The 115,343-nt window shown below is 45.0% G+C and carries 109 protein-coding genes and 2 pseudogenes; 23 read left to right on the plus strand and 88 right to left on the minus strand.

Features of this window, described 5'->3' with window-relative positions:
* Window positions 1-373 precede the first annotated feature (373 nt).
* Window positions 374-921 (minus strand): annotated as a pseudogene (locus B5F25_RS03815) (phosphoribosyltransferase).
* Between the two features lie 356 nt (window positions 922-1,277).
* On the opposite strand from B5F25_RS03815, the gene B5F25_RS03820 reads away from it, so the two are divergent.
* From B5F25_RS03820 to B5F25_RS21060, 3 genes are read left to right on the plus strand one after another with little or no spacing between them, the layout of a single operon-like run.
* Window positions 1,278-1,589: a helix-turn-helix transcriptional regulator gene (locus tag B5F25_RS03820; protein ID WP_087247694.1), complete on the plus strand. Its 312-nt coding sequence runs from the start codon at window positions 1,278-1,280 to the stop codon at window positions 1,587-1,589.
* A gap of 7 nt (window positions 1,590-1,596) precedes the next feature.
* Entirely contained in the window at window positions 1,597-2,859 is a 1,263-nt protein-coding gene (locus tag B5F25_RS03825; RefSeq protein ID WP_087247696.1) for a HipA domain-containing protein, read from the plus strand.
* A 41-nt stretch (window positions 2,860-2,900) separates the two neighbouring features.
* The gene (locus B5F25_RS21060) at window positions 2,901-3,152 is read left to right on the plus strand and encodes a hypothetical protein (protein ID WP_140406850.1); all 252 of its coding nucleotides are present in this window, start codon (window positions 2,901-2,903) and stop codon (window positions 3,150-3,152) included.
* 186 nt (window positions 3,153-3,338) lie between these two features.
* On the opposite strand, the gene B5F25_RS03830 is transcribed toward B5F25_RS21060, so the two are convergent.
* Window positions 3,339-8,333, minus strand: a complete 4,995-nt coding sequence (locus B5F25_RS03830; RefSeq protein ID WP_087247890.1) for an N-6 DNA methylase — start codon at window positions 8,331-8,333, stop codon at window positions 3,339-3,341.
* 588 nt (window positions 8,334-8,921) lie between these two features.
* On the opposite strand from B5F25_RS03830, the gene B5F25_RS21520 reads away from it, so the two are divergent.
* Window positions 8,922-9,092, plus strand: a complete 171-nt coding sequence (locus B5F25_RS21520; RefSeq protein ID WP_162614349.1) for a hypothetical protein — start codon at window positions 8,922-8,924, stop codon at window positions 9,090-9,092.
* A gap of 167 nt (window positions 9,093-9,259) precedes the next feature.
* Entirely contained in the window at window positions 9,260-10,513 is a 1,254-nt protein-coding gene (locus B5F25_RS03840) for an ATP-binding protein (RefSeq protein ID WP_241148350.1), read from the plus strand.
* A gap of 295 nt (window positions 10,514-10,808) precedes the next feature.
* Here the strand turns inward: B5F25_RS03840 and B5F25_RS03845 are convergent, their stop codons facing one another.
* The 4 genes from B5F25_RS03845 to B5F25_RS03860 are packed head-to-tail and all read right to left on the minus strand — an operon-like array spanning window position 10,809 to window position 12,972.
* Window positions 10,809-12,080 carry a PcfJ domain-containing protein gene (locus B5F25_RS03845; RefSeq protein ID WP_087247701.1) on the minus strand — a complete coding sequence of 424 codons (1,272 nt, stop codon included), beginning with the start codon at window positions 12,078-12,080 and terminating at the stop codon, window positions 10,809-10,811.
* Window positions 12,081-12,082: 2 nt separating this feature from the next.
* Window positions 12,083-12,502, minus strand: coding sequence for a PcfK-like family protein (locus tag B5F25_RS03850; protein WP_087247703.1), 420 nt, complete (start codon window positions 12,500-12,502; stop codon window positions 12,083-12,085).
* Between the two features lie 4 nt (window positions 12,503-12,506).
* Window positions 12,507-12,764, minus strand: a complete 258-nt coding sequence (locus B5F25_RS03855; protein WP_087247894.1) for a hypothetical protein — start codon at window positions 12,762-12,764, stop codon at window positions 12,507-12,509.
* A 25-nt stretch (window positions 12,765-12,789) separates the two neighbouring features.
* A complete protein-coding gene (locus B5F25_RS03860) occupies window positions 12,790-12,972 on the minus strand; it encodes a glyoxalase (protein WP_087247705.1) in 183 nt (60 codons plus the stop codon).
* 71 nt (window positions 12,973-13,043) lie between these two features.
* Between B5F25_RS03860 and B5F25_RS21525 the strand changes: the two genes are divergently transcribed.
* Entirely contained in the window at window positions 13,044-13,313 is a 270-nt protein-coding gene (locus B5F25_RS21525; protein WP_162614350.1) for a hypothetical protein, read from the plus strand.
* Window positions 13,314-13,427: 114 nt separating this feature from the next.
* Here B5F25_RS21525 and B5F25_RS03870 read toward each other — a convergent pair whose 3' ends face one another.
* The 4 genes from B5F25_RS03870 to B5F25_RS21065 form a co-directional block, all read right to left on the minus strand.
* A complete protein-coding gene (locus tag B5F25_RS03870; RefSeq protein WP_087247709.1) occupies window positions 13,428-13,766 on the minus strand; it encodes an LPD11 domain-containing protein in 339 nt (112 codons plus the stop codon).
* A gap of 19 nt (window positions 13,767-13,785) precedes the next feature.
* A complete protein-coding gene (locus B5F25_RS03875; protein WP_087247711.1) occupies window positions 13,786-14,100 on the minus strand; it encodes a hypothetical protein in 315 nt (104 codons plus the stop codon).
* A 378-nt stretch (window positions 14,101-14,478) separates the two neighbouring features.
* Complete coding sequence (locus B5F25_RS03885) at window positions 14,479-14,868, minus strand: single-stranded DNA-binding protein (protein WP_087247713.1); 390 nt, start codon at window positions 14,866-14,868, stop codon at window positions 14,479-14,481.
* 352 nt (window positions 14,869-15,220) lie between these two features.
* The gene (locus B5F25_RS21065) at window positions 15,221-15,418 is read right to left on the minus strand and encodes a hypothetical protein (protein ID WP_140406851.1); all 198 of its coding nucleotides are present in this window, start codon (window positions 15,416-15,418) and stop codon (window positions 15,221-15,223) included.
* A 198-nt stretch (window positions 15,419-15,616) separates the two neighbouring features.
* Between B5F25_RS21065 and umuD the strand changes: the two genes are divergently transcribed.
* Window positions 15,617-16,114: a translesion error-prone DNA polymerase V autoproteolytic subunit gene (gene umuD / locus B5F25_RS03890; protein ID WP_087247715.1), complete on the plus strand. Its 498-nt coding sequence runs from the start codon at window positions 15,617-15,619 to the stop codon at window positions 16,112-16,114.
* 3 nt (window positions 16,115-16,117) lie between these two features.
* Window positions 16,118-17,389, plus strand: a complete 1,272-nt coding sequence (locus B5F25_RS03895) for a Y-family DNA polymerase (protein WP_087247717.1) — start codon at window positions 16,118-16,120, stop codon at window positions 17,387-17,389.
* 129 nt (window positions 17,390-17,518) lie between these two features.
* Here B5F25_RS03895 and B5F25_RS03900 read toward each other — a convergent pair whose 3' ends face one another.
* The 3 genes from B5F25_RS03900 to B5F25_RS03915 form a co-directional block, all read right to left on the minus strand.
* Entirely contained in the window at window positions 17,519-17,848 is a 330-nt protein-coding gene (locus B5F25_RS03900) for a molybdenum ABC transporter ATP-binding protein (protein WP_087247719.1), read from the minus strand.
* 814 nt (window positions 17,849-18,662) lie between these two features.
* On the minus strand, window positions 18,663-18,872 hold the full coding sequence (locus tag B5F25_RS22355) for a hypothetical protein (RefSeq protein ID WP_241148351.1): 210 nt from the start codon (window positions 18,870-18,872) through the stop codon (window positions 18,663-18,665).
* A gap of 872 nt (window positions 18,873-19,744) precedes the next feature.
* On the minus strand, window positions 19,745-20,242 hold the full coding sequence (locus tag B5F25_RS03915; protein ID WP_087247721.1) for a thioredoxin family protein: 498 nt from the start codon (window positions 20,240-20,242) through the stop codon (window positions 19,745-19,747).
* A 292-nt stretch (window positions 20,243-20,534) separates the two neighbouring features.
* Here B5F25_RS03915 and B5F25_RS03920 point away from each other — a divergent pair, with 292 nt between their 5' ends.
* From B5F25_RS03920 to B5F25_RS03935, 4 genes are all read left to right on the plus strand, one after another.
* Window positions 20,535-21,893 carry an energy transducer TonB gene (locus B5F25_RS03920; protein ID WP_087247723.1) on the plus strand — a complete coding sequence of 453 codons (1,359 nt, stop codon included), beginning with the start codon at window positions 20,535-20,537 and terminating at the stop codon, window positions 21,891-21,893.
* 207 nt (window positions 21,894-22,100) lie between these two features.
* Window positions 22,101-23,336 carry a phosphoserine phosphatase SerB gene (gene serB, locus B5F25_RS03925; protein ID WP_022040024.1) on the plus strand — a complete coding sequence of 412 codons (1,236 nt, stop codon included), beginning with the start codon at window positions 22,101-22,103 and terminating at the stop codon, window positions 23,334-23,336.
* A gap of 19 nt (window positions 23,337-23,355) precedes the next feature.
* On the plus strand, window positions 23,356-24,609 hold the full coding sequence (locus tag B5F25_RS03930; protein WP_087209984.1) for a DEAD/DEAH box helicase: 1,254 nt from the start codon (window positions 23,356-23,358) through the stop codon (window positions 24,607-24,609).
* 187 nt (window positions 24,610-24,796) lie between these two features.
* On the plus strand, window positions 24,797-25,021 hold the full coding sequence (locus B5F25_RS03935) for a hypothetical protein (RefSeq protein WP_158098073.1): 225 nt from the start codon (window positions 24,797-24,799) through the stop codon (window positions 25,019-25,021).
* 141 nt (window positions 25,022-25,162) lie between these two features.
* On the opposite strand, the gene B5F25_RS03940 is transcribed toward B5F25_RS03935, so the two are convergent.
* The 24 genes from B5F25_RS03940 to map all read right to left on the minus strand — a co-directional run bounded on the left by B5F25_RS03940 (window position 25,163) and on the right by map (window position 49,889).
* Window positions 25,163-25,477 (minus strand): YbjQ family protein, encoded by a 315-nt coding sequence (locus B5F25_RS03940; protein WP_022040022.1) that lies wholly within the window; start codon window positions 25,475-25,477, stop codon window positions 25,163-25,165.
* A 12-nt stretch (window positions 25,478-25,489) separates the two neighbouring features.
* Window positions 25,490-26,617, minus strand: a complete 1,128-nt coding sequence (locus B5F25_RS03945) for a universal stress protein (RefSeq protein WP_087247725.1) — start codon at window positions 26,615-26,617, stop codon at window positions 25,490-25,492.
* Between the two features lie 90 nt (window positions 26,618-26,707).
* Entirely contained in the window at window positions 26,708-26,965 is a 258-nt protein-coding gene (locus tag B5F25_RS03950) for a hypothetical protein (protein ID WP_022040020.1), read from the minus strand.
* 518 nt (window positions 26,966-27,483) lie between these two features.
* Window positions 27,484-28,191: a phosphatase PAP2 family protein gene (locus B5F25_RS03955; RefSeq protein WP_087209977.1), complete on the minus strand. Its 708-nt coding sequence runs from the start codon at window positions 28,189-28,191 to the stop codon at window positions 27,484-27,486.
* 116 nt (window positions 28,192-28,307) lie between these two features.
* A complete protein-coding gene (locus B5F25_RS03960) occupies window positions 28,308-29,057 on the minus strand; it encodes a tetratricopeptide repeat protein (protein ID WP_087209974.1) in 750 nt (249 codons plus the stop codon).
* A gap of 22 nt (window positions 29,058-29,079) precedes the next feature.
* A complete protein-coding gene (locus B5F25_RS03965) occupies window positions 29,080-30,912 on the minus strand; it encodes a BatD family protein (protein WP_087247727.1) in 1,833 nt (610 codons plus the stop codon).
* Between the two features lie 45 nt (window positions 30,913-30,957).
* Window positions 30,958-31,662, minus strand: a complete 705-nt coding sequence (locus B5F25_RS03970) for a tetratricopeptide repeat protein (protein WP_022040015.1) — start codon at window positions 31,660-31,662, stop codon at window positions 30,958-30,960.
* Window positions 31,663-31,664: 2 nt separating this feature from the next.
* The gene (locus B5F25_RS03975; protein WP_022040014.1) at window positions 31,665-32,690 is read right to left on the minus strand and encodes a VWA domain-containing protein; all 1,026 of its coding nucleotides are present in this window, start codon (window positions 32,688-32,690) and stop codon (window positions 31,665-31,667) included.
* Between the two features lie 12 nt (window positions 32,691-32,702).
* Window positions 32,703-33,701 carry a VWA domain-containing protein gene (locus B5F25_RS03980; protein WP_022040013.1) on the minus strand — a complete coding sequence of 333 codons (999 nt, stop codon included), beginning with the start codon at window positions 33,699-33,701 and terminating at the stop codon, window positions 32,703-32,705.
* Between the two features lie 20 nt (window positions 33,702-33,721).
* Entirely contained in the window at window positions 33,722-34,786 is a 1,065-nt protein-coding gene (locus tag B5F25_RS03985; RefSeq protein ID WP_087247896.1) for a BatD family protein, read from the minus strand.
* Window positions 34,787-34,843: 57 nt separating this feature from the next.
* Window positions 34,844-35,713, minus strand: a complete 870-nt coding sequence (locus B5F25_RS03990; RefSeq protein ID WP_022040011.1) for a DUF58 domain-containing protein — start codon at window positions 35,711-35,713, stop codon at window positions 34,844-34,846.
* 164 nt (window positions 35,714-35,877) lie between these two features.
* A complete protein-coding gene (locus tag B5F25_RS03995) occupies window positions 35,878-36,873 on the minus strand; it encodes an AAA family ATPase (RefSeq protein WP_022040010.1) in 996 nt (331 codons plus the stop codon).
* A 156-nt stretch (window positions 36,874-37,029) separates the two neighbouring features.
* Complete coding sequence (locus B5F25_RS04000; protein ID WP_087209966.1) at window positions 37,030-38,001, minus strand: HU family DNA-binding protein; 972 nt, start codon at window positions 37,999-38,001, stop codon at window positions 37,030-37,032.
* On the minus strand, window positions 37,994-38,287 hold the full coding sequence (locus B5F25_RS04005) for an HU family DNA-binding protein (RefSeq protein ID WP_022040008.1): 294 nt from the start codon (window positions 38,285-38,287) through the stop codon (window positions 37,994-37,996). The genes B5F25_RS04000 and B5F25_RS04005 overlap by 8 nt, the downstream gene beginning before the upstream one ends.
* Window positions 38,288-38,371: 84 nt before the next feature.
* A complete protein-coding gene (gene rimO, locus B5F25_RS04010; protein ID WP_087247729.1) occupies window positions 38,372-39,673 on the minus strand; it encodes a 30S ribosomal protein S12 methylthiotransferase RimO in 1,302 nt (433 codons plus the stop codon).
* Between the two features lie 10 nt (window positions 39,674-39,683).
* Window positions 39,684-40,640: a signal recognition particle-docking protein FtsY gene (ftsY, locus tag B5F25_RS04015; protein ID WP_022040006.1), complete on the minus strand. Its 957-nt coding sequence runs from the start codon at window positions 40,638-40,640 to the stop codon at window positions 39,684-39,686.
* Between the two features lie 290 nt (window positions 40,641-40,930).
* The gene (locus B5F25_RS04020; RefSeq protein ID WP_087247731.1) at window positions 40,931-42,550 is read right to left on the minus strand and encodes a RagB/SusD family nutrient uptake outer membrane protein; all 1,620 of its coding nucleotides are present in this window, start codon (window positions 42,548-42,550) and stop codon (window positions 40,931-40,933) included.
* Window positions 42,551-42,570: 20 nt separating this feature from the next.
* Window positions 42,571-45,486, minus strand: a complete 2,916-nt coding sequence (locus B5F25_RS04025; protein ID WP_225226406.1) for a TonB-dependent receptor — start codon at window positions 45,484-45,486, stop codon at window positions 42,571-42,573.
* Between the two features lie 540 nt (window positions 45,487-46,026).
* Entirely contained in the window at window positions 46,027-46,182 is a 156-nt protein-coding gene (locus B5F25_RS04030; protein WP_007558249.1) for a DUF4295 domain-containing protein, read from the minus strand.
* 9 nt (window positions 46,183-46,191) lie between these two features.
* A complete protein-coding gene (gene rpmG / locus B5F25_RS04035; RefSeq protein ID WP_013616632.1) occupies window positions 46,192-46,380 on the minus strand; it encodes a 50S ribosomal protein L33 in 189 nt (62 codons plus the stop codon).
* 19 nt (window positions 46,381-46,399) lie between these two features.
* Window positions 46,400-46,660 carry a 50S ribosomal protein L28 gene (gene rpmB, locus B5F25_RS04040; RefSeq protein ID WP_022040002.1) on the minus strand — a complete coding sequence of 87 codons (261 nt, stop codon included), beginning with the start codon at window positions 46,658-46,660 and terminating at the stop codon, window positions 46,400-46,402.
* Between the two features lie 103 nt (window positions 46,661-46,763).
* Window positions 46,764-47,264 carry a CinA family protein gene (locus B5F25_RS04045; protein ID WP_022040001.1) on the minus strand — a complete coding sequence of 167 codons (501 nt, stop codon included), beginning with the start codon at window positions 47,262-47,264 and terminating at the stop codon, window positions 46,764-46,766.
* A 554-nt stretch (window positions 47,265-47,818) separates the two neighbouring features.
* Window positions 47,819-48,844 (minus strand): tRNA (adenosine(37)-N6)-threonylcarbamoyltransferase complex transferase subunit TsaD, encoded by a 1,026-nt coding sequence (tsaD, locus tag B5F25_RS04050; protein ID WP_087247733.1) that lies wholly within the window; start codon window positions 48,842-48,844, stop codon window positions 47,819-47,821.
* A gap of 187 nt (window positions 48,845-49,031) precedes the next feature.
* On the minus strand, window positions 49,032-49,889 hold the full coding sequence (gene map, locus B5F25_RS04055) for a type I methionyl aminopeptidase (RefSeq protein ID WP_087213495.1): 858 nt from the start codon (window positions 49,887-49,889) through the stop codon (window positions 49,032-49,034).
* Window positions 49,890-50,148: 259 nt separating this feature from the next.
* Between map and B5F25_RS04060 the strand changes: the two genes are divergently transcribed.
* A complete protein-coding gene (locus B5F25_RS04060) occupies window positions 50,149-50,367 on the plus strand; it encodes a winged helix-turn-helix domain-containing protein (RefSeq protein WP_022039998.1) in 219 nt (72 codons plus the stop codon).
* Window positions 50,368-50,563: 196 nt separating this feature from the next.
* Here B5F25_RS04060 and B5F25_RS21530 read toward each other — a convergent pair whose 3' ends face one another.
* Window positions 50,564-51,232 (minus strand): MgtC/SapB family protein, encoded by a 669-nt coding sequence (locus tag B5F25_RS21530; RefSeq protein ID WP_022039997.1) that lies wholly within the window; start codon window positions 51,230-51,232, stop codon window positions 50,564-50,566.
* A 15-nt stretch (window positions 51,233-51,247) separates the two neighbouring features.
* The gene (locus B5F25_RS21535; RefSeq protein ID WP_162609954.1) at window positions 51,248-52,123 is read right to left on the minus strand and encodes a pyridoxamine kinase; all 876 of its coding nucleotides are present in this window, start codon (window positions 52,121-52,123) and stop codon (window positions 51,248-51,250) included.
* 559 nt (window positions 52,124-52,682) lie between these two features.
* Between B5F25_RS21535 and B5F25_RS04070 the strand changes: the two genes are divergently transcribed.
* Window positions 52,683-53,498, plus strand: a complete 816-nt coding sequence (locus B5F25_RS04070) for a Cof-type HAD-IIB family hydrolase (protein WP_087247735.1) — start codon at window positions 52,683-52,685, stop codon at window positions 53,496-53,498.
* A 72-nt stretch (window positions 53,499-53,570) separates the two neighbouring features.
* The gene (locus B5F25_RS04075; RefSeq protein WP_158098142.1) at window positions 53,571-53,741 is read left to right on the plus strand and encodes a hypothetical protein; all 171 of its coding nucleotides are present in this window, start codon (window positions 53,571-53,573) and stop codon (window positions 53,739-53,741) included.
* Between the two features lie 128 nt (window positions 53,742-53,869).
* Here B5F25_RS04075 and B5F25_RS04080 read toward each other — a convergent pair whose 3' ends face one another.
* Together B5F25_RS04080 and B5F25_RS04085 are read right to left on the minus strand one after the other, a co-directional pair.
* Entirely contained in the window at window positions 53,870-54,403 is a 534-nt protein-coding gene (locus B5F25_RS04080) for a DUF2148 domain-containing protein (RefSeq protein WP_022039993.1), read from the minus strand.
* Between the two features lie 96 nt (window positions 54,404-54,499).
* Window positions 54,500-55,687: an aminotransferase class I/II-fold pyridoxal phosphate-dependent enzyme gene (locus B5F25_RS04085; protein WP_087208878.1), complete on the minus strand. Its 1,188-nt coding sequence runs from the start codon at window positions 55,685-55,687 to the stop codon at window positions 54,500-54,502.
* 266 nt (window positions 55,688-55,953) lie between these two features.
* On the opposite strand from B5F25_RS04085, the gene B5F25_RS04090 reads away from it, so the two are divergent.
* Window positions 55,954-56,985, plus strand: a complete 1,032-nt coding sequence (locus B5F25_RS04090) for a diacylglycerol kinase family protein (protein WP_022039991.1) — start codon at window positions 55,954-55,956, stop codon at window positions 56,983-56,985.
* Between the two features lie 123 nt (window positions 56,986-57,108).
* Here B5F25_RS04090 and B5F25_RS04095 read toward each other — a convergent pair whose 3' ends face one another.
* Window positions 57,109-57,810, minus strand: a complete 702-nt coding sequence (locus tag B5F25_RS04095; protein WP_087247739.1) for a methyltransferase — start codon at window positions 57,808-57,810, stop codon at window positions 57,109-57,111.
* Window positions 57,811-57,984: 174 nt separating this feature from the next.
* Here B5F25_RS04095 and lon point away from each other — a divergent pair, with 174 nt between their 5' ends.
* The 3 genes from lon to B5F25_RS04110 all read left to right on the plus strand — a co-directional run bounded on the left by lon (window position 57,985) and on the right by B5F25_RS04110 (window position 62,814).
* A complete protein-coding gene (lon, locus tag B5F25_RS04100) occupies window positions 57,985-60,489 on the plus strand; it encodes an endopeptidase La (protein ID WP_087208872.1) in 2,505 nt (834 codons plus the stop codon).
* Window positions 60,486-61,616: a tRNA guanosine(34) transglycosylase Tgt gene (gene tgt / locus B5F25_RS04105; protein WP_087247741.1), complete on the plus strand. Its 1,131-nt coding sequence runs from the start codon at window positions 60,486-60,488 to the stop codon at window positions 61,614-61,616. Before lon ends, tgt begins: the two co-directional genes overlap by 4 nt.
* Before the next feature lie 61 nt (window positions 61,617-61,677).
* Window positions 61,678-62,814, plus strand: a complete 1,137-nt coding sequence (locus B5F25_RS04110) for an LptF/LptG family permease (protein WP_087208882.1) — start codon at window positions 61,678-61,680, stop codon at window positions 62,812-62,814.
* A gap of 212 nt (window positions 62,815-63,026) precedes the next feature.
* Here B5F25_RS04110 and B5F25_RS04115 read toward each other — a convergent pair whose 3' ends face one another.
* A complete protein-coding gene (locus tag B5F25_RS04115; protein ID WP_087247743.1) occupies window positions 63,027-63,503 on the minus strand; it encodes a hypothetical protein in 477 nt (158 codons plus the stop codon).
* 282 nt (window positions 63,504-63,785) lie between these two features.
* Between B5F25_RS04115 and B5F25_RS04120 the strand changes: the two genes are divergently transcribed.
* A complete protein-coding gene (locus tag B5F25_RS04120; RefSeq protein ID WP_087247745.1) occupies window positions 63,786-64,451 on the plus strand; it encodes a hypothetical protein in 666 nt (221 codons plus the stop codon).
* A 70-nt stretch (window positions 64,452-64,521) separates the two neighbouring features.
* Window positions 64,522-64,683: pseudogene (locus tag B5F25_RS22360) on the plus strand (IS982 family transposase); the annotation flags it as partial.
* A gap of 83 nt (window positions 64,684-64,766) precedes the next feature.
* On the opposite strand, the gene B5F25_RS04130 reads toward B5F25_RS22360, so the two are convergent.
* The 3 genes from B5F25_RS04130 to B5F25_RS04140 form a co-directional block, all read right to left on the minus strand.
* Window positions 64,767-66,152: an aldo/keto reductase gene (locus B5F25_RS04130; RefSeq protein ID WP_087247749.1), complete on the minus strand. Its 1,386-nt coding sequence runs from the start codon at window positions 66,150-66,152 to the stop codon at window positions 64,767-64,769.
* Window positions 66,153-66,261: 109 nt separating this feature from the next.
* The gene (locus tag B5F25_RS04135; RefSeq protein WP_087247751.1) at window positions 66,262-67,794 is read right to left on the minus strand and encodes a 4Fe-4S binding protein; all 1,533 of its coding nucleotides are present in this window, start codon (window positions 67,792-67,794) and stop codon (window positions 66,262-66,264) included.
* A gap of 13 nt (window positions 67,795-67,807) precedes the next feature.
* Window positions 67,808-68,710: an EFR1 family ferrodoxin gene (locus B5F25_RS04140; RefSeq protein WP_241148352.1), complete on the minus strand. Its 903-nt coding sequence runs from the start codon at window positions 68,708-68,710 to the stop codon at window positions 67,808-67,810.
* Between the two features lie 239 nt (window positions 68,711-68,949).
* Here B5F25_RS04140 and B5F25_RS04145 point away from each other — a divergent pair, with 239 nt between their 5' ends.
* Together B5F25_RS04145 and B5F25_RS04150 are read left to right on the plus strand one after the other, a co-directional pair.
* Window positions 68,950-69,855, plus strand: a complete 906-nt coding sequence (locus tag B5F25_RS04145; RefSeq protein ID WP_087247755.1) for an AraC family transcriptional regulator — start codon at window positions 68,950-68,952, stop codon at window positions 69,853-69,855.
* A 222-nt stretch (window positions 69,856-70,077) separates the two neighbouring features.
* On the plus strand, window positions 70,078-70,227 hold the full coding sequence (locus B5F25_RS04150) for a winged helix-turn-helix transcriptional regulator (RefSeq protein ID WP_087247757.1): 150 nt from the start codon (window positions 70,078-70,080) through the stop codon (window positions 70,225-70,227).
* Between the two features lie 53 nt (window positions 70,228-70,280).
* On the opposite strand, the gene B5F25_RS04155 is transcribed toward B5F25_RS04150, so the two are convergent.
* The 42 genes from B5F25_RS04155 to B5F25_RS04360 all read right to left on the minus strand — a co-directional run bounded on the left by B5F25_RS04155 (window position 70,281) and on the right by B5F25_RS04360 (window position 115,293).
* Window positions 70,281-71,546 carry an IS66 family transposase gene (locus B5F25_RS04155; RefSeq protein ID WP_162614351.1) on the minus strand — a complete coding sequence of 422 codons (1,266 nt, stop codon included), beginning with the start codon at window positions 71,544-71,546 and terminating at the stop codon, window positions 70,281-70,283.
* An 842-nt stretch (window positions 71,547-72,388) separates the two neighbouring features.
* A complete protein-coding gene (gene tnpB, locus B5F25_RS04160) occupies window positions 72,389-72,766 on the minus strand; it encodes an IS66 family insertion sequence element accessory protein TnpB (protein WP_087247761.1) in 378 nt (125 codons plus the stop codon).
* Window positions 72,754-73,125, minus strand: a complete 372-nt coding sequence (locus tag B5F25_RS04165) for a hypothetical protein (protein ID WP_087247763.1) — start codon at window positions 73,123-73,125, stop codon at window positions 72,754-72,756. Before B5F25_RS04165 ends, tnpB begins: the two co-directional genes overlap by 13 nt.
* Before the next feature lie 56 nt (window positions 73,126-73,181).
* Window positions 73,182-73,877, minus strand: coding sequence for a fimbrillin family protein (locus B5F25_RS04170; RefSeq protein WP_087247765.1), 696 nt, complete (start codon window positions 73,875-73,877; stop codon window positions 73,182-73,184).
* A 157-nt stretch (window positions 73,878-74,034) separates the two neighbouring features.
* Window positions 74,035-74,460: a GPW/gp25 family protein gene (locus B5F25_RS04175; protein WP_087247767.1), complete on the minus strand. Its 426-nt coding sequence runs from the start codon at window positions 74,458-74,460 to the stop codon at window positions 74,035-74,037.
* A gap of 6 nt (window positions 74,461-74,466) precedes the next feature.
* A complete protein-coding gene (locus tag B5F25_RS22715) occupies window positions 74,467-74,769 on the minus strand; it encodes a PAAR domain-containing protein (RefSeq protein WP_087247769.1) in 303 nt (100 codons plus the stop codon).
* Window positions 74,770-74,816: 47 nt separating this feature from the next.
* Entirely contained in the window at window positions 74,817-76,592 is a 1,776-nt protein-coding gene (gene vgrG, locus B5F25_RS04185; RefSeq protein WP_087247771.1) for a type VI secretion system tip protein VgrG, read from the minus strand.
* Between the two features lie 87 nt (window positions 76,593-76,679).
* Window positions 76,680-77,342 (minus strand): hypothetical protein, encoded by a 663-nt coding sequence (locus B5F25_RS04190; protein WP_087247773.1) that lies wholly within the window; start codon window positions 77,340-77,342, stop codon window positions 76,680-76,682.
* A gap of 101 nt (window positions 77,343-77,443) precedes the next feature.
* A complete protein-coding gene (locus B5F25_RS04195) occupies window positions 77,444-77,626 on the minus strand; it encodes a hypothetical protein (protein WP_087247775.1) in 183 nt (60 codons plus the stop codon).
* Window positions 77,627-77,640: 14 nt separating this feature from the next.
* The gene (locus tag B5F25_RS04200) at window positions 77,641-78,099 is read right to left on the minus strand and encodes a phage tail protein (RefSeq protein WP_087247777.1); all 459 of its coding nucleotides are present in this window, start codon (window positions 78,097-78,099) and stop codon (window positions 77,641-77,643) included.
* A gap of 7 nt (window positions 78,100-78,106) precedes the next feature.
* The gene (locus tag B5F25_RS04205; RefSeq protein ID WP_087247779.1) at window positions 78,107-78,568 is read right to left on the minus strand and encodes a phage tail protein; all 462 of its coding nucleotides are present in this window, start codon (window positions 78,566-78,568) and stop codon (window positions 78,107-78,109) included.
* A 70-nt stretch (window positions 78,569-78,638) separates the two neighbouring features.
* Entirely contained in the window at window positions 78,639-80,138 is a 1,500-nt protein-coding gene (locus B5F25_RS04210; protein WP_087247781.1) for a phage tail sheath C-terminal domain-containing protein, read from the minus strand.
* Between the two features lie 51 nt (window positions 80,139-80,189).
* Window positions 80,190-82,103: a phage tail sheath C-terminal domain-containing protein gene (locus B5F25_RS04215; protein WP_087247783.1), complete on the minus strand. Its 1,914-nt coding sequence runs from the start codon at window positions 82,101-82,103 to the stop codon at window positions 80,190-80,192.
* Between the two features lie 133 nt (window positions 82,104-82,236).
* Window positions 82,237-83,013, minus strand: a complete 777-nt coding sequence (locus B5F25_RS04220; protein ID WP_140406853.1) for a hypothetical protein — start codon at window positions 83,011-83,013, stop codon at window positions 82,237-82,239.
* A 13-nt stretch (window positions 83,014-83,026) separates the two neighbouring features.
* Window positions 83,027-83,557 carry a DUF4255 domain-containing protein gene (locus tag B5F25_RS04225; RefSeq protein WP_087247787.1) on the minus strand — a complete coding sequence of 177 codons (531 nt, stop codon included), beginning with the start codon at window positions 83,555-83,557 and terminating at the stop codon, window positions 83,027-83,029.
* 73 nt (window positions 83,558-83,630) lie between these two features.
* The gene (locus B5F25_RS04230) at window positions 83,631-85,907 is read right to left on the minus strand and encodes a DEAD/DEAH box helicase (protein WP_087247789.1); all 2,277 of its coding nucleotides are present in this window, start codon (window positions 85,905-85,907) and stop codon (window positions 83,631-83,633) included.
* Window positions 85,908-85,933: 26 nt separating this feature from the next.
* The gene (locus tag B5F25_RS04235; RefSeq protein WP_087247791.1) at window positions 85,934-89,302 is read right to left on the minus strand and encodes a reverse transcriptase domain-containing protein; all 3,369 of its coding nucleotides are present in this window, start codon (window positions 89,300-89,302) and stop codon (window positions 85,934-85,936) included.
* 2 nt (window positions 89,303-89,304) lie between these two features.
* Window positions 89,305-89,985 carry a hypothetical protein gene (locus B5F25_RS04240; protein WP_087247793.1) on the minus strand — a complete coding sequence of 227 codons (681 nt, stop codon included), beginning with the start codon at window positions 89,983-89,985 and terminating at the stop codon, window positions 89,305-89,307.
* Entirely contained in the window at window positions 89,972-91,018 is a 1,047-nt protein-coding gene (locus tag B5F25_RS04245; protein WP_087247795.1) for a CHC2 zinc finger domain-containing protein, read from the minus strand. The genes B5F25_RS04240 and B5F25_RS04245 overlap by 14 nt, the downstream gene beginning before the upstream one ends.
* A gap of 402 nt (window positions 91,019-91,420) precedes the next feature.
* On the minus strand, window positions 91,421-92,194 hold the full coding sequence (locus tag B5F25_RS04250) for a YjbH domain-containing protein (RefSeq protein WP_087247797.1): 774 nt from the start codon (window positions 92,192-92,194) through the stop codon (window positions 91,421-91,423).
* 181 nt (window positions 92,195-92,375) lie between these two features.
* Window positions 92,376-93,515, minus strand: coding sequence for a dTDP-glucose 4,6-dehydratase (locus B5F25_RS04255; RefSeq protein WP_087247799.1), 1,140 nt, complete (start codon window positions 93,513-93,515; stop codon window positions 92,376-92,378).
* Between the two features lie 21 nt (window positions 93,516-93,536).
* The gene (gene rfbD, locus B5F25_RS04260) at window positions 93,537-94,451 is read right to left on the minus strand and encodes a dTDP-4-dehydrorhamnose reductase (protein WP_087247801.1); all 915 of its coding nucleotides are present in this window, start codon (window positions 94,449-94,451) and stop codon (window positions 93,537-93,539) included.
* 12 nt (window positions 94,452-94,463) lie between these two features.
* The gene (gene rfbC / locus B5F25_RS04265; RefSeq protein ID WP_087247804.1) at window positions 94,464-95,024 is read right to left on the minus strand and encodes a dTDP-4-dehydrorhamnose 3,5-epimerase; all 561 of its coding nucleotides are present in this window, start codon (window positions 95,022-95,024) and stop codon (window positions 94,464-94,466) included.
* Between the two features lie 5 nt (window positions 95,025-95,029).
* Window positions 95,030-95,938 carry a glucose-1-phosphate thymidylyltransferase RfbA gene (gene rfbA / locus B5F25_RS04270; protein ID WP_087247806.1) on the minus strand — a complete coding sequence of 303 codons (909 nt, stop codon included), beginning with the start codon at window positions 95,936-95,938 and terminating at the stop codon, window positions 95,030-95,032.
* A gap of 176 nt (window positions 95,939-96,114) precedes the next feature.
* The gene (locus B5F25_RS04275) at window positions 96,115-96,867 is read right to left on the minus strand and encodes a WecB/TagA/CpsF family glycosyltransferase (RefSeq protein WP_087247808.1); all 753 of its coding nucleotides are present in this window, start codon (window positions 96,865-96,867) and stop codon (window positions 96,115-96,117) included.
* 70 nt (window positions 96,868-96,937) lie between these two features.
* The gene (locus B5F25_RS04280) at window positions 96,938-97,597 is read right to left on the minus strand and encodes a hypothetical protein (RefSeq protein ID WP_241148353.1); all 660 of its coding nucleotides are present in this window, start codon (window positions 97,595-97,597) and stop codon (window positions 96,938-96,940) included.
* A gap of 16 nt (window positions 97,598-97,613) precedes the next feature.
* The gene (locus tag B5F25_RS22370; RefSeq protein ID WP_241148354.1) at window positions 97,614-97,925 is read right to left on the minus strand and encodes an acyltransferase family protein; all 312 of its coding nucleotides are present in this window, start codon (window positions 97,923-97,925) and stop codon (window positions 97,614-97,616) included.
* 7 nt (window positions 97,926-97,932) lie between these two features.
* Entirely contained in the window at window positions 97,933-99,075 is a 1,143-nt protein-coding gene (locus tag B5F25_RS04285; protein WP_087247810.1) for a polysaccharide pyruvyl transferase family protein, read from the minus strand.
* Between the two features lie 7 nt (window positions 99,076-99,082).
* Entirely contained in the window at window positions 99,083-100,189 is a 1,107-nt protein-coding gene (locus B5F25_RS04290; protein WP_087247812.1) for a glycosyltransferase family 4 protein, read from the minus strand.
* A 20-nt stretch (window positions 100,190-100,209) separates the two neighbouring features.
* The gene (locus tag B5F25_RS04295; protein WP_087247814.1) at window positions 100,210-101,418 is read right to left on the minus strand and encodes a Coenzyme F420 hydrogenase/dehydrogenase, beta subunit C-terminal domain; all 1,209 of its coding nucleotides are present in this window, start codon (window positions 101,416-101,418) and stop codon (window positions 100,210-100,212) included.
* A gap of 71 nt (window positions 101,419-101,489) precedes the next feature.
* Entirely contained in the window at window positions 101,490-103,211 is a 1,722-nt protein-coding gene (locus B5F25_RS04300; protein ID WP_087247816.1) for an AIPR family protein, read from the minus strand.
* A gap of 640 nt (window positions 103,212-103,851) precedes the next feature.
* Window positions 103,852-104,955 carry a glycoside hydrolase family 99-like domain-containing protein gene (locus B5F25_RS04310; protein WP_087247820.1) on the minus strand — a complete coding sequence of 368 codons (1,104 nt, stop codon included), beginning with the start codon at window positions 104,953-104,955 and terminating at the stop codon, window positions 103,852-103,854.
* 7 nt (window positions 104,956-104,962) lie between these two features.
* Window positions 104,963-106,219, minus strand: a complete 1,257-nt coding sequence (locus B5F25_RS04315) for a hypothetical protein (protein WP_087247822.1) — start codon at window positions 106,217-106,219, stop codon at window positions 104,963-104,965.
* A gap of 212 nt (window positions 106,220-106,431) precedes the next feature.
* The gene (locus B5F25_RS04320; protein WP_087247823.1) at window positions 106,432-107,514 is read right to left on the minus strand and encodes a glycoside hydrolase family 99-like domain-containing protein; all 1,083 of its coding nucleotides are present in this window, start codon (window positions 107,512-107,514) and stop codon (window positions 106,432-106,434) included.
* Between the two features lie 109 nt (window positions 107,515-107,623).
* Entirely contained in the window at window positions 107,624-109,075 is a 1,452-nt protein-coding gene (locus B5F25_RS04325; protein WP_087247825.1) for a flippase, read from the minus strand.
* A 135-nt stretch (window positions 109,076-109,210) separates the two neighbouring features.
* On the minus strand, window positions 109,211-110,053 hold the full coding sequence (locus B5F25_RS04330) for a hypothetical protein (RefSeq protein WP_087247827.1): 843 nt from the start codon (window positions 110,051-110,053) through the stop codon (window positions 109,211-109,213).
* Window positions 110,054-110,066: 13 nt separating this feature from the next.
* A complete protein-coding gene (locus B5F25_RS04335; protein WP_087247829.1) occupies window positions 110,067-111,137 on the minus strand; it encodes an NAD-dependent epimerase/dehydratase family protein in 1,071 nt (356 codons plus the stop codon).
* Window positions 111,138-111,147: 10 nt separating this feature from the next.
* Complete coding sequence (locus tag B5F25_RS04340; RefSeq protein ID WP_087247831.1) at window positions 111,148-112,392, minus strand: nucleotide sugar dehydrogenase; 1,245 nt, start codon at window positions 112,390-112,392, stop codon at window positions 111,148-111,150.
* Between the two features lie 6 nt (window positions 112,393-112,398).
* The gene (locus B5F25_RS04345; RefSeq protein ID WP_087247832.1) at window positions 112,399-112,881 is read right to left on the minus strand and encodes a hypothetical protein; all 483 of its coding nucleotides are present in this window, start codon (window positions 112,879-112,881) and stop codon (window positions 112,399-112,401) included.
* A gap of 114 nt (window positions 112,882-112,995) precedes the next feature.
* Window positions 112,996-113,292, minus strand: coding sequence for a hypothetical protein (locus tag B5F25_RS04350; RefSeq protein WP_140406857.1), 297 nt, complete (start codon window positions 113,290-113,292; stop codon window positions 112,996-112,998).
* A gap of 161 nt (window positions 113,293-113,453) precedes the next feature.
* The gene (locus B5F25_RS04355; protein WP_087247837.1) at window positions 113,454-114,509 is read right to left on the minus strand and encodes a hypothetical protein; all 1,056 of its coding nucleotides are present in this window, start codon (window positions 114,507-114,509) and stop codon (window positions 113,454-113,456) included.
* Between the two features lie 253 nt (window positions 114,510-114,762).
* On the minus strand, window positions 114,763-115,293 hold the full coding sequence (locus B5F25_RS04360; protein WP_087247839.1) for a hypothetical protein: 531 nt from the start codon (window positions 115,291-115,293) through the stop codon (window positions 114,763-114,765).
* Between the last annotated feature and the right edge of the window lie 50 nt (window positions 115,294-115,343).

The raw sequence follows: 115,343 nt of genomic DNA on the forward strand, positions 1-115,343 counted from the left end.
AGCCATTGAGAAAGCATATATCAAAATAGTCCCGGAAACAGAACCAGTATGGCAAAATAATGAAGCGCTGATGGACTTCCTTAAGTCTTTCTGAAAATCGTTTAAGTATTATGTAAAGTGATATTTGCTATTTTTCGTCTAACAAAATGTTCTGCAATTATTAGCATCTAAATACTTTACATAATATTTTAGTATACATAAGGCATGTTATGTAAAATTTTACATAACATGCCACAGAGGAAGTGGCGGATGTCCGAATGATAACAATCCGTGATAGTCCTTTCAAGTTCGGTTTTCAAACGCTGCCTGTCGTTGTAACGGATAAAGCGGTGTCCTGTGAACGCTGCCGTCTTTATAATATTAGCTTGTATCATTATCTTACCTTATAAAATGTCTTTGCCAAGAAAATTCCTCCCAACACGTTTGCTCCACACGCTTCCAAGTTGTCGGCTGTGGTGGCGTAGGATATGCCTTTGGTGATGATGTCGTCAAAGAGCAACACATCCTTGTCCTTGAAGAAATCAGTGTCATAGTCTGCCATTTGTGCCGTCCGCACTTTGGCGTCATTCTTTCGGTGTTCATGGACTGCCAATCGCTCTGCCGATACTTGCATATGGGGATAGCCGTTGATGGCATGGGTGAGTTCGCACACTCTTTCCGAAAAACGTTTGTAGCGCAGTTCGTTTTTCTCTTGCGTTGATGCAGGTACGCAGGTGAATACGATGCTTGTGAGCCGACTGCCGAAAAGCTCTTGCAGGTGTCTGGCGGTCATTAGGGCTACTTGTTCGTATGCCCGTCCGTCCTTGAAATCCCAAATGGTCTGCCGGTCAGCCCCACGTTCTTGATGCGCACCGGGTAGTATTTCATCAGCCACACCATTATCTTGCTTGCCTGTCCTGTTATGTTCTTGTCCATCACCATTGATTTTGAGGGTTTGACTTCTTCCCCTGTCTTCAGCTCTTTTACAAGCCTGCAGAGGGGTTATTTTTCTGCCCCGTCAATGGGCAAAGGCCAATCAGGCAAATCTGACGGCGCAAATACGCTTTGAGCAAAGCCCAAAGGAAGATTTACGCCAGTCAACCAGTGGTACTGATTTGCAAGGATTGGACACGGCCTGTTAGTTTTGCAGGAAAATAACCCGAAGCAGGCGCAGGAACCGCAATGGCCATCAGACAGGTATAAAATGAGAGTGCAAAAAATAAAAACATGGAAATTCCCATTAAAACTCTTGTTTAATAAGAATATAAGTGGTATTTTTGCATCAAAATAGATTAGTTATGACACAAACTAAAACAATATTGCTTCCACGGCAGCAACGATTGCTTGCCAAACTTGGCGAGAACATACGCCTTGCACGACTGCGGCGCGACTTGTCGGCAGAACAAGTGGCAGAACGGGCCGGAATAGGACGCTCCACGCTCACCCGGCTCGAACAAGGCAACGAAGGTGTGAGCATCAATATCTACATCAAGGTCCTGACCGTGTTGGGATTGGATGGTGACATCGCGAAAGTGGCTGAGGACGATATCGTGGGCCGTAGGTTGCAAGATGCAAAGTTGGTGACCCGCTCCCGCGCTTCAAAGAAATAAAACCGGCATGGCACAGCACAAAGAAATATGGGTGTATCTCGATTGCGACCTCTGCGATGGACACCCCTTGCTGATAGGCATCCTTACCTGTGAGGCTGTAAGGGGGCGGGAGGTATTTTCCTTCAGTTGCAGCGACCAATGGCTGAAACATCCCGGCTTCCGTTTGCTTGATCCCGACCTAGGACAGTTTTCCGGACCTCAATATTTGCGGGACGAAAAAGCCAACTTCGGGTTGTTCCTCGATTCATCGCCCGACCGCTGGGGACGGTTGCTCATCAAACGGCGTGAAGCGATAACGGCCCGCATGGAAAACCGTCCCAGGCGCACACTGATGGAATCGGACTATCTGCTCGGCGTATTCGATAAAAGCCGTATGGGAGGACTGCGGTTCAAGCTGTCACCCGATGGGGAATTTTTGGATAATGACGGCAGCTTATCCATTCCGCCTTGGGCTTCACTCCGGGAGCTTGAATATGCCTGCGCCCGATACGAGGAAGGCATCTTTAAGAACGACAGCGAAGAAGCGAAATGGATACGGATGATTTTCGCTCCAGGTTCGTCATTGGGAGGCGCACGGCCGAAAGCCAATGTGTGTGACACCGATGGTTCCCTGTGGATAGCCAAATTCCCCAGCCGGAATGATGAGCACGACATGGCAGCATGGGAAATGCTGACCTATACGCTTGCCACACGGTGTGGAGTGCATATGTCTGAGTCAAAGCTCGGAAGGTTCGTGAGCCGCCACCACACATTCCTCACCAAGCGATTCGACCGCACTGCGGAAGGAGTACGGCGGCACTTCGCCTCGGCCATGACCATGCTCGGCAAGACAGACGGCACGGATTCGGCAGATGGAGCCAGTTACCTCGACCTTGCGGAGTTCATTATAGCCAATGGCGCCGACGTAGATGAAAACCTGCACCAGCTATGGCTTCGCATGGTGTTCAACATCGCCGTGTCGAATTGCGACGACCACCTGCGCAACCACGGTTTCCTGCTCACAGGCAAGGGATGGGTATTATCCCCTGCCTACGACATCAACCCCGACCCGGACGGGCAAGGGCTGAAACTGAACATTGATGAAAGCGACAATTCGCTCGATTTTCAACTGGCCATTGAGGTCGCTCCCTACTTCCGTTTGAAAAAAAACGAAGCCGCCAAGCTGCTCGACCATGTGAAATCCACAGTTTCCACATGGACATCGCTCGCCTCCAAACTTGGCATTTCACGTCAAGAACAAGATGACATGGCACCGGCATTTCATCTGTAACAGGAATCTGTCATCACTGCTATAACAGTTTTCCGGCTTGGGTGGGTCAGACAATCGCCTGCAAGGCAGACAAAAGAGGACGCTTGTTGGCGGAGACAGGCATACGAGGTTGTTTCAGCAAGGCTGAAGCTCCCGTGTGCCAGCCAAGGACAACGTGCGTCCGTCTGCCCTCCTTGCGTGGGTCTGCCCAATGGACAGACGTGCGCAAGGACAGGCATCCGCTGATTGTTCCGGGTCGGGAAGCCGGATATGTCTGTTATAAAAGGAATGGCACAAGCCTATATAAAAGGTAGGGAAAGATATAAATGGCGGAAGCCATAGAATAAGGTGGCGACTGCACACCTATTTTATATAATAGGGAAGGCAGCTTGTCTGCCCGGCGGCTTGGGCTGCAAACTAAGGTTTTGCTTTGGCAAGCAGAAAAATCCCCTGCCATGTTTCTCAACAAAGCAGGGGAAAAGTGTCAAATATGAAGTCGTTTATGCTGCCGGTACTGTCACAGGCTCGGTTTCCGGTGCAAATTCGGTGGGGCGTTCTGCTTCTTCAAGAGTACGGTTGATGCGCTCCTGCAATTCCTTGCACTCCTGTTTGAGCCGTTTCAGTTCCTCTTCCTTGCTCCAACGTCTTGCCATCACTTGTTGCAAGGTGATGATTTCCTCCTCCAAGTGTTTCTGCCGTTCTGCTAGGCGTTCCATCAGCTTGGGTATGTTTTCCAAGGTGGTCTGTGGAAACATTGCAGCCGCCGCAAAACTCGGTGGCAATGAGCCGGACATTCCGCACTTGTATTTCAAGCCGCTCTTGCCCTCCACGAAAAACGTGTTACGGTCAAAGCTGCCGTCAAGACGGTACTCGCTGCGCACCAACAGCCGTAAGCCGTTGTAACAGCCGATGGGCGTAAAATCGCCACGGTGTTTTCTTGACAAAGTGTGCAAGGCTCGCCCTGTTTCCTCGGCTGTTAGCTGGGAGTTGCCGCTTATCTCAATGACGTAATTCCCCTTATGGGTGTTGAAATATTCCCAATCCTCTGTCATGCGCCCGATGTTGTGCTTGCAGGTGCCTATCTCTTGTCGGTCACCCTCCGCTTTGCGTTCCGCACGGTAACGCTCCTTGTTGACAGCCGCCTGTTCCTTTTCCAACTGCATGATTTTATTGTCGAGCTTCGCCTTTTCCAAGAGGTCGGTGTTGCCCGAAAGGATGGCCACGAACTCGGCGAAATTCATGCCTGTGTCCTCGTCCATTCCGTCCTCGTCTATGCGGCGCACAGCGATTGTGCCGTTGTTGATTTGGTTGATGAAAAGCTGCTTGTTGCGCAAGAGGTTGAACTTGTATGCGTCCAAGGTCTTTTCCGTTCCGTAGATGATGATGTCAACCACGTTGCCGCCCCACAACTTCACGGTGTTGCCTTTGCGCACCGCCCGACCGTTGCGCTGCTCCAAGTCGGCTGGCCTCCAGGGTACCTCCAAGTGATGCACCGCCACCGCCCGCTGCTGGGCGTTCACACCTGTACCGAGCATGGAAGTAGAACCGAACAGCACACGGATAGTGCCGTTGTTCATGCCCTCGAAGATTTTCTTTCTTGCCTTTTCTGTCTTGGCGGTCTGAATGAATTGTATTTCAGAGGCAGGAACACCCATAGCCACCAACTTGTCCTTGATGTCTTGACATACATTCCACTCGTTCGGCTTGTAGGTGGAAAGGTCGCTGAATACGAACTGTGTACCACGGTGGGCGTTTGATTTCACATAATACTCGTAAATGGTCTGTGCGCAGCGTGAGGCCTTATTGGCAGGGTCATCGCTGAACTGGTTGCCCAACAGACGCATATCCAAAGCCATTTTCCTTGCCACGTTAGTAGCTATCAGCATCTTTGCCTTGTCCATGTGCACGGGCGCAGGGACTTCCAAGCCCAAGTCTGACCATTCACCGCTGTTGGCGAAACGCACTAACCGTTCTATCATCACCTCTTGCTCCATGGTCGGCTTTGCGGAAAGGAAACGCACGTTTTTTTCCGGAATGTCAAGGTTTATCATTTCCGCCGTGCGATAGTCAGTTATCTCGCGCAGAAAAGCCGCCAATTCCGGCACTTTGATATAGGTGCGGAAACGTTCTTTACGCTTGATTGAGCCTGTCACGTTCAACTCGTAGTCGGTCGTTTTCTTGGTGAAAATGGCCGCCCATGCGTCAAAGCAACTCACACGCTGTTTGGCAAGCTCTTTCGGGCGCAAATACTTGAACAGCACATATAATTCTGTCAGAGCATTCACTATCACCGTGCCCGACAGGAACGTAGCCCCCAAGTCCTTGCCTGTACGCTTCTGTATGTCACGGATGGCAATCAGCAAATTCATGGCTCTTTGAGAACCTTTGTTGTTGCCGATACCGGCAACCCTCGTGTGGCGTGTTTGGAACATCAAGTTCTTAAAGTAGTGGCACTCATCTACAAATATGTGGTCTATGCCCATAGAATGAAAATCGATACCGCTGTCTTTCTTTTCCTCGATGCGCTGTTTGAGCGATTGCAGGTTTGCCGCAAGGTTCTCTTGCCGCTTCTCCAACGCTTTCTGCATACGGCGGTTACGCCACCCCATACCGCTTTCTTCCAGCACTTCTAAGGAGCGTTCCACATCGTCAAGTTCCTGCTGCATAATGCCGCACATCGTTTCTTCTGACTGCGGTATCTTGGCGAACTGGTCGTGTGTCAGAATGATGCAGTCCCAGTTATTGTTCTTGATTTTGCTGAAAAGCTCCTCACGGTTGGCAGGGGTAAAATCTTCCTTTCCCGGATAGAGCAGCTTGGCCGTAGGATATGCCTTTCTGAAACAGTCTGCTATCTCATGAACGTTGGCTTTCAGCCCGATTATCAAAGGCTTCTGAACCAATCCCAACCGTTTCATTTCGTAGGCTGCCACACACATGACCATTGTCTTTCCTGCCCCTACCTCGTGCCAGCACACACCACCGCCGTTCTGCTTAATCATCCAGATGGCGTCTTTCTGTGAGGGGTAAAGTTCTTTGTATGGGAACTGTGCAAAGGACAGGCCGGGGAATGTCTGCGCCGAGCCATCGTAGGACGGACGCACATAACAGTTGAAACGCTCGTTGTAGAGCCTTACCAACTCGTCACGGACGGCGATAGGCTGACTGTCAAGCCAAGCGTTGAACTTGTCCCTTATCTCCTGTATCTTGGTTGCCACCTCCTGCATGGCTTCTTCATCGGACACTTTCACCCATTCACCGTTTCTGAACACCTCTTTCTTGATTTCAGGAACGGTATTGTGCAGGGCATGGATGAAAAGTGCGTCTCCGTTTTGTCCGTGCGAGGCATAGATGTTGTATGCGGCAGGCGAATAACCTTGCAGGGAAATAACATAGGTGTCGTTCACGTCAAAGTACATCACTTCTGCATCCACGCCGAACAGGTCTTTGGCAAAGTCGGCGTAGACAGAAGCCGGTATCCAACGCTCGCCCATATTAAAATCCAGTTCTTCGTAAGGTATCGGTTCTGGGGTGACTTCTTCCAATGCCTGTACGGTCTTTTCCGTCCATGCCCTTGCCGGTCCTGTCAGATTGTGAATGTGCCCTGCGAAGAGCTTGCTTTTCTCCACCACGTTCCCGGCAAGGATGCGTCCTTTTTCCTCCCATACGCCCGTTTCGGGGTTGTAGAACATTTCGCCCTCTAACGCTTCGATGACCTCGCCCTCGCTGCAGCCTGTCGTCTGCGATATGTAATCCATGTTTACCTTCCCGTAGAAGTTAAGACTGCTTGCCAAGGCTTCCATAGGGCTAAGACGGATGGAAACGTCTATTTTCTTGAACGCCACAGGTTCGCGCATGATGTCGGCTTTCATCACCTCGCCACGCACTTGCATTTCGATGGAATACACCTCCACGCCCAGGCTGTCAAGCATAATCAGTTCCTTGTTGCCGTTAGCATGGAAATTGCCCCATTTCGCCACAAAAGCGTCGTATGTCCGGTTCAGTTCCTTACGAAACCGGGGCTGTTCCATATGTGTTTCTGCCTCACTCACCGTAAGTTCGAAATAGGCTTTACGCACAGGGAAATAGTCCTTGGCACGTTCCATGTCCGCTCCGTTTGCTTTCATGGGGATAAACAACACCTCCGTTTCTGAAAAGCGGTCTCTACGTTTGTGCTGGAGCTTGCCAAGCTGTCCCTCGAATAGCACCAATGCGCCGTCCGTCATCCATTCAGGCATTGTGTCAGTATAAGGCCGTTTGCCTGTATTAGGTTTTGGGGTAGCCGTGCTTTCCCCGAACAGGTCAAACAGGCTGAATGTGCCGCTTGACTGAACTGACCGGTTCTTGACGAACAGACCCGGTTTGAAATAGTGGGCAAAATTAGCTTTAAGCAAGTCTGCCAGACGCTTCTGTATGGCTTCCTCGTCCTTGTTCCACTCATATCTGCGCACCAACTTTCCGAACTGGTCTGTCCCGATACGGCTGTCTGTGGCAAGGGTGCTTTGTGGCAAGGTAAATGCCTTGTTGGTGTGTTCCGTTTCAGTTCCTTGTGTGGTGTGTTCCCTATTTGTCTCTAAAAACAGTTTCTCCCTTGTGGTCAGCATCTGTTTATGACTGTCCTTTTGAAAGATGAGAAGGTCGCTGCCGACCTCGATGCCGCCTGTCTGCATAAAAAGCGTGTCGGGCAGACGCAAGGCGGTGATGATATGGGCATGACGCACCAAGTATTCACGCACAAACTTGTTGCCCGGACTGTCTGCTACGCCCCTTGACGTGATGAAAGCCAGCAATCCGCCCTCGTTCAGCTTCTCTAATGCCTTTACAAAGAAATAGTTGTGGATGGCATTAAGGGATTGTTTGTAAAGTGCCTCCTTACGTTCAAAGTCTGCGTCAAAAACCTTTATCGTGCCGAACGGGATGTTGGACGCTATCACATCAAACGTACCGTGTTCCAGTTCTTGCCCGTCTATCGTCTCAAAACCGCCGATGACCGTCTTTGTGTCGGGTTGCAGGGCTGAAAGCACAAGCCCGGTCGCCAAATCCTTTTCAAAGGCAACCTTGTAGGTGTCGGGCATGGCAACTGGCAGAAAGCCGCCAATTCCTGCGGACGGTTCAAGAAAGGATTTCATCTGCATACCGTTGGCTTGAAACGTGTCCTGTATCTGTCTGGCAATGGTTTCAACGAGAAACTTCGGAGTGTAAAAAGCCGTGAGGACGGATGCCTTGATGCTGTCCGCCAGTTCCTTGTATAGTTTTTCATCCCCTTGTGAAATGGTTTGCAGGACGGACGAAAGGCGGTCTAACGCCTGTCTCATGGTGTCGGGCATGGGTTTGTCCGTACCTAAATCCAACACTTCCTTGATGCCGCCGAAACCCGAATAGAGGGAAAGGGCTTCACGCTCGGCAGCGGTCGCCGGTCTTTTTTCACTGTGTACCTGAAAAGCAGTTTCGATGGCTGCGGTGTTCGCCTCCAATGATTGCAATTTGTTGTAGTTCATATTCATATTTGACTTATGTTATACATTTCCCTGACTTCGGCCTTTCTGTCGGCCGGCTACGGGATTATTTTTCTGCCTTTTCCAAGGGCGGAAGGACAAACCGGCAAACCTGACGGCGGAAATACGCTTTGGACTGAGGACAAAGGAAGATTTCCGGCTGGCACCCGCGGCATGGCCGGGTTTGCAAGTTCCGGCCGCCGCCCTTTACCTTTGCGGAAAAATAATCCGTGCCGGTCCGGCGGATGGCGGAACGCCTCATTGCCGGATGAAAAAGTATAAAAGACCCGTTGATGGAAATATTTTGAATGACACCTCAGTTACAGTTTCAAATGGTGTCCTTTCAGCCTACAAAACACGGCTTCTCATCTCGTGAAAGGTCACCTTTTACAATATAAAAAGATACTTCTTGCATACTTATCGGAAGCAGGCAGAAACCGTAAGTAAAAGCATTCAAAATGTAACAATCCGTAAGGTCTTCCGCAAAAGGACACATATAATTCCGCTAACGGGTATAAAAGGATTATTTAACCGTTATAAAAAAGTCTGTTACAACAGTGGATACGAATAAAAGAGGGCGGGCTTGCATACGTGGAGAAAAGACGGATTGCAGGGCAAACAGAAAAAGGGACTTGTCCGCTTTCCGGCAAGCGGCAGGCCGCCTGGCTGAAAACGGACATGTCTCCGTTTGCCCGTGACGCTGGAACCTCGCCGCCGTTTACAGCGGCATGGCTTGCGGCACAATCCGTCCTGCCGGAATGAAGGGCAAGCCGTCGGCATCGGCAGATGGATATAACAGGGCAGCACAGGGAGCGGCATATAAGTGGTTTTTATGCAATAAACATCTTGTACTGCATAAAAAAACAATATTTTTATGCAACGGAACTTGTTTATTGAGGAAAATGTGCTACTTTTGTGAAAAAGAAAATATGGAAGACATAAAAACAGTCATACTGAACCAAAGGAAAGAACGTGACGAGCTGCTCTCCCGTCCATATCTGGTAAGGCGAACAGCACATGATATAAGCACGATGCTTGGCTCTCACCTCATCAAATTGATTACAGGCCCAAGGCGGGTGGGCAAATCCACCCAAGCCCTGCTGATGTTGCGTGACAAGAATTTCGCCTACCTGAACTTTGACAGCCAGTCGTTATTGGAGGCTTGGGACGCGAATCAGGTAATGCGCATGCTGGATGACGTTTATCCCGGTTACGAATACATCCTGCTCGATGAGGTACAGAACCTCGACGCATGGGATCTGTGGGTAAGCGGCCTATACAGGACGGGGAAAAACCTTGTCATCACCGGCAGTAACGCCAAGATGCTCAGCAGCGAGATGGCGACGGTGCTGACAGGCAAATACCTTCAGGTGGAAATGCTCCCGTTCAGCCTTGAGGAATTCTTCGACTGGAACAAGCTGGACTTGCACAACCTGCAAAAGGAACAGCAGACGGATGCGGTGGCGCTGATGGATGATTACCTCAGGAACGGCGGTTACCCTGAAGTGGTGGCTTCACGCCTGCTGACACGCAATTACCTTGACACCCTGTTTGATTCCATCATCTGGAAGGATGTCGTCAAACGCCATAACGTGCGCAACACGACCGACTTGAACAACCTGGCCCTGTACCTTGTCTCGAATGTCTGCGCCCAAGTCAGTGCCAACGACCTTGCCGTAGAACTGGGGCTTTCCAGTGTAAATACCGTAAAGAAATTCATGGATTACCTGCATGAGCCATACCTGTTTTATTACCTGCCACGGTATGACAACAAACTGAAACTGATGAAAAAGGCGCCGCGAAAGGTCTATGTGGTTGACAACGGATTCGTGGCGGCCAAAGCTTTTGCCCTGAGTGACAATCTGGGACATCTGTTGGAAAACCAAGTGTTTGTGGAGCTGACACGCCGCGGATATGACACTGAAAAGTCGTTATTCTATTACCGTTCACGCAACAACAAGGAAGTGGATTTTGTCTTGCGCGACGGGCCACGCATCAAACGTCTCGTGCAAGTGTGTTATGACATGGGCAACCCGAAGACGGAGAAGCGCGAGGTGGACAGCCTGATTGAATGTTCCGTGGAATTGAAATGCAACAATCTTTCCATCGTGACAAACAATGAAGAGCGTATCATAGAAAAGGACGGTTGCACGATAGACGTTGTGCCTTTTTCAAAATTCTGACACTCAAGGCCAACAGGTCGGTGTATATATAAAACAGGAAAGTTTTATGTCAACTACAAAAGGCCCGTAATCTTGTCAAGATGATTTGCAGGAAACCGTCTTGACAGACAGTCATAATATAAGAGGTTGATGAACCACCGTTCAGTTGATAAAACAGGACAGGAGGGCGCAAGGCAAACCGCAGCCATTCACGGTATGCCTTGCCTGTCTTCCTTACTCAAAAGCGGACGAATAAGGATGCTTCATCCGTCACGCCCATAAAAGGGTTTTCTTTCCCATGTTTAATTTATCAATATCAGGCAGCGCCCATGCGCTGTCTGATAAGGTTCATGTTGCTGTTGACAAGACTGACGATACGGTCGTGGTATTCCGTGTTGGAATTGCATACGCCACGGCTTTGGACTACTTTCAATGTCTGCAAGTCCACCTCTACAGTCTCAACGTGCCGTCTGCCAATCGTAGCCGAAAGGATAAGGGAGTTTTCTTTGAGGTAGTAAGCATTCGCCCATACACAGTGGTGCATCAGTGCCGCTTCTTCCGCAAACTCAGCCACGCTTTCCAGAACTCTGACATTCAGCGTGCCGTCCGTGATGACGATGCCGAAAAACCTGCCTTTGAGTTTGCGGTACGTTTCTTCAAGCTTGACGGCTTCCTTCCGGCGTTCCGCCAGCCGTTCACGCTCCAGCAGGCGGTTGCGTCGTAAGACCAACCGGTCATGCTCCGTTTTCAGGTCGGCGGGACAGACATATTTCGGGTTATGCGTGTCTTTTCCAAAACTCCGCAAAAGGTCTATGGTGTCGCACCATGTCGAACCGTCGGGAATGACGTAACCGTTGCGGATGCAGATTTTCACGGAAGCCCAATACTTGTCCATGTCGATACGTGCCGTGAGGTAATGCCGCAGGAAAGCGTATTGGCCTGTTTTCATGAGCGTCTCGGCTTTCGCATCGGAAAGCAACGCAGGTATCAGTTCGGAAATTTCCATGTCACTGGCAACGCGGTTGAAACCATTTCTCCGCAAAGTCGGAATTACATCGCATTTGGGATATAAAGGGGCATTTGCTATATAACGGTACACAACGTTGTCTGGACGTATGGCCTTCGGTGAGCTGAAAGAAAAGCAATCCATATACCGCCCTAAAGTCCGCTGTATGGCGACAAGTGCCGTCTTTCCTTGTGCGTTCCACCAATAATGGCCGATTTCCAAGGCGTAAGGTCTTGCCTTGCAGCCTTTCTCCATTTCCACAATGAGCAGGTACATGCGCAGCACTTGGTATTCACCGCATTTTGTAAGTACGGTGAAATAGCTCTTTTGCCGGACTTTGCGGACGAATGTCTGTTCGACTTGCAGTTTTGTGCCACACGCAGGGCAGGTGCAATGCGTTGTCGGAGTTTCCATATTCCAGCTATGTCCGCAGTCCATACAGGTGGTGTGCCCTTTTGGAAGCCGGTGTGCATAATGGTTTACGCATTCACGGAATGCCCATCTCATCTGTGCCTGGGTCATGGGGCGGAGCTTGCCGCTTTGGGCAAGCACCGCTTTCTCGAATTTGTTTCTTGGTTTCATCGTCAAAAGCCGAATAGATTGGGTTCTGCCTGTTTGTTCTCTTGCGCTTTGGCTGCGGATTTGCTCTTGCGCTCTTTCATCTTGCGCAGCTCCTCCTTTTGGTATTGGCGGATTGCCTGTTGCCTCGCTTCCGCCTTTTCAGCCTCGGTCAGCTCTACTTCATGGTTTACTACGACACGGCAGTCACCGCTTTTGCGGATTTCCAAGTTGTCTTCAGTATAGAAATGAACGGCCATGCCGTAAATAGTCTCGTCTGTAAATCCGTTGCAGCCGCTGTGGTACACCTCGCCCAAAATATATTCCACGCATTTGTCTATGGACTTGCCGGGCTTTTTATAATGTGGCTCAAACAACGGGTCGTTGGCGGCTTGTTTGTCAAGATAGGCTTTGATTGCCGCCTTGAATGCTTCAGTTCCTTTCATATTGTCAATTCTTAAAGGGTTTAACACAGGAGTATAGAATTTCGCAGTCCACAACTTCGGTTGCCAGACCGAAAGCAGGGTAATGTGAGAAATAGGGATGTATGTTCCCGTCCGCATCTTCGACTGGAGAAACAACTTGCACGCCCAAATCATCGCACCAGCAGCCAACGGCTTGCATTTCCTCGTCCGTCAGTCCGCTTGGGTCACCGTTGATAAGGTAACACAAACTCCATGAGGGTATCTTTTCTGTTGTCTTGTCCATTTCCATGTCTTTGAATTTTATATTGTCAATCCATTTCTATTTCATCGGGATATACCTCGATTTCCGCTCCGCTGCTGACCTGCACGATAAAGCCTTTCGTTGTCCGGGCGACTATGGTCGCAGCCCGGTAGCCTTTCCACGGCACCAGCAAGTAACAGGTCTTGCCGTACTCTTCAAAATCATCTCTGCAGTCATTGTTTCCGTACATATTGGTGTTATGTTTGATGTTAAACTCTTCCCTGCCGTCGGCTCTTCCCGCCGTAACCGGTTTTGGGTTTTATGGATGCGGTCAACGGCTATCGGCACAGCCTCCCCGTGGCGGCTTTTCTTGCCAATTACGCTCCGCAAGGAGGAAGAATTTGCAGGAAATGCACTTCAAGCCGCCGCGGCAGGCGCGATGGCAGACCTTTGCATCCCGTAAAACCAAACGGGGACGGCCGGAGGGACGAAGCGTCCGGTGAAAAAGGCGTGGTGCTTGAAAAAGGGATTTTGAATGTAACAGGGAAACTGTTTCAGGCTGTTATAAGCGGATTAATCGCCGGGGTATAAAAAGGTAAAACAGGTAAATATGTCAAAGCTATAAAAGGACGGACACTGTCAGAGGCAGTAGGAAATCATGCAAAAAAGCGGCCGTAACCGCTCTTTGCATATGGGTGTGCCTGTTTAGGGCACTATCCATTCCCCCTGTTCGGCATCATGTCCTGTAACGGATGGCCGGATGTCGGGTGTCAGCATTTTACGGGCGTATTCCTTTATCTCTTCCATGGTCAGCCATTCCGGCTTTTCGTTTTCCTTGAAACTTTCGTGCAGCCTTGCCATGTACTCGATTTGTTCGCGCTCATTGCCCGCCCACAGGCATCCGGGAAACCGGTTGCCATAATTCAGGTAATACTCGCAATCACATTGCAAACGTGAAAGCAACATATATCGAAATCTCGAATCACGCTGCAGGACATCTTCTATCGTTGTGTTCCTGCCTGTCATTTGCTTTGTAATACTCATATTGAATAGGCATTTATAGTTAATCAGTCACTTCACAAAAATAACTCAACTCGTCATCTTTAAGGTTCTCAACCGCATGTTGGTCCGCCTGTTTCCAAAGGCTGTCGTAAAGGGCGGCATATTCCGGATTGCGTTTGTAATGCTGCCAAATCTTATGGTTGAGGACCAGCACCAGTTCGGTCAGGTATATGTAATTCCCTTTCCACTCCTTGAAAGCCCTGTTGAACGTGTCCAGGATGGACGGCAGCCCGAAAAGGTCTGCGATTGAGAAATCCTCCCAAAAGGTTGTCCGTACTTCATAACCGTTTTCTCTCATAAACTCCTTGAATGTCATACTGATTACATTTTAAGTTGATACCCTGTTTTGTTTTCACCCTTTCGTCGGTTTTTCTTGCCGTAACCGTTTTCGGGTTTTACGGATGCGGTATATGGCTATCGGCACGGCCTCATGCGGCGGTTTTTATTGCCAATTACGCTCCGCAAGGAGGAAGAATTTGCAAGAAATACATTTCAAACCGACGTAACAGGCGCGATGGCCTACCTTTGCGTCCGGTAAAACTAAACGGTAGCGGCATGAAAGGCGGAGGAATATAAAATATAAGTAAAATAGAACAGGCATGTATTGTCATACAAAAGGATTAAATGGCAAAAGTGTATGCCGATGAGCATGAAAAAAGCGGCCGAAGCCGCTCTTTCCGGAGGTGGAAGCGGTCTATGCCGCCTCCTTCTGTTTCTTGGTGCGGGGCTTGGTTTGTGGCTTCTCGGCCTTTTCCGGCTTCTCCACCGCCTCGTAGAACTTCTTGGCCACGAACTTGATGTCGTTATGCTTGACACCATTCTTGTCGGTCCACTCTTCGGGCTTCAGATACCCCTCGATGGTTAGCAGCGTACCTTTTTTCAGCAACTCGAACGATGCGCTGCCGCTCTTGCGCCAGGCTTCCACGTTGATGAATGCGGATACGCGGTTGGTGGCGTTGTCCTTGGTCTCCTTGCGGCCGATTGCCATCGGGAAACGGGCTACATCGTTGTTGGTGAACGTGCGGATTTCTGCGTCCTTTGCTACGAAACCTGTGATGATGAAAGAATTTTCTACTTGCTTCATGACTGTAAGTTTTTAGAAGTTGAACAATTAATTTTTACGGATGCAAGAAGATATTGCAGGCTTAGGGCAGCACCAAGGATGACGCGCAAATACGCAACATTTCCCGCTTCGCTGGAAAATGTCGGAAGATTTTCGCGTCACGCCATTGGTCAGAACGAAAGTGTCCCGTAACGCCATCGGCGTGCTGCATTATATCTTTGCATCATGGAAAAATATTGTGGCTTCGGTAAACGCACGGCCATGTAAGAAGCAACGAGGAAATTCAGTCACAGGCCGTGCCGAAGGATGCCAATAATCCGCCTGCCAAAAAAGGAAGCCCGCTCCGATGGTTATACAACGAGCCGGGGACTAATCAACGCTCCCGACCGCCGCTTGCATGGAGGAAGCCGCAAGTGCAGAAGCGATACCTATATTTGTATGAGAAAGGCCGCTCCGCCATCAGAGAGAATATGCCCGAAGATAAGACTGACGGATAGGGAATGTGGACAGAACGGCTGTCAATGTGCCGTTCCGAAGCTGCGGGGAAGAAACCAAGGTAAGGCAGTCCCATCGGCCAAAACCCTATATACAATGGAGACAAGGGCATGACTGCTATCTGAAAAGAAGCTCGGTCGTCTTTGGCGAAAGGCAAGCCGATAAAAGAGGATATAATTCGGCTAAAGTGAGGAAACTCTTAAAATAAGGACGTACAAGCGCATAAAAGTGGTACTTTTGCAAACGGAATGGTAATGCAACAAGAAAACAGGAAATGGAAAATTCACATAAGACGGTAATCAATGAACCCGGAATAGAAAAGGAAGACGGGGTAAGGCTCATCCTCTATTCTGCCGACCTGAGCAGCGAACTGCCATTGGACTTTGCCGACGGCGGAATCCGTGCAGGATTTCCTTCGCCGGCTCAAGACAGCATGACTGAAAGCATAGATTTGAACCGCGAACTGGTACGACATCCCGCCACCACGTTCTATGCCCGTGCCGTAGGTGACTCGATGAAGGATTGCGGCATCGATGACGGCGATCTGTTGGTGATAGACAAAGCCATAGACCCGCAAGAAGGTGACATCGTGGTGGCCTACATTGATGGGGAATTTACGTTGAAGCGGGTGAAATTCGACCAACATGCCGATTGCCTGTGGCTGATGCCTGCCAACAAGGATTATCCGCCCATCAAGGTGACGGAGGAAAACAATTTCATCGTGTGGGGCGTGCTGACTTACAACATCAAACGCCAATACCGGAGGAAGTGAGTCATGTTCGGCCTGGTTGATTGCAACAACTTCTACTGCTCATGCGAACGGGTGTTCAACCCTGGATTGCGCACGCAGCCCGTGGTGGTGCTGTCGAACAACGACGGCTGCATCATTGCGCGGAGCAATGAGGCCAAGGCTCTCGGAATAGAGATGGGGACACCATTCTATCAGGCCAAGGAGATGCTTGAACGCAACAAGGTAGCCGTGTTCAGCTCCAACTACACGCTCTACGGCGACATGAGCCGGAGGGTCATGATGCTGCTCTCTGAGTTTACGCCCGAACTGATGCAGTATTCCATAGACGAAGCCTTCATCGACCTTTCAGGGTTTGGCGGAGGGGACGGTCTCCGGGACTATGGCAGGAGTATCGTGAAGCGTATCGGGAAAGGTACGGGCATACCCGTCACTCTCGGCATAGCTCCGACAAAGACTCTGGCTAAGGTGGCCAGCAAATATGGCAAGCGGTACAAGGGGTATGAGGGTGTCTGCCTGATTGACACGGAGGAAAAGCGCGTCAAGGCGTTGCAGGGTTTCGATATAGCCGATGTGTGGGGAATCGGCAGGCGGACGGCAAAGAAACTATATTATTATGGAGTGAAGACCGCATGGGATTTCACGCAGTGGAGTGAAAGCCGGGTAAGACGTTTGCTTACCGTGACAGGCGCAAGGACATGGAAGGAACTTCGTGGTGAAAGTTGCATAGACATCAGCGAACTGTCCGAAAAGCAAAGCATCTGTACCAGCCGTAGTTTTCCCGGTAATGGCTTGTCGGAGTTGGGAGTGGTTGAAGAAGCGGTAGCCAACTTTGCAGCTTCATGCGTCCGCAAACTGCGGGAGCAAAAGAGTCGTTGCCGTCAACTGACCGTCTTTGCCTATACTAGCCGTTTTCGCAACGATGTGCCAAGCCATACCATCAACCGAACCGTTTCGTTGCCCATACCCACTAACGACCAGTTGGAGTTAGTGTCAGCAGCTGTCCAAGCACTCCGTTCTGAATGGCGTGAAGACAGCATATATCACTATAAGAAAGCTGGTGTCATTGTATGGGGCATCAGCTCCGACACCGCTGTGCAGACTGTCCTCTTCGATCCAATTGACCGTGCTAAACAAGCCCGTCTTTCAGCAGCCATCGATGCTATCAACAGACGAAACGGCTTCAATACCGTAAAAGTGGCAGTACAAGGTACGGACAAACGCTGGCACTTGAAATGCGAACACAAGTCAGGCCGGTATTCCACGGATCTGAAGGAAATAATCAAGGTGAAAATATAAAAGGGAACAGTCTTGCCTTCCAAAAAAGAAAGGCTGTCAATGCCATGCTCTAAAAAAGGGCACTCACCGTAAGCGACGGCACGGCATCATTTTGTTGATACCGTGCCGGAAACATGGATGATTGTCTGGTCATGAAATTTCAACTATTTCATCAACCCTTCCATACAGAATGGAACGCAATGCTGTTTTATCCACTGCATAATACTCTTGTATATGCCCGTATTGTCCCACAAAATAACGTTTCAGCACATCGGAAAAATCAAACCGGTATCCCATCAAAGGAATACCACGCTTGAAATAAGCGTTGTGGTTCACTTGTGAGGTCAGCCAATTTTTCTGCTTCCGGTTCATCTTTCCGCCTTCATTAAGAAGCTGCCTTAACTGATACGCTTGGCTCCCTTGTAAGGTTGCCAGTTCGGGAACGTCCCATTCTACGAATTTCATTGCTATCGGTTTCATAACATTTATTTTTAATCCCTTACATCGTTCCGATTTTCAGGGAGAAGTTTCTGATTATGACGCAACGGAAAGCATTACGGACTGCCGAACAAGGTTTTCATTCCCAATACTACCTTGTCAGAAGGTGGAGATTTGGAATGAAACGACAAACGCCTGACCTTGCTGATTGTAAGGACGCAATGCTTATCTTCGCGGAAAGAATGGAAACGGTTTCCTGCAAACGAGGACGCGCATCAAGGCATGGAAAACCTTACAAAGGGATTTTGCCAGCCAAAAAAGAAAGTTCAGATGAAACAGGCAAAGCGGTTTAGTACAATCCTTGTACAATATATATACAAGATTTCATTAAACCTGTTTTTTCTAAACTGAAAGACAAATTGGCAATGGATGAGCATAGGTTTAGCTCAGTTCTTGTACTATATATACAAGATTTCATTAAACCTATTTATCCTAATCTGAAAGACAGATCGGTTATGGATAAACACAAGTTTAACTCAGTCCTTGTATTATATATACAAGATTGAAATAAACCAATTATTAAAACTTCTACCTAAAAACTCTGAAACAGATAAGATGAACGTTTCATCATTGAATTTTTGGGAGAAATTTTGTGAGCGGAACTTTTTCTTTTGGAAGGCAAATATCAAATAAGAACAGCTAAATTTGCAGTCGTATTCGGAGATTGATTTGATGTTGTCGCAACATTATTTTCAGTTGTTATGTTACCTATTTGTTATTTTACTTTTTTCTGCATTTTATAAATACCTTATATATAAGTAATTGTGATTAAAATGCAAGGATATTCTCATTTGTGTTATATATAGTACAGAGATAATGTCAAAGACAACCTTATCAAACGCGCTATGTCTTTCAGGTGCCGGTTGATTTTCCTCATCTGGCTTTGATACTGCCTGCGTTCACTCCCGTCTTCACGAGAGATGATTGGCAAAAGATAGCTGGTGCCGACATACCTATATTTATCGAAAATGTCCTGCATCTGCCCTGTCCATTCCATTGTCAACAACTGCCCTGTCTTTTTCCGCCGGAAAGACAAGCAACCGTTACTCAGGTCTGTTTTTTTTCAAGTACGCCATGTTGATGAAGGACATTCCGCGCGTGCAGAAACTGAAGATAAACATGTCTCTGGCAAAATCCAAGTTGGGATTCCGTGACAGATCCAGTTCTTTTATCTTTCGTATCTCGTCAATCACGATACATCTTTTCACAGTCTTATCCATGCCGCAATAAACATGCCTGAACGGAGGCTTAAAAAATTTAACTCACAAACCTGTCATCAGATGTAACAGCGACGAAATAACCGCTTGCAAACAGAAAATGTAATTCTTTGGATATAAACTATTTAATAAACATGAATTGCCTTATCATCCCTTCTATAAAAGCTATATGGCATCTTTTTTGAGCATCAAACTGACAGCATAATCATCTTACAGCACAATCTATCCAAAGATTAGTTTAATTGACATTTATACCGATTGTCATACAAATCCTACCAGCAAGAAACCCCACATTTCTTTAGGTTAGACACTCTGGTTTTAACATTTTTCCATGACTTCCAGATACACATGCGCGTTCGTCCTAACCATTCATTGGTTTCAATACAAAGACGTTTTGTACAAAGCGATAATAGGCAATCCATCCTCTTAGGTAACCTTTGAATATGAATATCCTCAATTCCCCAAAATCGGGAATAAGAAGCATTTTATGGTAAACTTCTTCAAGTATCCTTGCTTTTACCGCTGTTGAAGTATAGTTTCATTTGGAAGGGAGTAATTGGGCTAAATGCGGATATTCATTAAAAAAAGTCATCTCAAAAAGACTTTGAGATGACTTTTTACTGTTTGCTTTTTGTTGTATTCAAGTCAAAAAGAATCTTCTTTACTTTTTCAGGTAAGAAGCCAATTCGGCGGGAGTCACGTTTTTCGCCACAATCACCCCTTTGCTGTCCACCAGATAATTGGTGAAACCCTGCTTGAGGTCAAACGCGCGAAATGCCTCCGAATCGGAACCGTTCGTTTCCACAAAGCAGCGGACATCCTCTAGTCCATCCTGCTCTACCGTTGCATGGAATACCGATGCATAGCGGTCGAAGGAAACAGAGAGCATTTCCACTTGGCCCGTCTCGCCGGCCAAATGCGCCAATGCGGCATTGTTTTGCCTGGACACCGCATCGTAACTTGCCCAGAAGCTCAACAACGTATACCCTTCACGGGCGGAGTGCAGGTCGAGCGGCTGCACGGTGTCGCAAAGAACCAACGCAGGAATCTTGTCACCTTCCCGCAACTTCTCTGCATGAACATTCTCATTGCTGAACGCAAGAGAAATCAAAGAACTGAATACTAATACAACAAAAAACCATTTTACATTTTTAGTCATGTAATTTGATTTTAGTTAATACTATCCGGGACTGTCGTTCTACAGTGATTTCTTCCCGGAACATCGTTGGATAGAAAGCGTAACATTTGTGCCACTACTTCCCATTTTCGTTTTGAAATCGCTGCAAAGATAGGCATTTTAGGCTTTCATTGTATCTAAAAATAAGAAAAATTATGTTTTTCAGCATAAAATTCATCTCTCTTATGCTTGGTATTATCGTTTCTTTTTCGCATATTTAGGGCATGATTCCAATCGGGTTTTACAATCATTCATAAAAATAAGGATACGGATTATGAAACGTTTTCTTTTCCTATTAGGCTTACTCTTGAATGCCGTGTGGCTGCCTGCACAAGACACTTACCGTTATTTGGAACTGGTAAACGATACGGCCAAGAGACAAGAGATAAGACAATTTCTTACACGTACGCTTTCACCCCATACACAGGTTTGCTACCTGCATTATGCTGCATGGGGAGATTATTTCCGGATGTGGGGATTGCAGGAAAATGGGCATCGGAAGCAAGCCACACTTTATGCGATAAAGGGAAATGGCTTTTCTGCTCCCGATTCCACCTTTCGTAAGCACAAGGTTACGGTCTCCCTCTCTGTATGCCAAGCCGTGCAACGTCTTTTCAAGAAGGCTATCCGGCTGGCGGAAGATACAGATTTCAACACAATGGGACTGGATGGCTACACATGTTATTTTGCGATACCCGATTCTGCGGAAGCATTTCATCTGACACAAATATGGGCACCTTTAACAGACAGTTCCTTTTGCCGGAAGCTGGTCGATTGGAGTGATTCTGTATTCCAACGTATCATGCATCACGAAACAGACTGGGAACAGACAGAGCATACAGCCAACCGGTTATGGGAAGAAATACAGAATGACCCGCTCCCCGAAGACCGTTTTCCTGCCTGGCACGGTATCTGGGCAAGAGGCTTGCTGACTCCCCGCGAAACGTTGGGCGATACGGCTCGTTTTGCCGGATATCCCACGATAGAAGCCTATTGTTACGATAACATGATTTATCCGGAAGAAATGCTGAAGCAAGGCAAGGGAGGCTATGCATTCTGCCAGCTTGACTTGGACACCTTGGGAATTGCCACAAACATCCTGACGATACAAAGCAGCCATGAGTCTTTTGCGGAGGAGGTGACACGTCTGCTCAGGCAAATGCCGCATGCTCTTCCGGCACTTGACAAACAAGGAAAGCCTGTCTCCTGCACGTATGGCATTTATGTGCAGTTCCGCCCTTATCGTTACCAGCGCCGTCTGAAAGAAAAACAGGAATGGAAAGCCCGTGCCGACTCGATGTTTGTCGATTATGATTCGTCTGCCAGTTTTCCGGGAGGCATGTATAAGCTGCAACAATACTTCAAGCAGAACCTGATTGAAGTTTATGGACAGGGCAATGCTTCAGGGATACGAGGTGTTTACCGTTTCAAGATTACGGATTATGGTTATCCGGAAGAGGTAAAGGTGCTTCATCCCGGACCTTTCCCCGACTTTGACAAACAGGTGCTGCATTTCATCCGGAAAATGCCGCGCTGGACTCCTGCCGTAGACTGGCATGCCTCTCCTTATACGTTTAAAGATTGTATCTGTACACTTCCGGTTCAGCTTCCATCCCGTCAGGTAAAGAAATGAACTTATACTCGTCAGCTAATGCACTTATGTCCATCAGCCGGCGCACCTATGTGCACAAGCCAACGGACATAAGTGCATCTTAAAACGGCAAATGCCCACAAATTACCCACAAATTGATGCACTTGCCTAGTTTTCCAATCCGAAATCCGGCTCCGTATCAAAATAATCATGTATATTTGCAAAGAATAACAGTTTGAATAAATAAGCATGGACAGTACGAACACAGAACTCATCTTAATACGCATCAGCGGACTGGACCGTCCGGGACTGACGGCTTCCATTACCGAAATACTTTCGCGTTACGAAGTGGATATCATGGATATCGGACAGGCAGATATCCATAGTACGCTATCGCTGGGCATTCTTTTCAAATGCCGCGAAACAGATTCGGGCAACGTGATGAAGGACTTGCTGTTCAAAGCCTCCGAACTGGGCATTAACATCCGTTTTTATCCCATTTCGACGGAGGAATACGAGGAATGGGTCAACATGCAAGGCAAGAACCGCTACATCCTGACTTTGTTGGGGCGTAAGCTGACCGCCCAGCAGATAGCTGGAGCCACGGAAATCCTTGCCGCACAGGGGTTGAACATCGATGCCATCCGACGGTTGACGGGCCGTATTCCCTTAGATGAGCAAAAAGCGCGGGTACGTGCCTGTATTGAGTTTTCCGTACGAGGGACTCCCCATGACACCGAAGAACTGCAAAGCCAACTGATGAAGCTGAGCAACCAGCTGGAGATGGACTTCTCCTTCCAAAAGGATACGATGTACCGCCGGATGCGCCGCCTGATATGCTTCGATATGGACTCTACACTCATCAAAACCGAAGTGATAGACGAACTGGCGGAACGTGCAGGCGTAGGCGAACAGGTACGCGCCATTACCGAACGGGCGATGCGTGGCGAAATTGATTTCCGCGAAAGCTTTACAGAACGCGTGGCACTTCTCAAGGGATTGGATGAAAGTGTAATGAGGGATATTGCCGAACACCTGCCCATCACCGAAGGGGTAGAACGGCTGATGTACGTATTGAAGAAATACGGTTATAAAATTGCGATTCTTTCCGGAGGGTTCACTTATTTCGGCAACTACCTGAAAGAGAAATTCGGCATCGACTACGTATATGCCAATAACCTGGAAATCGTAGACGGAAAACTGACCGGACGCTATGTAGGCGACATAGTAGACGGAAAGCGAAAAGCGGAGTTGTTGCAGCTGATAGCACAGGTAGAAAACGTCGACATCGCACAGACTATCGCCGTGGGTGACGGAGCCAACGACCTGCCGATGCTGTCGATAGCAGGTCTGGGTATTGCCTTCCACGCCAAACCCAAAGTAAAAGCGAATGCACGTCAGTCCATCAATACCATCGGACTGGATGGTGTGCTGTATTTCCTAGGATTTAAAGACTCATACCTAGACGAACGTGCCAACAGTTGAATATAAAGAAACGATATATATGAAGTTTACTGAACTGAATTTGGAAGAGAGTGTCTTGGATGCACTCGATGCGATGAACTTTAAAGAATGTACTCCGGTGCAGGAACAGACCATCCCTGTCATTTTAGAAGGTAGAGACCTGATAGGTGTGGCGCAAACGGGTACAGGCAAAACCGCAGCTTATTTGTTGCCCGTCATCAACCAGCTGAGCAAGGGAGGATATCCTGCCGATGCCATCAATTGTGTGATTATGGCACCCACCCGTGAACTGGCACAGCAAATCGACCAGCAGATGGAAGGCTTTTCTTATTTTATGCCTGTCTCCAGTGTAGCCATTTATGGAGGTAATGATGGGGTACGGTTCGAACAGGAGAAGAAAGGATTGACACTGGGAGCCGATGTCGTAATTGCTACTCCGGGACGTCTCATCAGTCATTTGAGTCTGGGGTACGTCGATTTGTCGAAAGTCTCCTTTTTTATACTTGACGAAGCCGACCGGATGTTGGATATGGGTTTTTCGGATGACATTATGCAGATTGTGAAATACCTGCCCAAGGAAAGACAGACAATCATGTTCTCCGCCACGATGCCAGCCAAGATACAGCAACTGGCACAAAGCATCCTGCATGACCCTGCGGAAGTAAAACTTGCTGTATCAAAGCCTGCCGACAAAATCATTCAGGCGGCATACGTTTGCTACGAAGCGCAAAAGCTAGGCATCATCGAAAGCCTGTTCAAGCAACAGGAACCGGAACGGGTCATCATTTTCGCCTCTTCAAAACTGAAAGTGAAAGAGGTAGCCAAGGCATTGAAGCGACTCAAGTTGAATGTGGGCGAGATGCACTCCGACCTTGAACAAAGCCAACGCGACGAGATTATGCACGAGTTCCGCAACGGGCGCATCAATATGCTGGTAGCCACCGATATTGTGGCACGAGGCATTGACATCGATGATATCCGTTTGGTTATAAATTACGATGTGCCTCATGACAGCGAAGACTATGTGCACCGTATCGGACGTACGGCACGCGCCAACAATGACGGATGTGCCATTACGTTTGTCAGTGAAAATGAACAAACCCGCTTCAAACAGATAGAGGATTTCTTAGGGAAAGAGATTTATAAACTGCCTGTCCCAGCCGAATTGGGCGAAGCTCCCGTTTATGCCCCGCACACCAGCAGCCGGAACAAACCCGGAAACAAAAGAAAGGGAGGTTGGAAAAAACGCTCGTTCAACAACCGGCGGCCGCAAAAGAAAGGCGGAGGGAAATAATCCCCTGACACGCCTCCTTAGCTCTTTAATTTATAAGTACCTTTTTCAGATAAAGAACTTACAGTTTAGAGCCTGTCGTTTAAATTTTGCTCAGGTTAATTTTGCGAATAAAATCGGGGAAACAGACCGGAAACAAACGCAAAAGAACCTGATAGAATATTAGAAGCTGTTTTGAATTTATCGTGCGATGATTTGGGATGAGTTTTTGAGGCATTTCCGCTTCTGTGATGAGGAAGATAGCGGGCTATCTGACGAAGAACAGGAGCGAAAAGGACCAAAAAATCGCCCAAAGCACACACGAAAACGGATACATCAAGCCAAGAAAAACTTTTTGGAGAAATTCAAAACAGCTTCTTACTTTATTGGAAAATTTAAACAGGCTCTTATTTTATCATTGGGATATGAGACATAAGATAGCATGTGTGAACGACGAAATAATAATTATTCCACATGCTATTTTCACATATTCTCTTCTGTAAACAAGAACAAGGAACTTGGTTGAAACAAGTGTTCTACCATGCCCCTTGTTTATCTTGCTACCCCAGGCAAGCAATTACTCAACAGTAACTGCCGTTCCGCTAGCCGTAACCATTAACATTGAACCATTCACAGTTTCATAATCCAAGTCAACTCCTATGACTGCATTCGCACCCATATTTTGAGCCTGTTCCTGCATTTCACGTAATGCAGTGTCTTTGGCCTCACGGAGCACCTTCTCATAAGAGCCGCTGCGTCCACCCACAATGTCACGAATACTGGCAAAAATGTCACGGAACACATTGGCACCAATAATGGTTTCGCCCGAGACGATTCCAAAATATCGGGTAACACGTTTACCCTCAACAATGTTTGTAGTTGTCAATAACATAAATTTCAAATTTTATTTGATAATCAGAAGTGGCGTGTTCGAATGGAATAGCATCTTGCGCGCTATGCTCGGATTGAACAGGCGGGCAAAGATGTTCCGCTTGTAATTGGACGTGCAAATAACATCAATCCGATTTTCCTGCACAAATCGGTCTAAATTATCCAGCAGATATTCTTCATCAACACTCAGATAGTTAAACTCAATGTCCGGATATTGTTTCTTGAAATATTCCTTAATTCCGGCAAGGGTAATTTCATTCCATTTCCGCTTCTCCTCGTGCGAATTAATGTGTATGAAAGTTACCTCAAACTGGTTATCCTTGAACGTTGTAATCAGCGAATCAAAAGCTATCAGGTCACGCTGGTCAAAACTCGTAAACAAAGCCACCTTGTGAATGTCTTCTATCGGTTTCGATGGAGCACGTTCTGGAATGGCATATACAAACGTCGGGCTGCGTTCAATAACTTCCGCCGTTACGCTACCTATCAATTCCAGGTCTTTCTGGTGCTCGCCCCGCGTTCCCATCACAATGATAAGCGGCCTTTCGTGACGCGCATAGCTTAATATCTCCTCCTCCGGGATTCCTTCACGCAAGATACAAGTATATTTCACCCTCGGGCAAGTACCCTCTTCCATCTTCTTGTCAATGTCCTGAGTCAGTTTATTAATCTTTTGGTGAACATCTTCCAGCATACTCTTTATCGAAGGAATGTTTTCGACAGCAGGCACATCGAAATGGTCGGTAGCATACTGTAAACTAGGCATATAAATAGGCGTAAAATGTACGTGAAGCAACACGACTTCCGCCTGCATCCGTTCAGCCAGATGGAAACCGAACTCACAGGCTTTCAACGAATAGTCTGAAAAGTCTACCGGAATCAGCACTTGCGGTGAACCTGCAGGTTTAGGTGATTCCTCATGCAAGATTTCAGACGAAAGCCACGAAGAACTTTCAATGACCTTCAATGCCTTGGGCAAATCACTCTCTTTGATGCGTACCCTCACGCCGGCAGATATGACCGGCTGAATCAGATTGACATTGTGAATGTATGACTCTATGCCTTCGTTTTCCAATACGGACTGAAGGATTTGAGCTTTCGAGTACGTCAGAATAGCTAATGTAACAAGTTTATCTTCCATAACTCAAAATTTAATAGTTTATTAAAAACTCACCACAGATGCACTAAGAAATTCCGTTTCCATCCGTGCAATCTGTGGTGAACACTCTTTTCAGGCATCCTGTTGCTCTCTCAAAATAGCAAGAGCCTTGTCAAGTACAGTCGTGTCATCCAACATTACCAGCCCTCCATCCGGCCCCGGCTCCAAATGGATGCCCACGCTTTTACCGTCTTTAAAATTATGTCCTCCAAAGAAATTACGCACCGTTTCCACACTTAGGTTCAGCTCATCGGCTATACGGTGCATACTCCCGCTTGGCAGTGAATCCTTGATTTTACGAAGTTCATTAAAAGTTATCGTTCTGTTCATAGTAGTCAAAATTTTAAAGTTAGACAAATCATTTAGTTAATTCACGATATAAATGTAATAAAATTATATGAAACAGCAAATATTTTTCTCCATTTTTTCTCCCGGAAAGAAAATTTATACTTCCTGCAGCATTAATTTATGCATTTTTGTCGCTTGTCACATTTGTCAAGCCGGATTTGTGCCCGTACACTTTATATCCATCAGCTTTTTTTCCAAGCCAAACCAGAACATCAGTTTAGTCCGATAATCCAAGCCACATGGCTGCCTTGCTTGTAAGATTATTAATCTTCACGCCGAAAGATTATTAATCTTACAGCCTGAAGATTAATAATCTTACAAACGATGCAGCTATATTGCGGAGAAAACAAAGCTTGCTTGTCATGCCGGATGTGTAATCCGGCGTAATTGAAGAAGCGGATTTATAATCCAGCGTGACACTGGCAACAGGGCTGGCAACAGGAGTGATACCGACAGTGTATATTTCATTAAAATGCACAATTCACACCGTTCAAAGTATATCAAAAATGGAGCCCCTTAGACAGCACCATACCGCCCACTACGATGTACAGACAAGTAATAAGCAGTGCTGTATAGAACATACGGATGTCATCCACTTCAAAACCGGTGGCTGTATATTGCCCCGAAATATACTTGGGACATTCGAAATACTTGCAAGCAACAAAACGATAAGCCGCATAAACAATGACGGCAATCACGCTTCCAGCCAAGGCACCGCACAGCACATCGCCCGGATAATGCACGCCCAGATAAATGCGTGAATAGGAAGGAACCGCAGCCCACAGAAACATCACACACGTAAGCCAACGATTGCGAATCAATAATGAAATGAACGTAGCGAAAGCAAATGTGTTGGCTGCATGGCTGGAAATAAAGCCGTATTGTCCTCCCCGATAACCATTCACCACATCCACCAAGTACATCAGATTGGGATCCTGAGCTGGACGGAAACGATGAAAATAAGGTTTGCACAGACCGGAAGCAAACTGGTCGGCACATGTAATAACCACAGCCACCATCACAACGATAAACAGAGCATGAAGCAACTTGGTGTTTTTAAAGATGATATAAATCAACACAATAGCTGCCAGCAGCCAGGTTTTCGTGTCGGATACCACCCACATCACCCCGTCCCAAAACAACGAACCGCTTCCGTTCAGTGCCAAAAGCAGCTGTTGGTCGACTTCAATAAGTTGCTGTATGTCCATAATCAATCACTTCATGCATAAATCACAGGGACACGCCTATGCCGTGCTCTCCATCAATGCTATCCCGCAAATCCGAAAAAGACAGTGTTCCCTGTGCCCGGTTTCAGATTCAATTTTCATATCACTTCGATAGAAGTTGTGGGAAGCCAGCCTTCCTTACCATCTTCCAGCCGGATTTCCTTCCACCCTTTCATCGAATTGTCTTCAATATATACTTTCGTACCTTCGTGCAGCACGAACAAATCGGTACCACTTTCGTTAGGCGTACTTTTTACGGTTATCGTTGGTTCCATCACAATGGCACTCTTGCGGTCTATTACCTTGTTTTTTTGCCCACCAGCAAAAATATTAGCGCACACACATACGACAAGGAACAGCACGGCAGCGATGAATCCTACTTTCTTCAATATCAAACGATTGCCAAAAATGTACAGTGCCAACCCAGCCAACAAAAGCAAGAAAGCAACAATACCTGTTGTACCCCATTCTTTTTCGCTCATCAAGTTGGTGATGTTTTTCATCCACGTCACGATGAACACTTCACTGGTAGGAGTTATCTGGTCAACAGTCTTACTACGCGCCAAATCAAGATTGAAACGGATGTCGGCATCTCCTGGATTCAGCAACAATGCCCGTTCATAGTTCAGCACCGCTTTGGCTATGTTTTTCGTCTTGTAATAACTGTTGCCCAAGTTGTAATACAGAGCTGCCGACTCACCTTCATCAGCCAATACCGACTCGTATATCTTGATGGCATCTTCAAACTTGTTTTCCTGATAAGCCTTGTCGCCTTCCACTTTCGTGGCTGCAACAGCCAATTGCATTGCGCCTATCAAAAAAACGAACAATATAGACAGTTTTTTCATATCCGGTTTCTCCTTAATTAATTTAATGTTTGATACTGTTCTCCATCTTACCGATGGCATCCACCGAAGTGGCATACACTTTGTCCATTGCCTCGTTCTCATCACCTGGTGCATAGCGGGCGAACTCGCATTCATTCAAGGCATTGATGAATGTCTTTGTCACGTCTTCGGCCACTCCGTGCTTGGTCAGTTCTGCTTCAATGTTATCTTTTGAGAGTTGCGAGACCGGAATACTCAACTTATCGCTGATATATCCCCACAAAGCTTTCAACACTTCATCGTAAAACTCATTTTTCTTATTCTCTGCCAACAACTTTCCTGCCAACTTCATGCGCTTAGTGGCTACTTTGTTAGCTTTCTTGGTCTTCACCTTTGCTACATTGGCGTTCTCGGCCGCCTGCTTGCGGAAGAAAACGACCAGTGCTACAAACACAATAAACGGAATAAGATAACCCAGCCAATATCCCATAGTACCGAAAAAGACTTCGCCTTTCGGGGTAAGTGTCGTATCGCCCAGCTTGATGAAACGTACATCCTGTCCCAATACCTTTACGTTTTCCTTATTAGTAAAGTCAGCTATCACCTGGTCGGCATTACCTTTACCTTTTTCCACCTTCAAATCGTATGCCTCAGTTTTCAAGGTCTTATACGACTGACTCTTTAAGTCAAAATAAACAAATTCCACCGGAGGAATAGTAAAATTGCCGGCATGACGCGGAACAGCAAGATACTCAATAGTTTGCGTACCAGACAATCCTGCACGCGAGACATCGAAATTGTTGGTCACTTTCGGATCATATACTTCAAAATCTTCGGGGAATTTCACTTCCGGACTGGTGATAAGCTTCATATTGCCTGCTCCCTTGATGGTAAGCCTGATGGTCACAGCATCATTGGTCTTCACTTCTTTCGCGTTGATAGAAGATGTCATTGTAAACTCTCCTACTCCTCCTGAAAAGTTCGCTGGCTTAACAGGAAGAGGTTTAACGTTGATGACGACTTTCGGAGCCACAATTTTTTTCTTCACTTCAATATATCCTCCTCCATTGAAGAACGCATCAAAGGGATCATCCGAAATGGTCTGCTGAGCCACGACTCCATCAAAAGTGACAGCAGGAATCTCCAGCTTGCCTGTCTGTTGCGGGAATAAGACATATTGACGCCAAATGATTGTGTTGTAATTACGCCCATTATAGTGCTCCATCGAATATTGCTTCTGCTGGGGCAGTTGGATTTCCTGCATCTGGAAACCCTTCATATCCGGCATGTCCTCCATCAGCTGGCGCAAATTTACCGACGTATAGACTTTATAAGTCAACAAGATAGCTTCTTGCTCATAGACAGTAGTCTTTGATGCAGTAGCTGTAATGAACAAGTCTTTATCGGTGATTCTGCTTCCGGCTATCTGTCCGCGCGACGATGACGAACCGCCTCCTCCCTGATTAGCCTGCGAATTGCCAGCCGTCTGGTCGGGCGGGAGCACCTTGATGGTGAGCGCATTCGAAAACACTTTTTCCCCGTCCACCTCAATGCTGGCAGCCGGAATGGTATATGTACCTTCCTTGCCTGCCATCAAGATGTAAGTATATGTGATGGAACTGCTCGAAGACACCTTTCCGTTAATGATTTGCGTACTGGACTGTTGCGAACGAGTAGGTCCCATCAACACATCAAATCCTTTGATGGATGGAGCCAGAAAATCTTTCACTTTTTGTGTATTTACTGTAAATGTCAGTCGGAACTGGTCGCCACTTACCACAACTTCTGGTGCGTCGGCAGTAAGCGTTGCTCCATTCTTTGCCTGCATCGGCAAAGCCGCAATGACTAACAGTAGTAAGAAGATAAGTTTTCTCATTGTGTATTATTGTTTTATTTACAGTTGGCTAAATTTTCCGGTTTCTTACCAGTCTTTTTCCAGCTTTCGCCCTTCCACGCGGACACCTTTTTTCACTTTGTCCTGCACGTTCTTTTCATCCTGCATTGCAGCTCTCAGTAACTGTTCGGCATTTTCCTTCGACATTTGGTTCTGCTGCTGTTGCTGCTGTTGCTGATTCTGCTGTTGCTGATCTTTCTTTTGTTGGTCTTGCTGGTCTTTATTCTGTTGTTTTTCGTCTTGCTTCTGGTCTTGCTTCTGTTGCTGTTGTTGATCCTGTTGCTGATTTTGCTGCTGGTCTTTCAATTGTTTTTGTGCCAAAGCAAGGTTGTAACGCGTTTCATTGTCTTTCGGATTGTTTCGCAAGGCTTCCTTATAAGCTTCAATGCACTGTGGCAACTGTTTCGATGATTGCAGAATGACACCCATATTATGGTAAATCTGTGCCAGCTTCATTTTATCTTTCTCCACATGCCGTGCAGCCTCGTATTGCTCCATTGCCTCCTTGGCCTTTTGTTGCATCAGCAACGAATTTGCCAGATTATACATTGCATCGGTCGACTTTGGCTCCAGTTCCAAAGCCTTACGGTAATCCACTTCTGCCTTCACATAAGTGCTATCTTTGTAAAGCTTGTTGCCACTCCGCAAATAATCGCGTTCGCTTTTCTGACAATAAGCAGCGACCGATACGAGCATGAATCCAAGCAGTAAAATATATCCTTTTCGTCCCATAATCAATCCTGTTTAAATAGTTTCACGTTCTTGAAGAGCGGATTTCTCCGTTCCAGTATCATCAAGTCGACAGCTAGCAAAAGCAAAGCCATCCATGCCAAAACCTGGAATTGTTCGTCAAACTCGGTAAATACTTGTGTCTCCACATCTGCCTTTGCCAATTTGTTGATTTCGGCATTCAAAGCACGTTCGGCATTATTAGTATTATCCACACGTACATACATCCCGTTTCCCGCTTTAGCAATCTCCTGACACATCTGCTCATTTAAACGAGTGATAATGACATTGCCATCTTTATCACGACGATATTCATTATTGCTGCCTGCCGGAATAGGAGCACCATCGGGTGACCCCACTCCCAATACAAACACCCGTACTCCTTGCTTGGCTGCCTGTTGTGCTGCTTCCACCGCTCCTCCTTCGTGGTTTTCACCATCAGTAATAAGCACGATGGCACGTCCCACACCCGTATTTGGTGTAAAACTCTTCATTGCCAAGTCAATAGCACCACGGATATCAGTTCCTTGAGTAGAAATAAGCGACGGACTGATGGTTTCCAAAAACATCTTGGCCGATATATAATCACTGGTAATAGGCAACTGGGTAAAGGCCTCACCGGCAAAGACAATCATAGCCACTTTGTCATTGTTGAATGTCTCGACTAAACGTGAAATAAGTTTTTTTGATTTTTCCAGCCTACTGGGTGTCACATCTTCTGCCAGCATTGAATTCGAAATGTCCAGTGCCACGACAGTTTCCACTCCCTGCCGTTTCACAGTTTCCATTTTAGATCCGAATTGCGGACGTGCCAGCATGAATATGACCATTGCCAATGCTGCGAACACCAGCCAAAACTTAACATCGGGACGATACTTCGATACGTCAGGCATCAGATGCGCCAATAATTCCGGATCACCGTACTGACGGATTTTCTTACGCCTGCGCCAGTTGGAATACAAGTACAGTCCAATCAGTACCGGCAATACAAATAGCAAATATAAATATATGGGTTCTCCAAATCGAAACATAGCTTTTCTTTTTTAAGGTATTTTCTTTAATACAGTATTACGCAAGACAAGCTCAAGCAAAATGCACAAGAATGCCACCAAGGCAAAAGGCAGATAAGCCTCCTCACGCTTGCTGAATTCTTTCACGTTCAGTTTGGTCTTTTCCAACTTGTCAATCTCGCGGTAGACTTCTTCCAACTTAGAGTTGCTTGTGGCACGGAAGTAGTTTCCGTTCGTAGTACCAGCTATCTGGATCAGAGTCTGCTCATCTATTTCCACGGGCACGTTCACATATTGGATACCCGCATAAGTAGGCATCGGATAAGGTGCCGTTCCATTTGTTCCCACCCCGATGGTGTACACCCGAATACCGAACTGCTTGGCTATTTCGGCCGCCGTCAGTGGTGAAATATCTCCTCGGTTATTGCTGCCATCAGTCAACAGAATAATCACTTTCGACTTTGCCTTACTGTCCTTCAGGCGACTGATAGAATTCGCAAGCCCCATACCGATAGCTGTTCCGTCCTCAATCAACCCACGTTGTGCAATGTCACCCTTAATGCTGTTGAAAAGATTCAGCAACACAGCATGGTCGATGGTAAGCGGACATTGCGTAAATGCTTCTCCGGCAAAAATAGTCAGCCCAATATTATCGTTGGGACGCCCGTTGATAAATTCGGCAGCTACTTTCTTTGCTGCTTCCAGACGATTGGGTTTCAGGTCTTCGGCAAGCATACTGGTTGAAACGTCAACCGACAGCATGATGTCTATACCTTCTATCTCCGTGTTTTGCCAGTTATCGGTAGTTTGCGGACGCGCCAGCACCAGCACAATCATCACAAAAGCCGCAATGCGCAACAAGAAAGGCGCATGAAGCAAATACAATTTCCAGCTTCGTGGTGCATTCATGTACATGCGGGTCGTGGAGACCTGCATAGTAGGCTCTGTTTTTTTTCTTCGCATAAAATACCACACAATGTAAGGTATCAGCAGGAGCAACAAAAACAGGTATTCAATATTTGCAAAAATCATAGTCTCTACAGTTTAATTAATTAGAAGAACAAATCGATGATATGCCGGACCACCAAGTATATACATACCACAGCACCGATACTTACAACGGCAATGCTACATATCAAGGCGATACGTCCTCGTTTCGAACGTTTTTCTTCTACACGGATTTCGGTCGGTTCTTTCTTTGCATTCGGATCTTCTTCCACCTTGGTCTGGTTTATGAAATCGATGGCATTCACCAAATTCATATCGTTTTCATTCATCAGCGGCGCATGTTTGGCAAACTTCACCAAATCGGCCGTTTCGAATAAGAGTTTCAGGTCGTCAATGGAACGTTGATCTTTTTCTTCCAACAACCGGTCAATAATTTCAGTCGAAGTCATTTCCATCGCATTAAATCCGAAACGCTCCTTGATATATGTACGGATGGCCTCGGTCAACTCCGTATAATACAGCTTCGGGTCATCGCGTTGCACTTGCTTGTCCGCCTTTATCTCTTCTATCTTTTTCATTGCTACCTGATGAGGAGGCAATTTAGGCTCTATCTTGATAATCTTGATAATCGGCTTGTTGTCACGATAGCGTATGACGAGAAATACAGCCAAAGCACCCAATATCAGCATCAGAATACCCGAATAGACCAATGGAGCTACATCGTCCCATGTGATGGGTACTTCACGAATAGCTTTCGGACCGAAGAACTGGTCAGGATGTAACGTGTCTACCGGAATGGAATACACTTTCAATGCCAAAGCTTTCGAAAAATAAGGTGTGCCGTTCACCTTCACTTCGAAGGGAGGTAAATAATACAATGCCGAATCAAACGAAGTAACCGTATATTCCTGCGAAATCAGCCATCGTTTGTTTTCATTCAGCAATTGAGTGTCTGGTTTGGCTACATCCAACACTTCCACACCTCTTACCAACGTATCACGCAGCAAGGGAAGCTGCAACTTCTGATTGGCATCCATACTGACCTGAAGTTTGATTTTCGCCTGCTCACCGATAAGCAGCTGCAACGAGTCGATGGTAGCATCCACCGTCACTTGTGCCTTTATTTCCGGAAAAGCAAAAAACAACAACGCCAGCACGCATCCCAACATTTTCAGCAGCTTCTTGCTACATATATATAATAATGTGTGTTTCATAATCTGTCACTCTCAATTTCGTTTCGCAAATAAAGTAAGCAACGCCTTTACATAATCTTGGTCGGTTCGCACCGAAACCGAATCCACATTACTGTGTGTAAAAATACCGGACAGCTTCTGCTGACGCTCCAACCACCAGGCATGATGAGCATTACGCAAAGCCTTGGACGAAGTGTCTATCCATTGTTCATGACCCGTCTCGGCATCATGTACTTTCATCAATCCCACATTGGGCAATTCTTCCATACGACGGTCATACACTTGCACAGCCACAACATCGTGCTTGCGATTAGCTATGGTCAGCGCATTCTGGTAATCGTGCTCATCAATGAAATCGCTCAACATAAAAGCTGTACACCGTTTTTTCAACACGTTAGTCAAGTATTCTATCACACACTGAATATTGGTACGCGTGCTGGTAGGCTGAAAATCCAATAATTCGCGAATGATGTACAAAATGTGCTTACGTCCCTTTTTGGGTGGAATAAACTTTTCGATACGGTCAGAAAAAAAGATAACACCGATTTTATCATTGTTCTGGATGGCAGAGAAAGCCAATGTGGCAGCTATCTCGGTCACCATATCTTTTTTCAACTGATGCACCGTACCAAAATCCAAGCTGTTCGACACATCGACCAACAGCATTACAGTCAGTTCCCGCTCTTCCTCAAACACCTTGACAAAAGGTTTGTCGAAACGAGCGGTCACATTCCAGTCTATGTCGCGCACATCATCTCCGTATTGATACTCGCGAACTTCAGAAAAAGCCATTCCCCTCCCCTTAAAGGCCGAGTGATATTGTCCTGCAAAGATATTGCTAGACAATCCGCGGGTTTTAATTTCAATCTGACGTACCCGTTTTAACAACTCACTTGTTTCCATCTGTTTCATTTACAATTAACAACCTACAATTTACAATGAACAACTTACCTAATGGAGAAATTACATCCGCTCATCTGTTAATTGCTCCTTGTTAAACCGGTAAAAGACACGTATGCCTGCACCTGTTTGCGTGTAAGCATACGTCAATTTATAGTGCATAGCAATCAGGGTACTTCTACCTTATTCAAGATCTTGCTGACTATTTCATCCGAAGTGACATTTGTCGCTTCCGCCTCATAAGTCAACCCGATACGGTGCCGCAATACATCGTGTGCAATGGCACGTACATCTTCGGGGATAACGTATCCACGACGCTTGATGAAAGCATAGCTACGTGCAGCCAATGCCAAATTGATGGAGGCACGTGGCGAACCACCAAAACCAATCAGACTTTTCAAGTCTTTCAAATCGTATTTTTCAGGATAACGGGTAGCAAACACAATGTCGGCAATGTATTGCTCGATTTTCTCGTCAAGGTATACCTGACGCACTACCTTACGTGCCTCAATGATATCTTCAGCCTTCAGGATAGGACGCACCTGAATCTTTTCTCCGGAAATATTCTGACGAATGATTTTCTTTTCTTCTTCCAACTTCGGATAGTCAATAATCACCTTCAGCATGAAACGGTCCACTTGTGCTTCAGGCAACGGATAAGTACCCTCCTGTTCTATTGGATTTTGGGTAGCCATTACCAAAAATGGTGAAGGCAGGTCGAACGTCTCTTTGCCCAGTGTCACCTGGCGTTCCTGCATGGCTTCCAGTAAAGCACTCTGCACTTTTGCCGGTGCACGGTTGATTTCATCCGCCAAGATGAAATTGGCAAAAATAGGTCCCTTGTTAGTGACAAACCGTTCATCTTTCTGACTGTATATCATCGTACCAAGGATATCGGCAGGCAATAAGTCCGGAGTAAATTGGACACGGCTATATTTTGAATCTATTAATGAAGCAAGTGTTTTGATTGCCAAAGTCTTTGCCAATCCCGGAACACCTTCCAACAAGATGTGTCCATCCGACAACAAGCCAATCAGCAAGGATTCCACCAAATGTTTCTGTCCTACAATCACTTGGTCCATACCAGTCATCAGGTTAGTAACAAACGCACTTTCGCGTTCTATTCGTTCATTCAATGCACGAATATCAATAGCTTCAGCCATAGTTTTTCTTTATTTTTTATATGTTAAGTATTCTGTTTTTCTTATCGGCCTCAAAAGTACGGCATAATATTAACAGGAACAACTAATTTTTATTAAAAAAAGTAGCTGCCTTTCTGCATTTAAATCTTATTGGACTAAAGTTTTTTAAAATGGTCTTCATCGCTTCGGAACCAGCTTCGGAACACGTATGGAAGTACCTACAGGAATATCGTTGACATCTTTCAATATTTCCCGGTTGTAACGGGCAAGGTAAGTCCACAAATTCTTGTTACCATAATATCGCAAAGCAAGACGAGCCAAACTCTCTCCCCTGCGAAGTGTATGCGTGGCCAGTGTTCCTACAATATCATAGCGTACTGTATCCGACAAACAGAGCGGAGAAGATGGCAATCCGACCGTTTCACGATGTTTAGAAGCAGGCAAGCTGTCTACTGTCATAGCCTGTTCAGACACAACCGTACCCTTCGGTTCTTGTCGTGTTTCAGACAACACCTTTACTACTGAGTCAGGTATATATCGTCTGCCGGAAAACAAGACCCAACCCATAACACCGCCTATAATAACACCGATCAATAAAACGGAAGCAATAAAACACCAAGGCAAGCGCGGTTTCTGTTTTTGTTTTTCTACATCAAAGCGGTTTTCCGGAAACAAAGGTACAGGCTCATACTTCTCTTCTTCTGTTTCCGGCTTCATACCTTCTGTCTGTTGCAACGGTTCCGGATGTACTTCCGGTTCAAACGCAGCAGGTTCTCTTTCATCCGAAGCAGGAATTTCCATCTGTGCCTCTTCCGAGGCAATGGCTTTCTCTTCTTCCTCTATCATATCATCGAAATGAGCAGACTCATTCAGCAGAACGGTTTCAAAGTGACTGAACGGCTTGTTGACCAACTCACGCATAGATACATCCGGCATAAACGAAAGACACGATCTTCCAGCATTCCCGTCATCGGAATCTATCAGCTTGAAGGTTCCCAAACCTTTAATTTTCACATATTTGTCGGTTGCCAATGTTTCTTTTATCAAGGCGAAAAAAGCTTCGACAAACGCTTCTGCATCTGCCTCTTCCATCTGGTGGCGTTGCGCCAACAACATCACCAGTTCTTCTTTTGTGAATTTATCATCCATTAGCAAACGAACTGTTTTTATGTTTTTCTAACTCATAAGAAGCCGGTTCAAATATCAATACAAGTTTCGGAGGTACCAAAAAACGTTGCTTGGACGCCGGGTTATACACAATCCGTTCCAACTCTTTCTTTACACTGAATGTACCGAAACCGTCGAAATCCAGCCTTTTCCCTTCCTGTAACTGTTCGCCCATAATGTCTACCATCGAAGCAATTAACTGTGCTGCATCCTTATTGGTATATCCCAACCGGCGTGACAATTCTCCTGTCAACTCCTTGTTATTCATAGTCTTATTTTACGCTAGAATTTCCGATAACAGTTGACGAGCTGACAAAGTAGAAAACCTTGCCAACTCGTCAACCGTTAATTATCAACTAATTATTTCAGCATATAAATCAAAATCATCGGCATCATAAACTTTCACGCGGTGAAAAGAACCTATATGCAAGATTTTGCCTTCATCTTTCACCAATACTTCAGGATCTACCTCTGGCGAATCAAATTCGGTCCGGCCCACATAATATTCACCTTCTCTACGGTCGATAATAATCTGGAATTCTTTACCGATTTTGGCATGACACTGCTCGTTTGAAATTTCCTGCTGAATTGCCATCAGTTCGTCCAGCCGGCGCTGCTTCACTTCTTCCGCAACATCGTCTTTATAGTGGCGTGCCGAATACGTACCCTCTTCTTCCGAATAGGCAAATGCCCCCATACGTTCGAACCGGGCATGACGCACAAACTCTTTCAACTCCTCGAAATCTTGCTCAGTCTCACCTGGAAATCCTACCATCAGCGTGGTACGCAAATGAATACCCGGCACTTCATGGCGGAACTGCTCAATCAAAGCGTAGGTTTCTTCTTTCGTAACATGACGGCGCATCCGTTGTAACATATTATCACTGATGTGTTGCAAGGCAATATCCATGTACTTGCACACATTACTGTGCTCACGCATCACACGAAACAAATCTTGCGGGAAATGTGCCGGATAAGCATAATGCAGGCGAATCCATTTCACACCCGGAATTTCAGCCATCTGTTCAATCAATTGCGGAAGCATTTGCTTCTTATAAAGGTCAATACCGTAATAAGTCAGCTCTTGCGCTATCACCTGAAACTCTTTCACTCCTTGTGCAACAAGCAGGCGCACTTCATCCAGAATTTCCTCCATCGGGCGCGAGACATGCTTGCCTGTAATGATAGGTATGGCACAATAGGCACATTTCCGGTCACACCCTTCCGAAATCTTCAGGTATGCATAATGCTTGGGAGTTGTCAAGTGACGTTCGATGGCACATTCAGAATGGTAAGTCTTACCCAAGTCGGCAAGCAACTCGTTCCAGTTAAACTTTCCGTAAAACTTATCCACCTGAGGAATTTCCACTTGCAAATCTTTCAAGTAGCGCTCTGACAAACACCCCATAACGTAGAGTTTCTTCAACTGCCCTTCTTCTTTAGCCTGGCAGAATTCTAAAATCATGTTGACAGACTCTTCCTTGGCATCGCCGATAAACCCACAAGTGTTGATAACCGCAATTTCTCCTTGTGGATTTTCACTGTCATGTGTCACCCTATAACCGTTCAATTCAAGCTGCTTCATCAGTTTTTCCGAATCAACCAGATTTTTCGAACAGCCCAAAGTGATGATATCAATCGTATTTTTTCTCATTCAACTTTACTTATTTGTTTCCAAACAGTGAATCCACAAATTCGCGGCGGCGGAATATCTGCAAATCTTCCATGCCTTCGCCCAGCCCGATGTATTTCACTGGAATCTTAAACTGGTCAGAAATACCGATTACGACACCTCCTTTGGCAGTCCCGTCCAGTTTGGTAATAGCCATTGCATTGACTTCTGTTGCCAATGTAAACTGTTTAGCCTGCTCGAAAGCATTCTGTCCCGTAGAACCATCAAGCACCAGCAACACTTCATGAGGAGCATCAGGCACCACCTTTTTCATCACATTCTTGATTTTGGTCAATTCGTTCATCAGGCCGATTTTATTGTGCAGTCGTCCTGCCGTATCAATGATGACCACATCGGCATGATTTGCCACTGCCGAACTCAACGTATCGAATGCCACTGAAGCAGGATCAGAACCCATTTTTTGCTTTATAACAGGCACCCCTACCCGTTCGCCCCATATCACGAGTTGTTCTACAGCAGCTGCACGGAAAGTATCGGCAGCTCCCAAATAGACCGACTTGCCGGCTTTCTTAAACTGATAGGCAAGCTTGCCGATGGTGGTGGTCTTTCCTACTCCGTTTACGCCCACTACCATGATGACGTATGGCGTCTTTCCTGCGGGAATATCAAAATCATCTGCATCTACCGTATTGTTTTCAGTCAGCAGGGCTGCTATTTCCTCACGCAAGATGTTGTTCAGTTCTTCGGTATTGATGTATTTGTCTTGTGCCACACGCTTCTCGATGCGCTTGATGATTTTCAGCGTGGTTTCCACACCTACGTCCGAAGTAATCAGCACTTCTTCCAGATTGTCCAGCACTTCGTCATCTACCTTGGATTTGCCTGCCACAGCCCGGGCTATCTTGCTAAACACGCTCTGCTTGGTTTTCGACAATCCTTTGTCCAACGTTTCCTTCTTTTCCTTCGAGAAAAAACTAAATATTCCCATACGATATGTCTTTATGTTATCTGCTATGTTTGTGCAAATATACGGATTTTTCTCTAAAACAAACGAATGAGTTTATTAGTTTGTCAAGGCAAACACATCTAAATTATACAGATTATCCGATTCCGAAAAAAGATTATCCCATTTTAGAAAGATGATTATCTGCTTCAATACAAAATCTGCCCTTAAAAATCGTACCGTACATGAATGAAACAAAAAAGCCTTGCGGCTTCCGGCGTTTATTACAACGGCAGATAGCTGCAAGGCTTCATTGAAAATCTATATCAAATAAATCAATATCCCGGGTTTTGAGTCCAATGCGGATAGGTATTCAGCACATCTCTGTGCAAGGGGAATATACGACAAGTCTTTTCGAAACGTGCTGTCGGGAAATCTTTCTTATGGAAACCATATTCGTTTTCAAACGTTCCGAAACGAATCATATCATTTCTACGCCAGTTTTCATCAAAAAATTCCCTTCCACGTTCGTCCAACAAATCTTGCAAAGAAGGAGTTGTAGCCAGAAGTGGAGCCTGGGCATATTCCCGGATTTGATTGAACAGACTCATCGCTGTCTCACCATTAGTAGCCGTACCACCTCGAACAATGGCTTCCGCCTTTGTCAGCAAGATATCTGCATAACGGAATATCGGCAAGTCATTCGACTGGTTTCTTCCATTCTTGTAATCGTCATCAATCACAAAAAACTTCACCGAACGGTATCCTTGGCTATATCCTTTCGTGTTATCACCTACTCCCAATTGCACATCGTCAGGGATTTCAAGCGAAACAGTTTGAGTCAGCACAATAGGTTTGCCGTTTTCATCCAAAGCTATTTCCGAAGTCGGCTGGTAAGTATTCGGGTCATAAACATGTACAGTATCGCCAATTACGCTGTTATTACGTATGTCTCCTTCCAAACAGAAAAGACGTGAGAATTCAGGATTCATCGTAATATATCCGCCTGCAGAATTGCTTAACTTCATACCATAATAACTTTTTTCAACATCTCCTGCATTCTTCCAGGTACGTGCCCGCCCGTATTGCATACCTGTAGCAGTATATGTATCATACGGCATGGCATAGATAAAATCTTCTACTTGCGAACCATTATCGGGGCCAAACTTTTCAGCGTAAGGCATTGAACCTAAATTGAATTTGCCGGATGCGATAATATCATCACAGATTCTGATACAATCATTCAGTTTTTCATTCTCAGCTGTAGCAGCTTCATATTGCTCAACCGAAGAAGCTGTATACACAGCCCAGTTGATATACAACTTTGCCAACAAAGCTTCTGCCATCCATTTAGTCGGCTTACCATAGGTATTGTCACTGACTTCATCGGTGAGTTGAGGAATGATTTCCAATAATTCGCTTTCAATCCAACGGGCGACTTCTGCACGTGGAGCACGTACTACTTCATCATTCGTTACAGGCAGGTAATCCAAAATAGGCACATCTCCCCAGCAGTCCATAATAATGAAAGTGAAAAAAGCACGCATTGCCCGCGCAGGAGCGATATCGGCAGGGACTGCTTCTTCGCCTCCCAAATCACGGATTACCGTATTGGCTTTGGTAATGCCGCTGATAACCGTAGGCATCCAGTCAATCGATGCGTCTTCTGTTCTAAAATCGTGAAGGCTCGGATGGGAATAACAACCACTGTCGTACCAGCCTCCTCCGTATGAAACAGCTGTATATTCATCGCTCGACAAAGACATCGCTTCCATATAACGACGTCCGAATACATCACGCAAATGGAAATAAACATCCGCGTTCTTCGCCTCTACTGCAATATCATTTATTGGATATTGAGTATATTGAGACTCTATATTTACATCCAAGTCTGTACATCCAGCAAGTAAAGCGGCAGTACAAATAGCATATAATGATTTTATATTCATTTTCATAATTGTAAGTCTGTTGATAATTAGAAATTAACTTTTAAACCAATCATAGTGGTACGGGTATGCGGATAAGCGCTCCAACGGTAATCAACACCAGGAGCTAAGCCACCCATGTTTACTTCAGGATCAAGCCCCTTATAACTAGTGATAGTGAATACATTGTTGCAAGTAATGTATAATTGTGCATTCTTCAACCAATTGTCAAAGTTTTTGAACGTATACCCCAACGTCAGAGTGGACAGACGAAGGTATGAACCGTTTTCAATGAAACGGTCAGAAGGACGATTATTAGATGTATCTGTAGCCGGACGTTCGTAAAGGAATTCTCTCAGCACATTCTTACCGTTCGAAAAGTTTTCCGGACTGGTATAGTTAGCACGTGAACCATTGTAGATATCATTGCCGAATACACCGGTAAAGAATACCGTTGCATACCAATTCTTCCAAGAGAAAGTATTGTTCCATCCAAAGTTCAGCTTGGGTTGTGCGCAACCGGTAATGGTACGGTCCTTATCGCTGGGGTCAGTGGTCGTTTCTCCCGTACGTTCTCCTGTTTCTTCATCTCTTACATAATAAGTAGCGATTCCGTTTTCATTATATCCGGCAAATTCAAAGGTATAGAATGTTCCGAGAGGTTCACCTTCCAAGATACGTTGGGTATAACCATTGGCAGAAACACCGGCTACCATCGGGTCACCCTGTGTAAATAAAGATACTTCGAATTGATCGTTTGACAATCTGTCTACAGTATTTTTATTGTGAGACAAGGTAACCGTCGTGCTCCATTCGAAATCCCGAGTACGTACAGGAACAGCATTAATAGAAAATTCGATACCTTGATTGGTTATTTCACCTACATTGGCCTGGATATCGCCGAATGGATAAAGACTGGTAGAAACCGGATAATTCCAAATCAAGTCCTTGGTCTTTTTGTTATACCATTCGATGGTACCATTCAAACGGCCGTTGAAGAAAGCATAATCGATACCGATGTTAAACATTCCGGTAGATTCCCATTTCAAGTCAGGATTGGCGTTCTTGGTAGCCGCCAGCGTACGCCAACTCTTGCCGTTGTAAGTAAAGAAGCCCGATGCACCGTAGGTTTCATACGGGGTATAAGCTCCGAAGCCCAAAGCATTACCGCTGACACCATATCCCAAACGAAGTTTCAGGTTACTAATCACATCTTGGTGCTTCATGAAATCTTCTTCCGTAATGTTCCAGGCAACACTGACTGATGGGAATGTACCCCAACGGTTATTTTTGCCAAACACAGAAGAACCATCACGACGGATAGTAGCCTGAATCATATACTTGCTGTTGTATGAATAACCCACACGACCATAGAATGAGATATTGCGGACTGTCTCTTTGGTTCCACTTTCTATAGCAGGAATGCCGTCAATAGTACTTGCATAAGTCAACTGATTCCATTTCAACACATCATCATAAAAATCGTGCACAGTCAGCCCAAAGCCATCATTTGACATCCTTTCTTCCCATGAATAACCTGCCATGATAGACAATTTATGTGCATCATTGATAGTTGTATCATAATTTCCGTAAGTTTCGAAAATGTGTTCATGCCCGAAGTAAGTATTACGCTTCGCCTGGCCGTTCTGCGCGTTGATACCCGGCTGCTGTGTGTTGTGGGTATGATATTCGCTGTAAGTGCGCTGGTTGTTGGTGAATGAGTAGTTGGCACTCCATTTCAAACCTTTGACAATTTCCAAAGTGGCCTTACTGATGAGTTGTGTGTTTTTATAGATTGTTTCAGAAGTATCTTCATAAATCAGCGACAATGGATTTATGTTCTGGCTGCCCGAAGCCTGTGTCCAGTTCCCATCATCGCGAACCGGAAGCATCGGAGAAAAATAATTCATGGCATCCAATACAGACACACCTTCATCATCCATGGGTACACCTACGCCTTTCCCGTAACGAGAATTAACGCCCACCGACAGTTCCAAGCGGTCTTTAAGCACCCTAGTGGTAAGCAAAGAACGTATATTCAAGCGATCCATATCTGTACCTAAAATGACACCTTGACGATTTTGGTAATTGATACTTGCCATATAAGTTGTCTTTTCTGAACCACCATTGATAGAAACATTGTGATTATGGCTGACTGCTGTACGAAGCACTTCATCTTGCCAATCAGTATTGGCACCCATATCATTAGATAATGTCAGACCGTTTTTTTCGGCATATGCCCGAAGTTCATCGGCCGTAGCCATATCCATTTTTTTTAAAATCTTGTCAAAAGCTACATAACCGCTATAAGTGACATTGGTACGTCCTTTTTTCCCCTTCTTGGTATTGATGATAATAACACCATTGGCAGCCTTTGAGCCATAAATAGCTGTTGCTGTTGCATCACGAAGCACATCAATACTTTCAATATCATCTGGAGCAACCATGGAAATATCAACGCCCGGAATACCGTCGATTACATAATACGGCTGCATGGCAGCACCTTCACGCAAAGAAGAAGCACCACGCAAGGTTATACTCGGACTTCCGTTCGGGTCGCCGCTAGTAGTAATGGCTAAACCCGGAACTTTACCTTGTAATAACTGGGCGGGATCTGAGTAAACACCCACATTCAAATCTTCAGCTTTGATGGTGGTAATCGAACTGGTTACATCTTTACGCTGCATAGAACCATAGCCGATAACTACGACTTCTTCCAGCATCTGGTCATCTTCCTGCATGGTTACATTAATGGTATTGGAGCGTACTTTAATTTCTTGGGAAAGATAACCAATGTAAGAAAACACCAAAGTCTTGCCTTGAAGTACATTGATGGAAAACTTTCCGTCCATATCGGTAATACTACCATTTGTGGTTCCTTTTTCCACTACACTCACGCCTATCAGCGGTTCGCCAGTCTTATCCTTTACAATACCTGTCACCGCATTTTGGGCAAATGCATACATACTCACTAAAAGAAAAACCGCGAGAGAAAACAGGTTTCTCCGCGTCTGCCTGTTTGTTACTAGTTTGCTTTGCATAAATTTGTATAGATTTAATTAATTAACTATTCAATGGCAAAATTAAACATATTCTGTAACACTTATTACATCGATGGCATAATTTTTTCTAATCAGAGTTATTTTTTATAAAATTTACGTCACTAAAAATACTGTAAGCATGCATCGGACTCTTTTTGTTAACATTCTTTTAATATTACAGATTCACATGGAGAAAGCAATACAAGTTTTTTTATAGCCAATCAGAAATAAAATGCGAAAAATCATTTGTCATGCTGAGTGCCCATTTCCAATAGAAACTCCATTCGATTATGACAATACATCAAGAATTTTTTCGCAAATCAATTTTGTTCTACTATAGAAACTGTCTTGAATTTATCGCGTGCTGATTTGGGATGAGTTTTTAAGGCTGCGTATAGATACTAAAAAAAACTCCTTTCGAAATCGAAAGGAGTTTTAATGATATAATTAACTCTAATTAAAGCCTTATTTCTTAAAAAAGTCCTGAACTTTTTCATTAGGTACCATCTGTTCGTCAAAAACATAAGCACCAGTCTTCGGCGACTTAACCATTTTGATAACCTTTGTATAAGAACGGCCTTCTTTTCCTGTCTGAAGGGTTGCGACTGTTTTCTTTGCCATGGTGTCTTATTATTTAATTTCTTTGTGAACTGTTACTCTTTTCAAAATAGGATTGTATTTCTTCAATTCCAATCTCTCGGGTGTATTCTTTCTATTCTTCGTAGTGATGTAACGAGAAGTACCCGGCATACCACTATCTTTCATTTCAGTGCATTCCAAGATTACTTGCACTCTGTTGCCTTTAGCTTTCTTAGCCATACTTTTACTCTCCTTTTAATTAACCAACGATTTTGATAGTTTTCCAATCACAGTAACCTTTCGCAACAGCTTCATTCAGTGCTGCATCCAGCCCTTTCTTATTAATAATTCTCAAGCCGTTAGCACTAATCTTCAGGCTAATCCAGCAATCTTGTTCTACATAGTAGAATTTTTTTGTAAACAAGTTCACATCGAACGTTCTTTTCGTTCTTCTTTTTGAGTGTGAAACGTTGTTGCCAATCATGGCTTTCTTTCCGGTAATTTGACAAATTTTCGACATTTCTATCTAGTTTTTATAGTTTTATTTCTATGCTCCTTAAAACGGAGTGCAAAGTAAGCGGTTTTATTTTACATATGCAAGTTTTTCTTCAATAAATTGCCTTTTATTGCTCATTTTCTTTGTTTTGGCAAATAGAGAGCAACAGTTGAAGCACATTTTTAGTAGCAAACTGGATATTTTTGTCGCGTCCCTCGTCTTCTGTCAGCTTGAGTGTCATAATTTTGTCTTTACTCCCGGCTGCCAGCCAAATGGTACCGACAGGCTTCTCAGGAGTACCTCCACCCGGTCCGGCAATGCCCGATGTAGCCATGGCATAATCAGTCCCAAAAGTATCAATAGCTCCCTTCACCATTTCGATTACGGTTTCTTCACTCACCGCTCCGCATGCCTGAAGGGTTTCCGCTTTTACATGCAACAAGTTTTCCTTCACTTCATCGGCATATGCTACCACTCCACCTTTATAAAAACGTGAGCTACCGGGTACTGCCGTAATGATGGCTGCTACATTTCCGGCCGTACAACTTTCTGCAGTTGCCAATGTATAACCTTCTCTCCAAAAGATTTCGCTGATTTCCTTGCTCAGCTTTTTAGTTTCTACTGACATGTCCTTTATCTGTTTTTTAGTTAATAACTTCGTCCAGGAGTCAAAAGCCAATAGCCAGACTTTCGAAAACCGGCATAAAAAGGATTGCTTCTGATTTCCTTCAACTCCTTATTATATTATATTAATAATATCTGCAAACAGCCAATATATACCCCCTAAAAAAGAACATATACTGCATCGGCAGTTGAATATATACTGCATCTGCGATTGAATATATACTGCATCGGCAGTTGAATATATCTTCATCGGCAGTTGAATATATCTTCATCGGCAGTTGAATATATCTTCATCGGCGAACGCAGTACTACTGCGTTTTTAACCCGAACAAACTGGCTATGCAGACATTCATCAGAAACTGTTTAAAATTTCCAATAAAGCAATATTATATCAGGTCCTTTTGAGCTTGCTACCGGTCTGTTTTCCCGGTTTTATCCGGAAAGTAACCACCTCATCCCTGTATAAATCAGAAAAGCAGCCCCGATTATGTCCAGAAACTGTTTTGAATTTCTACAGAAAGTCTCTCAAAACAAACCTGAGCAAATTTCAAACAGGTTCTAAAGTGCCACACGCGAATATGCCGGTTTGTCTATTGAACAAAAATCCTTGTCCAAGTATTTGTAATAACCGGTGATGGCAATCATTGCAGCATTGTCTGTTGTATAGCCAAATTTAGGAATATAGATTTTCCATCCGTATTTTGCAGCATGCTCGCGGAATGCATTGCGCAACCCGTTGTTTGCCGATACACCTCCGGCAACCGCCACTTCAGTAATACCTGTATCTTTTACAACCTTACGCAACTTATCCATTAAGATATCGACAATCGTTTTTTCCAGCGACGCGGCCAAATCGGTTTTATGATGTTCTATAAAATCCGGTTCATCCTTCAACCAGTCACGAAGCGAATAAAGAAACGATGTCTTTAATCCACTAAAACTATAATCGTATCCCCCAATATGTGGTTTGCTGAATGTAAACGCATTCGGATTTCCCTGACGTGCCAGTTTGTCAATAATCGGTCCGCCGGGATAACCCAACCCCATCACTTTCGAACATTTGTCGATAGCTTCTCCGGCCGCATCATCGATGGTCTGTCCCAACACCTGCATGTCATTGTAGGCATTTACACGAATTATCTGCGAATTACCACCCGACACCAGTAAACAAATGAACGGAAACTTAGGCTGATCCATATCTTCCTCAGACTCTTTAATAAAATGCGCCAACACATGACCCTGCAAGTGATTGACATCCACCAAAGGGATACCTAAAGCCAAAGCCAATCCCTTGGCAAAAGAAACGCCTACCAGCAACGAACCCATCAGTCCGGGACCACGGGTAAAAGCAATGGCACTTAGCTGTTCTTTCGTCACGCCTGCCCGCTTTAGCGCTTCGTGCACCACCGGCACAATATTCTGCTGGTGTGCACGTGAAGCCAGTTCGGGCACTACCCCTCCATAAGCTTCGTGTACAGCCTGGCTGGCAATGACACTGGAGAGCAACACCCCATTGCGGATAACGGCAGCAGACGTATCGTCGCACGAAGACTCTATTCCTAATATTATTATATCGTTATTCATAATCAGTAATTAATCAATGTGACAATGTATCAATGTGCTAATGTGGCAATGTATCAATGTGCTAATGTGAGAATGTGGTAATGTGAAAATTAATTAACACATTGGCAAATTAACACATTGGCAAATTAACACATTGGCAAATTAACACATTAGCAAATTAACAAATTAGCACATTAGCAAATTATTCTTAATACGTCAATATCTCCAGTCCATTATCGGTCATTACGTAAGTATGTTCCCACTGGGCAGATGGCAGCTCGTCTTCCGTCACTACTGTCCAGCCGTCTTCCTCATCAATAAATACTTCCCATGTGCCCATATTAATCATCGGTTCGATGGTAAACACCATTCCAGGTACCAGCAACATGCCTGTACCTTTCCGTCCGTAATGCAGCACATCAGGTTCTTCATGAAAGTCCAACCCTACCCCATGTCCGCATAAATCACGTACCACAGAGAAACCATTTTTTTTGGCATGTTTTTCGACTGCATGCCCGATATCACCTACGAAACCAAAAGGTTGGGCAGCATCGGCACCGATATCCATACACTCGCGTGCCACCTGTACAAGCTTTTCTTTCTCCGGGGTTGTCTTCCCGATAATAAACATACGTGATGCATCTGCATAATATCCATTAAGGATTGTAGTGCAATCTACGTTAATAATATCACCTTCTTCCAAGATTTCGTCTTCCGAAGGAATGCCGTGGCATACCACTTCATTAATAGAGGTGCATACACTTTTTGGGAAACCCTCATATCCCAAACAGGCAGGAATGCCACCATGATTCACCGTATAATCGTAAACGATTCTGTCTATTTGAGCAGTACTCATCCCCTCACGGATTTCTTCTGCCACCTTGTCAAGCACAGCAGTATTCAGCAGACCGCTGCGCCGTATGCCTTCTATCTGCTCTGGAGTCTTGATTAAATCACGAGACGGGACCAAATGCCCTTTGTTCTGGTAATAAAGTACCTTTTTGTCCAGCTCGGTCAATTCTGTGCCCTTAGGCACCCTCCAGTTTAGCTTCTTCCTTTTTACCATAATCTTGATTCGAATTAAAATCTACCTGCAAAGGTAGAAATTTCTCGTTAAATCAAAAAGCAACCGACAAAATTTGATAATCATACTTTTCACGACTGCGCTTTCGACCATAATAAAACAGTTTCCAAACTTAATTAATGCCTTTTGCGTTTAAAAGTAAAAAAAGGAAAAGAAAAAGTTGAAAGTTTGGACAAAAATCGTTTACTTTGCCTATAAAATTTGAGCACCTTGATTTAATATTAATTAAAACCGAAACAAAATGAACAAAATTCAAATTGGCGAACATGCAGGCATTGTCTGGAATAAATTAAAAGACAACCGCCATTGGGAGTATGACGAACTCAAAAAAGCGACAGGATTGACCGACAGAGACCTTAATGCAGCCATCGGCTGGCTGGCACGCGAAGACAAAATCGATTTTGACATGGACGAACATGGCGATAGGATTTTCCTGACAGTCAATGTCTATATCGGATAAATTTAAAAATGAAGAATGAAGAATGAAGAATTCTTTGTGGGAGAAGCAGTTCATCATCCTCAAAGAATTCTTCTATTCTTAGAAGCTGTTTTGAATTTCTCCAAAAAGTTTTTCTTGGCTTGATGTATCCGTTTGCGTGTGTTTTTCTTGACCTGGTGTATTCGTTTGCGTACAATAATTTCAAAACAGTTTCTTCTTAAATGATTTTATTCACCGTTATGTCAGGAAAATCCTGCATGAACATCAACAACAATCCTTCTTCATTCTGCCGTTTTGCCTTGATGGTCATGCTTACGCTGTATACCACCTCTCCTCTCACGAATGACTCAGACATTTCATACGATACCACAATGTAGTTTTTCGAATGAAATGTAGCCGACACCCGTTTGATGGCATCCTTATCACGGGCAGAAAACTCTACCATCAAATTCCGCAAGCCTATGCTTTTAAAGAAAAAACTCAGCACTTCCAGTCCTAACAAGACCAAAACCGTAGCAGCAATGCCAATGCCATACATTCCTGCCCCGATGGCAAGCCCGATGCCTGAAGTGGCCCAAATGCCTGCAGCCGTAGTCAGTCCACGCACAATCTGCTTTTGCAGGATAATGGTCCCGGCACCGATAAAACCGATACCGCTTACCACTTGTGCCGCGATGCGGCTGGGATCGAGGCGGACCAAATCACGCTCCAGCACATCCGAAAACCCATATTGCGACACAATCATCAACAATGCACTGCCTAATGCCACCAGAAAATGTGTACGATATCCGGCTTCTTTCGCCCGATACTCACGCTCCAATCCTATCAATATGCCCATTACGCCTGCCAAAAACAACCGCAGGGCAAAATCCCAAGCTAAATCCATATCGACACTTGCATTTTATTCCACCAACTCGTAACTGCTTACCTGAATCGGCATATCTAAGTTATGAAGTATTTTTTCCAACATGATGCCTTCTAAATTATTATATTCGTAGCCGAATGTAGCACGAATACCCTGTAAAATAAACTGAGTAGCACGGTCCAGCGCTATAGGAAGGCTGTCTCCCTGCATCAGCGAACCGGTAATGACACTGGTAAACGTATCGCCCGTACCGGGATAATGAGCCGGCAAATACGGGCAAGTCACTTTCCAATAACGGTTCCCGAAACGGTTATAAGCATATACAGACGTAGAATGCGGATCATCCTGCACCGGCACACTGGTTACGATGACAATACTAGGCCCTTTATCCGACAATGCTTTAAGCGCATCCTTCAGACCGGCATCACTCATTTTCTCTTGAAAAGGTATATCAAGCAGGCGGCACAATTCGGTCATGTTAGGGGTAATAATATCAGCAAGACAGATTAATTTCTTCATTTCAGTTACCATTTCCTCTGTTATGCCTTTGTAAAGGTTTCCATTGTCACCCATAACCGGATCAACCACAACCAAGTCGGTAGAGCGGCGGAACTTCTGAATAAAATCTTCCACAATCTGAACTTGCTGTGGAGAACCAAGGTATCCCGAATAAAAAGCATCAAAACGGATTTCAAGCTGTTCCCATTTTTCAATGATACGGACCATTTCGTCAGTAAGATCGAGGAAAGAATAAACAGGATACTGCGTATGGGTGGAAAGAATAGCCGTAGGAAGCGGACATACCTGAAACCCCATTGAAGAAAGAATAGGCACAACTGCCATAAGCGATACACGTCCTACCCCGGAGAGGTCATGTATTGCAACAATCTTTTTACTTTGGTTGTGAAACAGCCGTCCGCAAGGATGGTTCTTTATTGGCTCTGCATGGGTCGCGACTTGTTTTTTACGCTTATACTTGTTTTCTTTTTCCCATGCCATCTTCCGTGCCTGATAAGACTCAAATTGTTTCTCGATGTAGTTGTCTGCCATAAGTAAATCCAAGAATTGAAATTAGTTTTATGAATGTCCGCATTTTGCCCAATTGCTTGTAAGAGCATATCGCACACGCTTTTTTGAAAGCTCCGCATGGATAAGCCGGCGCATTCGGACGCATGCAGCACGCCTCTACATTGGTCATTGCGGACATTCATATTAGTTTTTGCAAAGGACGTTACTTTTTGTGTAACAAACAAACTTTTTAAATTGAAATTAAGAGCCTGTTTTGAATTTCTACAAAAAAATTCTGCTCGTCTTGATTATCCGCTTTCGTGTGTGCTTCGGGCGATTTCTGTTGACACCACCATATACATAAACCCCTACGGTGCGAAGCACATAATTGACAGCATGAAGAGCACTCATTAAATATAAATGTTTATCTTTGCACACGAAACGATTTTAAGACTATTATTTTATGAATTACAAATTACTGGTACTCGATTTGGACGGTACGCTGACCGACTCTAAGAAGCGAATAACAACATATACGCATGACACACTGATAGAAGCCCAAAAACAAGGAGTGAAAATCGTTCTTGCCTCAGGACGCCCCACATACGGAGTGGCGCCGCTTGCCAACGCATTGGAACTAGACAGATACGAAGGGTATATTCTCTCATACAACGGTGGTGAAATCATTGACTGGAAAACCGGAGAAGTGATATATAAGAAATGGCTGGACAACGATGTATTACCTTATTTATATAATTGCGCCACAAATAATAGATTTGCCATAGTAACATACGACCACGAATTTGTATTGACAGAATCCCCTGATGACGAATACGTACTGAAAGAAGCCTTGCTGAATGTAATGAAAATAAAAAAGGTAGACAACTTCCTGGAAGCCATTCCCCGTCCCATCACGAAGTGCCTGATTGTGGGAGAACCGGAACGCCTTGCCATATTGGAAAAGGAAATGTACGAAAAGTTAAAGGACAGAATGGGAGTATTCCGTTCGGAACCTTATTTTCTGGAACTGGTGCCAAAAGGCATTGACAAGGCACAGTCGCTCTCGGTGCTATTGGAAGAAACAGGAATGAAGCGGGAAGAAATGATAGCCATAGGAGACGGATTCAACGACCTGTCAATGATACAATATGCAGGCCTCGGCATAGCAATGGCGAATGCCCAACCGGTAGTACGTGAAAATGCAGATTTCATTACGTACTCGAATGACGAAGACGGTGTAGCCCACGCAGTAGAGAAATTCATCTTCAAGACGAAATAACAAAGAAAGGAATTGAAGATAATCACATACCCAATGAAGATATATTAGAAGCTGTTTTGAATTTATCGTGCGATGATTTGGGATGAGTTTTTGAGGCATTTTTGCTTCTGTGATGAGGAAGATAGCGGGCTATCTGACGAAGAACAGGAGCGGAAAGGACCAAAAAATCGCCCAAAGCACACACGAAAACGGATACATCAAGCCAAGAAAAACTTTTTGGAGAAATTCAAAACAGCTTCTTAATTCCCCCTACAATATATCTTCATTAGCTGTTGCAGTTATATCAAACTATTCATGAAGTTATCTCTGCCTTGTATATCCATTAGCATAAGTGCGGAAGTCCATCCCGGCAATCCGCCCTTACATTTCATTTATTCCGTTTTCGGTTTCCGGTCGAAAAATGGGTTTTTCGATGATGCACTGACAGGAATGGCATAAACCTGCCTGCATCCATCTAACCAGTCAAGCTGCTGTGCAGCCAGTCCTGCCGAAAACATCACACGCGTATCTACCCGATGGTCGGCAGCAACAGAACAAGCCGAGCCAATCGCTATCCCAACATCTATACTGTTGATGGCACAAGGAACACCTTCCTTACGCGAAGCACAAGTTTCGTATCCGCAATGTCCGCAGTCAAGTCCTTGCGGCTGTTCGCGCGTACCGATGAGAATGATGCATTCGGCATCCAGAATATTATCTGCATCACGCAGGAAAAACTTAAGCCCGTTTTCCTCATACATCTGCTTCATCGTATCAGAAAGGATGCGGATATTACTTTCGGTCACCATCGCAATCTCAATAATATCAACCCCCTTGCCCTTAGGCGCAGTGCGTGCCGCCACCATCATCTGTTGGGCTATCTGTAACACTTCATCGTGGCGACTGTCTCTCTCGTTCAGAATCATATTACTCGTGAAATAATGTTACTGACACTATATTGACCAGACTTTAGAGCCAGTTAGTATCTTCTAACACGAATCTAAAGCCTGGCCATTCCTTATTTATTTCAAGATATCCAATTGCTTGAAACATTTTATCAGTTTCTCGATTGCGAAATCGATTTGTTCTTTTGTATGGGTTGCCATCAAAGCAAAACGCACCAATGTATCTTGAGGAGCACATGCAGGCGGGATAACCGGATTGATGAACACGCCTTCATCGAAGGCCAGCTTGGTAACTTCGAAAGTCTTGTCGGTATCACGCACATACAAAGGAATGATTGGGCTCTCTGTATCACCGATTTCGAATCCGGCATCACGGAACGACTTCAAGGCATAGTTGGTAATCTTCCACAAATTTTCCTGCCGTTGAGGTTCTGTCTGCAAAATATGCAAAGCCTCTATGGCAGCAGCCGTTGCAGCAGGAGTATTGCTTGCCTGGAATATATAAGAACGCGCATTATGACGCAACCAGTTGATTGTATCCTTATCCGCAGCCACAAATCCACCGATAGAAGCAAGCGATTTGCTGAATGTACCCATAATGAGGTCTATATCTTCCGTAAGTCCAAAATGGTCGCATACGCCACGCCCGTTTCTACCAAATACTCCTAACCCGTGAGCCTCGTCTACATAAACAGTAGCATTATATTTCTTTTTCAATCTGACAATCTCAGGCAAATTGGCCAGGTCTCCTTCCATAGAGAACACACTGTCAACGACAATTAACTTAATAGCATCCGGTTCGCATTTTTGAAGTTCACGTTCCAGCGCTTCCATGTCATTGTGTTTGTATTTTAACTGAGTAGCAAAAGACAGACGGCGTCCGTCAACGATAGAAGCATGGTCGCGGTCATCACAAATGATATAATCACCGCGTCCTACCAATTGAGGTATAACACCCTCATTAACGGTAAACCCGGTAGAGAAACATAACGCTTCGTCTTTCCCGATAAATTCCGCCAATTCCTTTTCCAGTTTTATATGGATGTCAAGCGTACCATTCAACAAGCGTGAACCTGCACATCCTGTACCGTACTTACGGGTAGCGGCAATGGCAGCATTGATAATACGTTCGTCGTGAGTCAATCCCATATACGAATTTGAACCGAACATTAGTACCTTTTTCCCGTCCATCATCACTTCCGTGTCTTGAGCACTGTCTATTTCACGGAAATAGGGGTAAACGCCTCGTTCCATATACATTTGAGGCGTTCTGAATTTACTCAATTTGTCTTGTAATAGTCCCATATTCTACTGTTTGGTAAATCTTTCTGATTTACATTATTTAATAATAGCCCTGCCATTCCATATCGGCAGATGTTACATAAAAAGAACGTGCAAAGATAATAATTTTAGCAAACTTAATAAGATGATAGTACAAAAAAAATGTTTCTTTCGACATTTATGCTATAAAAAGTGATGTTCATAAACAAAATAGTCTTATTTTTGTTCTTTAATTGAAGAAATGGATTTCCATTTGCGGACATTCATTATAAGAAACCAGCAGAACTATCATGAGCTCAAAACAAAGCATACAGTTTATAGTCAACCCAATATCAGGCACGCACGGAAAAGAATTTATCCTACATCTGATAGACAAACATATCGACCGAAACCGATATGATTATATAATACGTAAAACCGAATACGCCGGACATGCCAGCGAACTGGCACGACGGGCTGCAGAAGAAAAGACGGATATTGTTGTGGCTATTGGAGGCGACGGAACCATCAATGAAATAGGAAGATCATTGATCCATACTGATACTGCTATGGGAATCATCCCATGCGGCTCGGGCAATGGACTGGCACGGCATTTACATATTCCAATGACACCACATGGAGCCATTGAAACGTTAAATCAAGGTTTTATAAAAGACATCGATTATGGGATTATTGACCACCACCCTTTTTTCTGTACCTGTGGGGTCGGGTTCGATGCATTTGTCAGCTTAAAGTTTGCCGACTCGGGTAAAAGAGGATTACTTACATATCTGGAAAACACTTTGCATGAAAGCCTGACCTACCGGCCTGAGACGTATGAGATAGAAAACAGTTCGGGAACTGTAAAGTACAAGGCATTTCTAATAGCCTGTGCCAATGCTTCACAATATGGCAACAATGCCTATATTGCCCCACAGGCTTCATTAACCGACGGTATGATGGACATAACCATTCTGGAACCTTTTACCGTACTGGATGTACCGGCATTATCTTTTCAACTCTTTAATAAAACAATCGACCAAAACAGTCGCATCAAAACACTGAAAGAAAAAAAAATTACCATCCATCGCCGCAATGAAGGAGTTTTTCATTTCGACGGGGACCCAATGATGGGAGGCAAAGACCTGACAGTCGAGATAATACACCGTGGACTGAAAGTGATAGCACCTGAAAAAGGGCGGACATATACCGAACCGTTCAGTGTGTTACAACATTTTACCGACTTTATCGGCACCCGGCCACTCACCTCTACTATTGCAGAAAAGCATCGAAAGCTGTTACAATTAAACCAAAACTTGTTGCGAAGATTATCGAAGAAGTGAAATCTGCAAAGACCAGCCCATATTCCACCACAGAAGCCCATGCCCAATACATTGCGGGTATCTCCTGTGGTGGTCTTAATGCACAAAATGTTTCAAGGCGAGAACAGCTTTGATTATCCCCGGTCAAAAAGCCAAATAAAAATCTTTGACCAACTGAATAAAATCCGGGCTGTAGATGCGAGGCTCGGATTCTATAACCAATGTATCTTCTTTACAGGGAAGAATATTTCTGCTTAAAGTAAGCAAAACACGTTTAGGAGATATACCCGGTCTGGTCTGTACATCCGTCCGGCACATTGGATACAAATACCGTCCGGCAGCTAAATCAATAAAATGCCCTGACACTTCGAAAGGTAAGATAACTGAAAAGCAACCATCATCCGTCAAAAGACGTATCACTGCATCTAACAAATCCTCAAACGAAAGAGCGCCTGTATGTCGCGCAGCATTCCGCTGGCTATCAGAGCAATAAACCTGCTCACGAAAATAAGGAGGGTTTGATAGGATTGTATCATATTTTCCTCCTTCAAATGCTGTAATATCTGCCTGTCTGATACTTACCCGTCCTTTCCAGGGTGACAATGCTACATTTTCACATGCTTGCTTCGCAGCCTCGGCATCAATTTCTACACCTGTTACTTTAGCACGACAACGCTGAGCTATCATCAACGCTATCAGACCGCTTCCTGTACCTATATCAAGCACATTCTGAGAATGGCTGACATCGGTCCATGCTCCTAGTAATACACCGTCCGTACCTACCTTCATGGCACACCTGTCGTGCCAAATTTCGAACTGCTTGAATCGAAAGAAAGGATTTCCCATAAGCTAACTTTTCTAATTTTCGTCAAAAATAGATAAATCGCCTCTCATTTCAGCATGAAACACAGATTTATTTCACGTATTTGCAACTTTTCTGTTTTCGTATTCAAAGCAGATTGCTTAACTTTGTACCCGTTTTGGGATATTTATTAAACAAGAATAGACAAACCCACAATTATGGTAAGAAGGAAAAAAATAGAAATGGATATGAATGCAGTCTCAGACGAAGTGTCAATGGTAGCCGAGATAAGTGCAGAGCCAGAACAACCTTCAGTCGATGAAGTAAACAAAGAAATGCCTATTATGACATTACGTAACATGCTTATGTTTACGGGAATTGTCATGCCCGTTACGGTAGGCAGACAGGCTACACTCAAACTTGTGCGTTCTGCTTCGAAAAACAAACAGCATATCATTATAGCCACTCAAAAATCAGCCGAGGTAGAAGAGCCCGGAATAAATGATTTATATCCAATAGGAGTCATTGGACGTGTACTCCGAATCTTTGAATTGCCGGGAGGTGCTACCACCGTCATTTTACAGGCAAGCAATGTAAAAGTACGGTTAGATGAAATTACATCAACAGAACCTTACCTAAAAGGTAAAGTTGTAGTGGAACCGGAAAACCTGAATACGGAGAACAATGATGAATTCAAAGCACTGATGGATACATGCCTCGAACTTGCGAACCAATATGTGGACGCTAGTGACCGGTTGAGTCCAGATGTAACTTTTGCTTTGAAAAATCTACCGAAAGACCATATACTTGTAAACTACATCTGTACCAATTTCCCATTTGGATTGGAAGAAAAGTTTGACCTGATATGCAAGCCGACATTAACCGAACGGCTGTATAACTTGATACAGGTATTAAACCGGGAAACCAAGCTGGCAGAATTAAAGCATGATATCCAAATGCGTACACGCGAAGACTTAGACCGTCAACAACGCGAATATTTCCTGCAACAGCAAATCAAAAACATACAAGACGAATTAGGAAACAGCCAGGAAGATGAAATAGATGGCTTACGTGCAAAAGGGAAAACAAAGAAATGGAGCAAAGAGGTAGCTGCGACATTTGAACGAGAAGTGCAGAAACTGGAACGCATCAATCCACAGTCACCTGATTACAATGTACAGCTGACCTACCTCCAGACATTGCTTTCATTGCCGTGGAACGTATACACTACCGACAATCTGAGCATTCTCAATGCCGAAAAAGTATTGAACAAAGACCATTACGGACTGGAAAAAGTAAAAGAGCGTATTTTGGAACATCTGGCTGTACTGAAGCTGAAGGGCGATCTGAAATCACCCATCCTCTGCCTGTATGGTCCTCCGGGAGTAGGAAAGACTTCGCTGGGACGCTCCATCGCATCGGCACTGAAACGAAAATATATCCGAATGTCGTTAGGTGGCGTACACGATGAAGCTGAAATCCGGGGACACCGCAAGACCTATATCGGTGCCATGCCGGGACGCATCATCAAAAGTCTGATGAAAGCTGAATCGTCGAATCCGGTCATCATCCTCGATGAAATAGATAAAATGGGAAACGACCGTCAAGGAGATCCTGCATCAGCAATGTTGGAAGTGCTTGACCCTGAACAAAACAATACATTCCACGACAATTACGTAGATATGGATTACGACCTTTCGAAAGTGATGTTCATTGCCACGGCAAACAACCTGAGCACTATTCCGACTCCTTTGCTTGACCGTATGGAACTGATTGAAGTAAGTGGATACATCACCGAAGAAAAAATAGAGATAGCCCGCCGTCATCTGATTCCAAAGGAATTGTTGGCCAATGGTCTGACCAAAGAACACGTAAAGTTCACCAAACCCGCCATTGAGTGTATTATCGAAAACTACACCCGTGAAAGCGGTGTGCGTGAGTTGGAAAAGAAAATCAGCAAAATCATGCGCAAAATCGCATTGGAAATTGCCAGCGACAAATTTACCAGCCAGCACGAATTGAAACCGGAAGACATCAAAAAATACTTAGGCACACCTGAATATTCGCGCGACAAATACCAAGGAAATGAATATGCCGGCGTGGTGACCGGACTGGCATGGACTGCCGTGGGAGGAGAAATCCTCTTTGTGGAAACCAGCCTGAGCAAAGGCAAGGGTGAACGACTGACCCTGACGGGAAATCTGGGTGATGTAATGAAAGAATCGGCCATGCTGGCACTGGAATACCTGAAAGCCCATTCATTCTTGCTTGACTTGCCAGATGGTATTTTTGAAAACTGGAACATTCACGTCCATGTGCCCGAAGGAGCCATACCCAAAGACGGACCGTCGGCGGGTATTACGATGGTAACCTCACTCGCATCAGCACTGACCCAACGGAAAGTAAAAGCCAACCTAGCCATGACAGGAGAAATTACTTTACGTGGAAAAGTACTTCCGGTAGGAGGTATCCGTGAAAAAATCCTGGCAGCAAAACGTGCTGGAATCACCAACCTCATCCTATGTGAAGAAAACCGGAAAGACATTGAGGAAATACAACCGCTCTATTTGAAAGGACTGACATTCCATTATGTGAAAGATATAAAAGAAGTACTTCAACTGGCACTGACAGACGAAAAAGTAACAGACGCAATCGACTTCGCTGCCATCATGAAAAAAGACAAAGAAAAAGAAAAGGAAGCCGAAACGCATACGACAAAATGAAATTTGAATTACAATATACAGACCCAAAATCGAATGCACGCGCCGGCCTGATAGAAACCGACCACGGGCAGATAGAAACACCTATATTCATGCCCGTGGGCACCATAGGCAGTGTGAAAGCCGTTCATTTGCGTGAACTGAAAGAAGATATCAAGGCTCAAATCATCTTAGGGAATACGTATCACCTGTACCTGCGTCCCGGACTGGATGTTCTGGAAGCAGCCGGAGGCCTGCACAAATTCAACGGATTCGACCGTCCGATGCTGACTGACAGCGGAGGATTTCAGGTATTCTCCCTTTCGGGCATACGCAAGATGCGGGAAGATGGTGTAGAATTCCGTTCGCACATTGACGGGTCAAAACATCTTTTCACCCCTGAACGGGTAATGGATATCGAGCGTACCATCGGTGCCGACATCATGATGGCATTCGACGAATGTACACCCGGCACTGCCGATTACGAATACGCCCGTAAGTCAATGGAACTGACGCACAGATGGCTGGACCGCTGCATCACTCGTTTCAATGAAACTGAGCCCAAATATGGCTATAACCAATCACTGTTTCCCATTGTACAAGGATGTGTATATACCGATTTGCGCAAACGTTCGGCAGAATATATCGCCTCGAAAAATGCAGACGGAAACGCCATTGGAGGACTCGCCGTGGGAGAACCAACAGAAAAAATGTATGAAATGATTGAAGTGGTCAATGAAATTCTCCCAACCGACAAGCCTCGTTACCTGATGGGCGTAGGCACACCGGTCAACATTCTGGAAGGCATCGAACGAGGAGTAGACATGTTCGATTGTGTAATGCCTACCCGAAACGGAAGAAACGGTATGCTTTTTACCAAAGACGGAATCATGAACATGCGCAACAAAAAATGGGAAAAAGATTTTTCTCCTATTGAAGCAGACGGTGCCTCCTATGTGGACACTATGTACAGCCGTGCCTACCTGCGCCACCTGTTCCATGCACAAGAACTGCTGGCGATGCAAATTGCATCCATCCACAACCTTGCTTTCTACTTGTGGCTGGTCAGTGAAGCCCGAAAACACATCATCGCAGGCGACTTCTCTACCTGGAAGCCAGCAATGATAAAACGAATCTCTACCCGCTTATAAAAAATACACACCGATGAAACTGACCGAAAAACTGAAATTAAGGACACGACTGCCGCATACAATGCCGAAAAAAAACATTGTTCCGACTGGTTTGAAAAGTATCTTCCAGCAGAAATGGCTGAAACGTCTGGACCGATACATCATTGTCAAATTCTTGGGAACATACTTCTTTGCCATTGCCTTGATTATTTCCATCGCAGTAGTGTTCGACGTCAATGAAAACATCGACCGTTTCATCAACAACAAGGCTCCGCTGAAAGCCATTGTCTTTGACTATTACCTGAACTTCATTCCCTATTATACCAACCTGTTCAGCCCATTGTTTGTCTTCATTGCCGTAATATTCTTCACCTCAAAACTAGCAGAGAACTCGGAAATCATCGCGATGTTTTCTACCGGCATGAGCTTCAAGCGACTGATGGTACCTTATATGATTTCGGCTGCTATCATTTCAGCTGTCACTTTTGTGCTAGGTACAGAGGTCATCCCTACTGGGAGCGTCACACGACTGAGATTTGAAGAGCTCTACAAGAAGAAAAAATCAGCAGATTATGCACGAAATATCCAACTGGAAGTAGACACAGGAGTGGTAGCCTATATGGAAAGGTACGAAAACTACAACAAAACAGGCTACCGCTTCTCGCTCGACAAGTTCGAAGACCACAAATTAGTATCACACCTCACAGCACGCCGCGTGACATACGATACCGCATCGTACCACAAATGGATCATCCGCGACTACATGATCAGGGAAATGCGTGGAATGAAAGAAGTTATCACACGGGGAGAACGTCTTGACTCCATCATTAAAATGGAACCGCAAGATTTCCTCATCACACGCGGCCAGCAAGAAACAATGACCAGTCCACAACTGCGCGAATATATCCGGAAGCAGAAACAACGGGGATTTGCCAACATCAAAGAATTCGAAGTGGAATACCACCGACGGATAGCTATGTCGTTCGCTGCCTTCATCCTAACAGCCATCGGGCTTTCACTTTCTTCGCGGAAGGTGAAAGGCGGAATGGGACTGCATTTAGGTATCGGACTGGCATTGAGTTTCTCATACATCTTGTTCCAAACCATATCAGCTACCTTCGCCATCAATGGCAATATGCCACCGGCCATTGCTGTATGGATTCCGAACATTTTATACTTATTTATTGCTATCTACTTGTATCACAAAGCACCGAAATAAAGAGATAAACGTTATATGAATATTCACAAATAGCCCATACAGGAGCGTATACATACGCCCTGAAGAACAAATCAGGCAAAATGTGGATATTCATAAAACTCTCTATACATGGCTGAAGACAAAAGAAATAATATATGTTATGCAATGTTTTCTAATGACGCAATCAGCATCCATAATAGGCTAAAAAAATTATTCCCGTAAAACTGTATGAACTATATGCCGTCATGTGCTGATATGATGGAGTTCTCTATAAATATATCTTTTACAGCCTGAAGCAGTTTCTCTTTTTCAAATTTCTTCAATTTGCCCGGATATTTTAAGATCTTTAAAAAATCTATAAATGAAAGGGCTAAAAATTTGAGACATTCTTCTTTCGTAGTCAACCTAAAATAGCCTTCGAAATCCACCACAAAATCTACCGTGAGGCATTTATACATTCTTACTTCAGGAGTTACAGAACCCCTAAATTTCAAAGTTTTATCTTCATAATATTTAGGACGACGTGCTTGAAAGAATTGACTGAACTTAGGTGACAAGCATATAAGGCCTATACATATTTCTCCCACTAAATCAGAATTAAATCTAAGTAATCCTTTTGATAGTACACTCTCAAATGCATAGAGTGCATCTTTATAGAAGCTAAAACTTGAAAGTTCTCTGGATATTTCTATTGCAAATGTCGTTTTCATACCTTGTTATTTTAATAGAACAATATACAAATATAATCGTTTTTTCTAATTATATAAAAGATGGTCTATTGCGTTTATTACCAGAAGGTAATTGTCCATTCTGAAAAAAGTACCAATACAACATTATTTTTTGAGACAACCTTGTAATTACTGTTGCATATTGAAATGCATTATAAGCCGGCAGTCAGATATTTATTTGATAATAATTAGTATATTTGCTTGTAAAATAGTGCCACTTTAGTTAATGAATTGAAGTGGCCACAATTAAATACTATAAATCTTATGGAATTTAAAAACATTGTAAACGATTGGCAAAAACAGTACCCCATTTTGTCTCCATATACGCCTTCAACCTTATATGCAAAAGCAGATATAATTTTAATAGGGCTGAGATTAGATAAAGTGATGTCTGATACCTATCGGTTGATATTAGAAATTCTTCCTTTATGGGTACAAGAAAAAAGAAAAATCAGTATTCCTGTCTTTTTTGTAGAATTATTCGATAAAGATGGGAGACAATTTTTTATTAAATATCAATTGCATAAGTACTTATTTGAGGCAGCTGCCGAATGTGCAAATCAACAATTTGGTCTCATTTTGCGAGAGAGCATAAGGGTAAATGATATATTCCGGTTAATTGATTCTTTTTCATCCACTCTTAGACCCAAGCATAATCCTATTGACTGGCATCGCTTGTTTGAACTTAAATTAGCTTTGGCTTTCTATTCAGGTGAAGCAAATTTAATTGATACAGTAAAAGCAGAAATAGAAAAGGAAACGAAATATTGGAATGAAAAGGAATTTAATCACCTGTTTATGAAATCTATAAAAGAATGGAAAAGTGATTTATATCAGAAAATGGGAAATAGAGAAACGTTTATGAAACAAGTTCAGTTAAATCTGGATAATAAAAAAATATCCAAATTGAAGCAAATTCATATTTTATAGTGCCTTGAGAAACTGCTTTGAATCTCTACAAAAAGTTTTTGGGGCTTGATGCATTCGTTTCGTGTGTGCTTTGGGCGATAAATACAAAACAGTTTCTGAGCATTCCAAACACCGCTTCTTCAATAACTTTATTGCCAACCCGCTTTCTGCCATAGCCGCATACTGCTTCTTTGAAAAGAAGCCCACCATTGACTTGTGTTTTGCCAATGACGGGCTACCGACTATGTTTTGAACTTATATCCTTACATTATGTCTATACTTTTCATAATACAAGCACCGCCTACAGCTATAAGCCAAGATACAAGCCGCATCGTCTCAGTCTATTTCCTGTTTCAAGCGTTCCATGTAGGCATCTATCCGGCGTAGTTCGGCGGGGATGTTGATGCGTTGCGGACAGTGGGGGCTGCATTGGTTGCATCCGATGCAATGGCTTGCCTGCCGCAACTTCGGGACACTGCGGTCGTAACCGACAAGGAAGGCGCGACGGGCACTCCGGTAGTTCGCATCCTGTGTGCTTTCCGGGATGTTTCCCTCATTTAAGCACTTGTTGTAATGGAGCAGGATGGCAGGTATGTCAAGCCCATACGGGCAAGGCATACAATATTTGCAGTCGTTGCAGGGAATGGTGTCGAAGCCCATCATCAGCGTGGCGGTTTCTTGCAGGAACGCGAAATCGTCTTCCGTCAGCGGCTTCAAGGGAGAGTACGTGCGCAGGTTGTCCTGCAAGTGCTCCATGCGTGTCATGCCGCTCAGCACGGTGTGGACGCCGGGCAGGCTTCCGGCGAAACGGAACGCCCACGAAGCCACGCTCCTCTCGGGCTCGCGCTGCTTGAGGCGGGCAAAGATGGTGCTGGGTACGTTGGAAAGACGGCCGCCCAGCAGCGGTTCCATAACGATGGCAGGAATGTTCCGCTTCACCAACTCGTTGTACAGATATTCGGCATCGGTATTCCTCGGGTTGATTTGCTTGGCGTATTTCCAGTCCAGATAATTCAATTGAATTTGCACAAAGTCCCATTTGTATTCATCGTGCCGCGAGAGCAGGTAGTCGAACACCCGCACATCGCCGTGATAGGAAAAACCAAGATTGCGGATGCGCCCTTCCTTACGCTCTTCCAGCAGGAAGTCGAGGATGCCGTTTTTCATGTAACGGTTCTCGAACTCTTCCATACCGTCACCCATGCCGATGCCGTGCAGCAGCAGGTAGTCCAGATAGTCTACCTGCAATTCCTTCATCGAGTTGCGGTACATGGCGATGGATGCCTCCCGGCTCCAACTGGAGGGCGCGAAGTTCGACAGCTTGGTGGCGATGAAATACGAGTCGCGCGGATGACGGCTCAAGGCGATGCCGGTGGCGTGTTCCGACTTGCCCCGGCAATAGGCGGGCGACGTGTCGAAATAATTCACGCCGTGGGCGATGGCATAATCCACCAGTTCGTTCACCATCTCCTGGTCTATCTCCTCATTCCCCTCACGGGCGCTGCGGCCTCCCACAGAGGGCAGGCGCATCATCCCGAAGCCGAGCAGTGACACGCGGTCGCCCGTCGAAGGATTCGTGCGGTACGTCATTTCGCCCGTGGGTTCGGCTACAGCAGAAGCTTTCTTTTCGCTGTTGGCGCATGCCGAAAGTCCGGTGACAGCCACGCTTGCCGCGCCCAGCTTGAAGAAGTCGCGGCGAGAGATATTTTTCTTCTGTTTCATTTTATTTCTTGTTTATTGATTCAACGATAATCTTAATCCTGCCGGATTGGGACTGATGACTGAGTCGACAGCGCTTTTCCTGACGGATTAGGGCTGTCCCCGGATGTTCTCATAGCTCGCTGTGCATCGTATGTCCTTCCACATAGATGGCGCTGAACGGTCGGGCAGGGCACAGGTTTTCACACGCGCCGCAACCGATACACCGTTCGGTATTGATGACCGGAATCTTGACCGAGCCCGAGTCACTGCTGTCCGAGGGAATCATCAGTATGGCTCCCGACGGGCAATGGCGGGCACAGTTGCCACAATCCACGCCATCGGTCAGCGGAATACAGTTCTGTTTTATCCATACGGCGTGACCGATGCGCGTGGACGATTTTTCGGCAACGGTTATCGGACGGATGGCTCCTGCGGGACAGGCTTCGCTGCATCGGGTACATTCCGGACGGCAATAGCCACGCTCGTAGGACATCTCGGGCTGCATCAGTCTCGTCAGGTCGGTGGAGGGGCGGAGCACTCCATTGGGACATACCGACACACAAAGTTGGCAAGCTGTACAATGCCGGGCAAAGTCGCGTGCGCTCAAGGCTCCGGGCGGAACAATCGGTGTGGCACGTTTGGGTACCTTCTTGTCCTCGATGACTGCCAGTCCGCCGTCTACTTTCTTCTCCTGCGCATAGATTGCCGATGTAACGGCAAGCACGGCTGTGGCAGATAGGAAACTGCGGCGGGAAGCCCCCTCAACTCCCCCCGATGGGGAGTTTGGAGCTTCTATTTTAGAAGCCTCCCCTTCGGGGGAAGTTTGGAGGGGCTTGAGAGGTCTGAGGGGCTTAAGGTTGATGGCTCCGTGCCGGCACGTATCGATGCAATCCATGCACGCCACGCAACGGCTGTAATCCACAGTGTGTTCCTTTCCGTTGATGCACGCCGCCTTGCATTTTCGCGAACACAGTCCGCAAGCGTTGCATTTGTCCGTATCTATGGTAATCCGTAATAACGAGAAGCGGGAAAGGAAGCCGAGTATCGTCCCCACCGGACAAATGGTGTTGCAGTAGGTCCGTCCGTTGCGCCACGCCAATACACCTATTATAATAAGGGTGAGCACGGCAATGACAAACGTCGGCAGGCTTTTCATCCACACGTCCGTTTCGTAGAAGGCATAGCTGTCTGCCCGTTCGGCAACGTAGGCGAGCAGGTTGTTCCCCCAGCGGTATACGGGCGCAAACAGGTTGCTTGCAATCCTTCCGTATGAACTGTAAGGCGCGAGCAAAGCGACAAACGAACCTATCCCCGCAATCAGGGCAAGAATGAACAATGCCAGTACGCTGTAGCGCAACCACGATTTGGCAGGAGAGTATGAAAAGCGATATTTCTTCTTTTTCCGTCGTCCGCTTATCCATGAAATGACATCTTGAAACACCCCTAACGGGCAGATAACCGAGCAGTACACCCGTCCAAGGACAAGCGTCAAGGCGATGAGCAGCACGATGACGCCCACATTCAGGGCGAGTACTGCAGGAAGGAATTGTATTTTTGCCATCCAGCCGAACCAGGCGTGCATGGTTCCCGTGAAGTCGAGAAACAGCAGCGTGATGAGCGTAAAGAACAGAATGGCAAGTGTCAGTCTTATTTTTATCAGCATATCGTCTTTGTTTTTATAGTTTCTGATGGTTTGCTTCCTTGATACTCCACAGCGACACATGTTCGTTGCGGTAGCGGGCGTTGGGGTTCACTTCCTTCATTTGCTTGAAGAGGATGGCTTTCTGCGGGCAGTTATGGATGCAGGCAAAGCAGAACTCACAAGCGCCTTCCGTCTTTACGCCCGTGGATGTCAGTTCGTAATTGCCACGCGGACATACCTCGGTGCAGATTCCGCAGCCGATGCAAGCATCTGTGATAGTAAAGGCATCCTGGCTATGCAGCAGGAAACCCGTTTCCGGATTTACGCCCGATGCCTGCAGGAATCCGGCATGCTGTTGCCGTTCCAGTTCCGTCACCGGTTCGTGCCAACGGCGCTGTGCAGCCAGGTCGGTGCGGATGCGTTCCAGGCTTTCGGGGATGTGCTTGTCTATCTTGATTTGCTCGTTCATATCGAAGTTAGGCAGCCAGTTGTCCACCATAATCATCGTGGTGATGTAGTCGAAGGGACACCCCGCCTTCCGGGAAACGTCGTCCCATATCTCGACGGAGCTGCATTTGCGGTTGCCGTAGGTCAGGATGGCAAACTTGTATCCGGCTTCCAAGTGTGCCTTTTTGATGAACTCCCGCACCATATTGGGCGGCATGTGCCCGTAGACGGGATAGACAATGCCGATTTCGTCTGCCTCGAACGTATAGCGGCCTTGCTTCACCAGTTGTGGGATACTGAGCAGTTCGGTGTGTTCGTCTGCCAGTTGGCGGGCTACATAGAGGCAGTTTCCTGTCCCTGTGAAATAGAGGATGATGCGTTTCTTTGTCTTGTTTTCGCACGCAGTCAGGGCCGGCATACCCATACAGGCGGCTCCTGCAACGAGCAGCCCCATCCGTTTGAGGGCGGAGCGACGGGAGATTGTTTCCATTGTATGCTTTTGTTTTAATTGGTTTTCAGACAAGGCAAAGGTACGGAACATAACCCGCCCTGACCATACACGGATTACAGAATATAGCACACATATTACAGAACGTCCCTGTTCAGACACGAAACGGTAAACCCATTTCACCGAATCTTATACCGATTTTACTGAAAGGCCTGCCGTGATGTGCTGTCTTTCAGAAGATTTCCGTATTTTTGGACAAACAAATTAAAATGTGAACAAGTATGGGTGAAATATTGGATTTGAAGACGATACATGACTACAACAAGTTTCTCGGTCTGGAGACACTGAACCCACTGGTGGGCTTCGTCGATTTCTCGAAAGTGGAAGTACTGAAGCATCGTTGTAAATGCTTTGGCTTCTATGCCATTTTCTTGAAAGAGAAAATTCATGGACCTATTACCTACGGACGCAGCAAATACGACTATCAGGAAGGTACACTGGTGTTTATCGCCCCCGGACAGGTGGGTGGCATCAACGACAACGGCGAAACACTGCATCCGCAAGGTTATGCCCTACTGTTTCATCCCGACCTTATCCGAGGAACATCATTAGCTCATAAGATGAAAGATTACACATTTTTTTCTTACGAGGCAAACGAAGCCCTGCATATGTCCGAGCGTGAGCGGCAGACTGTTTTCAACTGTTTTAATGAGATACAGGAAGAATTACGGCACGTCATCGACAAGCACAGCAGGAGCATCATTGTTTCCAACATCGAAGTCCTGCTCAATCATTGCCTTCGGTTCTATGACCGTCAGTTTGCTACCCGCGAAGCCATCAATTCGGATGTCCTCACCCGCTTCGAATCCTTGCTGGGCAGTTACTTCGACTCTACTAAACCAGAAGAACTTGGGCTGCCGTCCGTTGCCTGGTGTGCCGACCAGCTTCACCTCTCCGCCAATTACTTTGGTGACCTTGTGAAGAAGCAGACGGGCAAATCTGCCATCGAGTATATCCATTTCGCCGTTATCAGCAGGGTGAAAGACCGTCTGCTGGAAACGAACAAGACCGTCAGCGAAATTGCCTACGAGGTGGGGTTCCAATATCCGCATCACCTGAGCCGGCTGTTCAAAAAGGTGGCTGGATGTACACCGAATGAGTATCGGATGCAAGGAAAGATAGGATGAATCGGCTGTAACTCCAGCCTGTTTCATACAACCTGACTAAATTCGAATGCCCATCCAGAGGGTTCCAGTAATCCTCTTTTCAACACACATCAACTGCGTGACAAAATGCATTGCAGTCCTTGCCCAGTCCCAGTACCAGTAGGACTGCAGTCCTACTGGTACTGGGACTGGCAAAGCAGTTAACTGCCTTTACCGACATCTCCATATATTTAACCAGAGTCAATGCCGTTCAAAGAAAAGGAGTTGAAGCGGACTATTTATCCCGAAGTACCTCCACGGGTGGAATATGCACTGACCGGACGGAGCAGGTCACTCCTGCCCCATCTCAATGCATTGATAGTAAGCATCCAACCAATATGCACACCCCTTTAGCCCCCTGATTTACAGGGAGCTAAATTCTATCATGAAATAAATTTTAGTCATACTTAACATAAAAGAGCCTCTGTCAGGGCTTCATTTGCCGGCTTTCCGGTCAGGGTGAGTTCGAAAAACTTCCTGAAGAAGTCCAAGGGCGGCTTCATCTTCAGCTTGCACGTTTCTATAAATGTCAAATACGTTGCAGCTATCCGGGCGCCTGCCGCACTGCTAAAACCACCGATGCTCTTGCGCAGATTCGTGAACGGGCGAACAGCCCGTTCGCAACTGTTGTTGTCGATCTGGACGTTGCCTAAATTAGCGTATCCGACAAGCTCCTTCCAGTGGTTCAGCATGTAATTCAGGGCTTGTACCAACTTCGACGAGAGGTGAACCTGCTTCTTGTCATACTTCTCAAGCAACCCGGTAGCCCTATGGTAAAGTTCCATTAGTATCGGTATCGCCTGTGTCTGCCTGATCTTGAGAACCTCGTTCTCCGTATAGTTCCCCAAACGGATATCCAGCTCTATCTTATAGAGAAGGCTTATCAGCGTTATGAACTCTCCGGCATTCAAGTCCTTGAAGTCGTCCCTGGCGGACACATAAATCCGGCGGGCATGGGCCCAGCAGCACACGTGGGTACAACCTTCAAGCTTGTCGAGGTAGTCATAAGCAACGTAGGCATCCGTCATGACCGTGCCTTTAAAATCACCGAGGAAGTCCATGATCACTTTACGCTTGCGGCGGCCGTATAAATAGTAGCATAACTTTTCCTTCAGGTTGACGATCACCCACATGTGCCGCTTGCGGTAGTGCATCCTGCCATCATTGCACCGCACACGGACATCCACCCAGGTCTCATCGCAATAGATAGCGCTGCCTTCCTTGAGGAGTATGCCCCGGATCTCATTCAACGGGCCCGTGAGCTCCCTGGCACCGGCTGACAGCCAGTTCAATATGCTCTGGGGGCACATGTACATCTTCTCGTTGCGCAAGCGGAACATTTCACGTCCGGTGGAGATGGTATATTGGAAACGGTTCACTATCAAGTCGGAAAGCATGGACGGAGTGGCGCTTGTATGCTTCACGATGCGTGGCCTGGCATATTTGCCCTCGTCAAAAAGGATACATTTCCCTGAATCCTTCTCCTGGGGGATGAATATCGTGAACTCATTGCCGTCCTTGTCCCTGACCCACACGCCATAGTAAATATCCTCGCGGATCATGCTGATGCGGTCGATCTGTTTGGTCGGCCTCGCATCGCGGATGTATTCCAGCCCCATCTTCTTAAGCGCTTCCAGGTCACAACGGTGTTCCACCACCAGGTCGGCGTGCATCGTGTTGTACTTGCCCGGGCGCTTGGACGTATCACGCTGTTCTTTCTGTCTTTGGACGGTTGGCTGTCCCTGAGACGCAGGCGATCCCGGCGTAGTGTCTTCATCCACTCCGTCGTCATCATCCTCATCATCCGCGCTTTCTGCCGGTTTCGATTCCGGCTTCCTGCTGCCGTTCTTTATGTATTCGATCTCCGCTTCCCCCTTTGTCTTGTTCCTGCCTGAAGAGGAGGGATTGGAACCTTTCTCACTGTGTTTTCCGAAGAGGGCGCGCCTGAGTTGTTCCAGCTCACCACGAAGGGATTTGTTCTCCTCTTCGAGCTTCTTCTGATCTGCCAGACGGGACTCAAGTTCCTTCAAACGGGCCGATTCGGCTGCCAGACGCTCACCCAAGTCGCGGTTGGATTCCAACAAGACTTCTGTCGCCTTAAGCAAATCGCTGATTCTTTTCTCGTAGTCCATGACTTTAGGATTTTCGGCCACGACGGGCTGTCCCGCCATAAGGGACAGCTCGTACCGAGCCTGCATTATCATTCGTTCTATGTCTATAGGTTCCTTCTTAGCCATGTCTGCCATCTTCTAAAAACGCTACGAAGATAAGCAGTTGTCATGACATAAGCAAATCTACTAAATACTATTTAACACACTGTATATCAACCGTTTAATGACATATACAATGCTTTAATGTGCTGCAAATATGACCCCGTATGGCACTTGATGAAAGTTTCATAGGGCGCCTTTATATGTGTCATGCAGGGCTGATTTTAGACATATCATAATATATTGATACACAATACAATAACAACTTATTCAAGAGAGGAAACAGGCTTAAACTTTAAGTCTGTTTAACTAACCGAACCTTCACTTGAAGGATCATCCGGGCAATAGACTGACAGACCGCCTATCTTCTTGACCACCGGACAAGAAAGCAGGGCTACCAGATACTTCCATTCCAACACATATATCGGGCGTATGTCGTCAAACTCCAGACGGACAAAGCTCTGACAGTCCGAGAAACGCTGGACATAAAGTTGCTGCTGACCTTGCTCGCAGCGTATTATCTTGACCAGCTTATGGTTGGAGGAGGTGAACACATAGGCGCTGCCGTCTTCGGGATCGGCACCGAGTGAACGGACCACTCCGCAGAGTTTCTCATACCCGCCGCGCATGTCGCGATAACCGGGTATATAGCGATACTTGACGGCTCCTGTCAGGCTAAACATAACGGCTTCAGTTTTTGGATGAAACTCAACAGCTCCACGTAGCTGAGACGGCGATGCTCTATCTTCATGCCGTTACTCAGACAGATGACAATGTTGTTCACGGTCACTTCCTTGCTTCCCGTCTGCGATGGTGATGGGGAGGACGACGGTTGAGGGGTATGTGGTGCCGGTGAGGAGGCTCCTTCCACAACACAATCTGCGATGCCGCCCTGCTGGAACTTCTTCTTATACCACTTCTCAAACACATGGTAAGGTACGCCGTTGGACTCAAAATACTGATGGACGGAAATGCCTTTCGTTACACCTTCTGTGGTAAAACGATCCCAAAGAATCTCAATGTCTTTACTAGTTACTGCCATATCTAACGTTGTTTAATTTGTTGAACATGCCGCAAAGATATGGAAGTTCGGAAAAACTAGCTAACATGTGGTTGGATGCTTACCAAGAAACCGTTATTTCCAATATTTTCAGGAGTGTAAATTATATAATCCACACTGTCTATTGTAAATTTCATTAAGGGTAGTATATATATACCTGAGTAATCATATGAAGATATGAAGGCTGTATAAGCGGTATGATTATCTGTTGTAGTAATCTGCAAAGGAATTATATCGATGTACTTAGAAGGAGTTGCTGTACCAGAAAGGTTGTTGTTATCCTTACCAAAGAATCTGATATTTTCCATGGTGGGATTTGTATCCCAACCCTCAAATCCAACAATCTTTACCGTTACTTTGCATAATCTATGTTTCAAGTTTAAGGATAAAGCAGAAGAAGTAATTTGGGTATTCACATCGGTCGTCATCCAGTCAGACCTTCTATACAAATCTACTGTGTTTTGGGACATACTACCATTTATATCAGCCATACCATTTATTTGATACCAAGTATCTTGCACATTTTCATACGTAAACTTTTCATGGGATGCATTGTTGGTATTGGGCCACCAGGCATTAACTGTGGCAGGCAGAGTCATTTCACCAAGTGCCGTATTATTCCAATTACCATTTTGGTAGGTCAAGGTATATTCAGTGGTAGTTCCGCCATAAGGCGTAATGTTCATTTTAATTTCGTCTTTGTCCTGCCACGACCAATCGTTGCCGTCATTCATAGTGGCGCGTGTAATATTCACCTGTACAGGTTGTTTTTCCTCGCTTTACAGCAGTTCGTCGCCTTCGCTGCTACACGCCGCGAAGAAAGGAAGCAGGACAGTTAGTGCCAAGCCTTGTATCAAATTCCAATGTCTTGTATTCATCTTATTCTCTTTTTTATTTCGTTATGTTAGTTCCTTCGTTCAGATAAAACGGATAGACCATATTGTTACGGTTGTTCGTCCGGATGACCGTGTAGCTGACGTGTATCAGCAATACCCCCCGCTCCGGCTGTTCCTCGAACGACACGTCCTCTAAGAGGATGCGCGGCTCAAAGCGGGTCACGGCGCGGCTGATTTCGTTGCGCATCCGCACCAACAGTTGCGTGGTGAGCGGCTCGAAGGCGTAGCGGCGCAGGGGGCAACCGTAGTCGTAGCGGCAGACCCGCTCGCCGGGCGCGGTGCTGAACAGCACATGCAGGCTCTCGCGGATGTCCTGTTCGTAGCGGGACAACTGTACGCCTGTGTCGGTCAGGACGGGCGGGAAGCTCCAGCCCGTGCCGAGGAAGGCGTCGTTGCGCAACAAGGTTTTCTGTTCGTCCATATCGTTTTATCCTCCTATCATTACCGTGGGACAGCCAGCCACTATCGAGCCGCCGTGCGCCGTGGTGTCGCCCATGCGGGCAGCGGGCCTGCCGTTAATCATCACCGTTGCCGAGCCTTTCACTATCGTGTCCGGCGGGCCTACGCAGACGCACATATCGCCTACGACGGCGGCGGGCATCTTGCCTATCAGTACATTCGGCACACCGGGACCTACTACCGGTCCGCCCACGTGCGGTATCGGCGAAGGAAACGCCGGGGTCTGCATGGGGCAGGTGTGCATGTCGGTCAGTCTTGCTGCCGGTGGCATAAGTTCCTCCTTTCTGTATTTAATTCTTCATTCATCATTCTTCATTCTTAATTTATCATGACCATCGCCCCCTTCACCGTAGTCTGTCCGCTTGCCGAGAGTTCCGCCGTGGCGTTGCCCTTGACGGTCGCGCCCACTTTGGCTTGTACTTTCACGTTCATGCCGTCCAGACTGATGTCGGATTTGGCGGTGCCGCTGATTTTCGAAGTGGCGTCCATGGTGATGCCTCCCTTGGCTGTCAGCTTGATATCTTTGCTGGACGAGAGGGTGATGCCCCCGCTGTCCATCTTGATTTCGTTCTTATGCTGGTCGGTCAGACGGATGCTTTTGCCGTCATCGCTGATTTCCAGCGTGTTCTTGCCCGGCGTGGAGACGGTGATGACCTTCTTTTCCTCGTCGAACTCGATGCGCAGCTTCTCGCGGGTCACTATCGCCTTCGTGTTGTTCTTCGCTTCGAACTCGAAGGGCGGCTTATGCTTCACGCCGTAGAGCGAGCCGAGGACGACGGGATGCGTGGGGTCCTGGTTCATGAAGCCCACCAATACCTCGTCGCCGGGTTCGGGCAGGAAGAAGGTGCTCATCCCGTTTGTGGCATACATCGTGGCGACACGTGCCCAGAGCAGCTTGCTCTTGCCGTCCAGCCACGGCAATTCCACCTGTATGCGGTATTCCTTCTGCGGGTCGCCGTCCAGTTTCTTCACCACCGCAACATGTAACCCTTGTAGTCCGGGCAGGAAGCCCGCTGCCGTGGGGGACACCACGTCCGGCTCGTCGGTGATGTTCATCGGTGATACGCCTGCGCCTGCTTCGGTGAGCCATTCGTTGTCCTCGATGGTATGCGTCACCGAGCCGACAAAGAGATTGCCGCCAAACCGCTTGCCCAAGCCTTTCAGTTCAATCAGGCAGCCCGGCTTCACCTTTGCCGAGCCGTAGAAGCTGACTGAGCCTTGGTAGCGTGCCAGTCCTGCTTTCAACGCCATGCCGTCCGCCCATTGCTTCAATGCCTTTTCCTCGGTGGGCGCATCGGTCTGGAGCAACAGGCTGTCGCCCGCAGCGATGTTCTTCGGCTGGAGGTCGCCCTGCTTGTTGAGCGAGGGAGTTGCCGCCGACACCTTGACCGCCTTCTGCGTCTTCGGACTCCACGACACCGCCTCGAATTGCGTGAACTGGTCGTCGGCGGTCAGTTCGAGGTCGAAGGCGGTAAGGTCTTCGCCGAAAGTGACGGTCAGCACGGGCGAGCCGCTGACTTCGGGCTTCTTCACCTTTATCTTCTTGCCGTCGGCGAAAACAAACAGGCCGCAGGCATCGGCACGGGAAAGGGCGAAGTCCCAATCCGTACAGTAATACTGCACGAGCGTGGGATGCTGGTACTGTGTGGCATCCACATCCACGCTGCCGTAATCCTTCAGCACCTCCTTGATAATGTCGCTGTCCTTCTTCTTCTCGAAGATGCGGTTCTTGCGTCCCTGCGTGGCGGGGTAGGCGCAGTCGCGGCATTCCACCACCATATACGAGCGGAAGTCCTTCTCAGTGAGGATGCGTACCCCGATGATGATGCCCTCAAATAGCGTGTCCTGCCTGTCCGTGTCGCCCGCGTCGAAGCGTATGGAGTTGCTCGGCTTGAACAGCGTGTTGTCGCTCTCGTCGAAGGTCTGCGCGTCCATGTTCCCGGCGTTAAACTTCAGCGTCGCCTTGCCGATGCGGTTCAATGCAAGGCGCACCGAAGCGGACACCAGCGAAAAAGTGTCTTTCAGCTTGCTGCCGTTCACATAGACGGAGCAGGCAAGCACACGATCCTTATTCTTTGAGGGCGAATCAGCCATAGTTCTTTATTTTTTATTTGGCAAGTTGAGATGGAAACAAGAGTACAAGGTTTTCCTGCCTTGTCAACTCGTCAACTTGTCACCTTGTCAACTCTTTCTTAGCATCGGCATCAGTATTTTCGTCCCTGCCGGGATATTTCGGTAGCCGTTCAGGTTGTTGAGCCTTGCGACCTGTCCCACGAGAAGCGGGTCACCGTATATCTCATAGCAGAGGGCGGCAAGCGTCTGCCCCTCCTTCAGCGTGACCAGCCTTGACACGTCGGGCGAGCGTTTGGAAAAATGTGACTTCTCCTCTTTCTGGCTGCAATAGCCCGTTAGCGTCACTTTCAGTTCGGCACGGAGCGGGATGCCGTCCGGATCGAACAGGGTGTATTCCGTCTCCAGCGTTTTGAGCTGGCCGAAGAACGTGATGTCTCCGTATTCCACCTTGACGAACGAGGGACGGTGGGCATCGGTGTTGTAGTCGTACAGCCGTTGTTCCAGCGCGTCCACCATGTCATGCACGGGCTTCGTCTCGTCATCGTCCTCCATGGCGTTGGTTATGTCAAACAGGCACTCGAAGTAGAGCGTCTCCGGACGGTAACGCACGTAGGCGTTTGACCCGTTCAGGCTGCCCAGTTGCTTGTCCTCCGCATAGCGGATGCCTTTGGTGAGTTTCACCTTTGCCGGGTTGACGGGCAGTTCCAGTGCGGGCTTGCTCACGCTGTTGAAATCCCCGTCCTTGTAGGCGGTGACGGACATCTTTCCCATAGCTTTTTTAGTTCTTTAGTTATTAAGTTTGTAAGTTCATAAGTTGCTGTTCTATATCAACTTAAGAACTAAACAACTTACAAACTCATAAACTCACTTATTCATCTTTCGTTTTTACGTCTGTTCAGCCGCCGTGTGTCAGGCTGCCAACTTCCATGTGCGGACAGCCTTTCCACTACGCGGTTCTCTATCCTGCGGAGGACTTCCTCCGGCAATTCCGCTTCCGTGACGATGCGTTGCTCCACCACGGTGCGGACGTGAATTTCCTTGATGACTATCGGCATAGCTGACAACCCTTTTATTTCATGATACGTTCTATCCGATTACAAGTTAAAACCACGGTTTCTATGGCTATTTCACTATTCTCCGCATTCAAGTTGCTGAGAGTCCATTGTATCGGGTAGGTACATGAACATTTCCAACCTGCGACAGGTGCACCTTCTTCATCAAGTAGCTTTATTATGGCATCATAAGCAACAATAAATTTCCCTTTATCAGAAGTAAAAACTTTGTTTACCCATGTAGTGAAAGCGTCTTTGGTCCCTATTGGTACGATAGAACGCTTTAAAGTAATATTTCCAAAATTCTGTTCGCCAGGTAAAGTTACACGTACCCCAGTATCATTCAGCCTGGCTTCCCCTTTCAGCTGTATATCCAATCCTGAAACCTCGGAAAATGATACCTGAAAATGATCACCAAGCTTTTGGAAATCCACCAAAAAGTGAAAACTGACAGGAAATATATCATTCGATGCCATAACTTACTTATTTCACATTGACGCCTTCATGCGCGATGACCAAGGTCTCGATGGACGTGGTGTTGCCGTCCGACTTGAAGCCTTCCACCGTGAGCTTCTTGGGCCATGCGTTCACCGCCTCCCATGTCTTCACTGGGCTGCCCGACTCGTCCAGCAGGCTGACGGTCACCACCTCGCGCTGGATGGTGTTCAGCTTTACCTTATTTATCCAGTCCCAAAGAGCCTTGTCATCCTTGAAGATACCTTTCTTGATGGTCAGGTCACCCGCCTTTCTCAGACCAGGCATCTTCAGCTTGGTGAATACGGGGCTGTCACCCGCACGGTAGGTGATTTCCTCATACTCCGTTTCCAGTCCCGACACCTCGCTGCAAGAGATGTCGCCTACATTGGAGATGGACACTTTGAAATAAAAACTCGGCAACGGCCATGCTTGTGTACTTGCACTCTGTGCTGCTCCATTATCTGCCATAATATTCTCGTTTTAATGGGTTACTACTTATTAAATTCTTAATTATTCACTCTTAATTCTTCATTTCCCGTCAGCTCTTCTGCATCTGTTGCTGGAATGTAATCTCGATGAACTCTGCCGGACGGCTGATGGCCACCAGCACGGTGATACGCAGGATGCCCTCCAGTATGTCGTCCGCCGTCATGGTGTCGCCCAGCCCCACATGCACCTCGTATGCCTCTTCGGGTGTCGAGCCGGCAAGGCCGCCGCGCTTCCACACGCTGCGCAGGAAGTTCTCTATCATGCACTTCATGTTGATCCATGTGTTCGCGTCGTTCGGCTCGAACACGTAGGCACGGGCGGCGTTCTTCACGGAAATCTCCAGGAAACTCATCGTGCGGCGCACGTTAACGTACCGCCAGTCCTGCGAGTTGCCGTCCAGTGTCCTTGCTCCCCACACCTTGATGCCTTCGCCGGGGAAAGCGCGCAGGGCGTTGATGGCCTTTCCGTTCATTGGCATGTTCAGGTCTGCCTGCTCGTTGTCGGTAATGTTCCTCGACGGTTTGTCCGCACGGCTGACGGATACGTTCGCTGGAGCTTTCCACACGCCACGGCTGTGGTCCACCATCGTGTAGATGCCTGCCATGGCAGCCGACGGGGGAAGCAGGTTCAGGTAGTCCTTGATTTTCTTTGCCAGCAGCTTGTAGGCGGGCAGGTTCTGCAGGAGTGCATTGTGGATTTCCTTGCGCTTTACCTTGGACTGTTCGTCCGGCAATGTATCCAGCTCAGTGAAGGCGTCATTCACATATTTCACCAACGGATGCGTTTCACCTTCCTTAAGCCCGGTCTTGTCGACGATTGCGTCAAGATCCAAGTTCTTGTCAACGCGCATCACATCCTCGGTTATGTCGTTGTCCGACAATACCGTTGTCTCCAGCCACGGATAATAAGCCGCCCCATACGCCAGGAAGTTGCTCCCTATATTTGTGCGGAAGTCGTCTATCTCCACATCCTTGGGCACATCCAGGATGGCAAAACGGTTGTTTGCCGCACAATGGGAAAGCATCGCCTTGTAAAAGTCCGCATAGTTGCTTTCATTGATGGCTTCCGGCATGACCAACATGGTAATGTCCTGCACCTTTTTCAACGCTGGTAACACTGTGTTGTTCATAATCTCCTTGTCCAATTTCCCGGTTTTATAGTCACCGACGGACACAATGTAGCAGGTACCGCCTCCATTGGCGAAGAACATCACGAGGTGATAATACAGCGTACAGTGTGTGTTCTGCAATTTCGCCTGAAGGTATTTCCCATTTTCGCATTTCACGGATACTACCTTGTCTGTCTGGTTGGCTGGTTGGCTGTCTGTCACGGACACTATGTAACTGTGTACCTGCGGTTCGCCGAAATACTTCTCATATTCCGTCATTGACGAAATTCTTACAGGTTTCTCAAGTAGGGATTCCGTTCCATCCAGGGCTTTCTTCGTAAGTCCGATGAATACCGGGATGGCGGTTTCGGCTTCCACAATCGAGTTGCCGAAGGCGTTTTGCTCCTTGATGTAAACGCCCGGTGTCTTGTATTCTCCCATATCGTTATATTTTTAATTCTTCATTCTTAATTCTTCACTCTTCATTTCCCATCAGCTCTTCTGCATCTGCTGCTGGAACGTTATCTCGATGAACTCGGCGGGGTGTGTCACGGCCACCAGTACGGTGATGCGCATGATGCCTTCCAGAATATCATCGCCCGTCATGGTGTCGCCCAGTCCCACATGCACCTCAAAGGCTTCTTCGGGAGTAGATCCGGCAAGTCCGCCACGTTTCCACACGCTGCGCAGGAAGTTCTCTATCATGCACTTCATGTTGATCCACGTGCCGGCATCGTTCGGCTCGAACACGTAAGCGCGGGCGGCGTTCTTCACGGACTCTTCCAGGAAGAGCAGGGTACGGCGCACATTGATGTACCGCCAGTCCAACGAATTGCCGTCCAGCGTCCTTGCGCCCCACACCTTTACGCCTTCGCCGTGGAACAAGCGTATCACGTTGACCGCCTTTCCGTTCATCGGGGCGTTCAGGTTGGCCTGTTCGTCATCGTCAAGGTTTTCCGCCGGACTGTCCACGTAGTTCAGCGATACGTTCGCAGGGGCTTTCCATACGCCACGGCTGTGATCCACCATCGTATAGATGCCTGCCATCGCCGCAGAAGGGGGCAGCAGGTTCAGCTGTTTCAGTACTCCTTGAATGGCTTGTTTGTAGAGGGGCGAAGCGTTGTATAGGGCTTGATGCAAGTTTATCCTATCCGTCAGGTTGTCCTTGTTCTGCAATCTGTCCTTGGAATACAAAACGACAGTCAAGGTAACCTCCGAAACCGTACCATTATCTTTGGTCTGTTGCAAATCGATAATTTCGCATGTGTCCTTTATATCTCCCTCATTATTAGTATTTCCCTCATTATTATCAACTTTTTCCCCATTTTCATTAACATCAAATATAAGGTCTTTATCAGTATATTCTTTTTCTGATGAATAATCTTCAAACTTGAAAGTATATTCCAATTTGTCATCTGGAAAGGCAACTTTTTTCCCCTTCTCTCCTGTTTTCAGTTCGACTGTCTCTTTCTTTCCGCAAAAAGATTGTATTATCGAATAGAAAGCAGCATCCATCTTTCTCAACTGCTTCATATAGAGAAATTTAAAATTCTTCCATACAAACATATCCCCTGTCAAATCCCTGTCACTCAGAACTGTGGTGTTCAGCCACGGAAAATATGCCGCACCGTAGAAGAAATAGTTGGTCACGGTATTCTGGAAATCCTCTATCTGCTTGTCTAACTGTTTATCCTTGTCACCTGTCGGCACATCCAGTATGGCAAACCGGTTGCCCATGTCGTTGCAATGCTTCATCATGTTTTGCTGAATACTTGCACAGTCATTGCTTGACACGGCTTCAGGCACCACAATCAGGGTTACCTCCCGTTCTTTTTCCAATTTCTCAAGTGCGTCTTTAACCATTGTGGAGGTTAAATTTCCATCTCCCGTTGATGAATAAAGGCCGGTTGATACCACATAGCAAGTGCTGCCACCGTTGGCAAAAAACATCTGCATCTGGTAGAAAAGGGAATATGGATGTTTGCCGCTTATGCAGAAAGCATAATTAAATGGGACATCGGATTGGTTTGCTTCCACTTTGCCGTCTGAACCTATTAAATTAAATTTTTCTTTATACTCATGGGAACGGTCAACATACATGAACAGGCCGTCTTGCAAGGTCTCATCTGGTAGTTTCTTATCTTCACCCGCTTGTTCGGGAGTGAGTCCGTGGATTTTTTTCAACTCCACTTTCAATTCCGGTTTGGGTGCCTCTCCAAAGTATTGGATAAACTCATTCATGGACGAGATTTTCCACGGCACATTGTTCAGGTCGCCATCCTCGCGGAGTTTCGCTTTCTCGGTGAACCCGATGAAGGCGGGGATGGCGGTTTCGGCTTCCACTACGGAAGTACCGAAGGCGTTTTTCTCCTTGATGTAAACGCCAGGTGTCTTGTATTCAGCCATAGCATTAAAGTTTTAAAATGTTTATATTGTTGCTTAGTTGACAAGGTATCAGTTGACAAGAGAACAAGGTCTTGAATGGTTTTACTAATGGCATCTAAAACCTCGTAAACTTGTCCACTCGTCCACTTGTTGCCTAAAAGTAGCATACCTGTCTGAGCATCTCCTTGTCTCTGCTCGTGTACCGTCCCGGTTGTGGCGGCTCCACGTGCGACAGCAGGACGTGCTTCTGTTTTCCGTTGCCCCGCAGGGCGGTCAGCCTGAGCCTGCATCCGTATGTGGTACGCATGGCTACAGGGCTTTCCGATACGGTGTGCCATGCTTCCCTGCCGTATGCCTTGCAGCGGGTGAACGGACGGAATGCCACGTTGCCGGTCGTGTCCTCCAGCAAAAGCTGTTTCCCGTCAATGCTTTCCTCCGTTTGCGGAAAGAACAGGTATTCCCATCGTTTCTTGGGGGCATGGAATTGCAGCACGGCTTCTTCCGGCTTGCCCGACCGTGCCGCCTGTATAAATTCTTCGGTCAGCCGCAAGGCGACGGCGCAGAAACCGCTGCCGATGCTCCGCTTCCGGTCTGTATGCGCAATGGCGGCGGTTGCGTCAAGCTGTCCTTCGGAGGCAGGCAACCGTAGCTCATAGCTGTCCGCAGGGCGGAATCCGGTCCAGTTGGTATATAGGACAAACATGGGGTCGGCAATGGAAAGGTCCAGTAGCAGCACGTCCTTCTCCGTGTCCGGCTCTTCCGTGAAGAACAGGCTCCATGTTCCTGCCGCTTCCTCACGGAACATCATCCCCCTTCGGCGCATCAGAGTCTCGCCCTCGCTTGACGGGCGGAGCCTGAGCGACGGACATGGGCTTTCCCCGAAATAGTCGTGCCTCACGGTGATGCGGTATAGCCTAAGGTAGCTTTCCATGCTTTCTGTCCTTTTACATTTCCACAACCGGACGGCCTGCGGTGGTCCCGCCTGCTGCCGCCTGTCCTCCGTCGATGCAGAGGCGGCGTATCTTGCATGCCACCGACGGATAATACTGCCCGCCCAGCAACGTCCACATGTTGTTCAGGTCCTGCAGGGTCAGGTTGACGATTTCTATCGTGTACCATGCCCCGCCCACCTCAAACTTCGGCACGGACTGGATGAAGCGCAGGGTGTCGGCAAGCAGGGAGAGCGATTCCGCGTATTGCCGCTCGTCGAACACCGCCGCCAGCATCACGTTCAGGTTCAGCAGCAGGGGAGGCTGCATACGGGCATACCCTTCCTCCGTGCGTTGCACCGGGGCGGAAATGCCGCCCGATGTCTCCCTTTCCACGTTCAGCAGGCTGACAACCATCTTGCCCGGCTTCTCTTCCGTACCGTTCCCGATTTGTTCCACCGTGGCAAGACCCTCCGGACGGTTATGGAAACGCGAGAGGTATTCTTCCAGCAGCGTGGCGTATGTGGTCAATATCTTGCGAATCATAGTATAATAGATGTATGGTACTTACAAAAATAGTGATTTATTATGGGAAATCTGCCTCTTCCGCAGACTTTTGTCACTTGATGCTTAGCTTTACCGTTTTCACCTTTCCCGGAATGATGGTCAGTCTTGCCGTGCCGTTTTCGTTTATCTCCACATGGCTGTAGCGGGCTTCTATAACCACCTTCCCGTCCAGCATGATGATGCCCCACTGATGGGGACTAGCTTCCACGGCGCAATAGTTGCCTACCGGACTTTTGATGTTTCTGTAAATGGGCGGCACGATTACACGCCCGTCCATTTGCAGCCCCCATTTCAACCCCGACTTGAACGGCACGGCGGTTTTCAGTCCGTCAAGCCGCTCCTTGCGCTTTCGATTCTCCTTCTGCCGTTCTTCTTTCTTGCGTTCCGCCAACCGTCTCACGGCTTCGGCTTTCAAATGCGGTATTACCACGTCGAAATCCTCCTCCTCCGTCTTTGGGTGTTCGCTGGCAATGTACCGCTTCCCTTTTCCGCCATTCTCCACAAGGTAATACCTCCCTGCATGGTCCTCAATGACGATGTCACCACCGGGCAACATCCCGCAATAATGATACCATGTGTCATGGTCTCCGGCGAGCAGGCACACGCAGTCGTACCCCCATAAAGCGTCATCCTCATTGACTTGCCTGCATCGGGGCGGTGAGTAATAGTCAATGATGAGCACGTAGTTCCCGTGGGATTGTATGTACTTCCAGCATTTGTACAGTTCCCGTGTGCGGCTGTAGTAGACGCCGTCCTCCTTCAGCAACTGCACGCCGCCGTATGCCAGCACATCGGGCTTCTTGGTGAACAGATGTCCGCTGTACAAGTCGATATACAGTTCATTGTTCCTGTTGTCCGTTACGGCAAGAAGTCTGTCATCCAGGAATTTGGCACCTTTATGACCGGTAAGGTCCATCATAGTGTTCCCGTGCCCGTCCACCACGGCCAAACGCATATCCGTCCGTCTTACGATGGCAAGGTCCTCATGGATGTCAAACACCCGCACGAATTGCGGCTTGCAGGCAATCACGCTTCCACGTTTCAGCCCGTACAACCCACTTGCCGCTTCTTTATAGGCTTTCAGACAAGCCTTGTTGTTTAAAAGGAAGGATTCTTTGTCAAGGTACTCCATGAGGCCGTCGTGCGACACCACCAGCTCAAGTCCGTTGTCTGTCGATATAGGAATGGACTGCGCACGGTCACGAACAGCCATCCCGATGCGGTGTACACTGCCTTTACCCGCCAGCCGTCCCTCGAACATCGCCTGCCAGTCACGGTAAGATGTTGGCAGACCGAACAGGCGGTAAAGCCCCACGTTGTCGATAATCATGCAGCTTTCCTTACCATCCGTCTTTCGCAGTCCGCGTCCCACCTGTTGCAGGTACTTGGCAAGTGAAAGGGTAGGACGGGCTAATTGAATGAACTCCACGTCAGGGCAGTCAAACCCCTCGCTGAACACATCCACGTTCACCAACACCTGTATCTTGCCTCCCTTGAAGTCCTCGACAAGTTGTTTGCGCACTTTTGCGGGTGTCTTGCTGTCAATGGCAACGGCATTCATTCCGTGTTCCTTGTAATATTCCGCGATGTGCCGAGCGTGGCTGATGCTGATGGCATACACGATGCCTTTCTTCCCGTCGGCATATTGCCGCACGCTTTCATACAACCGCTCAATGCTCGGTCGTCTGTTCAGCACGGTGTCCATTTCCTTCACTTGGAAATCCCCGTCCGCCCCACGTTTCTCCAGACTGTTTATTAACCGTTGGTCTTCACTGTCCGGACGAATGGACACATAGTCAAAAGCCGAGAGCCACCCTTGCCGGATGAAGTCCGCTATGCCGTCCGATGTGATGAGCGTGTCAAACAAGTCCGTGAATCCCTTGCGATTCAATCGGCAGGGCGTGGCGGTCATGCCGAGTTTCTTGGCATTCGGATAACGCAGCCACAGTTCTTTGTAAGTACCGGCAAGGGTATGGTGGGCTTCGTCTATCACGATTAGGCTTGGCTTTTCGCCCTTCACGTCATCCCAATGCCTCGACAGCCACTGGATGGACATCACCTTTACCCGTCCGTCTTCTTTGGATATGCCATACTGTGCCACAGTCTCCTTTATCTGCTCCACAAGTTCCCTGCGATGGGCGACAATCCAGACGCATTGGCTTTGCTCCTCTTTCAGATGGTCATAAATGACAGAAGCAAGCAGGTGTGTCTTTCCTGTTCCTGTGGGCATCTGCACCATTAAGGTTTTGTGTATCTGCCATGCATCAAGTATATGCAACTTGATTCCCATCTGGTAGGAGCGAAGACCAACAACAAAAGCGGGACGCATATTTTATTACAAATAAGTAAGAAAGGCTAAATTCCAAGATACTCCTGTACACAATCAAACATATCAGGGTCAAGTTTCATGTCATTGCGATAGTATATGTTCAGATTGATACGGGTCTTGAACATCTGGTTGTCCACAGAGAAAAGGTATTCATTTAGAGCAATCAACTCCTGTATCAACCATTCATGTTTTTTTGTCATCCACAAACACAGAATAGTGCATGAGTTTTCATCGCACGTTTGGTAAGGTTTTCCACCGCATATATGTATGGTAATACAATGATCACTGAGTGAACACTTACGACATTTACACTTTTGAGCGTTTACGATTGTGGTCAGTTGTTGAAAATTCAAATGCAAGTCAAAGTTGATGGTTTCGGTTATCCGTTTTTCCAGCAATCCGCCGTTATCCTTATTAGGTATGTCATATGTTGTTCTCAATTCCATTCTGTCTGTAACCAAATGAGAAATCCAATGGAATTTTGACGTTGGAGACAGATGAGTCAAGTTTTGGCGCAATAGATGATAATTTACTCTGTCGTTCGCTACATCCATTAGGTCGGCAAGCCTTATCAACATCATCAAATACTTCAAGCTTACAGTGTCTTCCTTGGCACGCGACTTTAATCCATACACATCCCACACATCATTACCATGACTTTCTGAGACGTCGGCCACGAACGATAATAGTGTAGGTTCAAGATATGACAGCAATGTATTCGAGCGTTCTCTGATGAACTTGGCACTGTCATGAGCATGATTTTCCCTAACCTCATTCTCAAAATAGTCATAAACCTTGTTGAAAATGCTTACAATGAAAATTCCCGCTTCTTTCATTCTTGAATTCTTTCGGTCTTCCAAATTCAGTTTAAAGAAAGATTGGGTCTTTTTTTTCATTTCTGCCATTAACTCTGAAATCAAGATTTCATTCTTCCCTTTTGCTGAACTTAACCCGCCAAGGTCAGGATGTATCACCATACTGATGTCGTGCAAATAACAAGCGAGAAAGAGTATATAGTAGTCCACATCTTTGAGCGCAAAGTAGTCTATCCGGTTAATCAGTTCCAACGACTTGTTGATCAATGTCACTGCATGTTCTTCGTTATGCAGCGTATATGAGTTGAGAAACTTAGACCCGTTATACCACAATCCCTTTATCAAACGGTGTGTGATTATCAGGTCATCAACCCATTCAGGACGCTTTACTTGCATAATAAATCTATTGAGTACGTCCAGCAGCCCCATGTCAATGACCATGCGATTGGATACGTCATTGTCATCAATATGGTTTACGAAAGCCTCAAATTTTTCCAAATCGAAGTTTCTGTTTCTCAACATGGCTAATATTCTCAGCTCCGTGTAATGTAGTTTACGAGAATTCTGCTTCGTAAATGTAAGCGAGTCTGATGGCTGGACCCCGATTATTTCCGAATAGAACACATTGAGAATTCTTCTCTTATATTCTGTTGAAGCCATCATCACAAATCGGGTGAATGCTTTTCCTTCAAAGCCGTCATCCATCATCTTGTAAATATTCAAATCTGATTTTTTTACCAAGAATTCACGGCAATTATTCATTTGTGCATCATGGGTCAGTTCCTTCAAACCGCAGAAATTCTCTTTTGCCCAGCGCACAAGATAGGTGTAAAAATCGTGCTTGAGGGATTTCATCAACACAGCCGCTCTTACATCTTTGTTGAAAAACAGGCCGCTTTGCTTTGTTTCGTCATAAATGTCGGCTTCTTGTAGTATTGATTTTTCAAAACCCTGTACATCATGGCAAAGCCCAATAGCTTTTTCTTTGGATACTTTCTGAATGATCAACCTGTATTCAGATTGGAATATATCCTCGTCATTTTGTTCAAACCATCCTGAGATATTTTTACTATTGGATAATTGCCTGTTTTTGAAATCCTCAATCATTCCGTCATTTGGACCACCTTTTTCCTTTATCTTAAGCAAACGGTTTCTATATAGAAAGAATTTTTTGAATCTTCGTAATATTTTCAGCCGTGAGGAAACAAAGTTATTCTTTTTACCGTCTTTTTGCTCTTGCTCTTTCAACTCTTTTATTTCAGCAGCAATAATCTTGTCCAACGCCCTCAACTTTTCCAATGAAACTTGGTCATCAATCTCATCGATGTTCCAAGTCAGGTTTGAAGTCATGGATACTTCCCTCGCCAAATCCCCTATAGACCCATAACGTGTGTCAGCTGAGTCTATTGGTGTAAATACACTTTTACCTTCTTCATGAAAAGCTATCTCATAGTTTATTTTCTTGTGAAATTCAAGATAGTTGTTTGGCACATATTTGTCAATGTCGCTCGGTGCTCCTTCTGATTCACGACACCATATTGCCACTTCTTCATTTAGCTTCTTAATTCTTTCATTGAATTCATTCTCTTCCAATGCTGCTTGGATGTATATGACTGAATCATCCACATAAAAATAAGCATCACCCCTGAAGCATTCATCCTTCATTAGAATGTTCTTTATCTTTATCATGCACAAGTTACCGAAGAAATACGATTGTGGCAGTCCCTGTGGTATTCCGCAATTCATATACAAGCCGTTGTCTGTCGCCTTGCAGCCATCTGGGTAATAGATTTTACTCCAAGGTTCTATGTTTTCTTTCTCCACATGAAAGAATAATAGTTTGGATATGGCCGTTTTCAAAGTGTCCAAATCATCCTTGTAAGTTAACGACAGTTTGTCCACAATATAATTGTAAAGCAGCTTTGGAGATATGGATGGAAAGAAATTCTTGATGTCCAAGTTCACCTCAGTCAGGTAATTGTGGCTTTTCTGGTATGTTCGGCAATGCTCAATCACATTTTCCGTGTATTCCTTGTATTTTGCCTGCCACTTATGAAACAAGTATTGGACATTCGTACTGGGAATATTTCCATAAAAATTATGCGGAACCAACTTTGACAAATCGGACAAGCTGCGTCTTCCTCTCATGTAATCATCCTCATACATTAGTGGAATCAGGATACTTACCATGCAAATCAGGTCTATCAGTCTTGCAGTGTGCAATGGTCTGAATTTCAACTCTCCTTTCTCTTCATCGTATGATTTCAATTTGAAAAACACTTTTATGGTGAATAGGTCATTTTGATTGGCAAAGAGGTTCTTCAGCCGTTCTGAACATAGACCTATTACCTTTTCAACCAAAACCATATTGTGTTTATCAGACAGGGCGTAATACAGTTCTAAGTCGTTCTTGGCAAGAAGTTCTATCACACGGCCATTCCCATCCGTTATGGATACAGGCATGTCAGTGTCGAGCAGTCCCTTGTCAAACACGTATGATTCCAGACAGAATATCGCGCTGTAAATATTCTGTTCATCCAATATCCTATCCTTTATTGTAGAACCATTCATTTTCTCCATTGCTACAGTCCAAAGTTATCCCTTGCTTCTTTTACTTTCTCGCACAGCTTGTCTGTACCGTTTTTATAAGAACAATCGCATACGACCAATATGGTTTCTTTAACCATTACCGATACCTTATAATAGCCACGCCACGCATGTGTTAAATTATGGAAGTGTTCCCATAGCATTTTTGTCCTTACGCATGGGACTTCATCTGAGTAAGCCGCATCCACGAGACCGTCAAACACTACATGCACGTCTTGTATGCCTTGCAGTATACCAATCAAGGCTTTTACATCCCTGAATACAAACTCAAAAAAACGTTTTGCACCGAACAGAAAAGCCGCATACTTGTCCAATTGCTTTCTCATATAGCTCCAGTTGCGTTTAAATTCCGGATTGGAAGAAACATGGAAAGTATAGCCGAACAGTAATTCGTCATTTTCAACTTTCTCTTCTATAAGTTTTTTGCCTTTCTCTTCGTCACATTCCTTCCCACTAAGAATCAAATCAGGTACTTCCAAATATAAGATGGTCTGTAGAACCTTCATTTTATATTTGATGTCGCGTTGCAAACCCTCTTGTTCCTTGAGAGAGCCTTCTGCATTCTCCGGTACTGTCAGTAGGCTGTTTAAGAACATCTCTTCGGTGAAAAGGTTTTCCGGTTTCTCCGGCATTGTTTTCTTGTCATTCTTTCCCATGACTCATCACATAATATTCGCTATAGTCTTTGATCCCTTTTGGTAACCGCTCCTCTTTCAGTATCGCATAATGGTTGATGAAAAAACGCTTTAGGGCGGCGTAAGCCTTTCGACCGGAATCGTCCTGGTCCGGATACATGTGCAACTTGAATTTGGACAAATCCATTAAATCATATACTGGCAATATCGAGGCACTCGGTATCGCTACGGCATTCTTCCCTGCAGACAACAAGGCTAAACAGTCAGTGATACCCTCGCTGATGTAAAGCTCGTCACCGTAACTCATATTGTTGACAATAGGCATATTAAACACTCTTGTCTTTTGTGCAGAGATGAATTGGAAGCGTGGGGCATTCTCGTTGTTGCCAAGGTATCTTGACTGCAATCCGGTCAGCATACCTTCCTTGTCATAATATGGAAATAGAAGGCAGGGGGTAAACATGCGAAAATACATTTTGCCATTTGTTTCTGAAACAAGACCACTCTCTTTCAGCATCTTTCCATCAAAAGTGTTGCGAAGCCTGTCCACCAAGGTTCTTGAATTTTCTAATGAGACAATATTCAGTTGTCTAATGATATCAGGGTTTAACTTTCTTTGTTCATATAGAAACCGTACCCCAGATTCCATTAAGGTACAATTATCCAATATCCATTGTGCGATAGTTTTTGAGAAAGGATTTTCTTTATTAGAGGTGTTCCTTTTCGGTCTTTTTATGGGCTTCTTTTTGATGTCTAATACCCTAATGCCACCGTCTACATTGATATTGAACTGTGTACCTAACCATTGGCAGGCTTCCACAAACCCAATCCCGGCATATTCCATCACAAGATTTATGGCAGTTCCACCTCTGTTGCAGACGAAACACCACCATTTTTCCCTGTTCCTACCCCAAAAGTGGAGACTGGGATGGTGATCATCATGCATAAAGCACAATGTCCTATGACTTATCACGTCCATGCCAAGTCTTTCAGCCACATTCTCACACGAAAGTGCATTTAGACGTTCTAATAAACGATTAGGTATCTTGTCCATGTCATATAATTTTTATTTCGATCACCTGCTTCAAGCTACATTAATCTACATTCAACGATGTTATGCACACTAACACCCGCCTCAATCTTCTCACAACGTTAAATTCCCATGCTGGAGTGAACATACTTCATAGCGTAATCAAGGTTAACTTTGTGTATCATTGCAGGTTACATGTAGCTGTTCACCGCCCTCATATTATTATAGTCAGTCAGAGATTGGAAAAGATGTCTTTCATTAAACACAATGGCACAGAGAAATATATAAAAGAGTGAGCAGAGGCCACTGAGCCAGTTTCTTTTTTCTTTGTGAGCTTTGTCCTAACAGAATATATCATTGATACCTTTGTATGAATCGCTATTTTATACAAGATAATTATGTAATTCTTTCGATGATTTGGCAGTTTCACTTCAAGCACACCTTGAAATAAACTCCACCGCTAAAATACTTGCCATCGTTCAGTTCTGCCACAAGGTTGATTCGGTCTTTCCAGATGGAATACGTGCCGCCAACGTTAAAAGTACGTGAATCATATTCTGCCATCAGGTTCAATCCGTTCACTGCCTTATGCCAAAATCCCTCATCGGTCAAGTTCGGTCTGAAGTTCAAGCCGCCAGCGGGACTGTTCTTATGCTCCACTCTCAATCCCCTGTTCCAAATGAATGATAGGTGTACTCCAAGCGTACCTATGTTTTCAAAGCTGAAGTGCTTCGTGCCCGCAAGATACCACCGTGTAAACCAGCAGTTCCCTCCGTTGCTGTCACGACTGCCTATTCCGCCTCCACCGGAGTTTTCATGCGTGCCAGGGTCATTTGCGCCAAATACAATCTGTGGTGTCCATGACTTCCACCAGCCTTCTTTCCACAACCGCAGACGGCCATAGAAAGCACGGTCTTGGTTGGAATATTTGCCCCAGACACTTTGCGGGAAATAAGTTGAGCCATGTTCGGCGTAGTTGATGGTGCAGGTGTAACCCACCTCCAGCCATGGGAAAATGGTGATGTTTAAGAAATAGTTGAACGTATATTTCACTTCGCTACTGCTGAAATAGTGCAACGGAGTAAGGTGAAGTACGTTACCGCCTACCATGACTGTATTGTCACGTTGCATGTCGGCTGTAGGAGCATGGAGCAGTCCTGTTGTCCCATACATAGCCTGAGCATGGATCTTGCCTCCCATCACAAGGAGTAAAAGGAAGAATGTTATCGGCCATGTTTTCTTCGCAGACCATGATGTAACTATATTTATTGCATTTGAATAAAATGCACATTTACTAATAAATTTCATTAGAGGAGAGGTAATATTACGTTATTGCCTCCCTCTAAATAGCGTTTATTTTAACTTGACTCTTATTTGTGAACTATCTGTTCTTATACATCTCGTCGTAATATCGTTGATAGTCACCGCTCGTCACGTTGTCCATCCATGCTTGGTTGTCCAAATACCAGCGGACGGTTTTCTCGATTCCTTCTTCAAATTGCAGGCTCGGTTCCCAGCCAAGCTCACGTTGCAACTTGCGTGAGTCGATGGCGTAACGCATGTCGTGCCCCTTGCGGTCGGTCACGTAGGTGATGAGGTTCATGTCTTCGCCCTCTTGTCTTCCAAGCAGGCGGTCAACTGTCTTAATCACCACCTTGATGATGTCAATGTTCTTCCACTCGTTGAAGCCGCCGATGTTGTAGGTATCAGCTATCTTGCCCTTGTGGAAGATGAGGTCGATTGCCCTCGCGTGATCTTCGACATACAGCCAATCTCTTACGTTCTCGCCCTTGCCGTAGACAGGCAACGGTTTCCTGTGGCGGATGTTGTTGATGAAGAGAGGTATCAGTTTTTCGGGGAATTGGTAAGGCCCGTAGTTATTTGAGCAGTTTGTCACGATGGTCGGCATACTGTATGTGTCATGGAAGGCGCGGACAAAATGGTCTGAACTTGCCTTTGACGCAGAGTAGGGAGAGTGCGGATTGTATTTCGTCTCCTCCGTGAAGAACTCCGTGCCGTAAGCGTGGTGATGCTCCGATGATGCCTTTGTGGTGAACGGCGACTCGATTCCCTCGGGGTTGGTCAGCTCCAATGCGCCGTAAACCTCATCTGTTGAGATATGGTAGAAACGCTTGCCCTCGTAGCCTTCGGGCAGACTTTCCCAATACTCCTTTGCCGCCTGAAGCAGCGTCAGTGTGCCGATTACGTTTGTATGCGCGAACGTGAACGGGTCCTTTATCGAGCGGTCGACGTGGCTCTCGGCGGCGAGGTGGATTATTCCGTCAACGTTGTATTTCGCCATCAACGCCTTAACGGTCTCATAATCGCAGATATCGGCCTTTACGAATGTGTAGTTCTCCTTGTCCTCCACATCCTTCAGGTTGGCAAGATTGCCCGCATACGTCAGTTTGTCGAGGTTGATGATGTGGTACTCGGGATATTTGTTCACGAAAAGGCGTACCACATGGCTTCCTATAAATCCAGCTCCGCCGGTTATGATGATGTTTCTTTTAAATTCCATGTCGTTTATGTTTGGTTGATGTTATTGTTTTAGGACATTCATGTTCTTTATGCAGACTTTCAGAGAGTCCGTCCAATATGGTATCTTCATTCCGAAAGTTTTCTTGATTTTCGTCTTGTCGAGAACCGAATATGCAGGGCGTTTAACAGGACTTGGGAATTCATCGCTGTGGCAAGGCTCTATGTCGCTGGCCGAATGTCCTGCAAGCTCTGCAATCTTTTTTGTGAAGTCGAACCATGAGCAGACACCCTCGTTGCTGAAATGGTATATCCCCCGTTTTGAATATCCGTCTTTCGGGTATTCCTTTTCATAGTCTGCAAGCACGGTCTTTATTGCAACAGCAAGGTCGTATGCGTATGTCGGAGTTCCAGCCTGGTCGAAAACAACGGTCAGCTTTGGCTTGGTTGCAGTAAGGTTCAGCATCGTCTTTACGAAGTTGTGGCCGAACTCGGAATAGAGCCATGCTGTCCTAATGATGACGTAATCACAGCCTACGGCCTCAATATTATGTTCACCCTCAAGTTTTGTCTTGCCGTAGACTCCCGTAGGTGTTCCCTTTTGGTCTTCCCTGCAAGGCGTGTTGTAAGGGTCGCCGCCGAAAACATAATCCGTGGAAATCTGCACGAGCAGTCCGCCGACTTCTTTCATCGCCTCGGCAAGTATCTTCGGGGCATCGGCATTCAGCCTGTGGCAAAGTGCCTCGTCACTCTCTGCCTTATCGACGTTAGTGTATGCGGCGCAGTTCACGATGCACTGTATGTCTTTTTCTTTCACTATTTTCCGTATTGCGTCGGCATCGGTTATGTCCAAGATTGTCGTTTCGACACCCTCAACCTCGACTACATCCGTGAACGTATAGTTGTCGTTCGTCTCTTTGCTGATGATGCGCATCTCGTTGCCAAGCTGTCCGTTTGCGCCTGTTACCAATATATTCATGATGGCATTCCGTTATTTTGAATAAACAAAAGGAGATTCAAAGTCTTTCAACAGCGGATGTTTCGTATCCTTTTCGCTGAGTATTGCATGTTTGGTCGGTATGCGCCAATCAATGCCCAAGCTATCGTCAAGGATGCTGATGCCCCCGTCGGCTTCGGGATGATAGAACTCATCGCATTTATATTGGAATATTGCCGTCTCGCTCAACACGGCAAAACCATGCGCAAACCCCTTCGGGATGAAGAACTGCCGGTGATTATCCTCGGTCAGTTCCACAGCGACATGTTTCCCGTAAGTAGGCGAACCTTTGCAGATGTCAACGGCAACATCCAGCACTTTGCCTTTTACGCATCTCACCAACTTTGCCTGCGTGAACGGCGGACGCTGGAAATGCAGCCCCCGCATCACGCCATACGAAGACATACTCTCGTTGTCCTGTACGAACTCCACGTGACCGACTTTCTCGTCAAACTCCCTTTGCGAGAAGCTCTCGAAGAAATAACCACGGGCGTCTTTGAATATGCGTGGCTCAATGATTACCACGCCGTCTATTGCTGTTTTTATTACTTCCATATTCCTTAATATTCTAAATTCTTTTCCAATGAATCTTCTTTCTCGTCAAGAATCGAAAGCAAATACTTCCCGTAGCCATTCTTCAGCATCGGCTGTGCCACCTCACGAAGTTTGTCCGCCGTTATCCAACCTTTGCGGTAAGCGATGCCTTCCAGACAGGCAACCTTCAATCCCTGACGTTTCTCCAATACCTCAATGAATGTCGATGCCTCTGATAATGAATCATGCGTACCTGTGTCAAGCCACGCGAAGCCGCGTGCCATGGTCTGCACTTTCAGTTCATGAGCTTTCAGGAACTCCTGGTTTACGGTCGTTATCTCCAGTTCCCCACGTGCCGACGGCTTGATGTTCTTTGCGATATTGACAACCTTATTAGGATAAAAGTACAATCCTACAACGGCGTAGTTGCTCTTCGGATGCTCCGGTTTCTCCTCGATGCTCAGACAGTTGCCGTCCTTGTCAAACTCCGCCACGCCGTAACGCTCAGGGTCGCTCACCCTGTACCCGAATACCGTAGCCTTGCCATTCTCTTCGGCATCAACAACCGCCTGTTTCAGCATTTCGTTCAGTCCCGCACCGTAGAAGATGTTGTCGCCCAATACCAGGCAAACACAGTCTTTCCCGATGAACTTCTCCCCGATAATGAACGCCTGCGCCAGCCCGTCTGGTGACGGCTGCTCGGCATACTCGAACTTCACTCCGAAGTCACTGCCATCGCCCAACAGCCGCTTGAACCCCGGTAGGTCGTAAGGAGTAGAGATTATCAGTATCTCCCTAATGCCGGCAAGCATCAGCACCGAAATCGGATAATAAATCATCGGTTTGTCGAAAATCGGTATTAACTGCTTACTGATTCCCTTGGTGATAGGGTACAACCGTGTACCGCTGCCACCGGCTAAGACTATTCCTTTCATAAGATTTGATTTTATGTTGGTTGTTTTCGGTAATTTACACTATCTTTGTGTCCTAAATAATTGAGTAAAAAATGAATAATACATCAAAAATATTACGTTTAATTTGCGCTTACATATTAGTTCTTATACTAATACCACTAGCATTTATCATCAAATTATTCCGCAAATAACACATATTATTCTCTGAACGGATTTTTATACAAGCCCAGCAACTGTATGGTAAAATAATAGAAGAATTGCATATCATCCACAAAGTATCGTTTAAACATCCTTTTGGGTTCCATCAAAAAGCGGTAAAACCATTCCAAGTATAGTTTTTGAAATATTTTGGGGGCACGTTTGATGTTTCCCGCTTCAAAATCTACCGTTGCTCCTAACGCCATCCAAATACGAACATCAGGCATCTTGTCCTTATGACTGAATATCCATTTTTCTTGTTTGGGGCATCCAACTCCGACCAAAACCACATTAGCTCCGCTCTTGTTTATCATTTCATAGATAGCCTTGTTCTCATCATCCTTTTTCTCAAAGCCGTATGATGGAGAGTATGCTCCTACGACTATCTGTCTCCCCACCTTTTCATTGATGCGTTCCATTGCCTTTTGTGCCACTCCATCCATTGCGCCAAGCAGGAAAATCTTGCAATCTGGGTCATTCTTGTGGTACATATAATAAGCCGTGAAAAAACTGCTTCCAGGAATAGCTTCCGGCAAAGGATGTTTCAGCAGTTTGGATAGCAAGTAAAGAATCTTACTGTCGCACACCACCCATTCCGCTTGCTGATAGATTTCATAAAACTCTCTGTCTCGTTGGAGTTTCACCAAATGGTCTACGTTTGGAGTGATTAGTACTCCTTTGTCCAATCGTTCAAGCAATTCTTTCTGTGTGAGCGATAGGATGTCAATATTCAATATTTTTATAGTTTCCATATTGGGGGCTTGATCATTTTTTCTAATAGGTGATTAAACTATAAGTAAGTTTGTTCATTGTTGTAGTGTTTCATTTGAGTGAAAATACCTTGCTCCACTCATACTCTTCCGTCCTGAATGTTTGGCTGAATGTACGTGCCACGCAGCGGCACATGTATGCCATTAGCAGAATGTATGCGGTGATTATGGGAAGATTGAATGGAAAAATCCAGTTTAATGCATCGGTGAAGAGGTATCGCTGTATGAGATATGATTCGAGACAAAGCCCCCCAATGAGCATTATCGTCTTGTTGCAGAACTTGTTTTTGTATATTCTCTGCAGACATTTGGCGTTACAAAGTTTCCAGATGTAATACACAATCCCGGCAAGGAATGGTAGCGTGACAATCTGCCATGGCGCCATGGCCGCGTATCGCTTTGACAATAGTTGTACTCCGTAAAATATCCCAATGCAGCCCAATAAGAGCACGCCGTCAGTCCATCGTGTTCTTACGTCCATGTTTCCGCTTTTCACATTCAAACCTATCCATGCGCCCATAAGCATCATGCCAAAATATGGAATCCAGCGGAACAAAGTCGTAATGCCATAAATGCCTTTACTGCTTGTCTCATATTTGTAAGGAAAGAACCAATAGGCCACCAACGTAGCTACAACCAACGCCGCTACAACCCATTTGAAGTGTCTCATGCAGTAGCGTTGCACGCCGTAAAGCAGTATGTAATAGACCATTATGGCCATGACAAATTCACCCCCCCCCGATTTTAATATATGTTAACTTATTAATATACTCATATCCGAATATGATCGCAATGCCCAAGCATGCAATGACAGACGGATAAATGCGACTGATACGCCGTTTGTACCAATTGTCAAACCGTTTGACGCCACTCCAAAACAGCGTGTAGCCGGAGCAGAAAAGGAACAAAGCATCGCCTATCGCGCCACCCGTGGCCAGCGATGAGTACTTTGGATACATGATGTCTGCATGGCTGTTAATGATTAAGAACACCGCAAAAAACTTCACGATGTCAATGCTTATGTCTCTTTGTTTCACCATATTTATATTAGTTTGAAAATGCTTTTCTGATATATTCCAATGAGTGTAGTCGCTCATTTCTTAGTTTATCTGCGGTTTTAGTATAATCAATATTACTGATTTGAGGCAGGGGGCTGCCTACTGGGACAATGCGGCTTTCTAAACCTAACTTTTGCAGGATGCTTGTCAGGCGGCTGTTGGTGGAATGTTGGCTTTTAATGACAGAGTAGAAAGGTTTTGAAAAGTTCACAGAGAACACCGTACCGTGGAATGAGTTGGTAACTACATATTCAGCCCTTGCGAACAAACCAACAAAGTCGGAAGGTCCGGCGGTTAATATCTCCTGAACGTCTTTTCCTGAATGCTCCGGATAGGCATCGCGGCAGATACGGACTATTTTCAGGTTGCGTTGTTTTGCAATATGTCTTGCCAATTCCAAGACATAATTACATGGCTTTATGGTAACAATATACACCAACAGATATTTTTCCTTTGGACACATGTCGAACTTAGCCACCTCAAGCCATTCATGACTGTCGAGAAGTAAAGTCGGGTCGAGAACGACATCTACATCGCGATGCAACAAGTTGCCTAACAGTTCTGATGCTTGTTGTTCACGCACCGAAAGCCATGAAAAGTCCGACAGGCATTTTTTGAATACTTCTTCCGCTTCTTTTGATATGACCGACAGACCGATGCTTGATGCGTAGGAAACTTTCTTGGTTCCCCTTTTGTCAAAGCAAGCAAGGAACGGCTCCAATGAATACCCCTTCTCATAATTCCACACTTGGTCACTGCCTATGCAAATAACATCATAATCAAAATCCGCATTATATAAAGATTTCACCGACGGATAGACTGTCTTGGTCAAACAGTTGTATTTGTCATGAAATTCATTAAACCGTTTATTGCGCAGCTTCTTATTCTTTTGATGAAACAGGCAGAACAGGTTTTGCACGATTGGCAACAACCTCACCTTGACGCTCTGCTTAAAGGAAATGGGTACAGTAAGCCTCTCTCCCTTGAAGTCATGACCGGGGTTGATACCGAACAGGAAGTTCACGACTTCCGCATCATACCCCATTTTGTGCAACTTTCTATATAGGGCACAACATTGCAGTTCTGCCCCATAGTTGTTCACATTTAATATCGTAAGGATTCCTATTTTCATGTCTGATTTATATTTTCTTCAGTTCTTGGTATATTCGTTTGTTCACAACATCATAAGAAAAGGTTTCTTTTACTCTGTCCCGCATCTTTACGGAAAGCTCTTTCAAGTCCATAGTTTCTCTAATCTGAATTATTTTCTCCGCGTATGCCTGCGGCTCATAACCGTCAACTATCAACCGGTCATCGCTCACGATGGCACGATTGAAATGATAATCGCTCACCACCGGAACAAGCCCTTGCGCCATTGCTTCATTCAGCGAATTAGAGTGCCCCTCACAACGTTCCCTTGACGGGAAAATAAAGAAGTGTTGGCTTTGCATGATTTCCTTAATTTCGGGAAATGGGGTCAAACCCTTACGGGTGATATGACTTTTTTGAGGCGATGCTTCTATCATGGCATCAATATCCTTTACATATTGCTCGCTATAACCCGAACCACCGATAATAGTCAAGTAAACATCCTCGAATCTTTGACATAATAGATTGAAAGTTTTTAGTACCACATCAACGTTTTTCTCTGGCGTAATCCTTCCGAAGTAGCAGAGGTTTAGCTTGTCTTTCGGACGTTCTGCCACAACTTCAGCAATGTTTTCTTCCACCACATAATTGGGATAATATACAAGATGTGTGTCGCTGATTTTCTTGACGATTTCCAACGACGGCATGCCTTCAAACCATGCTTGGGCTTGCAAATCCATGTTCTTCTTGACTATCCAACGGTAGAACTTGGAGCCTCGGTTGTAAAAGTCCATAAACTGTCCACCTTTCATGTAGGTGACAGACTTATAGCCCAGCATCCGTACCACACAAGTTATTATCAATTCGTAGGGAGCCAGCTTTCCGCCGTATGTAAGCATCAGGAACGCACTGTTCCTGCGGTTGCCAAACATCATGTGCCCCACGATTTTGCATAGGTCGATGACAGCAAACGATTGGGTTTCGAGGAAATGTATAAGACGCCCTTCCATGACACAACGTCTTCTCACAATAGGTGTCATCTTATAACCCATGTTTTCCAATCCCTTTATTACCCTCCGCGCCGAAGACTGGCCGCCGCTCTTGGGAGTTTCCGACATTTTACCGATGTTGCCAAACACGTAAAACTTCTTAATCATAATATGTATGAGTTGGGTTATTACACAAATCTTTTCAGCAGTCGCGTCAAATCGAATGGCAAATACCAATTGACTCTCTTCAACAACCGTTTGGCCTTCATCGCCAATCCTTGCCTGCTGTAATACAAATCCACGACATCTTTCAGTGTCTTGTTGCTATCGCGTAATCCGTCAAGCATCATCTTGCGCAGCTCCATATTAGGCTTATACACCTTTCCATAGCTCTGTTTAGCGAGTACTTCTGACATACAACTGTTCTCTGTTCTGAACAAGCCTTTGATGGCATTAAACGCTTGCATCCCTCTTTCCGAGGTGATGGCCACGGCTGATACGCCTTTTCTGTCATTCAAGTATCTTTTTCCCCAGAAGTCGCCAAGCCTGATATCCGTGTATTCCATCGTGCTACGCAGTTTGCAACTGGAGCAGGCATCATTCAGCACATGGTCTGAAAAGAAAAGAGAGTAAAACTCGTCGTGCTTCGGACTGCTGATAAAAGCCCTAACTCCCTCTACTACTACTACTACGTAGAATGTACCCCAACCTTTCACTTTGCTGCGGAATTGCACCTCGTCAAATTTTTTATTACCGACATTCCGCTTGATGGCTTGTTCGTATTTGTTCCAAACAAGCATTGAAGGGCAACCGTGACAGAACAAGTCTATCAAAATGCAGTTGTCTCTGAGGTTACGTAAGGACAAGAATTTGTGGATGGCGTAAATATGGCAGGGGAGTCCGAAGACGGCAAACTTTTCAGTCCGGATGTTCTTTACTAAATTTTTAAATGCTTCAAAACTGTATGATTGGATATATTTTGATCCACGAAAGGCATCCGTTTCTCCCTCGGTACGTGCAACAATGTGTTCAGCCCGATGATTGTCATCGTTATAGGCTACTCCGATACACGTGTACCCCTGCGTGATAAGTTCTTTGGCCAAAGCATCAGCCACGCCTCCTGATGTCACCTTTTCAAGCAACTCGTTTCGTTTGTATTGGGCGGATTTCACAGCTATCTTGTTCTCTTCCTCCGGACTTGTCATCTTGACATTATGGTCAAACTTATAGCACACCTTTACACACAGACCACAGTCAACGCACTTGCTTGCATTCAAATAAGGACGGTAAAAGCCATCCTCATTCAGCCGTATCGTTATGGCATCCTTCGGGCACACAGCCGCACACATCTGGCAGCTTGTGCAGTCACGGATGGCTGATTTATCGGTGATGTTCATCAGTTTATATTTCAAATGTAAATAGATTTCCTGTTTTTACGTACGCCTACATAGTGCATACAATATCCATGTTACCCATTGCACAACGCTCCACTTAGTGCATCAAACATGGCTTGGACCTCTTCTGATGCAGCCTTAATGGATGATACGTTTGTTTCCACTTGGGATGCTATGTTTTTTACAGATGAGCTGTCATTGTATTTAGCGTAGAAATCATCACCTAAACATCCTCCAACTTGAAGCGATACAACTTTAATGACAGGCTTTATTAACTCCACCAAAGCCTCATAACTATAGTTCTCAGCCTTAGCATGATTTGGCATGAAACTAATACGTTTGGTTTCTCTGAGCGATGGTAACAATTTATGCAGAAACTCAGCGATAATCGCCAATACATAAAATTTGCATCTAATCACTGAAAGAAGGTTATATAATTTATTCTCAGATTCAGATGCCTTGTCATTTACAACCTTTTCTTTGATTTCAGCCTTGATTCTTTGCAGGCAGGTATTCAGGCAACAAGCGAACAATATATTCCGGGCGCCACGATGCTCAAATGCTTCTGTATAGAGTGTGCGAGATTCAAACAGGGTGGATTTGCTGCGATTGGCATCTTTGTATTTCCCTGACAAGGCAAGTAAAGGTTGAATGGACGCATCAATCGACAAAATGCTGTCTCGATTTGAGAAACCTCGCTTGATGTTATACATATGCCCTAATGCTTGAAATTCTTCTTTCAACTGAATCTGAATGGGATCATTGCTAAACGAATCCCATGCTGTAATTCTGTTTTGCGTATTATTGTATTTCACAATGTCGCTGATTGTCGCAGGGTCAGAGCACTCGATTACACGAGTGAGAATCTGTGTACTGCTCAAATCCACGGATTGAGGAATAGAACCCAAAGAACCTGTCGTTTGAGCTCCATTAATAATAGAGATACCAGAAAGACATGTTTTGTCTCCTCGTTCTTCAATGTGAGTGGTAAGTATGGTAATTCCATTGTTGAAAGCCCAAAAATCTTGCGGTTTTCGCTCCGCAGTCTGTTTTATCCCAGCATTTATCTTCATGCGGCAATTACCCATGAAGCCGCGATAGTTTGCAGAAAACAAATCACCGGAATACCTGTTGTATAGGTCTCGCAACCATTGTCCAGACACCGTTAGCACTGCTGCTTTCCATCCTGGTGCAGCCTCTATATATTTCACAGAGAATGGACATTCCACCTCATCCTTAACGATAATGTTAGCTGCTAGGTTTTGATACAATCGTTCGAGAGACTCATTTCCCAATTGCACAGCAACGACTTCCACCTCATGGTCTTTCAGCAAGTCTTGCAAATGATTTTTAGCTGTGGTCAATTCATTGGTGACTTCCATAGACTCGCCACAGTTATGAAGATATACTAACACCACTTTGGAAATTTCGTCATTCAGCAATTTCTCTCGTATGGCCTCGATGCTACCTTGTAGGTCAGGATGAAACTTCTTTATCTCCCCATTGACCAACCAAGCGCAAGCCGCATTGAGGGCAGCAGCCTTGCCTGCCGGAGCATTGGTAACCACCTTGGTTGTATAATACCCTTGGGCGATATATAGCGTACCGTCATCTTCATCATACCTCAAGAAGTCTATGCCATGATCATCCGGATTGTCGGTCAAATTAGTGTTCGCCAAATCCTCCAAATCCTGTTCATCAAGGTATAATCCCATAGCCCATACGATAAAAGCTTTATTAGCCCCACATTGGTGGATCAGTTGAGCCTCAGAACGAAACTTTTCTATGTAGTTCATAATCGTTAGATATTAAATATAGTGTGATTCCTGTTTAATAACTTGTTAGTACTTGTTCCACACCTGCATCGAAGAACAACCATGACAGAACAAACCTATCAGAATACAGTTCTCGTATAGCCTGCGTAATATCAATAATTTGCGCACCGCATAAATATGGCAAGGCAATCCAAAGAGAACAAACTTTTCAGTTTGGACGTTCGTTGCAAAATTTTTTTAATGCTTCAACAATGTATAATTGGGAAATACTTTGAACCACAAAAACATCCGCCCCCTCACGATATGTGTAACAATGTGTTCAGTCTACTCTTTTCATCATTATATATTACTCTGATGCACGTATACCCATGCTTGATAAGCTCATTAGATGCCGTCTGATGTAACTTTTTCAAGCAACTTTTGTTTGTATTTGGAGGGTTCACTGTTATCACATTCTCCTCCGCACTCGTCACCTTGACATCGGAGGCAAACTTATAGCACACTTTCACGCACAGATTGCAGTCAACGCATTTAGCCGTATCTAAAAAAGTAAAAGCCATCCTCATTCAGTTGTATCGTATGGTATCCTTAGGAGCACATAACCACGCACGTCTTGCAGATGATGAAGTCACGAATAGCTGATTTGTCAGTTATGTTCATGTTAATCAATTACTAGTTCTTCCCTTAGTGCTTCAAGAAATTGGTTGCCATATTTCAAGTCTGGTTCCATGTAATTGCCTTCCCCCCATTCATTCCAAGATTTTAAAAACACTATTTTATGTTCCTCTTGTTTATTTTCAACGTAAGTCAATGTGTTTCTAACATGCTGTTTAAATAATTCTGGAGTAGCATTATGATATATGATTGCCCTGATTCCTGCTCTAGCAGTACGATCATAACCTGGCAATATTGTTGGATAGTTGTTTTCCAACAAATGATCTTCAGTCGCTATATATCTAATAATATCTTTGTATTCATATTTAGATAACATCAATCCCATTCTTCTGGAAAACAAACTAATCAATCTTCTTTTCCATTTTGCACCGACTGCTTGCGCTTCGGCTTCCCACATACTACGGTCGTTAACAGCATCAAATCCCATGTCTAACAATTTTTGCATTGAGGACGTTCTACCGGATCTCAACCCAACAAAATGAATACCCTTAAGACCATTTTCTATGGCCATTGACTTCCATAATTCGATAAAATATTTCATATCAGGCATTGATAATGGATCATATACGACAAACAGAGGCTTACCATCTACTGTTATGTAACGTTTGTCTTTAAATGCAGGCAAAACATAATTAAAATGGTTCACATAATCTTTTTTTCCCGGATATAATTGTTCCATTATCATCGTATCAAGCTGTAACTGTTTGCCTTTTGTCCATGTCTTGGTAGTCCATGAGTGATTTGCCCATCCGAGACAAAACGGATAATCAGGTTTTCCACTTTTAAGGACTTCTTGGAAAGGACGTTGCAAAAGCATTCTTCCATTACCTAACCAGTAATGCCAATACATAAATCCCTCGATACCTGCTTCTCTTGCCATTTCAGCTTGTGCTTCCCTTACTTCCGGCACTCGTAAATCATAAAAACCTAAATCCGCAGGGATACGAGGTTGATAGTGCCCTTTAAAAAGAGGTCTTGCCAAAACCACATTCCTCCATTCAGTAAAACCCTTACCCCAATATTTATCGTTTTCAGGTATCGGATGATACTGAGGCAAATACATTGCTATTACTCTAGCTTTTGTCTTCATCGATGTATTATTTAATGTGAATATTATTTTTTTTAAAATTCAAGCAATAATTACTATATATCCGTCCACAACATAACCATAGGACAATAGCATGATGTGTATTTTTGACTAAACTGTTAGCGCCAAACATAGCTATAACGTACATACCCAATATACCTAATTCAAATAAATTTAAATTCAAATTTTTGAATCCTTTTTTAGCTACACATAAAAAAATGGATATGTACACAAACAACCCCCAAAGACCAGATTCTGTAAATATTGTAAGCCACATATTGTCCAATATTTTGGATGAATAATGTCCTATACCATCTCCAAAAAATGAAAATCCTTTAAAATCAATATTTTTGATAAAATGGAATCTTTCTAAAAGAAAGGACTCATTTCTTCCTGATGTTGATTCACCAGACATATCTTTAATTTTATTTATACCGAACTCTATTATTGAAGAGTCTAAAATTATAGGCAATAAGGTGATTAATAAAACTATCAATAATGTAATCACACTTAATATAAGTCCAACAAACTTAATTCGAGTAGTATCGTGAATTCCTATAGAGCGAATTAAAAGCATTAAAGTTGCGCCTACTATAAAAAATAAAGGTAACCGTTGCTGTGCTAACAATAAAATAATGAAAAAGAACAATAGAAAAAATATCGCTTTATTTGTTTTTATATTTCCATAATAGTACATGCAAAGTATATAGAAATAACAAATTGCACTTCCATAACTCACCCAATATGGGTATGGCCAAAAAGCAGATAAACGTGTCATTTCAAGCATCATATTATCCGTAACATATTCCAAGTCTAAGTGTTGAAATTTATAATCCATGTAACCACTTGGAGGAAAGAAATATAAGTATAACCCTATTAAATCTACAATAAACACCACCCATACCATTGTGTCAAGAAACTTCCAATTTGCTAGATATTTGCTTGTTCCAACAATAAAAGCTAACATATAGAATAATTGCCACCTAACCCCTGATACTAAATTTTTAATAGGATAAGTATTAAATAAGCTAGTTAATGTCATAACAAATATGGCAATTATGATAAATTTGCTTAATCCGTTAATTCTATGGGATAAACACTCTATTGTAATAAGAATAATACCTATATCTGAAATAATAGTAAAAGGTAGTTCATGCCCAAGCATACCAGAGCATCCCTTTAATGCTGAAAAAACGAAATATAGATATATAAATCGGGAAGAATATTTTTCGTTTATGACTGATAAAAAAGTATTTGTTCCAACCATGTGATATTGTTTATAAATATATATTTATATATTACTAACTAAATTGATATCGATAGAATTTATTAATCAAAGGTTTGCATATACTTGAACCTCACAATTTGTTAATAACCAATACCGTTGTTTTATAAATTTCTAAGATTTTGAGTTTTGCAGAGGTTTCATATTGTCAAATTCTCAAAATAAGCCTTATTAAAATTAAATAGTTGTAAAAATCAACTATTATATTTTTCTACAGCTCTTTTCAATGCATCTAAGTATCCACGTCCCCATCTTAAATCTGGTTCCATATGGTTACCTTCTGCCCATTCATTCCAAGCATTTATAAAAAACAAATTTTCTTGTTCTGAAAATGGTTGAAATGTTGAAAGTGCATATTCTGCCCATTTCCCAAAAATTTCAGGTGAACTATCTTTAAACATCATAAAGGGTTGATTAACGCGACGGCATGCGTTGTCCCATGAAGGCATTATTGTTGGGTATTGCTTATATTCATTGAAAGGTTTCCTTTCAATCATATCTTTGACATATTTAGGATATGAGTAAATTGAATTACCAATCGTTTTATGTAAAATCCTCCGGGAAAAAGATTCTAATGGATGTGTGCGCCAACTATTCATTTTAGTTGACATATTAAATGGAGGAAAATCAATGGATGCGTTTATTCCTTGTGGACATCCAGAAATATTTTGATCTTGAACCTTACAAATGTATAATTCAAATCCCTCCTTTTTAGCACAACTTTGAAAGGTTTCTATCATTTTGGCAATATCTGGTATTTTAGCAATACGATAAATTGCAAATACAGGTTTTCCGTCTATTTTGATATAACGTGGATCTTTAAAGAATGGTAATAGATATTTAAAATGTGCAACATCATCACTTTCGCAATAGTGTTGTTCTATCAAAACTTCGTTATAATTACCAGCCCAATTTCGATGCCAATTTTCATTTGCCCAGCATAGCATGAAAGGAAAAGTTTCGTCTTTATCATATAAATGTCCTTCTACTGGTTTTTCCATCAATAAATGACCATTAAACCAATAATGGTAATAACAAAATCCGTCTACTCCATAATCTTTAGCCATTTTTTGTTGCTCTAATCTACATTCCTTTAATCGCAAATCATAAAAACCTAAATCGTTAGGAAGATGAGGTTGATAATGCCCCTTAAAACGAGGTTTGCATTTAGTAACATTTCTCCATTCTGTAAACCCTTTTCCCCACCATTCATCATTCTCCGGAAACGGATAAAATTGAGGAAGATGAAATGCTATAATTCTTTTATTTTTAGCCATATTTTCATATTATTTTGTAAGATTAGTAAGCATCTCTTATATTTCTGCCTTAAAAGAGAAAAATTTTACTGCAATACATAATTTTTTATTCGCAGCGAAGATAGACCTTTTACTTAATATCCTTATTTGATTGTTTACCAATATATTTATTATACAAACTTACGACCGTTTCATTTTTCAAAATGAATACCTGCAGAATAATACAATATACTAGCAGAACGATTGCAGCAATTGATATCAATATAAAGATATTCTTATTAATTAAAGTTATAAGCCACATACACGCTAACAATGGTATATGCCATATAATGTTTTTTAGTAACCGCCGAATAGGGAAATGTATATCATAATGTTTTGAAAGAAACATTTGGGCAGATGTAAGAACCACTAATTCCGAAATCACCCATACAAATGCAGATCCCACACTATGCCAATTGCTGACAAGAAGAATGTTCATCAATAATCCTGATATGGCTCCTAATATGCTATTCCTTAATATTACTTTATCTTCCTTGAGGGGCATGAGCGTTTGAATAATCAAAATCTGCTCATAACCGATAATCAACATAAGCGGCATTACTATACGCATCGGAGCAATTGCCCCTTCATATCCTTTCCCCGATATAATTTCAATAATCTCAGGTGCCATAACCATGGCAAAAATTATCATAGGTATAGCAAACGCAAACAATATGTCTATTGATTTTTTTAATAATCCTCTAAACTCATCCATTTTCCTTTCTGCAATCAGGGAACTCATACGGGGTAACAAAACACCTGTAAAAGCCGTGAATATGGCTAACAAAATCGTGTACAACTTTGTTGCTGTTGTGTAATATCCTACCTCCGTTTCTCCTGAAGTAAAGCCAAGATAAGCTACATTAAAAGACGTATACATTGAAGTAAGAAAATTATATAATCCTAATGTCAAAAACGGCTTAATAAAAGGTGTAAGCGTAAGAGCTTTGCTGATGATATGTACAAAATGCCTTGAATATACGATGTTTATTATGGCATTAACTATAGTCATTCCGCATAATAAGGCATAATAAATAATGTAATCATTTTTATCATGTACAAAAATGTATACACAAATAACATATAGACACTTTACTATTAAAGTACGGACTGTAATATATTTAAAATTTTCAAGTCCTCTATACAACCAGTCAACTGTTAGATAATTAAATGCAAGTTTGAAAACACCTAAAAACAATAATTCTTTATGTATATATAATTTGGGTACGGCATAAATAGATATACATAATACAATTAACACAAGTGATGTTGAGATTGTATTTATCCAAAATAAGCTGCTAAAAGTCCTGTTGAGTTGTGTCGGATCATTTTTAAATTTTGCGATTTCACGTATGCCAACGATGTTTATCCCCATCATTGAGAATAAGATGAAATAGTTGATTATACTGTCTACAAAATTGCATATTCCAATATTGTTCACTCCAAGTACGCGTGATACGTAAGGGTACGTTAAAAATGGAAATATATAATTTGCTGTAGTTAATATACTGCTAAAAAAGAAATTCTTTTTAATTGTAGCCATTAAATTATAAAATTACATGCCTTGCTGTAAGATTCCAATCCAATTCTATCCCTCTCTATTTTACAGGCGAAAAGTCTAAAACAGAATTAAGACCAGCATGGTTCTTTTAAAAGCATTCTGAATTGGATAACAATGTTAATCAATTCGATTTTTTAAGATACCAATAACAGTATCTATCTGCGTTGCCATCATAAAAGGCATCCCTTCTTTTTCAATCTTATTTTCCGTCATTATCCCAACAAGTTTTAATTGACCATCTGTTCCTAAATACCATAATCCACAACCGCTGATGCCATTTGGAGAGGAGATATCCAATACATGGCCATCTTCATCAACCAAACTTTTAGGGGTATACCCAATCAAAAGATTATATTGGGCATCGAACTTTACTCCTTCAACCGTTGAAGCATCGATACCATTCGTTATCATTTCGAGTGGTTTTTGTACGATTTCAGTTGATTTTAAATCAGTCCATTCCGCAGGATATCCGTAAACAAAGTATCTGCTTTGAGTAGTAATAGTATGATTAAATTCAATCAAATTATAATCCACAAATTGTTTCCCAGATAATTCTTCAACTGTTTCTATTTCAAGTCTTATAACTGCTATATCAATAAGGTTCTCAACCTCACCTGTTATGTTGGTATAAGTAACCTCCTTTATTGGATAGTAAAACCCATTATAATAAAATCCCATATTTTCAAGTGATAAGAAAGCCTCTTGAGGGTCATCGTATTCACTTTCTTCCCTATAAGGATTTCTTTTTTGTTTTGTAGCATAAGGTTGCAATACATGTGCCGCAGAAACAATAAAATGGTTATCCTCGTATTTTATCAAGACTCCTGTTCCTATAGGTTCTGGTGGTGACGATTCCCATTGAGGCATATCATTATGAAATAGCTGAATGCTATATTGCGAGATTCTATCAAAGTTGTCCTGAATTATCTTTGAACAAATCCTTTTTATATCTATTCCCATTTTGTGATATTTCTTATACAAAATACTTCGCATACCATTCCGCAAACTTCCGCAACCCGTCCCTTAACGAAGTGCTCGGCTTGAAACCGAAGTCCGTTTCCAGTGGCGTAGTGTCAGCATATGTTATTGGTACATCCCCAGGCTGCATCGGTACCAGTTCCTTATGCGCTTCGAAATCGTAATCTGTCGGAAGCACGCCGGCTCGCACCAGTTCTTCTTGCAAGATAGTCACGAAATCGAGTAAGTTTTCGGGATTGTTATTACCTATATTGTATACCTTATAAGGTGGAACAGGCAGACCATCTACCCCTGTCAAACGTTCGGGTGCGTGTTGCATAACCCGTACTACGCCTTCTACGATATCATCAATGTAAGTGAAATCACGCTTGCAGTTCCCATAATTAAATATCTTGATGGTTTCACCTTTTACTAATTTGTTTGTGAAACCAAAATATGCCATGTCGGGTCTGCCTGCCGGGCCATATACCGTAAAGAAACGTAAACCTGTAGACGGAATATTGTACAGCTTGCTATAGGCATGAGCCATCAGTTCATTGCTTTTCTTTGTTGCGGCATACAGGCTAACCGGATTGTCCACTTTGTCATCCGTACTATAAGGCACTTTCTTGTTGCTGCCATACACGCTGCTGGAGCTGGCATAAACCAAGTGTTCCACACCTGTTTGTCCATTGTCGTAGCTATGGCGGCAAGCTTCCAAGATATTATAGAACCCAATGAGGTTGGAAGATATATAGGCGTCAGGATTTGTAATGCTGTAGCGTACTCCTGCCTGTGCGGCAAGGTTTACTACAATTTGTGGCTTGTATTCATTGAACAGCTTGCTGATGAGATTCTTGTCCGCAATATCACCTTTGATAAAGATGAACGATTCATGACAGGACAATTCTTTCAAACGCTCTTCTTTCAGCCGTACATCATAATAATCATTCATATTATCGATGCCGATAACTTTAATATCCGTTATTTCCTGAAGAAGTCTTTTGGCAAGATTGGAACCTATAAAGCCGGCAGTGCCTGTTACCAATATAGTCTTGCCTTTTAATGAAACATTTTTTGTCAACATAACACAGTCTTTAATCACGTCTGAAAATATCTCTTGTATACACCCTGTCTTTCACGTCATCCAAGCAAGCATCATAACGGTTGGCTATAATCGCCTGGCTTTGAACCTTGAAGGATACCAAGTCATTCACCACTTTGCTGCCAAAGAAAGAAGCGCCGTCTTCTAATGTAGGTTCGTAAATAATAACTTTCGCACCTTTTGCCTTGATACGTTTCATCACGCCTTGAATAGACGATTGGCGGAAATTGTCCGAGTTCGATTTCATGGTCAAACGATATACGCCAATGGTTACTTCATGCTCTTTCTCTACATCCCATTTGCTATTGGCTGTATAATATCCGGCTATTTGCAGTACCCGGTCGGCAATAAAGTCTTTCCTTGTCCTATTGCTTTCCACAATCGCCTGAATCAGGTTTTCGGGCACATCGGCATAATTGGCAAGCAGCTGTTTCGTATCTTTAGGCAGACAATATCCGCCATAGCCAAAGCTCGGATTGTTGTAATGTGTTCCGATACGCGGGTCAAGACATACGCCGTTGATTATTGCCTTTGTGTCCAGCCCTTTCATCTCGGCATATGTATCCAATTCGTTAAAATAGGAGACTCGTAACGCCAAATAGGTATTGGCGAAGAGTTTCACCGCTTCGGCTTCGGTCAGCCCCATGAACAAAGTATCAATGTTTTCTTTTATCGCTCCTTCCTGCAACAAGGCGGCAAAGGTATGGGCTGCTTCATCCAAGCGTTTGTCGCCTTCGGGTCTGCCCACGATAATGCGGCTGGGATAAAGGTTGTCATACAATGCCTTGCTCTCACGCAAGAACTCCGGCGAAAAAATGATGTTGTCCGAATGCATCTTCTTGCGAATCATTTCGGTATAGCCCACGGGAATGGTGCTCTTGATGACCATGATGGCATTGGGGTTGACACTCATCACCAGTTCAATAACTTCTTCTACATGGCTGGTATCGAAATAGTTCTTTACCGGGTCATAGTTGGTGGGAGCGGCAATCACCACGAAGTCTGCGTCACTGTATGCCTTGGCTCCGTCCAATGTGGCGGTCAAGTTCAATTCCTTTTCTGCCAAATACTTTTCGATGTAGTCATCTTGAATGGGTGATTTGCGTTGGTTGATTAAATCTACCTTTTCAGGTATTACATCTACTGCCGTCACCTGATGGTGCTGGCTGAGAAGCGTTGCTATACTAAGTCCAACGTAACCGGTTCCGGCTACGGCAATTTTTAAATTTTTATCCATAATGATTTATTTTGATTGTCTTTCAAACTTTTCCCATATATTCAAAGCAAACGGCACACCATAATCCTCGTATGCCTCTGTATGCTTCAGCTTCTCCAATTCGTCTTTCAACCGTTGCAACTCTGTCGCTGGGAAATCCCCATTTTTGATGGCATTGATGATTACATCCATCATGTCTTGACAAACATAATCGGGTGAATACATATCATCAAAATAGTCGTAATGCTCGTCTTCTACAAAGTGATACGTCAGACTTTCGAGCACTTCGAGCAGAATAGTTATGGCTTCGGCACAGTTGCCTTGACTTAACGATTCGCGAACCATTTTCCGATAAGGAGAAAGCAATCTTGCGATGGTATCGCAATCTTCGTCAATGTTACTTTCGCTGAATAAGGCTTCAATTTCCGCTTTCAGAGGTGATGGTTCAATGTCTTTTCGTTGCTTTGTTTCCATACGCTGACGAATATATCTCATTTTTTCGGATGGCATATTAGTAGTTTTTTATAATGAGTTTAGAAATGCAAGCATCCGCAAGTCCTTGTATTTCGGTGCTTTCCCTGTTTTCTCTACTATCGACAGGATGGCAGGCAAGCTGACGGCAAGTTATTCGCGAACGCTATCTGGCATCAGCATCTTCCATTCACCGGCTTCAAGGTCCTTGTAAGTCAGTATAAGGGAATACTTTTGCAGCTTGTATTGCGTCTTGCGCATCTTTCTGGTGATGTATTGGTTCGGACCAGCCTTTACAAACTCATCTACTAATTGCAGTTCGCTTTTGCTAAGGCTGCACAGTACGACAAGGGGATTGTCCGAAATCTCTTGCGCTATGCGGCGTGCCGTCTCTTTCTTTTTCAGGTTTGGACTGACATGGAGGTCGAGCTTCTTACAGGTGTCCAACATATTCTCTTTCGTGCGAACCATCAGCATGGCTGCCAGACTGACGTTTGACGTGAAATCTGTATTTTTGATAGTTATTATGGTATTGTGCCAACGAATTGTTGAAATTTTAACCGAGTATTATCATCTTGCGTTATTTCGTTTCATTTCCTGCTTTCTTGTCATTATTTGGCTAATATGGTATAATCGCCGATGCTTAAGGTATTCTTGTCGGATGTGGTAATCACTAAGGGCTGTTCATCACAGGTGTCCTGTGGGGTAAACGTTATCTTGTTGTTTTCCCATGGATCACAATTTAAGTTCGTGCTACCTATGTACAGGGTTCCTGGCGTGTTCCCGAAATTACTGCCATTGATGTAGTATTCAGTCCCAACGGTCAATTTATTGTCTTCCAACTTTTTGTCGTCAGCCGATGTATATATGCCATCGAAAATTATATCATTAGTAAGAAGCGACTTGAGATATACGACAAACTTGTTGTATTCTTTTGAGTCAATAATGCTATCCAGGTCGCTGGCGTATTTGTTGATGAACGAGGGTGTCACAAACATATAGACATCCTTGTGAAGATTCATCTCTACAGATGTGCTGGATGTCTTCACGCAGGGACCGGCATTGATGGTCTTTGATTCGGACTTGCTGTCAATGTACACGACCGTGGCAGATATGATAGGCATTCCGAACAGGTATTCGCACACGAAGACGATATTGCCGACACGGCTGTCGCTGGTGTCCTTATCCGAAGACAGTTTCAACGCTTCCTGCCCAATGGATGAAATCATGGCCTGCGCGAATGACAGCGTGCCGCCGGCCACGGGAAGCCCCAGGAGGGAGGTGATAAGCTCACGGCTGAACTCAACGCCGAAAGACGTTGACTTGTAGTCGATGTCTTCCTGCGTACAGTGGATGAAGCATCCGCTGCCGTCGATGACTTTCTCCAAGGCGGCATAGTCATAGAACGTATAGTTATCGTCGCTGTTTGGACGCTTGGTCGTGGATATTGCCTTTGTCATGGCCGCGAAGAACACGGACACTTCGTTGAACACGTCACGTACATTGCAGTCCAGGTTGTCTGATGTCTCTTCGGTTGTTGCCACCATGATATTGCCGGTAGAACTGAATATGAATTTCTTTTGTCCTTCGGTTATGTTCGGGTCGTTTTCCTCGCCGCCTGTGATATGCGTCTGCATCGGCGTGCCGTCGTTTAAATTCATTGCCATAGTAATGATGTTTTGAATGTGTCTAAAACTTAAGCCTTGGTTTCTCAAAGGATAGCCTGTTGTATATCCAAGAATACATTTCCTTTTATTATTGATTACATGGGCATTTATCCAATAAGACTTTTCGTCTGTCTCTTTTGGCAAGTGGCCATGTATTGAACACCTTGAAATGACGGCAGCCGACACGGTTTTCACCGGTAAACGTTGCTAAAACGGCTGAGTCGTGAAAGCTGCCATCATCATATCATACTTTCTAATATATCTTCTCCCGTTCCACCAGCTGGTTCAGTTGTGGCATCATCAGTTCAATCACGTGGATGCACACCTTGTTGTTGCGGTCAAAGTCCATGTCATCAAGGATGTCATCCACCGTGTCGTCCTCCATGTCGCCGCCGTATCCTGCAGCAACCATTCCGATTACCTGCAGTTTCCTGACTTTGGAGGCAATGGCTGCATTGCGTGCCGCCGCTGCCAGTTCGTAAGGCAACATATCGTACAGGAGATTGCAATAACGCAGCAGTTCGGGAAACTCGTCTGATTCAGTCAGGTATGCCGTCAGCATCTCTTCTTCAAACTTGCGCAGCAGGAAAAGACCTTTCAGACCCGGCAGCTTGCCTGCCAACGGCTTGCTCATCATCAGGAACAGGGCGTGAGAAACGATGATATGGTCCTCGTCAGGATGCAAGGCGAACATCCGTTCTTCCGGCTTGCAGCTTTTCTGCAAATCGGCTTCCATTTTGTCGAACATCTGCTTGCGCATCTCTTTTTGTATGTCTTTTCCCATGCTATATCCTTTAAATCTTGTCAACTTGTTTCCTTGTCAACCCATTAACA

Origin of the sequence: Bacteroides sp. An19 (assembly GCF_002160215.1) — a bacterium.
GTDB lineage: Bacteria > Bacteroidota > Bacteroidia > Bacteroidales > Bacteroidaceae > Phocaeicola > Phocaeicola intestinalis.

What these genes read in the sequence shown, in the direction of transcription:
- B5F25_RS03820 (WP_087247694.1), top strand. Translation starts at nt 1,278, where the DNA reads ATGACACAAACTAAAACAATATTGCTTCCACGGCAGCAACGATTGCTT.
- B5F25_RS03825 (WP_087247696.1), top strand. Translation starts at nt 1,597, where the DNA reads ATGGCACAGCACAAAGAAATATGGGTGTATCTCGATTGCGACCTCTGC.
- B5F25_RS03830 (WP_087247890.1), bottom strand. Translation starts at nt 8,333, where the DNA reads ATGAACTACAACAAATTGCAATCATTGGAGGCGAACACCGCAGCCATC.
- B5F25_RS03840 (WP_241148350.1), top strand. Translation starts at nt 9,260, where the DNA reads ATGGAAGACATAAAAACAGTCATACTGAACCAAAGGAAAGAACGTGAC.
- B5F25_RS03845 (WP_087247701.1), bottom strand. Translation starts at nt 12,080, where the DNA reads ATGAAACCAAGAAACAAATTCGAGAAAGCGGTGCTTGCCCAAAGCGGC.
- B5F25_RS03850 (WP_087247703.1), bottom strand. Translation starts at nt 12,502, where the DNA reads ATGAAAGGAACTGAAGCATTCAAGGCGGCAATCAAAGCCTATCTTGAC.
- B5F25_RS03855 (WP_087247894.1), bottom strand. Translation starts at nt 12,764, where the DNA reads ATGGACAAGACAACAGAAAAGATACCCTCATGGAGTTTGTGTTACCTT.
- B5F25_RS03860 (WP_087247705.1), bottom strand. Translation starts at nt 12,972, where the DNA reads ATGTACGGAAACAATGACTGCAGAGATGATTTTGAAGAGTACGGCAAG.
- B5F25_RS21525 (WP_162614350.1), top strand. Translation starts at nt 13,044, where the DNA reads ATGGATGCGGTCAACGGCTATCGGCACAGCCTCCCCGTGGCGGCTTTT.
- B5F25_RS03870 (WP_087247709.1), bottom strand. Translation starts at nt 13,766, where the DNA reads ATGAGTATTACAAAGCAAATGACAGGCAGGAACACAACGATAGAAGAT.
- B5F25_RS03875 (WP_087247711.1), bottom strand. Translation starts at nt 14,100, where the DNA reads ATGACATTCAAGGAGTTTATGAGAGAAAACGGTTATGAAGTACGGACA.
- B5F25_RS03885 (WP_087247713.1), bottom strand. Translation starts at nt 14,868, where the DNA reads ATGAAGCAAGTAGAAAATTCTTTCATCATCACAGGTTTCGTAGCAAAG.
- B5F25_RS21065 (WP_140406851.1), bottom strand. Translation starts at nt 15,418, where the DNA reads ATGGGACTGCCTTACCTTGGTTTCTTCCCCGCAGCTTCGGAACGGCAC.
- umuD (WP_087247715.1), top strand. Translation starts at nt 15,617, where the DNA reads ATGGAAAATTCACATAAGACGGTAATCAATGAACCCGGAATAGAAAAG.
- B5F25_RS03895 (WP_087247717.1), top strand. Translation starts at nt 16,118, where the DNA reads ATGTTCGGCCTGGTTGATTGCAACAACTTCTACTGCTCATGCGAACGG.
- B5F25_RS03900 (WP_087247719.1), bottom strand. Translation starts at nt 17,848, where the DNA reads ATGAAACCGATAGCAATGAAATTCGTAGAATGGGACGTTCCCGAACTG.
- B5F25_RS03915 (WP_087247721.1), bottom strand. Translation starts at nt 20,242, where the DNA reads ATGACTAAAAATGTAAAATGGTTTTTTGTTGTATTAGTATTCAGTTCT.
- B5F25_RS03920 (WP_087247723.1), top strand. Translation starts at nt 20,535, where the DNA reads ATGAAACGTTTTCTTTTCCTATTAGGCTTACTCTTGAATGCCGTGTGG.
- serB (WP_022040024.1), top strand. Translation starts at nt 22,101, where the DNA reads ATGGACAGTACGAACACAGAACTCATCTTAATACGCATCAGCGGACTG.
- B5F25_RS03930 (WP_087209984.1), top strand. Translation starts at nt 23,356, where the DNA reads ATGAAGTTTACTGAACTGAATTTGGAAGAGAGTGTCTTGGATGCACTC.
- B5F25_RS03935 (WP_158098073.1), top strand. Translation starts at nt 24,797, where the DNA reads ATGATTTGGGATGAGTTTTTGAGGCATTTCCGCTTCTGTGATGAGGAA.
- B5F25_RS03940 (WP_022040022.1), bottom strand. Translation starts at nt 25,477, where the DNA reads ATGTTATTGACAACTACAAACATTGTTGAGGGTAAACGTGTTACCCGA.
- B5F25_RS03945 (WP_087247725.1), bottom strand. Translation starts at nt 26,617, where the DNA reads ATGGAAGATAAACTTGTTACATTAGCTATTCTGACGTACTCGAAAGCT.
- B5F25_RS03950 (WP_022040020.1), bottom strand. Translation starts at nt 26,965, where the DNA reads ATGAACAGAACGATAACTTTTAATGAACTTCGTAAAATCAAGGATTCA.
- B5F25_RS03955 (WP_087209977.1), bottom strand. Translation starts at nt 28,191, where the DNA reads ATGGACATACAGCAACTTATTGAAGTCGACCAACAGCTGCTTTTGGCA.
- B5F25_RS03960 (WP_087209974.1), bottom strand. Translation starts at nt 29,057, where the DNA reads ATGAAAAAACTGTCTATATTGTTCGTTTTTTTGATAGGCGCAATGCAA.
- B5F25_RS03965 (WP_087247727.1), bottom strand. Translation starts at nt 30,912, where the DNA reads ATGAGAAAACTTATCTTCTTACTACTGTTAGTCATTGCGGCTTTGCCG.
- B5F25_RS03970 (WP_022040015.1), bottom strand. Translation starts at nt 31,662, where the DNA reads ATGGGACGAAAAGGATATATTTTACTGCTTGGATTCATGCTCGTATCG.
- B5F25_RS03975 (WP_022040014.1), bottom strand. Translation starts at nt 32,690, where the DNA reads ATGTTTCGATTTGGAGAACCCATATATTTATATTTGCTATTTGTATTG.
- B5F25_RS03980 (WP_022040013.1), bottom strand. Translation starts at nt 33,701, where the DNA reads ATGATTTTTGCAAATATTGAATACCTGTTTTTGTTGCTCCTGCTGATA.
- B5F25_RS03985 (WP_087247896.1), bottom strand. Translation starts at nt 34,786, where the DNA reads ATGTTGGGATGCGTGCTGGCGTTGTTGTTTTTTGCTTTTCCGGAAATA.
- B5F25_RS03990 (WP_022040011.1), bottom strand. Translation starts at nt 35,713, where the DNA reads ATGGAAACAAGTGAGTTGTTAAAACGGGTACGTCAGATTGAAATTAAA.
- B5F25_RS03995 (WP_022040010.1), bottom strand. Translation starts at nt 36,873, where the DNA reads ATGGCTGAAGCTATTGATATTCGTGCATTGAATGAACGAATAGAACGC.
- B5F25_RS04000 (WP_087209966.1), bottom strand. Translation starts at nt 38,001, where the DNA reads ATGGATGATAAATTCACAAAAGAAGAACTGGTGATGTTGTTGGCGCAA.
- B5F25_RS04005 (WP_022040008.1), bottom strand. Translation starts at nt 38,287, where the DNA reads ATGAATAACAAGGAGTTGACAGGAGAATTGTCACGCCGGTTGGGATAT.
- rimO (WP_087247729.1), bottom strand. Translation starts at nt 39,673, where the DNA reads ATGAGAAAAAATACGATTGATATCATCACTTTGGGCTGTTCGAAAAAT.
- ftsY (WP_022040006.1), bottom strand. Translation starts at nt 40,640, where the DNA reads ATGGGAATATTTAGTTTTTTCTCGAAGGAAAAGAAGGAAACGTTGGAC.
- B5F25_RS04020 (WP_087247731.1), bottom strand. Translation starts at nt 42,550, where the DNA reads ATGAAAATGAATATAAAATCATTATATGCTATTTGTACTGCCGCTTTA.
- B5F25_RS04025 (WP_225226406.1), bottom strand. Translation starts at nt 45,486, where the DNA reads ATGTATGCATTTGCCCAAAATGCGGTGACAGGTATTGTAAAGGATAAG.
- B5F25_RS04030 (WP_007558249.1), bottom strand. Translation starts at nt 46,182, where the DNA reads ATGGCAAAGAAAACAGTCGCAACCCTTCAGACAGGAAAAGAAGGCCGT.
- rpmG (WP_013616632.1), bottom strand. Translation starts at nt 46,380, where the DNA reads ATGGCTAAGAAAGCTAAAGGCAACAGAGTGCAAGTAATCTTGGAATGC.
- rpmB (WP_022040002.1), bottom strand. Translation starts at nt 46,660, where the DNA reads ATGTCGAAAATTTGTCAAATTACCGGAAAGAAAGCCATGATTGGCAAC.
- B5F25_RS04045 (WP_022040001.1), bottom strand. Translation starts at nt 47,264, where the DNA reads ATGTCAGTAGAAACTAAAAAGCTGAGCAAGGAAATCAGCGAAATCTTT.
- tsaD (WP_087247733.1), bottom strand. Translation starts at nt 48,844, where the DNA reads ATGAATAACGATATAATAATATTAGGAATAGAGTCTTCGTGCGACGAT.
- map (WP_087213495.1), bottom strand. Translation starts at nt 49,889, where the DNA reads ATGGTAAAAAGGAAGAAGCTAAACTGGAGGGTGCCTAAGGGCACAGAA.
- B5F25_RS04060 (WP_022039998.1), top strand. Translation starts at nt 50,149, where the DNA reads ATGAACAAAATTCAAATTGGCGAACATGCAGGCATTGTCTGGAATAAA.
- B5F25_RS21530 (WP_022039997.1), bottom strand. Translation starts at nt 51,232, where the DNA reads ATGGATTTAGCTTGGGATTTTGCCCTGCGGTTGTTTTTGGCAGGCGTA.
- B5F25_RS04070 (WP_087247735.1), top strand. Translation starts at nt 52,683, where the DNA reads ATGAATTACAAATTACTGGTACTCGATTTGGACGGTACGCTGACCGAC.
- B5F25_RS04075 (WP_158098142.1), top strand. Translation starts at nt 53,571, where the DNA reads ATGATTTGGGATGAGTTTTTGAGGCATTTTTGCTTCTGTGATGAGGAA.
- B5F25_RS04080 (WP_022039993.1), bottom strand. Translation starts at nt 54,403, where the DNA reads ATGATTCTGAACGAGAGAGACAGTCGCCACGATGAAGTGTTACAGATA.
- B5F25_RS04085 (WP_087208878.1), bottom strand. Translation starts at nt 55,687, where the DNA reads ATGGGACTATTACAAGACAAATTGAGTAAATTCAGAACGCCTCAAATG.
- B5F25_RS04090 (WP_022039991.1), top strand. Translation starts at nt 55,954, where the DNA reads ATGAGCTCAAAACAAAGCATACAGTTTATAGTCAACCCAATATCAGGC.
- B5F25_RS04095 (WP_087247739.1), bottom strand. Translation starts at nt 57,810, where the DNA reads ATGGGAAATCCTTTCTTTCGATTCAAGCAGTTCGAAATTTGGCACGAC.
- lon (WP_087208872.1), top strand. Translation starts at nt 57,985, where the DNA reads ATGGTAAGAAGGAAAAAAATAGAAATGGATATGAATGCAGTCTCAGAC.
- tgt (WP_087247741.1), top strand. Translation starts at nt 60,486, where the DNA reads ATGAAATTTGAATTACAATATACAGACCCAAAATCGAATGCACGCGCC.
- B5F25_RS04110 (WP_087208882.1), top strand. Translation starts at nt 61,678, where the DNA reads ATGCCGAAAAAAAACATTGTTCCGACTGGTTTGAAAAGTATCTTCCAG.
- B5F25_RS04115 (WP_087247743.1), bottom strand. Translation starts at nt 63,503, where the DNA reads ATGAAAACGACATTTGCAATAGAAATATCCAGAGAACTTTCAAGTTTT.
- B5F25_RS04120 (WP_087247745.1), top strand. Translation starts at nt 63,786, where the DNA reads ATGGAATTTAAAAACATTGTAAACGATTGGCAAAAACAGTACCCCATT.
- B5F25_RS04130 (WP_087247749.1), bottom strand. Translation starts at nt 66,152, where the DNA reads ATGAAACAGAAGAAAAATATCTCTCGCCGCGACTTCTTCAAGCTGGGC.
- B5F25_RS04135 (WP_087247751.1), bottom strand. Translation starts at nt 67,794, where the DNA reads ATGCTGATAAAAATAAGACTGACACTTGCCATTCTGTTCTTTACGCTC.
- B5F25_RS04140 (WP_241148352.1), bottom strand. Translation starts at nt 68,710, where the DNA reads ATGGAAACAATCTCCCGTCGCTCCGCCCTCAAACGGATGGGGCTGCTC.
- B5F25_RS04145 (WP_087247755.1), top strand. Translation starts at nt 68,950, where the DNA reads ATGGGTGAAATATTGGATTTGAAGACGATACATGACTACAACAAGTTT.
- B5F25_RS04150 (WP_087247757.1), top strand. Translation starts at nt 70,078, where the DNA reads ATGCCGTTCAAAGAAAAGGAGTTGAAGCGGACTATTTATCCCGAAGTA.
- B5F25_RS04155 (WP_162614351.1), bottom strand. Translation starts at nt 71,546, where the DNA reads ATGCACGCCGACCTGGTGGTGGAACACCGTTGTGACCTGGAAGCGCTT.
- tnpB (WP_087247761.1), bottom strand. Translation starts at nt 72,766, where the DNA reads ATGTTTAGCCTGACAGGAGCCGTCAAGTATCGCTATATACCCGGTTAT.
- B5F25_RS04165 (WP_087247763.1), bottom strand. Translation starts at nt 73,125, where the DNA reads ATGGCAGTAACTAGTAAAGACATTGAGATTCTTTGGGATCGTTTTACC.
- B5F25_RS04170 (WP_087247765.1), bottom strand. Translation starts at nt 73,877, where the DNA reads ATGAATGACGGCAACGATTGGTCGTGGCAGGACAAAGACGAAATTAAA.
- B5F25_RS04175 (WP_087247767.1), bottom strand. Translation starts at nt 74,460, where the DNA reads ATGGACGAACAGAAAACCTTGTTGCGCAACGACGCCTTCCTCGGCACG.
- B5F25_RS22715 (WP_087247769.1), bottom strand. Translation starts at nt 74,769, where the DNA reads ATGCCACCGGCAGCAAGACTGACCGACATGCACACCTGCCCCATGCAG.
- vgrG (WP_087247771.1), bottom strand. Translation starts at nt 76,592, where the DNA reads ATGGCTGATTCGCCCTCAAAGAATAAGGATCGTGTGCTTGCCTGCTCC.
- B5F25_RS04190 (WP_087247773.1), bottom strand. Translation starts at nt 77,342, where the DNA reads ATGGGAAAGATGTCCGTCACCGCCTACAAGGACGGGGATTTCAACAGC.
- B5F25_RS04195 (WP_087247775.1), bottom strand. Translation starts at nt 77,626, where the DNA reads ATGCCGATAGTCATCAAGGAAATTCACGTCCGCACCGTGGTGGAGCAA.
- B5F25_RS04200 (WP_087247777.1), bottom strand. Translation starts at nt 78,099, where the DNA reads ATGGCATCGAATGATATATTTCCTGTCAGTTTTCACTTTTTGGTGGAT.
- B5F25_RS04205 (WP_087247779.1), bottom strand. Translation starts at nt 78,568, where the DNA reads ATGGCAGATAATGGAGCAGCACAGAGTGCAAGTACACAAGCATGGCCG.
- B5F25_RS04210 (WP_087247781.1), bottom strand. Translation starts at nt 80,138, where the DNA reads ATGGGAGAATACAAGACACCGGGCGTTTACATCAAGGAGCAAAACGCC.
- B5F25_RS04215 (WP_087247783.1), bottom strand. Translation starts at nt 82,103, where the DNA reads ATGGCTGAATACAAGACACCTGGCGTTTACATCAAGGAGAAAAACGCC.
- B5F25_RS04220 (WP_140406853.1), bottom strand. Translation starts at nt 83,013, where the DNA reads ATGGAAAGCTACCTTAGGCTATACCGCATCACCGTGAGGCACGACTAT.
- B5F25_RS04225 (WP_087247787.1), bottom strand. Translation starts at nt 83,557, where the DNA reads ATGATTCGCAAGATATTGACCACATACGCCACGCTGCTGGAAGAATAC.
- B5F25_RS04230 (WP_087247789.1), bottom strand. Translation starts at nt 85,907, where the DNA reads ATGCGTCCCGCTTTTGTTGTTGGTCTTCGCTCCTACCAGATGGGAATC.
- B5F25_RS04235 (WP_087247791.1), bottom strand. Translation starts at nt 89,302, where the DNA reads ATGGAGAAAATGAATGGTTCTACAATAAAGGATAGGATATTGGATGAA.
- B5F25_RS04240 (WP_087247793.1), bottom strand. Translation starts at nt 89,985, where the DNA reads ATGGGAAAGAATGACAAGAAAACAATGCCGGAGAAACCGGAAAACCTT.
- B5F25_RS04245 (WP_087247795.1), bottom strand. Translation starts at nt 91,018, where the DNA reads ATGGACAAGATACCTAATCGTTTATTAGAACGTCTAAATGCACTTTCG.
- B5F25_RS04250 (WP_087247797.1), bottom strand. Translation starts at nt 92,194, where the DNA reads ATGGGAGGCAAGATCCATGCTCAGGCTATGTATGGGACAACAGGACTG.
- B5F25_RS04255 (WP_087247799.1), bottom strand. Translation starts at nt 93,515, where the DNA reads ATGGAATTTAAAAGAAACATCATCATAACCGGCGGAGCTGGATTTATA.
- rfbD (WP_087247801.1), bottom strand. Translation starts at nt 94,451, where the DNA reads ATGAATATATTGGTAACAGGCGCAAACGGACAGCTTGGCAACGAGATG.
- rfbC (WP_087247804.1), bottom strand. Translation starts at nt 95,024, where the DNA reads ATGGAAGTAATAAAAACAGCAATAGACGGCGTGGTAATCATTGAGCCA.
- rfbA (WP_087247806.1), bottom strand. Translation starts at nt 95,938, where the DNA reads ATGAAAGGAATAGTCTTAGCCGGTGGCAGCGGTACACGGTTGTACCCT.
- B5F25_RS04275 (WP_087247808.1), bottom strand. Translation starts at nt 96,867, where the DNA reads ATGGAAACTATAAAAATATTGAATATTGACATCCTATCGCTCACACAG.
- B5F25_RS04280 (WP_241148353.1), bottom strand. Translation starts at nt 97,597, where the DNA reads ATGGTCTATTACATACTGCTTTACGGCGTGCAACGCTACTGCATGAGA.
- B5F25_RS22370 (WP_241148354.1), bottom strand. Translation starts at nt 97,925, where the DNA reads ATGGTGAAACAAAGAGACATAAGCATTGACATCGTGAAGTTTTTTGCG.
- B5F25_RS04285 (WP_087247810.1), bottom strand. Translation starts at nt 99,075, where the DNA reads ATGAAAATAGGAATCCTTACGATATTAAATGTGAACAACTATGGGGCA.
- B5F25_RS04290 (WP_087247812.1), bottom strand. Translation starts at nt 100,189, where the DNA reads ATGATTAAGAAGTTTTACGTGTTTGGCAACATCGGTAAAATGTCGGAA.
- B5F25_RS04295 (WP_087247814.1), bottom strand. Translation starts at nt 101,418, where the DNA reads ATGAACATCACCGATAAATCAGCCATCCGTGACTGCACAAGCTGCCAG.
- B5F25_RS04300 (WP_087247816.1), bottom strand. Translation starts at nt 103,211, where the DNA reads ATGAACTACATAGAAAAGTTTCGTTCTGAGGCTCAACTGATCCACCAA.
- B5F25_RS04310 (WP_087247820.1), bottom strand. Translation starts at nt 104,955, where the DNA reads ATGAAGACAAAAGCTAGAGTAATAGCAATGTATTTGCCTCAGTATCAT.
- B5F25_RS04315 (WP_087247822.1), bottom strand. Translation starts at nt 106,219, where the DNA reads ATGGTTGGAACAAATACTTTTTTATCAGTCATAAACGAAAAATATTCT.
- B5F25_RS04320 (WP_087247823.1), bottom strand. Translation starts at nt 107,514, where the DNA reads ATGGCTAAAAATAAAAGAATTATAGCATTTCATCTTCCTCAATTTTAT.
- B5F25_RS04325 (WP_087247825.1), bottom strand. Translation starts at nt 109,075, where the DNA reads ATGGCTACAATTAAAAAGAATTTCTTTTTTAGCAGTATATTAACTACA.
- B5F25_RS04330 (WP_087247827.1), bottom strand. Translation starts at nt 110,053, where the DNA reads ATGGGAATAGATATAAAAAGGATTTGTTCAAAGATAATTCAGGACAAC.
- B5F25_RS04335 (WP_087247829.1), bottom strand. Translation starts at nt 111,137, where the DNA reads ATGTTGACAAAAAATGTTTCATTAAAAGGCAAGACTATATTGGTAACA.
- B5F25_RS04340 (WP_087247831.1), bottom strand. Translation starts at nt 112,392, where the DNA reads ATGGATAAAAATTTAAAAATTGCCGTAGCCGGAACCGGTTACGTTGGA.
- B5F25_RS04345 (WP_087247832.1), bottom strand. Translation starts at nt 112,881, where the DNA reads ATGCCATCCGAAAAAATGAGATATATTCGTCAGCGTATGGAAACAAAG.
- B5F25_RS04350 (WP_140406857.1), bottom strand. Translation starts at nt 113,292, where the DNA reads ATGTTGGACACCTGTAAGAAGCTCGACCTCCATGTCAGTCCAAACCTG.
- B5F25_RS04355 (WP_087247837.1), bottom strand. Translation starts at nt 114,509, where the DNA reads ATGGCAATGAATTTAAACGACGGCACGCCGATGCAGACGCATATCACA.
- B5F25_RS04360 (WP_087247839.1), bottom strand. Translation starts at nt 115,293, where the DNA reads ATGGGAAAAGACATACAAAAAGAGATGCGCAAGCAGATGTTCGACAAA.